The sequence below is a fragment of the Streptomyces sp. NPDC029296 genome, assembly GCF_055569255.1.
Map to the genome: position 1 here is coordinate 186,814 of NZ_JBVHXT010000004.1, position 93,049 is coordinate 279,862.

At 72.9% G+C, this 93,049-nt stretch carries 80 protein-coding genes and 1 pseudogene; 48 read left to right on the forward strand and 33 right to left on the reverse strand.

From position 1 onward, the window contains the following. Positions 1–112: 112 nt before the first annotated feature. Positions 113–1,222, forward strand: coding sequence for an MFS transporter (locus ACZ4W9_RS05245; protein WP_467933313.1), 1,110 nt, complete (start codon positions 113–115; stop codon positions 1,220–1,222). A 565-nt stretch (positions 1,223–1,787) separates the two neighbouring features. Here the strand turns inward: ACZ4W9_RS05245 and ACZ4W9_RS05250 are convergent. Both ACZ4W9_RS05250 and sbnA read right to left on the reverse strand, forming a co-directional pair. Further along, positions 1,788–11,207: a non-ribosomal peptide synthetase gene (locus ACZ4W9_RS05250; protein WP_467933314.1), complete on the reverse strand. Its 9,420-nt coding sequence runs from the start codon at positions 11,205–11,207 to the stop codon at positions 1,788–1,790. A 176-nt stretch (positions 11,208–11,383) separates the two neighbouring features. After that, positions 11,384–12,391, reverse strand: coding sequence for a 2,3-diaminopropionate biosynthesis protein SbnA (sbnA, locus tag ACZ4W9_RS05255; protein WP_467933316.1), 1,008 nt, complete (start codon positions 12,389–12,391; stop codon positions 11,384–11,386). A gap of 89 nt (positions 12,392–12,480) precedes the next feature. On the opposite strand from sbnA, the gene ACZ4W9_RS05260 reads away from it, so the two are divergent. After that, positions 12,481–12,618 carry a hypothetical protein gene (locus ACZ4W9_RS05260; RefSeq protein ID WP_467933317.1) on the forward strand — a complete coding sequence of 46 codons (138 nt, stop codon included), beginning with the start codon at positions 12,481–12,483 and terminating at the stop codon, positions 12,616–12,618. 64 nt (positions 12,619–12,682) lie between these two features. Here ACZ4W9_RS05260 and ACZ4W9_RS05265 read toward each other — a convergent pair whose 3' ends face one another. Together ACZ4W9_RS05265 and ACZ4W9_RS05270 are read right to left on the reverse strand one after the other, a co-directional pair. Further along, a complete protein-coding gene (locus ACZ4W9_RS05265; protein ID WP_467933318.1) occupies positions 12,683–13,600 on the reverse strand; it encodes a TauD/TfdA family dioxygenase in 918 nt (305 codons plus the stop codon). A gap of 97 nt (positions 13,601–13,697) precedes the next feature. Next, entirely contained in the window at positions 13,698–14,876 is a 1,179-nt protein-coding gene (locus tag ACZ4W9_RS05270; RefSeq protein WP_467933430.1) for a serpin family protein, read from the reverse strand. Positions 14,877–15,094: 218 nt separating this feature from the next. On the opposite strand from ACZ4W9_RS05270, the gene ACZ4W9_RS05275 reads away from it, so the two are divergent. The 6 genes from ACZ4W9_RS05275 (at position 15,095) to ACZ4W9_RS05300 (ending at position 21,715) form a co-directional block, all read left to right on the forward strand. Next, complete coding sequence (locus tag ACZ4W9_RS05275) at positions 15,095–16,285, forward strand: DUF4190 domain-containing protein (protein WP_467933319.1); 1,191 nt, start codon at positions 15,095–15,097, stop codon at positions 16,283–16,285. Between the two features lie 162 nt (positions 16,286–16,447). Beyond that, complete coding sequence (locus ACZ4W9_RS05280; RefSeq protein WP_467933321.1) at positions 16,448–17,200, forward strand: GntR family transcriptional regulator; 753 nt, start codon at positions 16,448–16,450, stop codon at positions 17,198–17,200. 385 nt (positions 17,201–17,585) lie between these two features. Further along, a complete protein-coding gene (locus ACZ4W9_RS05285; RefSeq protein ID WP_467933322.1) occupies positions 17,586–17,777 on the forward strand; it encodes an SPOR domain-containing protein in 192 nt (63 codons plus the stop codon). A gap of 29 nt (positions 17,778–17,806) precedes the next feature. Next, positions 17,807–18,241: a (deoxy)nucleoside triphosphate pyrophosphohydrolase gene (locus ACZ4W9_RS05290; RefSeq protein ID WP_467933323.1), complete on the forward strand. Its 435-nt coding sequence runs from the start codon at positions 17,807–17,809 to the stop codon at positions 18,239–18,241. 176 nt (positions 18,242–18,417) lie between these two features. Then, the gene (locus ACZ4W9_RS05295; protein ID WP_467933324.1) at positions 18,418–18,825 is read left to right on the forward strand and encodes an ATP-binding protein; all 408 of its coding nucleotides are present in this window, start codon (positions 18,418–18,420) and stop codon (positions 18,823–18,825) included. A 271-nt stretch (positions 18,826–19,096) separates the two neighbouring features. Beyond that, positions 19,097–21,715 (forward strand): SpoIIE family protein phosphatase, encoded by a 2,619-nt coding sequence (locus ACZ4W9_RS05300; RefSeq protein WP_467933326.1) that lies wholly within the window; start codon positions 19,097–19,099, stop codon positions 21,713–21,715. Positions 21,716–21,759: 44 nt separating this feature from the next. Here ACZ4W9_RS05300 and ACZ4W9_RS05305 read toward each other — a convergent pair whose 3' ends face one another. Continuing rightward, a complete protein-coding gene (locus ACZ4W9_RS05305; RefSeq protein WP_467933328.1) occupies positions 21,760–22,167 on the reverse strand; it encodes a hypothetical protein in 408 nt (135 codons plus the stop codon). Positions 22,168–22,307: 140 nt separating this feature from the next. Between ACZ4W9_RS05305 and ACZ4W9_RS05310 the strand changes: the two genes are divergently transcribed. Then, a complete protein-coding gene (locus ACZ4W9_RS05310) occupies positions 22,308–23,432 on the forward strand; it encodes a glycoside hydrolase family 18 protein (protein WP_467933329.1) in 1,125 nt (374 codons plus the stop codon). Here ACZ4W9_RS05310 and ACZ4W9_RS05315 read toward each other — a convergent pair. Genes ACZ4W9_RS05315 through ACZ4W9_RS05330 form a run of 4 tightly spaced genes read right to left on the reverse strand, consistent with a single transcriptional unit; the run spans position 23,410 to position 27,248 of the window. Next, complete coding sequence (locus ACZ4W9_RS05315; RefSeq protein ID WP_467933331.1) at positions 23,410–24,183, reverse strand: succinate dehydrogenase/fumarate reductase iron-sulfur subunit; 774 nt, start codon at positions 24,181–24,183, stop codon at positions 23,410–23,412. The genes ACZ4W9_RS05310 and ACZ4W9_RS05315 overlap by 23 nt on opposite strands. Continuing rightward, positions 24,180–26,111, reverse strand: a complete 1,932-nt coding sequence (locus ACZ4W9_RS05320) for a fumarate reductase/succinate dehydrogenase flavoprotein subunit (protein ID WP_467933332.1) — start codon at positions 26,109–26,111, stop codon at positions 24,180–24,182. Before ACZ4W9_RS05320 ends, ACZ4W9_RS05315 begins: the two co-directional genes overlap by 4 nt. Then, a complete protein-coding gene (locus ACZ4W9_RS05325; protein WP_467933333.1) occupies positions 26,111–26,932 on the reverse strand; it encodes a hypothetical protein in 822 nt (273 codons plus the stop codon). The genes ACZ4W9_RS05320 and ACZ4W9_RS05325 overlap by 1 nt, the downstream gene beginning before the upstream one ends. 25 nt (positions 26,933–26,957) lie before the next feature. Beyond that, a complete protein-coding gene (locus ACZ4W9_RS05330; RefSeq protein ID WP_467933335.1) occupies positions 26,958–27,248 on the reverse strand; it encodes a hypothetical protein in 291 nt (96 codons plus the stop codon). A 287-nt stretch (positions 27,249–27,535) separates the two neighbouring features. On the opposite strand from ACZ4W9_RS05330, the gene ACZ4W9_RS05335 reads away from it, so the two are divergent. The 7 genes from ACZ4W9_RS05335 (at position 27,536) to ACZ4W9_RS05365 (ending at position 38,549) form a co-directional block, all read left to right on the forward strand. After that, positions 27,536–29,791, forward strand: coding sequence for an ABC transporter family substrate-binding protein (locus ACZ4W9_RS05335; protein WP_467933337.1), 2,256 nt, complete (start codon positions 27,536–27,538; stop codon positions 29,789–29,791). Between the two features lie 135 nt (positions 29,792–29,926). Next, on the forward strand, positions 29,927–31,834 hold the full coding sequence (gene typA, locus ACZ4W9_RS05340) for a translational GTPase TypA (protein WP_467933338.1): 1,908 nt from the start codon (positions 29,927–29,929) through the stop codon (positions 31,832–31,834). Positions 31,835–32,313: 479 nt separating this feature from the next. Next, the gene (locus ACZ4W9_RS05345; protein ID WP_467933339.1) at positions 32,314–33,354 is read left to right on the forward strand and encodes an ABC transporter permease; all 1,041 of its coding nucleotides are present in this window, start codon (positions 32,314–32,316) and stop codon (positions 33,352–33,354) included. Between the two features lie 104 nt (positions 33,355–33,458). Further along, on the forward strand, positions 33,459–35,252 hold the full coding sequence (locus tag ACZ4W9_RS05350; RefSeq protein WP_467933341.1) for an ABC transporter substrate-binding protein: 1,794 nt from the start codon (positions 33,459–33,461) through the stop codon (positions 35,250–35,252). A gap of 108 nt (positions 35,253–35,360) precedes the next feature. After that, on the forward strand, positions 35,361–36,338 hold the full coding sequence (locus ACZ4W9_RS05355; protein ID WP_467933342.1) for an ABC transporter permease: 978 nt from the start codon (positions 35,361–35,363) through the stop codon (positions 36,336–36,338). Positions 36,339–36,352: 14 nt separating this feature from the next. Beyond that, positions 36,353–37,414 (forward strand): ABC transporter ATP-binding protein, encoded by a 1,062-nt coding sequence (locus ACZ4W9_RS05360; RefSeq protein WP_467933344.1) that lies wholly within the window; start codon positions 36,353–36,355, stop codon positions 37,412–37,414. A 13-nt stretch (positions 37,415–37,427) separates the two neighbouring features. Further along, positions 37,428–38,549 (forward strand): ABC transporter ATP-binding protein, encoded by a 1,122-nt coding sequence (locus ACZ4W9_RS05365; RefSeq protein ID WP_467933345.1) that lies wholly within the window; start codon positions 37,428–37,430, stop codon positions 38,547–38,549. Between the two features lie 61 nt (positions 38,550–38,610). Here the strand turns inward: ACZ4W9_RS05365 and ACZ4W9_RS05370 are convergent, their stop codons facing one another. Continuing rightward, positions 38,611–39,486 carry a helix-turn-helix domain-containing protein gene (locus tag ACZ4W9_RS05370; RefSeq protein WP_467933346.1) on the reverse strand — a complete coding sequence of 292 codons (876 nt, stop codon included), beginning with the start codon at positions 39,484–39,486 and terminating at the stop codon, positions 38,611–38,613. A 146-nt stretch (positions 39,487–39,632) separates the two neighbouring features. Between ACZ4W9_RS05370 and ACZ4W9_RS05375 the strand changes: the two genes are divergently transcribed. Further along, complete coding sequence (locus tag ACZ4W9_RS05375) at positions 39,633–39,767, forward strand: hypothetical protein (RefSeq protein ID WP_467933348.1); 135 nt, start codon at positions 39,633–39,635, stop codon at positions 39,765–39,767. Positions 39,768–39,798: 31 nt separating this feature from the next. On the opposite strand, the gene ACZ4W9_RS05380 is transcribed toward ACZ4W9_RS05375, so the two are convergent. From ACZ4W9_RS05380 to ACZ4W9_RS05405, 6 genes are all read right to left on the reverse strand, one after another. Beyond that, a complete protein-coding gene (locus ACZ4W9_RS05380; protein WP_467933349.1) occupies positions 39,799–40,539 on the reverse strand; it encodes a class I SAM-dependent methyltransferase in 741 nt (246 codons plus the stop codon). A gap of 235 nt (positions 40,540–40,774) precedes the next feature. After that, on the reverse strand, positions 40,775–41,818 hold the full coding sequence (locus ACZ4W9_RS05385) for an ABC transporter ATP-binding protein (protein WP_467933350.1): 1,044 nt from the start codon (positions 41,816–41,818) through the stop codon (positions 40,775–40,777). Positions 41,819–41,843: 25 nt separating this feature from the next. Then, complete coding sequence (locus ACZ4W9_RS05390) at positions 41,844–42,878, reverse strand: ABC transporter ATP-binding protein (protein ID WP_467933352.1); 1,035 nt, start codon at positions 42,876–42,878, stop codon at positions 41,844–41,846. 71 nt (positions 42,879–42,949) lie between these two features. Beyond that, positions 42,950–43,930 carry an ABC transporter permease gene (locus ACZ4W9_RS05395; protein ID WP_467933353.1) on the reverse strand — a complete coding sequence of 327 codons (981 nt, stop codon included), beginning with the start codon at positions 43,928–43,930 and terminating at the stop codon, positions 42,950–42,952. Positions 43,931–44,035: 105 nt separating this feature from the next. After that, positions 44,036–45,796, reverse strand: coding sequence for an ABC transporter substrate-binding protein (locus ACZ4W9_RS05400; protein WP_467933354.1), 1,761 nt, complete (start codon positions 45,794–45,796; stop codon positions 44,036–44,038). Positions 45,797–45,878: 82 nt separating this feature from the next. Further along, a complete protein-coding gene (locus tag ACZ4W9_RS05405; protein WP_467933355.1) occupies positions 45,879–46,868 on the reverse strand; it encodes an ABC transporter permease in 990 nt (329 codons plus the stop codon). 510 nt (positions 46,869–47,378) lie between these two features. Here ACZ4W9_RS05405 and ACZ4W9_RS05410 point away from each other — a divergent pair. The 5 genes from ACZ4W9_RS05410 to ACZ4W9_RS05430 are packed head-to-tail and all read left to right on the forward strand — an operon-like array spanning position 47,379 to position 52,956. Beyond that, entirely contained in the window at positions 47,379–49,007 is a 1,629-nt protein-coding gene (locus ACZ4W9_RS05410) for a peptide ABC transporter substrate-binding protein (protein ID WP_467933357.1), read from the forward strand. A gap of 4 nt (positions 49,008–49,011) precedes the next feature. Beyond that, complete coding sequence (locus ACZ4W9_RS05415) at positions 49,012–49,932, forward strand: ABC transporter permease (RefSeq protein WP_467933358.1); 921 nt, start codon at positions 49,012–49,014, stop codon at positions 49,930–49,932. Next, entirely contained in the window at positions 49,925–50,899 is a 975-nt protein-coding gene (locus tag ACZ4W9_RS05420) for an ABC transporter permease (RefSeq protein ID WP_467933359.1), read from the forward strand. Before ACZ4W9_RS05415 ends, ACZ4W9_RS05420 begins: the two co-directional genes overlap by 8 nt. Before the next feature lie 7 nt (positions 50,900–50,906). After that, a complete protein-coding gene (locus ACZ4W9_RS05425; protein ID WP_467933361.1) occupies positions 50,907–51,881 on the forward strand; it encodes an ABC transporter ATP-binding protein in 975 nt (324 codons plus the stop codon). After that, complete coding sequence (locus ACZ4W9_RS05430) at positions 51,874–52,956, forward strand: ABC transporter ATP-binding protein (RefSeq protein ID WP_467933362.1); 1,083 nt, start codon at positions 51,874–51,876, stop codon at positions 52,954–52,956. Before ACZ4W9_RS05425 ends, ACZ4W9_RS05430 begins: the two co-directional genes overlap by 8 nt. A 110-nt stretch (positions 52,957–53,066) precedes the next feature. Here ACZ4W9_RS05430 and ACZ4W9_RS05435 read toward each other — a convergent pair whose 3' ends face one another. After that, entirely contained in the window at positions 53,067–55,196 is a 2,130-nt protein-coding gene (locus ACZ4W9_RS05435; protein WP_467933363.1) for a S9 family peptidase, read from the reverse strand. A 172-nt stretch (positions 55,197–55,368) separates the two neighbouring features. On the opposite strand from ACZ4W9_RS05435, the gene ACZ4W9_RS05440 reads away from it, so the two are divergent. The 8 genes from ACZ4W9_RS05440 (at position 55,369) to ACZ4W9_RS05475 (ending at position 63,106) form a co-directional block, all read left to right on the forward strand. Next, positions 55,369–55,563, forward strand: coding sequence for a hypothetical protein (locus ACZ4W9_RS05440; RefSeq protein ID WP_030614868.1), 195 nt, complete (start codon positions 55,369–55,371; stop codon positions 55,561–55,563). A gap of 47 nt (positions 55,564–55,610) precedes the next feature. Next, complete coding sequence (mshB, locus tag ACZ4W9_RS05445; RefSeq protein ID WP_467933365.1) at positions 55,611–56,480, forward strand: N-acetyl-1-D-myo-inositol-2-amino-2-deoxy-alpha-D-glucopyranoside deacetylase; 870 nt, start codon at positions 55,611–55,613, stop codon at positions 56,478–56,480. After that, positions 56,477–56,893: a DUF6113 family protein gene (locus ACZ4W9_RS05450; protein WP_467933366.1), complete on the forward strand. Its 417-nt coding sequence runs from the start codon at positions 56,477–56,479 to the stop codon at positions 56,891–56,893. The genes mshB and ACZ4W9_RS05450 overlap by 4 nt, the downstream gene beginning before the upstream one ends. Positions 56,894–57,051: 158 nt before the next feature. Beyond that, a complete protein-coding gene (locus ACZ4W9_RS05455; RefSeq protein ID WP_467933367.1) occupies positions 57,052–59,469 on the forward strand; it encodes a hypothetical protein in 2,418 nt (805 codons plus the stop codon). A 166-nt stretch (positions 59,470–59,635) separates the two neighbouring features. Beyond that, positions 59,636–60,565 (forward strand): ABC transporter ATP-binding protein, encoded by a 930-nt coding sequence (locus ACZ4W9_RS05460; RefSeq protein WP_467933369.1) that lies wholly within the window; start codon positions 59,636–59,638, stop codon positions 60,563–60,565. Further along, positions 60,562–61,302, forward strand: coding sequence for an ABC transporter permease (locus ACZ4W9_RS05465; protein WP_467933370.1), 741 nt, complete (start codon positions 60,562–60,564; stop codon positions 61,300–61,302). Before ACZ4W9_RS05460 ends, ACZ4W9_RS05465 begins: the two co-directional genes overlap by 4 nt. Then, complete coding sequence (locus ACZ4W9_RS05470) at positions 61,299–62,495, forward strand: sensor histidine kinase (RefSeq protein WP_467933371.1); 1,197 nt, start codon at positions 61,299–61,301, stop codon at positions 62,493–62,495. The genes ACZ4W9_RS05465 and ACZ4W9_RS05470 overlap by 4 nt, the downstream gene beginning before the upstream one ends. After that, positions 62,492–63,106, forward strand: coding sequence for a response regulator (locus ACZ4W9_RS05475; protein ID WP_467933373.1), 615 nt, complete (start codon positions 62,492–62,494; stop codon positions 63,104–63,106). Before ACZ4W9_RS05470 ends, ACZ4W9_RS05475 begins: the two co-directional genes overlap by 4 nt. 30 nt (positions 63,107–63,136) lie before the next feature. Here the strand turns inward: ACZ4W9_RS05475 and ACZ4W9_RS05480 are convergent, their stop codons facing one another. Next, a complete protein-coding gene (locus ACZ4W9_RS05480; RefSeq protein ID WP_467933374.1) occupies positions 63,137–64,003 on the reverse strand; it encodes a transglutaminase family protein in 867 nt (288 codons plus the stop codon). 27 nt (positions 64,004–64,030) lie between these two features. Then, a complete protein-coding gene (locus tag ACZ4W9_RS05485; protein WP_467933375.1) occupies positions 64,031–65,053 on the reverse strand; it encodes a GNAT family N-acetyltransferase in 1,023 nt (340 codons plus the stop codon). A 139-nt stretch (positions 65,054–65,192) separates the two neighbouring features. Between ACZ4W9_RS05485 and fdxA the strand changes: the two genes are divergently transcribed. Together fdxA and ACZ4W9_RS05495 are read left to right on the forward strand one after the other, a co-directional pair. After that, a complete protein-coding gene (fdxA, locus tag ACZ4W9_RS05490) occupies positions 65,193–65,513 on the forward strand; it encodes a ferredoxin (RefSeq protein ID WP_014674796.1) in 321 nt (106 codons plus the stop codon). A 119-nt stretch (positions 65,514–65,632) separates the two neighbouring features. Then, positions 65,633–66,730 carry a bifunctional succinyldiaminopimelate transaminase/glutamate-prephenate aminotransferase gene (locus ACZ4W9_RS05495; RefSeq protein WP_467933377.1) on the forward strand — a complete coding sequence of 366 codons (1,098 nt, stop codon included), beginning with the start codon at positions 65,633–65,635 and terminating at the stop codon, positions 66,728–66,730. 80 nt (positions 66,731–66,810) lie between these two features. Here ACZ4W9_RS05495 and ACZ4W9_RS05500 read toward each other — a convergent pair whose 3' ends face one another. Both ACZ4W9_RS05500 and ACZ4W9_RS05505 read right to left on the reverse strand, forming a co-directional pair. After that, positions 66,811–67,233 (reverse strand): ATP-binding protein, encoded by a 423-nt coding sequence (locus tag ACZ4W9_RS05500; RefSeq protein ID WP_467933378.1) that lies wholly within the window; start codon positions 67,231–67,233, stop codon positions 66,811–66,813. A 288-nt stretch (positions 67,234–67,521) separates the two neighbouring features. Further along, positions 67,522–68,514, reverse strand: a complete 993-nt coding sequence (locus ACZ4W9_RS05505) for a VldE C-terminal domain-containing protein (protein ID WP_467933379.1) — start codon at positions 68,512–68,514, stop codon at positions 67,522–67,524. 94 nt (positions 68,515–68,608) lie between these two features. Here ACZ4W9_RS05505 and dapE point away from each other — a divergent pair, with 94 nt between their 5' ends. Next, positions 68,609–69,688, forward strand: a complete 1,080-nt coding sequence (gene dapE / locus ACZ4W9_RS05510) for a succinyl-diaminopimelate desuccinylase (RefSeq protein ID WP_467933381.1) — start codon at positions 68,609–68,611, stop codon at positions 69,686–69,688. 119 nt (positions 69,689–69,807) lie between these two features. Then, positions 69,808–70,566 (forward strand): LOG family protein, encoded by a 759-nt coding sequence (locus ACZ4W9_RS05515; RefSeq protein WP_467933382.1) that lies wholly within the window; start codon positions 69,808–69,810, stop codon positions 70,564–70,566. Between the two features lie 28 nt (positions 70,567–70,594). Here ACZ4W9_RS05515 and folP read toward each other — a convergent pair whose 3' ends face one another. Next, the gene (folP, locus tag ACZ4W9_RS05520) at positions 70,595–71,455 is read right to left on the reverse strand and encodes a dihydropteroate synthase (protein ID WP_467933383.1); all 861 of its coding nucleotides are present in this window, start codon (positions 71,453–71,455) and stop codon (positions 70,595–70,597) included. 137 nt (positions 71,456–71,592) lie between these two features. On the opposite strand from folP, the gene ACZ4W9_RS05525 reads away from it, so the two are divergent. Beyond that, on the forward strand, positions 71,593–71,967 hold the full coding sequence (locus ACZ4W9_RS05525) for a DivIVA domain-containing protein (protein WP_467933384.1): 375 nt from the start codon (positions 71,593–71,595) through the stop codon (positions 71,965–71,967). Further along, positions 71,964–72,551 carry a DNA-3-methyladenine glycosylase I gene (locus tag ACZ4W9_RS05530; protein WP_467933386.1) on the forward strand — a complete coding sequence of 196 codons (588 nt, stop codon included), beginning with the start codon at positions 71,964–71,966 and terminating at the stop codon, positions 72,549–72,551. The genes ACZ4W9_RS05525 and ACZ4W9_RS05530 overlap by 4 nt, the downstream gene beginning before the upstream one ends. Before the next feature lie 21 nt (positions 72,552–72,572). On the opposite strand, the gene chcB is transcribed toward ACZ4W9_RS05530, so the two are convergent. Then, a complete protein-coding gene (gene chcB, locus ACZ4W9_RS05535; protein WP_467933387.1) occupies positions 72,573–73,376 on the reverse strand; it encodes a 2-cyclohexenylcarbonyl CoA isomerase in 804 nt (267 codons plus the stop codon). A 375-nt stretch (positions 73,377–73,751) separates the two neighbouring features. Between chcB and ACZ4W9_RS05540 the strand changes: the two genes are divergently transcribed. Next, entirely contained in the window at positions 73,752–73,919 is a 168-nt protein-coding gene (locus ACZ4W9_RS05540) for a DUF3117 domain-containing protein (RefSeq protein WP_018544333.1), read from the forward strand. A 99-nt stretch (positions 73,920–74,018) separates the two neighbouring features. Here ACZ4W9_RS05540 and ACZ4W9_RS05545 read toward each other — a convergent pair whose 3' ends face one another. Continuing rightward, entirely contained in the window at positions 74,019–74,717 is a 699-nt protein-coding gene (locus tag ACZ4W9_RS05545) for an O-methyltransferase (protein WP_467933432.1), read from the reverse strand. Positions 74,718–74,951: 234 nt separating this feature from the next. Between ACZ4W9_RS05545 and sigE the strand changes: the two genes are divergently transcribed. The 5 genes from sigE to ACZ4W9_RS05570 all read left to right on the forward strand — a co-directional run bounded on the left by sigE (position 74,952) and on the right by ACZ4W9_RS05570 (position 78,779). Continuing rightward, positions 74,952–75,665, forward strand: a complete 714-nt coding sequence (gene sigE / locus ACZ4W9_RS05550; protein WP_467933388.1) for an RNA polymerase sigma factor SigE — start codon at positions 74,952–74,954, stop codon at positions 75,663–75,665. Continuing rightward, on the forward strand, positions 75,662–76,636 hold the full coding sequence (locus ACZ4W9_RS05555; protein WP_467933389.1) for a zf-HC2 domain-containing protein: 975 nt from the start codon (positions 75,662–75,664) through the stop codon (positions 76,634–76,636). The genes sigE and ACZ4W9_RS05555 overlap by 4 nt, the downstream gene beginning before the upstream one ends. Positions 76,637–77,217: 581 nt before the next feature. Further along, positions 77,218–77,349 (forward strand): hypothetical protein, encoded by a 132-nt coding sequence (locus ACZ4W9_RS05560; protein WP_467933390.1) that lies wholly within the window; start codon positions 77,218–77,220, stop codon positions 77,347–77,349. Between the two features lie 84 nt (positions 77,350–77,433). Beyond that, positions 77,434–77,877, forward strand: coding sequence for a sec-independent translocase (locus tag ACZ4W9_RS05565; protein ID WP_467933391.1), 444 nt, complete (start codon positions 77,434–77,436; stop codon positions 77,875–77,877). Between the two features lie 239 nt (positions 77,878–78,116). Further along, positions 78,117–78,779 carry a hypothetical protein gene (locus ACZ4W9_RS05570; RefSeq protein WP_467933392.1) on the forward strand — a complete coding sequence of 221 codons (663 nt, stop codon included), beginning with the start codon at positions 78,117–78,119 and terminating at the stop codon, positions 78,777–78,779. An 85-nt stretch (positions 78,780–78,864) separates the two neighbouring features. On the opposite strand, the gene ACZ4W9_RS05575 is transcribed toward ACZ4W9_RS05570, so the two are convergent. From ACZ4W9_RS05575 to ACZ4W9_RS05585, 3 genes are read right to left on the reverse strand one after another with little or no spacing between them, the layout of a single operon-like run. Next, a complete protein-coding gene (locus ACZ4W9_RS05575; RefSeq protein ID WP_318201544.1) occupies positions 78,865–79,998 on the reverse strand; it encodes an Mrp/NBP35 family ATP-binding protein in 1,134 nt (377 codons plus the stop codon). Between the two features lie 43 nt (positions 79,999–80,041). Beyond that, complete coding sequence (locus ACZ4W9_RS05580) at positions 80,042–80,653, reverse strand: DUF1003 domain-containing protein (protein WP_467933394.1); 612 nt, start codon at positions 80,651–80,653, stop codon at positions 80,042–80,044. Further along, positions 80,643–81,932 (reverse strand): magnesium transporter MgtE N-terminal domain-containing protein, encoded by a 1,290-nt coding sequence (locus tag ACZ4W9_RS05585; RefSeq protein ID WP_467933395.1) that lies wholly within the window; start codon positions 81,930–81,932, stop codon positions 80,643–80,645. The genes ACZ4W9_RS05580 and ACZ4W9_RS05585 overlap by 11 nt, the downstream gene beginning before the upstream one ends. A 190-nt stretch (positions 81,933–82,122) precedes the next feature. Between ACZ4W9_RS05585 and ACZ4W9_RS05590 the strand changes: the two genes are divergently transcribed. Continuing rightward, positions 82,123–82,869, forward strand: coding sequence for a hypothetical protein (locus ACZ4W9_RS05590; protein WP_467933396.1), 747 nt, complete (start codon positions 82,123–82,125; stop codon positions 82,867–82,869). A 560-nt stretch (positions 82,870–83,429) separates the two neighbouring features. Here ACZ4W9_RS05590 and ACZ4W9_RS05595 read toward each other — a convergent pair. Together ACZ4W9_RS05595 and ACZ4W9_RS05600 are read right to left on the reverse strand one after the other, a co-directional pair. Further along, on the reverse strand, positions 83,430–83,945 hold the full coding sequence (locus ACZ4W9_RS05595; RefSeq protein ID WP_467933398.1) for a hypothetical protein: 516 nt from the start codon (positions 83,943–83,945) through the stop codon (positions 83,430–83,432). A 42-nt stretch (positions 83,946–83,987) separates the two neighbouring features. Further along, entirely contained in the window at positions 83,988–85,112 is a 1,125-nt protein-coding gene (locus ACZ4W9_RS05600) for a magnesium and cobalt transport protein CorA (protein ID WP_467933399.1), read from the reverse strand. A gap of 458 nt (positions 85,113–85,570) precedes the next feature. Here ACZ4W9_RS05600 and ACZ4W9_RS05605 point away from each other — a divergent pair, with 458 nt between their 5' ends. Further along, a complete protein-coding gene (locus tag ACZ4W9_RS05605) occupies positions 85,571–86,155 on the forward strand; it encodes a suppressor of fused domain protein (RefSeq protein WP_467933400.1) in 585 nt (194 codons plus the stop codon). Between the two features lie 52 nt (positions 86,156–86,207). Here the strand turns inward: ACZ4W9_RS05605 and ACZ4W9_RS05610 are convergent, their stop codons facing one another. Continuing rightward, positions 86,208–87,431, reverse strand: a complete 1,224-nt coding sequence (locus ACZ4W9_RS05610; RefSeq protein ID WP_467933402.1) for an MFS transporter — start codon at positions 87,429–87,431, stop codon at positions 86,208–86,210. A gap of 169 nt (positions 87,432–87,600) precedes the next feature. Between ACZ4W9_RS05610 and ACZ4W9_RS05615 the strand changes: the two genes are divergently transcribed. The 3 genes from ACZ4W9_RS05615 (at position 87,601) to ACZ4W9_RS05625 (ending at position 89,915) form a co-directional block, all read left to right on the forward strand. Further along, complete coding sequence (locus ACZ4W9_RS05615; protein ID WP_467933403.1) at positions 87,601–88,242, forward strand: DUF6758 family protein; 642 nt, start codon at positions 87,601–87,603, stop codon at positions 88,240–88,242. A gap of 136 nt (positions 88,243–88,378) precedes the next feature. Then, complete coding sequence (locus ACZ4W9_RS05620) at positions 88,379–89,236, forward strand: PHP domain-containing protein (protein WP_467933405.1); 858 nt, start codon at positions 88,379–88,381, stop codon at positions 89,234–89,236. Between the two features lie 73 nt (positions 89,237–89,309). Next, positions 89,310–89,915: a MarC family protein gene (locus tag ACZ4W9_RS05625; RefSeq protein WP_467933406.1), complete on the forward strand. Its 606-nt coding sequence runs from the start codon at positions 89,310–89,312 to the stop codon at positions 89,913–89,915. Positions 89,916–89,970: 55 nt separating this feature from the next. Here ACZ4W9_RS05625 and ACZ4W9_RS05630 read toward each other — a convergent pair whose 3' ends face one another. Further along, positions 89,971–90,123, reverse strand: a complete 153-nt coding sequence (locus ACZ4W9_RS05630) for a hypothetical protein (RefSeq protein ID WP_467933407.1) — start codon at positions 90,121–90,123, stop codon at positions 89,971–89,973. A gap of 207 nt (positions 90,124–90,330) precedes the next feature. Here ACZ4W9_RS05630 and ACZ4W9_RS05635 point away from each other — a divergent pair, with 207 nt between their 5' ends. Continuing rightward, complete coding sequence (locus ACZ4W9_RS05635; protein WP_467933408.1) at positions 90,331–91,239, forward strand: NYN domain-containing protein; 909 nt, start codon at positions 90,331–90,333, stop codon at positions 91,237–91,239. Here the strand turns inward: ACZ4W9_RS05635 and ACZ4W9_RS05640 are convergent. Further along, positions 91,236–92,129, reverse strand: coding sequence for an alpha/beta fold hydrolase (locus ACZ4W9_RS05640; protein ID WP_467933410.1), 894 nt, complete (start codon positions 92,127–92,129; stop codon positions 91,236–91,238). The two genes, ACZ4W9_RS05635 and ACZ4W9_RS05640, sit on opposite strands and share 4 nt — an antisense overlap. Positions 92,130–92,332: 203 nt before the next feature. Continuing rightward, positions 92,333–93,049: pseudogene (locus tag ACZ4W9_RS05645) on the reverse strand (DEAD/DEAH box helicase); the annotation flags it as partial.

Consider the following 93,049-nt stretch of genomic DNA (forward strand, 5'->3'; position numbering starts at 1 on the left):
GCCACCCCCCCCCCCCCCCCCCCCCCCCCCCCCCCTCCTTTGTGCACCAACCTGGCCCTCCTTCCCTCCCCCCCCCCCCCCCGCCCCCTCCCCCCCCCCCCCCCCCACCGGGGTGATCGCCTACCCGCTGCTCATCCTGTGGGGCAACGGCACCGCCGCCGACGCCGGACTGGTCGCGTTCGCCGGGCTGCTGCCCATGCTGGTGCTCCAGCTGCCCGCCGGGGTGCTGGTGGACCGCTGGGACCGGCGCCGCCTCATGCTGATCTGCAACGTGGTCGGGCTGGCGGCGATGGCCAGCGTGGTGGCCGTGGTGCTGGCCGGCCGGGTCTGGCTGCCGCACGTCCTCGCGGTCGCCTTCGTGGACGGCGCGGCGACGATCTTCTACCAGCTGGCCGAGCGCACCGCGGTCCGCAACGTGGTGCACCCCGACCGGCTGTCCTCCGCGCTGGCCCAGAACGAGGCGCGGGGACGGGCGGCGGGCCTGCTCGGCCAGCCGGTCGGCGGCGCCGCGTTCTCGGTCGCGAGCTGGCTGCCGTTCGGGGTGGTCGCCGCCGGGCACCTGCTGTCCCTGGTCAACCTCAGCCTGGTCAAGGCGCCCTTCCAGGAGGAACGCGGACCGGGCGGGCGGGACTGGAAGGCGGAGGTGCGCCAGGGCCTGTCCTGGCTGTGGGGACAGCGGTTCCTGCGCGCGGCGATCGGCGTCGTGGCGGTCACCAACCTGCTGTTCCAGATCGTCAACATGGCCCCGCTCGTGGTCATCCGGGAACACGGCGGCTCGGCGGCCCAGGTCGGGCTGATCGGGCTGGTCTCCGGTCTCGGCGGGGTGGCCGGCGCGCTGTCGGCCGCCAAGCTGCTGACCGGGATCAGGCTGCCGAACATCCTGCTGGGCACCCTGGCGAGCTGGACGGTCCTGGTCCCCGCGGTCGCCCTGACCACGCAGTACTGGGCCCTGCTCGCGCTGTACGCGGCGATGTCCTTCACGGGCGCGGCGCTCAACGTCGGCGCCGGGGCCTACATGGCGCACCTGGTCCCCGACGAGATCCACGGCAAGGCGATGAGCGCGGTCATGCTGGCCTCCTGGGGGGCCAACTCCGTGGGCGCGCTGGCCGCGGGCTTCCTGCTGGGCGCCTTCAGCACCGTCACCGTGCTGCTCGGGGTCGCCGCGGCCATGCTCCTGTGCACCGTCGCGGCCGCCGCCAGCCCGGCCATCCGCAACCCCTGACCCAGCCGGACCGCCCAGCGGTCGAGACTCCCCACCCGGCCCCCGGGCCGGGGAGCCCCGGCCGCTGGGCACACCCATGCCCAGGCCCCACCCCGCGACGCCCGCCCGGTGAACCTCGCCGGCCGGGGCCCCGCACGGGAGGGGGCCGGCCAGGGCCTGTACGCGAGGGACCCGCCGGCCGGGCGGGGTCTGTACACAAGGGCCCGTGGGCCGGGGCCGGTGCGCGAGACGGCCCGTCGACCGGGCCCGCCCACCAGACCGGCGGGATGGGCCGCCCGCGAGGAGGGCTGCCGGCCGGGTTCCGCACGTGAGGAGCCCGGCATCCGGCACGCGGAGAAGCCCGTCGGCCGGCCCCGTCGACGAGGCTCGCCGGCCGGGCCCCGTCCCCGTCCGCGAGGAGGCACGTCAGCCGGTCCCGGCCCACGAGAAGACCCCCCACCGCGGTCCCGGCACCAGAGGCCCCTCGCCCGGCCCCCGTACACGCGAAGGCTCTCCTCCCGACCGGGGAGGAGAGCCTTCGCCATGGACCCGTAGGACCCCGTGGGTCCCGCGGGACCGCGGAGCGCTACGTGAGGGCGGTGCAGAGTCTGGCCGCCGTGCGGTACTCGAACACCTCCCGGACCGAGACGCGCACGCCCTCGCGGCGCAGGGCCTCGGTCGCCCGGAAGGCGCGGACGGAGTCGCCGCCGAGGTCGAAGAAGTCGTCCTCGACACCGAACTCGTCCACCGGGAGGACGGACCGCCAGACGGCCACGACCCGCTCCTCCAGCGGGGTCCGGGGCGCGACCGGCTCCGCCCGGACGTACGCCTCGGGCCCCGGCGCCGGCAGCCCGCGCAGCTCCGTCTTGCCGGCGACCGTCCGGGGCAGCGCGTCCAGCAGCACGAACGCGACCGGGATCATCGGCTCGGGAAGCACCCGCGCCAGCGCCCCGCGCAGCCCGGCCGGGCCGGTGCCGTCACCCACCGCGTAGGCCACCAGCTCGCCGCCCACCGCCACCACGGCCGCCTCGGTGACCAGACCGGTGGCCAGGAGGGCGGCGCGGACCTCGCCGGGCTCCACCCGGTGGCCGCGGATCTTCAGCTGGTCGTCGAGCCGGCCGAGGAACTCCAGCGAGCCGTCGGCCAGCCGGCGGACCCGGTCGCCGGTGCGGAACCGGCGGGAACCCGGCCCGCCCGCCGGGTCGGGCACGAACCGCTCGGCCGTGGACCTGGGGTCGCCGAGGTAGCCGACGGCCACCCCCGCGCCGCCGAGGTACAGCTCGCCCGGCACCCCGTCCGGGACCGGGTGTCCCGCCGCGTCCAGCGGCTCGGCGTGCACGCCCGGCAGCGGCCGGCCGATCACGCTCCGGCCGGCCCCGGCGATGTCCTCGGCGGTGATCCGGTGCGCCGTCGCGTAGATGGCGGTCTCCGTCGGGCCGTACATGTTGACGAGGACCGTACGCTCCAGCCGCCCGGCCCACGGGGCCAGTTCCCCGAAGCGCACCTTCTCCCCGGCCAGCACCACCGCCCGCAGCCCGGGATCGGCGCCCTGGGCGACCAGTTCCGTCAGTCCCCGGAAGGCCGTCGGCGTCTGGCACAGCACGGTCACGCCGTGCTCGTCGACCACGCCGAGCAGCTCGCGCGGCGAGCGGGCGGTCTCCCGGTCGGGGACGACCAGCGTCCCGCCCGAGAGCAGCGCGCCGAAGATCTCGAACACCGATACGTCGAACGCCGGGGAGTGGGTCAGCGCCCACACCTCGCCCTCGGCCATGCCGAGCCGCTCCAGCGCGGCCAGGACCACCGAGGCCGCCTGGGCGTGGGTGACCGCGACCCCCTTGGGCCGTCCCGTCGAACCGGAGGTGTGGATCACGTACGCCAGGTCCCCGGCCGGTTCCGGGGCGGCCACCGGACGCCCGCTGCCCGCCGGGGACACGGCCTCGAGTCCCGGCAGGGCGAGCCCCGGCCCGGTCACCGCGATCCGGGCGCCCGCGTCGGCCGCGTACCCGGTGAGCCGGCCGGCCGGCAGGGCCGGGTCGAGCGGCAGATAGGCGGCGCCGGACTTGAGCACGCCCAGCAGCGCCACGACGAGGTCGGCGGAGCGCTCGACGTGCACGCCGACCCGGTCGCCCGGGCGGACCCCGTGGTCGGCCAGCCGCTCGGCCAGCTCGTTCGCGCGCCGGTCGAGGGCCGCGTACGACAGGGTGACCGTCCCGGACACCACGGCGGGCCGGTGCGGGACGCGGGCCGCCTGCTGCCGGACCAGCTCGTGCAGCCGGGCCCGGACCGGCGCGGCCGGCTCGGGCACGGCGGCCGGGGCGAGCAGCACGGGGCCGCGCGCGTCGCCCTCCGGGTCGTGGGCCATGGCCTCCAGCACCGCGCGCAGCATCCGCCCGACCAGCTCGGCCTCGGAGCGGGAGACGGCCCGCGGGTCGTGGCTGAGCCCCAGCCGGTCCGGGCGGGCGATCACATTGAGCCCGAACTCGGTCCGCAGGCTGCCGCCCCGGCCGGCCGCGACATCGACCAGCTCGGTGTCCACCTGGTGGAAGTCCACGAAGTTGAAGATGGTGTCGATCAGCCGGCCCGGGCTCCAGCCGCGCTGGAGCGCCGACATCGGGTAGCGGCGGTGCGGCCAGAGCCCGACCTCGCCGCGGAACACCGAGCGCACCAGCTCCCGCCAGGTCGCCGCCGTCCGGTCCACCGGGAACGGCACCGTGTTCAGGTACATCCCGTGCACGCGGTCGGCGCCGATCCGCTCCGGCCGGGTGTCGCAGACCAGCCCCACGTGGACATCGCGTTCCTCGGTGAGCGCCCCCATGACCTTGACGAACGCGGCCAGCAGCACACTCTTCACGGAGGCCTCGGCCCGCGCGGCGAGGTCCCGCAGCGCGGGCTGGAGATCGGCGAGGCCGACGACGACGTCGGTGGTGTCCGCCGGCCGCGCGCCGCCACCTCCCCAGCTGTCGGGGAAGGCGAAGGGGACCCTGCCCGCAAGGACGCCCTCCCAGTAGACGCGGTCCTCCGCGGAGGCCAGCGAGGCCAGTTCCTCGGCGACGAAGTCGGCGAACCGGACGGCCGGGGGCCGGTGCGGTTCCGGCTCCAGCCCGTCCCTGAGCCGGCGGTAGCAGGTGACCAGCTCCATCAGCAGCTGGTGGTACGTCCAGCCCTCGGTGATCAGGTGCGCCTGGGTGAAGACGACCGTCCAGTGGCCGTCCGGCTCCAGCAGCACGGTCATCCGCATCAGGGGCGCCCGCGCCAGGTCGAACAGATCGCCCTGCCCGGCCATCGCGCGCACGGCCGCTTCCACGTCGGCCGGGGTGCCGTCGCCGAGGTCGCGGACCTCGACCGGGATGCGTGCGCTCGCGTGCACGAGCTGCATCGGCACGGAGTACCCGGACAGGTGCATCGAGGTCCGCAGCATCTCGTGCCGTGCCGTCAGCTCGTCCACGGCCCGGCGGAACGCCCCGGCGTCGAACGGCCGCTCGTCCCTGATCCGGAACGAGGTGACGTCGTGATAGCTGTCGCGGCCGTCGCCGGACAGCATCTCCACGGCCATGCCGATCTGGTTCCGCGCCAGCGGATAGGCGTCGGCGAGCCCGTCGGGCAGCAGCGGCCGGTCCTCCTCGGGCACCAGCGCGAACGGCGCCACGACCTGCTGGGCCGCGGCGTCGAGCAGCGGCCGTTCCCCGACCGCCGCGCACAGCGCGGCGACGGTCCGCAGCTGGAAGATGTCGCGCACGGTCACGTCCAGGCCCTCGGCGCGCAGCACGCCCGCCACGGTGACCGCCCGGATCGAGTCGCCGCCGAGGTCGAAGAAGGCGTTCTCCACCCCCACCCGGTCCACCGGCAGCGCGTCGAGCCAGGCCGCCGCGACCCGGCGCTCCAGGGCGGTGCGGGGTTCGACGTGGGCGGCCCGCGCGAACGCCGAGGAGCCGGGATCCGGCAGCGCCTTGCGGTCCACCTTCCCGTTCGGGGTGAGCGGGATCCGCTCCAGCGTGACGAACGCGGCCGGGATCATGTACTCGGGCAGGGTGGGCGCCAGCGCGGCCCGGAGCGCGGCCGGGTCGGCCTCCTCGGCCACCACGTACCCCACCGGCTGTCCGCCCCGGACCGCGACCACGGCCTGCCGCACCAGCCCGGTCGCGGTGAGCGCGGCCTCGATCTCGCCCAGCTCCACCCGGTGACCGCGGATCTTGACCTGGTCGTCGATCCGGCCGAGGTACTCCAGGTGGCCGTCGGCCCGCCAGCGGGCCAGGTCGCCGGTGCGGTAGAGCCGGTCGCCGGGCCGTGTGCCGAACGGATCGGGGACGAAACGCTCGGCGGTCAGCGCGGGCCGGCCGCCGTAGCCCCGGGCGACCCCGGTGCCGCCCGCGTACAGCTCGCCCGCGACCCCCGCCGGGACCAGGCGCAGTTCCTCGTCGAGGACGTACAGCCCGGTGTTGCGGACCACCGTGCCGATGGGCACCCGCTGCGCCGGCGCGCTCTCGGGGGTCAGGATGGCGTGGGTGATGTCGTCGGAGCACTCGGTGGGGCCGTAGGCGTTCACCAGCGGGATGCCGGGGAAGCGCCGGAACCAGCGTGCGCACAGCTCCGGCGGCAGCTCCTCGCCGGTGACCACCAGCCAGCGCAGCGTCGCGAGCCTTGGCGCCCCGGTGCCGAGGTCCCACAGGTCCAGGGCGGCGCGCAGCAGGGACGGGACGACCTCCAGCACGGTCACCGACTCGGCGTCGACCAGGCCGAACAGCGCCTTCGGGTCGAGCGCCACCGAACGGTCGGCCACCCGGGTACGGCCCCCCGTGACCAGGCCCGCGAGCATCTGCCACACGGAGATGTCGAAGCCCTGCGAGGCGTTCTGCACGATCGTGTCGGCGGCCGTCAGCCCGAGGTCCTCCACCTTGGCGAGCAGGTGGTTGCCCATGCCCCGCCGGTGCACCAGCACGCCCTTGGGCAGCCCGGTGGAACCGGAGGTGTAGATCACGTAGGCCAGGTTCTCCGGGTCCGCCGGAACACCGGCCGGGGTGCCGGCCGGGTCCGGGCCGTCCAGGGGCAGCACGGTGGCGGCGCTCGGGCCGTCCGGGGCGCCGGGGCCGGTCACCAGCCAGCGGGCACCGGCGTCGGAGAGCATGTAGGCGAGGCGGTCCGCCGGCAGCTCCGGGTCGAGCGGCAGATAGGCCGCGCCCGCCCTGAGCACCGCCAGCACGGCGACGACCAGCTCCGCGGAGCGGTCCATGCACAGCCCGACGACGGTGTCCGGGCCGACGCCCGCGGCGGTCAGCCGGCGGGCCAGCCGGCCCGACCGCTCCTGGAGCCGCCGGTAGTCGAGGGTGCCCGTCGCATCGGTCAGCGCGGGCGCGTCCGGGGTCCGCCGCGCGAACCCGGCGACCGCCGCGGGCACGTCCAGGGTGAGCGGGGTGCGGGCGTTCGCGGTCCACGCGGCGAGCTGTTCGCGCTCGCCCTCGGGCAGCCGGATGGCCCGCGCGTCGCCGTCCGGTCCGGCGGCCATCGACTCCAGCACCGCGCGGAACATCCCGGCGACCCGGTCGGCGTTGCGTCCGTCCACGAAGCGCGGGTCGGCGGTCACCCAGATGTGACCCGCCCGGGAGGAGACGGTCAGCGGGAACTCGGTCGGGCTGTCGTCGGTCCCGGCCATGTCGATCAGATCGGTGTCGACCTGCCGGAAGTCCTGGTAGTTGAAGTACACGTTGACCAGGCGCTGCCGGCCGGGCACGTCCCGCTGGATCTCCGCGAGCGGGAACCGGCGGTGCGGCCACAGCTCCACCTCCCGCTCGAAGGTACGGCGGACCAGGTCGCGCCAGGTCGCCGCGGACCGGTCGACGGGGAACGGCAGGGTGTTGAGGTACATGCCGTAGACCCGGTCGGCGCCGGCCTCCTCCGGGCGGGCGTCGCAGATCAGCCCGGTGTGGAAGGCCGCCTCGTCGGTGAGCTGGCTCATCACCTTGGTGTAGGCGGCGACCATCACGCTCTTGAGCGAGGCGTCGGCCGCCGAGGCGAGCGCGCGCAGCCCGTCCTCCAGGTGCGACCAGGGGGTACGGCGCACCAGGTACCGGGAGCCGGCCGGCAGCGACGGGTCGCCCCAGCCCGCGGGCACCCGCATCGGGGCGTGGCCGCTGGTGACCTGCTTCCAGTAGGCGCGGTCCTCGGCCGAGTCCACCGAGGCCAGTTCGGCCGCGACGAAGTCCGCGAACCGGACGGCCGGCCGGTCGAACGGCTCCGGTTCGAGGCCGTCCCGGAGCCGGTCGTACAGCCCCAGCAGCTCCATGATCAGGGTGTGGTGGCCCCAGCCCTCCAGGATCGGGTGGCACTCGGTGACGGACAGCCAGTAGCCGCCGTCGTCGGTCACGTGGACGAAGACGCGCATCAGGGTGGGCGTGCCCAGGTCGAACAGGTTGGCGCGGTCCTCGGCCGCGTAGCCGGCGAGCACGCGCTGCACCTCCTCGTCCGGGAGCGGGCCCAGCACCTCCATGCCGACCGGCATCACCGCCTCGGCGTGCACGACCTGCATCGGCACCGAGTAGCCGGACAGGTGCAGCGAGGTGCGCAGGATCTCGTGCCGCGCCACCGCGATCCGGGCCGCCTCCCGCCAGGCCGCGAGCGAGAACGGCTTGGGGTCCTTGATCCGGAACGAGGTGACGTTGTGGTAGCTGTTCTGCTCGTCGGCGAGCATCTCGACGAGCATGCCGATCTGGTTCTGCGACAGCGGGTACGCGTCGGCGGCGCCCTCGGGCAGCCGGGCCCGGTCCTCCGCACCGATCAGCGCGAACGGGGCGACGCCCCTCTCCCGCCCCGCCAGCGCCGGGCGGGCGGCCAGCAGCTCGCACAGCGCGGCGACGCTGTGGTGGGCGAACACGTCCCGGACCGACACGTCCAGGTTCGCCTCCCGCAACGCGCCGACCAGCGCGACCGCCCGGATGGAGTCGCCGCCGAGGTCGAAGAAGCTGTCGTGCACGCCGACCTCGCCGACCGGCAGGACCTGCGCCCAGACACCGGCGACCCGCTCCTCCAGCGGGGTGCGCGGGGCCGTCCTCGCCGCGTCCCGCGCCGGGCCCGGGGCGGGTAGTGCCGCCACGTCCAGCTTGCCGACCGGGGTGAGCGGGATCCGCTCCAGCGCCGTGAACGTGCCGGGGATCATGTGCTCGGGCAGGCTCAGCGCCAGCCACTCGCGCAGCGCGCCCGGCTCCGCCTCGGCGCCCGCGGGCACGTAGTACGCGGCGAGCCTGCCGTCCACGGCGAGCACCCGCGCCTCGGTGACCGACGGATGCGCGGCCAGCGCGGCCTCCACCTCGGCGGGTTCGACCCGGTACCCGCGGATCTTCAGCTGGCGGTCGGCGCGGCCGGCGAACTCGACGGTGCCGTCCGGAAGGACCCGGCCGAGGTCACCGGTGCGGTACAGCCGGGAGCCGGGCTCCCCGAAGGGGTCGGGCAGGAACGTCCCGGCGGTCGCCTCCGGCCGTCCCGCGTAGCCCCGGGCGACCCCGGCGCCGCCGACGCAGACCTCGCCGACCACTCCGGGCGGGACGGGGCGCAGGGTCTCGTCGAGCACGTACATGGTGGTGCCGGGGATGGGCAGCCCGATCGGGACGACCTCCCGCTGGGCGCCAGCCACCGCGTGCGTGGAGTTGCCGACGGTGATCTCGGTGGGGCCGTACTCGTTGATCAGGCGGCCGGTGCCCAGCAGGGTGTCCCAGCGTTCCGCGGTCGGGCCGAGCAGGGCGTCACCGCCGGTGACGACCACGTGGGCGAGGCCGCCGACGTCGGCGTCGGCGAGCTGGTGGCCCAGCAGCTCCAGGTGGCCGGGGGTGAGCTTGACGAACGCGTACGGCGCGTCGCGGGTCAGCAGGGCGCCCAGGTCGGCGAGGTCGAGGTCCTGCGGGAGCATGTGCACCGGCAGCCCCGCGAGCAGCGGGCCGAACAGCACCGGGACGACGACGTCGGAGGCGACCGTGGAGAACAGCGGGGCGCCGGCTCCCCGGGCGTCGCCGATGTACTCGGCCAGCACCCAGTCGAGATGGACGGCCAGCGACGCGTGCGAGATCTGCACGCCCTTGGGCCGGCCGGTCGAGCCGGAGGTGTGGACGATGTACGCCAGCGCGTCCGGGTCGGGCAGCACGCGGGGGCCGGGGGCGTCCTCGGGGTCGGCCTCGTCCACGACGACGATCTCGCCGGGGAAGACCTCGGCGAGCCGGCCGGCCCGGGCCCGGTCGGTGACGGCGGCCCCGGCGCCCGCGTCGGCGAGCAGGGCGGCCCAGCGCTCCGGCGGGAACTCCGGGTCCAGCGGGACGTAGCCGCCGCCCGCGCGCCAGGTGCCGAGCAGGGCGGCGAGCAGGTCGGGGCCGCGGTCGAGCAGCACGCCGACGACCGACTCCGCCGCCACCCCGCGGCGGGCCAGCCGGCCGGCGAGGATCCCGGCGCGGTCGTCCAGGTCCCGGAAGGACACGGTGCCGCCCGCGCCGGTGACGGCGGGGGCGTCCGGGGTGGCCGCGACCCGCTCGGTGAACCGTGCCGGCGCGGAGCGGTAGGGGGCGGCGGGCGCACCCCGGCCGGCCGCGAGGAACCGGTCGCGTTCGCCGTCGTCCAGGATCTCCACGGCGGACAGCGGGCGTCCGGGGGCGGAGGTGAGTTCGTCCAGCAGCCGGACCAGGTGGCGGCCCATCCGGGCGACGGTGCCGCGGTCGAACAGGTCGGTGGCGTAGATCAGCCGGCCGGTGAAGCCGCCCGCGCGCGTGTCGCGCACCTGGAGTTCGAGGTCGCAGCGGGCCACGCCGCCGTCGGCGAGGAAGGGCCCGGCCGCGACGCCGGGCAGCCCGAACCGGTCGCCCCCGCCCTCGTGCAGGGTGAACACCGCCTGGTACAGCGGGGTACGGGAGAGGTCGCGCTCGGGCTCGACCTCGGCGACGACCCGGGCGAAGGGGACGGCCTGGTGGTCGTACGCGTCCAGGCTGGTGCGCCTGACCCGGTCGACCAGGCCGGCGAAGGAGTCGTCGGCGGCCCATTCCGTCCGCAGCACCAGGGTGTTGACGCCGTAGCCGAGCATGCCCTGCAACTCGGGGCGGGTGCGCCCGGAGACGACGGTGCCGACCGCCACGTCCCGGCGGCCGGTGTAGCGGCCGAGCAGCACCTGGTAGGCGGCGAGCAGCACGGTGAACACCGTGGTGCCGCGCTCGTCGGCGACGGCCCGGACCCGCTCGGCCAGCCCCTCGGGAAAGTCCAGGCCGACCTCGTCCCCCCGGTGGCCGCGCACCGCCGGACGCGGCCGGTCGAAGGGCAGCTCCAGCGGCTCGCCGCCGGTCAGCCGCGACTTCCAGTAGGCGAGCTGCCCGGCGAACCGCTCACCGGCCGCCTGCCCCCGCTGCCAGGCGGCGAAGTCGGCGTACTGGAGCGCGGGAGCGGGCAGGGGCAGCTCGCGGCGCTCGGTGAACGCCGCGTAGGCGGTCGCCAGTTCGGAGATCAGGATGCCGGTCGACCAGGCGTCGCAGGCTATGTGGTGGGAGACCAGCAGCAGCACGTGGTCGTCGTCCGCGATCCGGATCAGCAGGGCCCGCGTCGGCCAGTCGCGGGCCAGGTCGAAGGCGTGCGCACACGCGTCCTCCACCACCTCGCGGGCCCGCTCCTCGTCCGCCTCGGCGACGGCGAGCGTGCCCGGCCGCGGCGGGTCGACGACCTGCTCGGGCTCCGCGCCCTCCAGCACGTGCCGGGTGCGCAGGATCTCGTGCCGCTCGACCATCGCGTCCCAGGCCCGCCCGAGCGCGGTCGCGTCGAGCGGGCCGCGCAGCCGGAACGAGACCGGGACCAGGTACTCGGTGCTGTCCGGGTCGAGCCGGCTGAGGAACCACATCTGTTCCTGGCCGAACGAGAGCGGCAGCGCGCCCGAGCGATCGGCCGGCTCGATGACCGCCCGTGCGCGCCGCCCCCCTCCGGCCAGCCGCTGCCGCAGCAGCTCGGCGCGCACCTCGTCGGCGGGCGGCGCCATCACGGAATCTCTCGGGGTCATCTCGGCCTCTTCCAGTCATGGATGCCTGTCAGCCTTCCGATGCTGGCGAGGGCCGCCATGCCCCCTCCATATTCGGGCGACGGCACCCGGGGCCCCGTGGCCGCGGGCGCCGGCGCGGTGCCGGTCCAGGCGTGACAGATCGGGTGAACTAAGTCGGGTCCGGGCGGCGGGCCCGGTCAGGCGGAGGGGACGGGGAGTTCGGGCTTCCAGAGCTGTGCGACCTCGCCGAACCGCTCGCTCACCCAGAAGTCGTCGTAGATGGTGTCGAGGTAGCGGTCGCCCCGGTCGGGGAAGACCAGCACGCAGGTGGCGCCGGGCGGGATCTCGTCGCTGATCTGCTGGAGCGCCGCGACCACCGCCCCGGACGAGCCGCCGGCGAGCACCGCCTCCCTGCCGACCAGCCGCCGGCAGCCCACGACGCAGTCGAGGTCGGTCACGTGCACCACCCGGTCCGCGGCCGACGGGTCGAACAGGGCCGGCCGGACCGACGCGCCGTGCCCGGGGATCAGACGCCGTACCGGGCCCGCCTCGCCGAACAGCACGCTGCCGACGGCGTCCACCGCGACCATGGTCGTCGTCAGGCCGTGGGCGCGGGCGTAGCGGGCGCAGCCCTGGAGCGTGCCGGTGGTGCTGGTCGCGCAGAACACGTAGTCGACCCGGCCGTCCAGGGCCTCCGCGATCTCCCGCATGGTGTGCTCGTGCGCGGCGGGGTTGCGCGGGTTGGCGTACTGGTTGGGCCAGAAGGCGTGGGGGATGGCCGCCACCAGCTCGCGGACCCGCTCCAGCCGGCGCTCCAGGAACTCGCCGGTGCGCGGGTCCGGCTCGGTCACCTCCTCGATCTCGGCGCCGTAGGCCCGCAGGATCGCGAGGTTCTGCCGCGAGGTCTTCGCGTCGACCACGCAGATGAACCGGATGCCGTGGTACCGGCAGAGCTGGGCGATTCCCACCGCGAGATTGCCCGAACTCGATTCGACCACCACCGAGCGGTCCGGGTCGATTTCCCCGCTGTGGATGCGGTCGAGGACCATGCTCACCGCGGTCCTGTCTTTTATGCTGCCCCCCGGATTAAATCCTTCGATCTTGGCGAATACCCTTCCGCCGAAGCCGGGCAGAAGCCGGTGCAGCTCCACCAAGGGCGTGCCCCCGACCGTTCCGAGGATGCTGCCCGCAGCCGTTCTGTCCATAGCCACTCCTCTTCGAAGTACCTCCCGCAACCGTTGGCCCACGCGCTATAAGAGCCCTATACCAGGCGCGGTATGGGTGAAGTGTAGAAATGCGTTCCAAGCTCTTCTCGACCGACCGAGAGGAGGCGGAGATGAACAACAACGCGAACAACAACGCGAACAACAACCTGAACAACGACAACGCGAACGAGAACAACGCGAACGAGAACCTGAACGACAACAACTGAGCGGTTCACGGAAAGCCCGGCTCCATGAGCGTGGAGCCGGGCTTTCCATGTGCGCGGCACGGGTTCAGCCGGACATCGCCACCAGGACGCGGCGCGGCCCCGCGTAGGGCCGGCGGCCGTGCGCCACCAGGACGTTGTCGACGACCAGCAGGTCCCCGGCCCGCCAGTCGACGTCCACCGCGGCGGCCAGGCCCCGGTCGCGGATCTGGAGGACGTAGGCGGGGTCGATCGGCGATCCGTCCGCGAAGGTGACGTGCTGCGGCAGGTCCTCCTCCGGCATGATCCTGGCCAGCGCGGCGGCGGTCTCGTCGCCGAGCGCCGCGTGGTGCCACTGGTCGGCCTGGTTGAACCAGACCTCCGTGCCGGTGACCGGATGGGTGACGGTGGCGGGGCGCACCTGCGCGATCCGCAGCCCGCCGTCGCGCTTCCACTCCCAGGTGGTGCCGGGCATCGCCGCCAGATGCCGTTCCACCTCGGCCCGGTCGGCGGTCTCGAAGGTCTCCTGCCAGCTCTTGCCGAAGCCGTGGCCGTCATGGAGGTTCTGGGTGTAGCGCACGCCGTCGGCGAAGGCGGCGCGCAGCCTCGGCGAGAGCGCGGCCAGCCAGGCGGCGCCCGGGGCGACCGGGGTGGCCCCGCCCGAACCCGGCGTGGTCTCGCAGTAGAAGGCCAGCCGGGCGGGCCAGCGCGCCGAGTACGACAACTCGTTGTGCATCGAGATCGTCTGCTCGGCGGGATACTCCGTGGAGGTGTAGACACGGTCCCCCACATGGCTGCGGGGGGAATTGCCGTGCACATACGCGAGCCGGTCGCGCAGCACGCGGTCGAGTACGCCGCCCAGGGCGTCCGGCGTGATCCCGAAACCGCGGAACACCACGGCGCCGTCGCTCAGCAGCAGTTCGTCGAGACGCTCGGTCAGGTGGTCGGGCAGCGGGCCGTCCGAGGGAGTGATCTCCGCGGGGGCCCAGGTCATGGTCTCCGTCATGACCACGAGCGTCCCGCCGCGAGCTATACCGCCCCGATATCACTCCCCGGACGCCGGACACCCGCCGGCCCCGCGCCCACCGGCCCCGGCCGGTTCCTCACAGCACCGCCGGCACGCCCGGTCCCAGCCCCGTGACCGGGTACGGCGCCGGGTCCGTGACCCAGCCCGCGGCCAGCACCAGGCGCGAGTCGCGGTCGGTGGCGAGGAAGCCGAAGGGGCGGTCGAAGGCGACCCGGACGACCGTGGTCTCGTGGCGGAACTCCGGTACCCCGGCCGCCGCCACCGGCATCACCGCCGTCACCGCCGCCGCCCGGAAGCCGAGCGCGCCGAACCGGGCCACCGCCGACTGCCGGGCCTCCCCGACCGCCAGCGGCCGGTCGCTCACCCCCGGGAAGTGGCCGACCCGGGTGTCCGTGGCCGTCGTGAGCCCGAACAGGCCGGACAGCGCCAGCAGATCGTGGTCGGCCCGGACCTCGTACGCCACCGTCCGCACGTCCAGCGTCCTCGGCTCCGGCGTGGCGGCCGGCTGCCGCTCCACGTGCAGGCCGGGGCCGGCATGCCCGTGCGGCAGGGAGCCGCCCCCGGTCAGCGGCAGGACGCGCTCCACGACGCCCACCCCGGCCGCCAGCACCCGGCCCGGCGCCATCCGCTCCTCGCCGAGCAGGAGGTGGACGTCCACGCCGTTGTCACCGGGGACCGTCAGCGCGGTGACGAAGCCGTCCGGGGTGCCCGTGACCCCGACCCGGTCCGGCCGCACGCTGCGCCGGTGCAGCCCGCGCAGGGTACGGCCCTGCCAGGGGCCCGAGTCCGGCCGCAGCGGCAGCTCGGTGAAGGGCCGGCGCCACCGCGTCCGCAGCGCCAGCGCGCCGGCCAGCACCAGCCGTGCCTCGCGGGTCAGCGTCACCGGCATCCGCTCGACCAGCCCGCCGGTCCGTTCGGCCGCCCACGCGTCCAGCCGCTCCTGCGCGGTGACCAGGTCGTCCCCGAACCGGCCGTGGGTGCCGGCGGGCAGCCCGGTCCGCCACTCCTCGCGCAGGGCCAGCCCGTGGTGCGTCCACAGGCCGAGCGCCGCGTCCAGGCCGGACACCGACGCCAGCCGCGCCAGCAACTCGCGCGCCGCGCCGGCCGCCTGACCGGCCGGCAGCCCGAGGGCGCCGGCCAGCTCCGCGCGCGCCGGGCCCGCCGCGCCGTCGGCCAGGAAGGCCAGCAGGGGCCAGACGCCCGGCGCCGAGAACACCGTCCCCCCGGTCAGGGCCTGCGCCCAGCGGGCCGTCATCCCGTTGACCCGCCGGACCGTCTCCTCGGTCACCCCGCCCACTCGTGCCCCTCCCGGCCCGCCCCGCCCATGCCGCGTCCCCCGTTCGCCCCGTGCCCGTCCGGGGCCGTGTTCCGTCCCCTTCCGGCGCCGCTTACCATGCGGCCAGTCGTACGTCAGTCCAGCCGCCGGCATGCCGGTCCTGTGCTGCCGCCGCCCGACCCAGGAGCACGGTACCGGTGTCCATACCCCCGCCTTCCGGCCCCCAGCAGCCAGAAGGGCCCGTTCCGGCTCCCCCGGGGCCGTACGGCCCGCCGCCGTATCCGCGGGCCGGGGGCGGTGCTCCGGGGCTGCCGGGGTACCAGCCGTGGACGCAGGGCTACCGCCCCTACAACGCCCCGGCGCCGGTCAACGGCCTCGCCATCGCCTCCCTGGTGCTCGGGGCGCTGTGCTGCCTGCCCGGGGTGGGGCTGGTGCTCGGCCTGGCGGGGCTGCGGCAGATCCGCCGGCGCGGCGAGCGCGGCACCGGGCTGGCCGTGGGCGGCGCGGTGCTGTCCGGGGTGGGACTGCTGCTCTGGACGGTGCTGTTCGCCACGGGCGGCGCCTCGGCCCTGTGGCACGGAATCAGAGAGGGCGCACACGACGGCGCCGGCGTCTCGCTGACGGAGGGCCAGTGCTTCAACGCGCCGGGCGGTGCGCTGTCCGGTGTGACGTACGACGTGGACACGGTGCCGTGCACCGGCACGCACGACGGCGAAACCTTCGCGTCCTTCCGGCTGCCGGGCGGGGGCCCTTACCCCGGGGACGACGCGGTCACCGACACCGCCGACGAGCGCTGCCAGGCCCTGCGGGACGGCTACGCGATGGACGGCTGGGCCGTGCCGGGGTACGTCGAGGTGTACTTCCTGACGCCGACCGGGGACAGCTGGGCCGCCGGGGACCGCGAGGTCACCTGCGTGTTCGGCCACACCGACGAGGGCGGTGACCTGACCGGGTCGCTGCGCAACGACGAGACGGACCTGGACGCCGACCAGGTCGCCTACCTGAGGGCCGCCCACGTGCTCAACGCGGCGCTGGAGAGTCCGCCCGACGCGGAGTACCCGGAGGACGACCTGGCGGGCCACAAGGCGTGGGCGGGCCGGGTGGCGGCCGCGCTCGGCGAGCAGGCCCGGCTGCTGCGCGCGCACGACTGGCCGGACGGCGCCGCCGGGCCGGTCACCGCGCTGGCCGCCGACCTGGACAAGGCGCGCGCCCAGTGGGCGCAGGCGGCCGGGGCCCGGGACGCGGACACCTTCTCCGCGCACTACGAGAACGGCCTGGACCTGATCGATCCGATCCGCGCGGTCCCCGTGCGGTCGGTGCTGGGTCTGGCTACCACCCCGCCCACGGCGCCGGACGGCGAGGGAAGCGGCACCGGCATGCAGGTGTGAGCCGGTGCGGGCCGAGGGCACCTATACGGGAGGGAAAGTGCCTGCGTAAAGCCCTTCCGGGCGCAAGATCATCACATCGAGTGATTCTCTGGCCTCTGCTTGCACCGGCCAACTCACGGTTGCCAGGCTGTTGCTGTCTGTACAACCTGAGGGGAGTGGCCAGTGGCTTTCGGTGAGCAGCCGGCGTATCTGCGCGTCGCGGGTGATCTCCGCCAGAAGATCGTCGACGGCTCGCTGCCGCCCCACACCCGGCTCCCCTCGCAGGCCCGCATCCGCGAGGAGTACGGCGTCTCGGACACGGTCGCGCTGGAGGCCCGCAAGGTGCTGATGGCCGAGGGCCTGGTCGAGGGCCGCTCCGGCTCGGGCACCTATGTGCGCGAGCGGCCCGTGCCCCGGCGGGTGGCCCGCTCCGGATACCGCCCGGCCGGCGGCGCCACCCCCTTCCGCCAGGAGCAGGCCGACACCTCGGTGCGCGGCACCTGGGAGTCCAGCAGCGAACAGGCCGAGGCCGGCGTGGCCGTCGCCGAGCGGCTCGGGATCCAGGCCGGCGACCGGGTCATGTGCACCCGGTACGTCTTCCGGGAGGCCGGCGAGCCGATGATGCTCTCCACCTCCTGGGAGCCCCTCGCGGTGACCGGCCGCACCCCCGTGATGCTGCCCGAGGAGGGCCCGCTCGGCGGGATGGGCGTGGTCGAGCGGATGCGGGCCATCGACGTCATCGTGGACAACGTCACCGAGGAGGTTGGCGCCCGCCCCGGCCTCGCCGAGGAACTCCACCTGCTCGGCGGGGTCCCCGGCCACGTGGTGCTGGTCGTCCAGCGCACTTACTTCGCCTCCGGCCGCCCGGTCGAGACCGCCGACGTCGTCATCCCGGCCGACCGCTACCGGGTCGCCTACCACCTGCCCGTCAGATGACCCCCGTGGGCCGTGACCCGGGGGCGCGCGGAGCGGAATTTCCCCGTCCGCATCACGTGAGCTAACGCACACCCGCGTACGCCGCCGGCCCCGCCGACGGCCCCCCGGCCCGGACCGCCCGTGCCCCGGCCCGTGCCGATCCGGCCGTCCTCCCAGGTGGGCGCCGGCGGGCCCGGCACGCCCACGACCCGGGGCGGTGGCGGTTCCGACGGCGCGTCCGGCCCCGTGCGCCCCCCACCGTTCTGGCTCGTTGCGTACCTCTTTGTGAAAATCCGTATGCGCAGCGTGAAGGTAGGGCGTACGCTCGGGCATATGCGGATTGCGGTTTCCTTGTCCGCGGGAAGCGGGTGGGACGGTGCGAGAAGGGGCACGGGCGGTGGGGGCGATGAGTGAGGGCACGGTCTCCCTGCCCTGGATCGTGATACGGCAGGACGACAACGGCAATCGCTACCGCGTCGGCCGGTACGCGACCCGCGCGGAGGCGCAGAAGACCGCCGACAGCCTCGGCGGCCAGGGGCGGGAACAGCTCTACTGGGTCGAGCGCATCGGCCGGAACGGGGACGGCGCGCGGAACTGACCGGCCGCGCGCTCTCGTAGGCTTCCCCCATGACGTGCACGACCGACCGGGTGGAACCGATCGTGGTGGTGGGAGCCGCCCTGCTCGACGGCGGCCGGCTGCTCGCCGCGCGCCGCAGCGCCCCCGCCGACCTGGCCGGCCGCTGGGAGCTGCCCGGCGGCAAGGTCGAGCCCGGCGAGCGGCCCGAGGAGGCCCTCGTGCGCGAACTGCGCGAGGAGCTGGGCGTCGACGCCGAGCCGGTGGAGCGCGTGCCGGGGCAGTGGCCGCTGCGCACGCCGTACGTCCTGAGGGTGTGGACCGTCCGCCTGCGTCCCGGCTCGCCCGCCCCCCGTCCCCTCCAGGACCACGACGCACTGCGCTGGCTCACCCCGGACCGCCTCTGGGAGGTCGACTGGCTCGACCAGGACGTCCCGGCGGTGCGGGAGGTGTCCGCCCGCTGGGACGCGGGGCGCGGGCGGCCCTGACCGGACCCGCGTCCGCACACCCACCCGGCCTCCGGGCGGTCGCGACGCCCGGGGAGCATCCCGTACGCCGTTCGTGCCACAGTGCGCCGCCCTGTGCGGTACTGCCCGCCAGATATCGGGTATGAGCCCATTAACCCCACGAAACCGGACATGGGTGGGCTCCGCTGGCCTGGGAAGTGATCGGCGTGATCGACACCGATGGCGGCTGCGCCGAGTGGACCTTTTCCGCGGAGCCGGGCGCCGTGCGCTCCGCCCGCGCGGTGGTCCGGGGCCAGTTGCACGGCTGGGACCTGGACTGCGTCGCCGACCTCGCCGCGCTGCTGGTCAGCGAGCTGGTCACCAACTCGCTGCGGCACGCCACCGGCCCCATCGGGGTACGGTTGGTGCGCCCCGCCGGAAACGGCGACACGCTGCGGGTGGAGGTCTCCGACCCGCTCCCCGACCCCCCGCGCGAACGCGTCGCCCACCCCGAGGACGAGAGCGGGCGCGGCCTCCAGCTGGTGGCCGGCTCCTCGCGCCGCTGGGGCACCCGGCCCGGGGAGAACGGGAAGACCGTCTGGTTCGAGCTGGCCGTACCCGGGTGAGACGGGGGCACCCGCGGGGCACGGGGGTGTACGGCCGGCGACGTGCCGTACGGCCCGCGCGCCGGGGGCGCACATGGTTCGGCGGCATGTGGTTCGGCGGTGTGTTCCCTGGTTAGAAGAGTGGGAGTGTTGTCACGGACCGGTCCGAAAAACATCTGGACCGACCTGTGATCGTGAACACCGTGTCCTGTGGCGCCGTAGTGCTGGATACTGCGGGCAGCCGCCCCCGGTGACCGGTGCCGGACGCGGTGAGCTGGAGGGGACGGTTCGCGTGAGCGAGATACCAGCGAAGGCCACGGAGTCCGAGGACCCGTCGGACGGCGCGAGGAGTCAGGCCGCACAGGCGGAGGCGGCACCCGGCGACGCCCTGTGGCAGAGCAGTCCGCCCGGCTCGATCTACGACTACATCCGGGTCGCGTCCTTCGCCATCAGCCCCGGCGGCCTCGTCGACCAGTGGAGCCTGCGGGCCGAGCAGCTGTTCGGCATCCCGGCCGACCGCGCCGTCGGCACGGACCCCATAGAGGCGTTCGTCGATCCGGACCTGCGCGAGCGCGGCCAGCGGAAGATGGCCGAAATCCTCGACGGGCGCGAGTGGACCGGAGTGGTGCCGTTCCGGATGCCGGACCGGCCGGACGGCACCCGCGGCGAGGAGGGCCTGGCCGAGGTGTACGTCATGCCGACGCGCACCGCCGAGGGCGAGAAGGCCGCCGTCTGCATCGTCGTGGACGTGCGCACCCTGCGCAGCATCGAGACCGACCTCGCCGCCTCCCAGGCCATTTTCGGCCAGTCGCCCTTCGGCTTCCTGCTGATCGACACCGATCTGCGGGTCCGCCGCGCCAACGAGCGCTTCGCCTCCATCTTCGGCGGCGGCCCCGACGACCACCGGGGCAAGGGCGTGCACGACTATCTGCCGCGCCCCGAGGCCGAGCGGGTCTCGGCCACCCTGCGGCGGGTGCTGGAGACCGGCGAGTCCATCACCGACATGCACGTCACCGGGTACGTCCCCGGCTCCGAGGAACGCCGGCACTGGTCCATCAACCTCTACCGCGTGCACAGCGGCAGCGGCCGGCCCATCGGCGTCGCCTGGCTCGGCACCGACATCACCGCCCGCCGGGCCGCCGCCCGCGAGGCAGCCGCCGCCCGGCGCAACCTCGCCCTGCTCAACGAGGCCGGCGCCCGCATAGGCAACTCCCTCGACCTGGAGACCACCGCCCGCGAACTCCTCGACGTGGTCGTGCCCGGCTTCTGCGACCTGGCCACCGTGGACCTGTACCAGGGCCTGCTGGCCGGCGACGAGAACCCGCCCGGCCACGCCGACGGCAGCGCCGAACTGCGCCGGGTCGCCTTCGCCAGCGCCGTCTCCGGTGCCCCCTTCAGCAGCTCCGGGCAGCCCGTCGACGTCGGCGCCGTCCATCACTTCCCGTTCCACTCGCCCTGCGCGGAGGCCCTGCGCACCGCCCGCCCGCAGCGCGTGCCCGCCGAGGAGGGCGGCCTCGTGCAGTCCACGCTGGCCGTGCCGATGGTCGCCCACGACACGGTCGTGGGACTCGCCCAGTTCGCCCGGACCAAGGGCAGCGAGCCGTTCGGCGACCGGGACCGGGACCTCGCCGTCGAGCTGGCCGCCCGCGCCGCCGTCTGCATCGACAACGCGCGCCTGTACCGGCGCGAACACGAACGCGCCCTGATACTGCAACGGTCCCTGCTCCCGCCCGGCGACCCCGAGGCGTCCGGACTGGACATCGCCTGCCGCTACCTGCCCGGCAACGCGGCGACCGAGGTGGGCGGCGACTGGTTCGACGTCATCGAACTGCCCGGCCACCGCACGGCACTGGTCGTCGGCGACGTGATGGGCCGGGGCCTGCGCGCGGCCGTGGCGATGGGCGAACTCCGCACGGCCGTACGGACCCTCGCGCTGCTCGACCTGGAACCGGCGGAGGTGCTGTCCGCGCTGGACGAGATCGCGCGCGGCCTCGGCACCCCCGGGGGCCCCGCCCAGGCCTTCGGCTCCGGGGGAGGCGTCCAGCAGGCGACCCGTACGGCCCGTCAGCCCCGGGACGCCGACCTGTCCGAGGTGTACCTCGCGACCTGCGTCTACGCCGTCTACGACTCCGTCACCCGGCGCTGTACGTTCGCCAACGCGGGCCATCTGCCGCCGGTGCTGGTCGAGCCCGGCGAGCCGGCGCTGATGCTGGACGTGCCCCCGGGCATGCCGCTCGGCGTGGGCGGCGAGCCGTTCGAGGAGGTCGAGGTCGAACTGCCGGAGGGCGCGCTGCTCGCCCTCTACACGGACGGCCTGGTCGAGTCCCGCGACCACCCGCTGGACGAGGGCCTCAAGGCGTTCGTCGGGGCGCTCACGGATCCCTGCCGGCCGCTGGAGGACGTCTGCGACCACGTCCTCAACACCCTCGACACCCACCACGGCGAGGACGACATCGCCCTGCTGATGGCCCGGGTGCAGGGGCTGCCCGCGGACTCCGTCGGGGACTGGACGCTGCCCCGCGAGCCGCGCAGCGTGGGCCGGGCGCGCGAGTACGCCCGCGGCCGGCTGCTGTCCTGGGGCCTGGAGCAATTGGTCGACACGACGGAGCTGCTGGTCAGCGAGCTGGTGACGAACGCCCTGCGGTACGGCGAGGGGGAGATCCGGCTCCGGCTGCTGCTGGACCGCACGCTGGTCTGCGAGGTCTGGGACGCCGGCCTGGTCCAGCCCCGCAGGCGGCGCGCCCGGGACACCGACGAGGGCGGACGCGGGCTGCAACTGGTCGGGCTGCTCAGCGCGGCCTGGGGGTCCCGGCGGACGCCGCGCGGCAAGACGGTGTGGTTCGAGCTCCCCCTGCCCGGCGGCGACGACGCCCTGACCGACCCGGCGGAGGCGTTGCTGAGCCTGTTCTGAGGACCCCGGCGGCGGTGGGTGCCCGGCGGCGCCGGGCGGGCGGCTCAACGCGGCCCGCCGGGCCGGCGGCGCGGGCGAGGCCGGGCGGGCCGCCCGGCGCGCCCCCGCCCGAACCGCTCCCGGGCGGGGGACGGCCCCGCCCGGGCCCGCCGTCCGGTGCCGGGCGCACCGGGGGCGGGCGGCCGCGGCGGGACGGTCCCCGGAGTCGTCCGGGTGCGCAGCCGCCGCACGCGCCGCAGCCGGCCGTACCCGGCCAGGACCACGGCCGTGAACCCGGCGACGAGCGGCAGCACGAGGTCGGCGGCCGGTGCGTCGTCCTCCTGCCGCGCCGCGGCGGAGCGCGCCGCAGGCCCGGCGCGCGCGGCGGGAACCGGATCGGGCGCCCCGGCCGTCATCGGCGGTAACACCAGCCACACGGTCCCGGTCACCACTCCCAGCAGGGCATGCGCCACCCGTATCCGTATGTGTGCCGTGGCACGCCGGAGGCGGCCCCCGACCGGGAAGGACGTCACCTTCCGGAGCGTAGGGGCGGCCGGCCGGCGCCGCGAGCGGGGCGCGGACGGGTGGGGGACCGGCCACACGAGGAGGCGGAATGGGCGAGAACCGGAGCGACGGCGACCACGCGGAGGAAAGCCCCAGGGGCGCACCGGACCTGGAACCGGGCCCCGGACCGGCCGCACCGGCTCCCTCCCGCTCCCGCGGTCGGCGCGTCCTCCGTCTCCTCGCCGCCCTCCTCGCCCTCCTCCTGCTCCCGCTGCTCACCGCCGAGACCGCGCTGCGGATCAACTACACCGGCGATCCGGCCGCCGGCACCCGTACCCGGCACCGGGACGCGCTCTGGCTGGGCCACGCCTGGGTGGACGGGCGGAAGTCCGACCGGGACGCCAGGGCCCTCGCCCGGCGGCTGCGCGGCACGGGCATCCGGGACCTGTACGTCCACTCGGGCCCCCTGGAGCACGACGGCACCCTGCCCGCCTCGGCGTACCCGGAGGCCCGCCGGTTCATCGCGGCCGTGCACCGGGAACTCCCCGGCGTCCGGGTCCAGGCCTGGCTCGGCGACGTGCTGGCCACCGAGACCCCCGACGGGCTGCGCCTGGAGCGCGCGGCCACCCGAACCGCGATCCTCGCCTCCACCCGGGCCGTCCTCGCCACCGGCTTCGACGGCGCGCACTTCGACCTGGAACCCCTGCACTCCGGGGACGAGCACTACCTCGGCCTCCTCGGCGACCTGCGCCGGCTCACCCATGCCCGGGGCGCGGTGCTGTCCGTCGCCGCCCACCAGATCGATCCGCTGCCCGCCTTCCACTCCCTCGCGGGTGCCACCACCGGCCACCCCAAGTGGTGGTCACAGGCCTACTTCGGGCAGGTGGCCCGCCGGGTGGACCAGATCGCCGTGATGTCGTACGACACCATGCAGCCGCTGCGGAGCCTGTACGGCGGCTACGTGGCCCAGCAGACCAGCCTCGCCCTGGAGGTCACCCCGAAGGGCACCGACCTGCTGATGGGCCTGCCCTTCTACCACGAGAACAACTTCGGCCACTGGGCGCACGCCGAGACCGTCCCGGCCGCCGTGCGCGGGGTCCGGCTCGGCCTGAGCCGCACCGACGCCGGCCGCGCCCGCTTCGGCGTCGCCCTCTACGTCGACTTCGCGGCCACCGAGGCGGACTGGCGGGCCTACCGGGACGACTGGGCGGCTACGCCCCCGGCCGCCTCCTGATCTTCGACCCCAGCCACACCAGCGGGTCGTACTTGCGGTCGACGGCCCGCTCCTTCAGCGGGATCAGGGCGTTGTCGGTGATCCTGATGCCCTCGGGGCAGACCTCCGTGCAGCACTTGGTGATGTTGCAGTAGCCCAGGCCGTGTTCGTCCTGCGCGGCGCGCGAGCGGTCCAGGCCGGCGCCGGCCGCCGCGTCCAGCGGGTGCATGTCCAGTTCGGCGACGCGCATCAGGAAGCGGGGTCCGGCGAACGCCCGCTTGTTCTCCTCGTGGTCGCGCACCACGTGGCAGGTGTCCTGGCAGAGGAAGCACTCGATGCACTTGCGGAACTCCTGGGAGCGGTCCACGTCCTCCTGGAACATGCGGTACTCGCCCGGCCCCAGCCCGGCCGGCGGCACGAAGGCCGGGACCTCCCGCGCCTTCTCGTAGTTGAAGCCGACGTCCGTCACCAGGTCGCGGATCACCGGGAAGGCGCGCAGCGGGGTGATCGTGATCGTCTCGGCGCGGTCGAAGACCGACATGCGGGTCATGCACAGCAGCCGCGGGCGGCCGTTGACCTCCGCCGAGCAGGAACCGCACTTGCCGGCCTTGCAGTTCCAGCGCACGGCCAGGTCGGGCGCCTGGGTGGCCTGGAGGCGGTGCACGATGTCGAGCACCACCTCGCCGTCGTTCACCTCGACGGTGAAGTCCCGCAGGCCGCCGCCCTCGGCGTCGCCCCGCCACACCCTGAAGCGGGCCTCGTAGCTGCTCACTCGTACAGCTCCTCTTCGGCGAGGTACTTGACCAGCTCCTCCTTCTCGAAGAGGGCGAGCAGGTCCGGGCGGATGGGGTCGGTTCTCTCCCGGGTGAGCCGGATCCGGTCCCGGGAGGGGTCCGCCGCCGCGAGGCCGCCGTCGGGGCCGGCGAGGGCGCACAGCAGGTTCACGTTGCGCCAGGCGCGGTCCATCGCCGGGTGGTCCTCGCGGGTGTGCCCGCCGCGCGACTCGGTGCGCTCCAGCGCGGCCCGGGCCACGCACTCGCTGACCAGCAGCATGTTCCTCAGGTCCAGGGCGAGGTGCCAGCCGGGGTTGAACTGGCGGTGGCCCTCCACCCCGGCCCGCCGGGCCCGTACCCGCAGCTCGGCCAGCTTGCGCAGGGCCTGCTCCATCTCGCCCTGGCGGCGGATGATGCCGACCAGGTCGTTCATGGTCTGCTGGAGTTCCTGGTGCAGGGTGTACGGGTTCTCCGGCGCGCCCGCCTCGCCCTCCCCCTCCGCGGAGAAGGGCCGCAGGGCCTCCGCGGCGGCCGCGTCGACCTGGACATCGTCCACGGGCGGGCGCCGGTGCGCCCGCCCGTGCGCGTACGCGGCCGCGTGAGCGCCCGCGCGACGGCCGAACACCAGCAGGTCGGACAGCGAGTTGCCGCCGAGCCGGTTGGAGCCGTGCATGCCGCCGGCCACCTCGCCGGCCGCGTACAGCCCCGGCACCCCGCGCGCCGCCGCCGTGTCGGAGTCGACCGCGACCCCGCCCATCACGTAGTGGCAGGTCGGCCCGACCTCCATCGGCTCCGCCGTGATGTCGACGTCCGCCAGCTCCTTGAACTGGTGGTACATCGACGGCAGCCGGCGCCGGACCACCTCGGCGGGCATCCGGGTGGACACGTCGAGGAAGACCCCGCCGTGCGGGGAGCCCCGGCCCGCCTTCACCTCGGCGTTGATCGCACGGGCCACCTCGTCGCGGGGGAGCAGTTCGGGCGGGCGCCGGTGGTGGTCCGGGTCCTCGTACCACCGGTCGGCCTCCTCCTCCGACTCGGCGTACTTCTCCTTGAAGACGTCCGGGACGTAGTCGAACATGAACCGCCTGCCGTCGGAGTTGCGCAGCACCCCGCCGTCCCCGCGCACCGACTCGGTGACGAGGATGCCCTTCACCGACGGCGGCCAGACCATGCCGGTCGGGTGGAACTGCACGAACTCCATGTTGACCAGGGGAGCGCCCGCCAGCAGCGCCAGCGCGTGGCCGTCGCCGGTGTACTCCCAGGAGTTCGAGGTGACCTTGAAGGACTTGCCGATGCCGCCGGTCGCGAGGACCACGGCCGGGGCCTCCAGCACGAGGAAGCGGCCGGTCTCGCGCTCGTAGCCGAACACCCCGCACACGCGTGCGCCGTCCTTGAGCACCCGGGTCACCGTGCACTCCTGGAAGACCTTCAGCCGGGACTCGTAGTCCCCGGTCTCCCGGTGGTCCTCCTGCTGGAGCGCGACGATCTTCTGCTGAAGGGTGCGGATCAACTCCAGCCCGGTGCGGTCGCCGACGTGCGCGAGGCGCGGGTACTCGTGGCCGCCGAAGTTCCGCTGGGAGATCCGGCCGTCCCGGGTCCGGTCGAACAGCGCGCCCCAGGTCTCCAGCTCCCACACCCGGTCCGGGGCCTCCCGGGCGTGCAGCTCGGCCATCCGCCACTGGTTCAGGAACTTGCCGCCGCGCATGGTGTCGCGGAAGTGGACCTGCCAGCCGTCGTTCTCGTTGGCGCTGGCCATCGCCGCCGCGATGCCGCCCTCGGCCATCACCGTGTGCGCCTTGCCGAACAGCGACTTGCAGATCACGGCCGTACGGGCGCCGCGCTCGCGCGCCTCGATCGCGGCCCGCAGCCCGGCACCGCCGGCGCCGACGACCACGACGTTCCACTGCTGCCGTTCCACCGCTGCCATCAGAAGAACCTCGGATCGTCGAAGACGCCGGACGCGACCAGGTACACGTAGAAGTCGGCGAACGCCACGCTCAGCAGCGAGGCCCAGGCCAGCTGCATGTGACGGGCGTTGAGCCGGCCGACGAACTGCCAGGCCCGGTAGCGCGCCGGGTGTTTCGAGAAGTGTTTGAGCTTGCCGCCGACGATGTGCCGGCAGGAGTGGCAGGAGAGGGTGTACGCCCAGATCAGCACGATGTTGGCGAGGAACACCAGGGTGCCCAGGCCCATGTGCCCCCACCGGTAGTGCTCGTCCCGGAAGGCCAGCACGGTGTCGTAGCTGAGCACCCCCGCCACCAGCAGGGCGGCGTAGAAGAAGTACCGGTGGACGTTCTGCAGGATCAGCGGGAAGCGGCTCTCGCCGGTGTAGGCGCGGTGCGGCTCGGCCACCGCGCAGGCCGGCGGGGACGCCCAGAAGGCGCGGTAGTACGCCTTGCGGTAGTAGTAGCAGGTCAGGCGGAAGCCGAGCGGGAAGATCAGGATGATGATCGCGGGCGAGACGCCCCACCAGCCGCCGAACAGCTCGGCGTTGGGTCCGGCGCGCATGGTGCGGCAGTTCTCCGCCAGGCACGGCGAGTAGAACGGCGAGACGTACGGCGCCGCGTAGTAGTCGGCGTTCGCGAAGGCCCGCCAGGTCGAGTAGACGACGAAGGCGAGCAGACCGGCCGCGGTGCAGGCGGGCGCCAGCCACCAGCGGTCGGTCCGCAGATGCGGGGCGGCGATCGCGGCGCGCGTACCGGTGCGTACGCCACCGCGCTGCTGAGGGGATTCCGTACCAGTGGCCAAGTCGGGACTCCGGTCGGTAGCGGGTTCAGGGGGCGCGGCGGTCGCGGGAGCCCAGGCCCTCGTCGTCCGAGTCCGTCCACAGGCTGATGTCGTAGGGCGTGTCGGAGATGGTGACGAGGTCGGGCCGGCCGGGCGCGGCCGGGGCGGCGGCGGTTTCCCGCAGCAGGGCCAGGCTCTCGCGCAGGTGCTCGGCGTCCAGCCGGACCCGCCGTATCTCCAGTCCGCCGCGGCCGAGCTGGTGCTCCAGGCGGCTCAGTGAGCGGTTGAGGTCGTCCAGGCAGCGCTGGACGGCGGTGATGTCGTCGTACACGGACATGACATGCCCTCGCTTCCACGGGTCCGGGGGCCATGGGCGGCAACGTTCATGCGCCTTGGAGTGTTGCGCCTCAGCCCGCCTGTGTGAAGGGATGTGCGGCGATTGGCCGGGGCGTACGGGTGCATCGGCCGGGCGGGTTGCGCCGCACGGGTGGGCTTACCGGCCGTCACCGCCGTGTCGCCCGTCGTTGCCGGATCCTTTCCTCTTCAGTGGCGGCATAGATCTGATCAGCTCCATATACCGCCAAATGCGAGCATAAGCCCCGTGGCTCCCCGGAGGTAGCAGAGATGTCCTACGACGGCGACGCCCCCCACGCGGTCGCAGCGGGGCAGCGCCCCGAAGGCGCCCGACCAGCCACGACGCGCCCCGGGCCGCACCGCGGAGCGGCCCGGCCGGGCCGGCGCGGCCTCCTGACCCCGGTCGCCCTCCTGAGCGCCGGCGCCCTCGCCGTGCCGCTGCTCGCCGGCTGCGGTGAGGAGGAGAAGCCCCCCGCACCCCTCGCCGCCCAGGACATCGCCCCGGCCGCCCGGGACCTGGTCGCCGACGGCTCCACCCTGAAGTGGGCCGTGGACGCCCTGCCGGAGACGCTGAACACCTTCCAGGCCGACGCCGACGCCGGCACCGGCCGGGTCGCCCAGGCCGTGCTGCCCGCGATGTTCCGGCTCGACGCGACCGGCCGCCCGGTGGCCCACCCCGCCTACCTGGAATCGGCCGAGGTCATCGAGACCGAGCCGCGCCAGGTGGTGCTGTACAAGCTGAACCAGCAGGCCGTGTGGAGCGACGGCCGGGAGATCGGCGCCGCCGACTTCGTCGCCCAGTGGCGCGCCCTGTCCGGCCGCAACAGCGCCTACTGGACCGCCCGCAACGCCGGCTACGACCGCATCGCCAAGATCGAGCGCGGCGACAGCGACCTCCAGGTCCGGGTCACCTTCTCCCGCCCCTACGCCGACTGGAAGTCGCTGTTCTCCCCGCTGTACCCGAAGGACGTCATGGGCACCCCGGACGCCTTCAACGACGGCGCCCGCCGCAAGCTGAACGTCACCGCCGGCCCCTTCAAGGTCGAGAAGGTCGACACGGCGGACAAGGACGTGGTGCTCACCCGCAACCCCCGCTGGTGGGGCAGGCCGGCCAAGCTGAACCGGATCGTGCTGCACGCCGTGCCCCGCGACAAACGGGCCGCCGCGCTCGCCGACGGCAGCGTGGACCTGGCCGAGATCGACTCCGCCGACGCCCAGCGGATCGGGCTCGCCCACCGCGACCGGGGCACCGGCACCCCGCTCCAGGGCGGCGGCCGGACCTCCGTGAAGAAGCTGCGCGACTGGGCGCTCGCCCACGGCCTCGACACCGGCGAGGACACCGGCCGGGGGCAGCTCGGCAAGGCCATCGGCCGGTACCTGGAGCAGCAGCGGGCCCTGCGGGACGTGGAGGTCCGCAAGTCGCTGGAGCCGGTCTACACCCAGCTCGCCCTCAACGGTGCCGCCGGCCCCCTCGCCGACGAGCGGGTCCGCCGCGCCGTCGCCCGCGCCCTGGACCGCGTGGAGCTGGCCCGGCTGGTGCTCACCCCGCTGGGGCTGCCCGCCGTACCCGTCGGCAGTCACCTCGCCCTGTCCGGGCAGGCCGCCTACGCCGACAACAGCGGCGCGCTCGGCGCCCAGGACGCCAAGGAGGCCCAGGCGCTGCTGGCCGACGCCGGCTGGGTGCGCGGCGGCCCGCTCAAGGAGCAGCGCAAGACCGAGAAGGCGGCGGGCTCCCAGCGCCACGGCGCGGACGTGTCGGAGGGCGGCGAGGACGGCGAGTACGTCGTCGGGGAGGACGACAAGGGGCACGGCGACGGCAAGGCCGGGCACGACGACAGCGCCGGCGACCAGCACGAGCGCACCGACCCGCAGCTCGCCCGGGAGAGCCGGCACGGCGGCGCGCCCGGCGCCTACGCCCCCAAGGGCACGGCCGCCCCGGCCGCGGCACCGGCCGGGCCGCTCGCCAAGGACGGCAAGCCGCTCGCGCTGCGCTTCGTCCTGCCCTCCGGGCCCGGCTCGGACACCCTGAACGCGGTCGCCGAGCGGATCTCCGCGATGCTGGAGCAGGTCGGCATCCGCCCGGCCATCGTCAAGGTCTCGGACGAGAGCTACTTCAAGGACCACATCGCCGCCGGCGACTACGACCTCGCCCTGTACTCCTGGCCGACCTCCGCCTTCCCGGCGACCGACGCCCGGCCCATCTACGCCAAGCCGCTGCCGGCGGCGGACGGCTCGGTGAACGTCGAGCAGAACTACACCCGGGTCGGCACCGACCAGGTCGACCAGCTCTTCGAGCAGGCCGCGACCACGCTGGACGAGGACGAGGCGCGGGACCTGATCAAGAAGGCCGACTCCCGGATCTGGGCGGCGGCGGGCTCCATCCCGCTCTACCAGCGCCCGCAGCTGGTGGCGGCGCGCGTGAACGTGGTCAACGCGGGAGCCTTCGGATTCCAGACGCCGGTGTACGAGGACATGGGCTTCCTGAAGAAGGGAGCGAAGGTCTCGCCCGGCCCGGGCAAGGGGTAGGACGGCCCCGGGCGAGCCGTCGTGGCGGCGGCCGCGTACCATGGGGTGAGGCCGTGGCGTGTCCAGCCCGGCAGGGCCCGCGCGGCACGGACGTACGCGCAGGGCAGTCCGCACACTCCGGGAGTACGCCACAATATGGCCACGCGCCACGACATCCGCAACGTCGCCATCGTCGCCCACGTCGACCACGGCAAGACCACCATCGTCGACGGCATGCTGAAGCAGGCCGGTGCCTTCGCCGCCCATCAGCTCGACCAGGTCGACGACCGGGTGATGGACTCGAACGACCTGGAGCGTGAGAAGGGCATCACGATCCTCGCCAAGAACACGGCGGTCAAGTACCACCCGAAGGACGGCGGGGACCCGATCACCATCAACATCATCGACACCCCCGGCCACGCCGACTTCGGCGGCGAGGTCGAGCGTGGTCTGTCGATGGTCGACGGTGTCGTCCTGCTCGTCGACGCCTCCGAGGGCCCGCTGCCGCAGACCCGCTTCGTGCTGCGCAAGGCGCTCCAGGCCCGGCTGCCCGTCATCCTGTGCATCAACAAGACGGACCGTCCGGACGCCCGGATCGACGAGGTCGTCAACGAGACCTACGACCTCTTCCTCGACCTGGACGCGGACGAGGAGCAGATCGAGTTCCCGATCGTCTACGCCTGCGGCCGTGACGGGATCGCCTCGCTGACCAAGCCGGACAACGGCACGGTCCCGGCCGACTCCACCAGCCTGGAGCCGTTCTTCTCCACGATCCTGGAGCACATCCCGGCCCCGACCTACGACGAGGCCGCCCCGCTCCAGGCCCACGTCACCAACCTCGACGCCGACAACTTCCTCGGCCGTATCGCGCTGCTCCGGGTCGAGCAGGGCGAGCTGCGCAAGGGCCAGACGGTGGCCTGGATCAAGCGCGACGGCTCCGTGCAGAACGTGCGGATCTCCGAGCTGATGATGACCGAGGCGCTCACCCGCAAGCCCGCCGAGAAGGCCGGCCCGGGTGACATCTGCGCGGTCGCCGGCATTCCCGACATCATGATCGGCGAGACCCTGGCCGACCCGGAGAACCCGGTCGCGCTGCCGCTGATCACGGTGGACGAGCCGGCCATCTCCATGGTGATCGGCACGAACACCTCGCCGCTGGTCGGCCGCGGCGCCACCGGCAAGGGCGCGGACAACAAGGCGGCCGTCAAGGACCGCAAGGTCACCGCCCGCCAGGTCAAGGACCGCCTGGACCGCGAGCTGATCGGCAACGTCAGCCTCCGCGTGCTCGACACCGAGCGCCCGGACGCCTGGGAAGTGCAGGGCCGCGGTGAGCTGGCGCTCGCCATCCTGGTCGAGACCATGCGCCGGGAGGGCTACGAACTGACCGTCGGCAAGCCGCAGGTCGTCACCAAGGAGGTCGACGGCAAGGTCTACGAGCCCGTCGAGCGCATGACGATCGACGTGCCCGAGGAGCACATGGGCGCGGTCACGCAGCTCATGGGCGTCCGCAAGGGCCGCATGGACAACATGTCCAACCACGGCTCCGGCTGGGTCCGCATGGAGTTCGTCGTGCCGTCCCGCGGTCTGATCGGTTTCCGCACCGAGTTCCTGACCCAGACCCGCGGCACCGGCATCGCCCACTCGATCCACGAGGGCCACGAGCCCTGGTTCGGCACGCTGCAGACCCGCAACAACGGCTCCCTGGTCGCCGACCGCTCCGGTGCCGTCACCGCGTTCGCGATGACGAACCTCCAGGAGCGCGGCGTGCTCTTCGTGGAGCCGGGCACCGAGGTGTACGAGGGCATGATCGTCGGCGAGAACTCCCGCTCCGACGACATGGACGTCAACATCACCAAGGAGAAGAAGCTCACCAACATGCGGTCCTCGACGGCCGATGTGACCGAGTCGATCGTGCCGCCGCGCAAGCTGTCGCTGGAGCAGTCGCTGGAGTTCTGCCGCGACGACGAGTGCGTCGAGGTGACCCCGGAGGCCGTACGCATCCGCAAGGTGGCGCTCGACCAGCGTGAGCGGGCCCGCGCCGCGAGCCGCGCCAAGCACGGCTGATCCTCACGCAGTCGAGCCCGGGCACCCCCCTCCTGGGGGGTGCCCGGGCTTTTTGCAACCCGTTTTCTGGAGACCGATGTCCGGCATGTGGTGATCGGTGCCCGATAGCCATGTAACAAGTCCGTTTCGTGCCTTCTTCCGGCGAACAGTTTGTCCAGATTTTGGAAGGTCTACGCGCGAGCTGTGACTGAATTGAGATCTACGGGCAGTGGTCGGTAGTCGACCCATGGCAGATAGTTAGCGGCGTAGCGCTCGGGTCAATGGGTCTCGCGCCGTGGGGACGGCGCCCGACTCACGAGCACCAGGGGGTGTCTCCTTCCGTCAGGGGTGTCGGAGGGGAGACGGAAACCCTCTTCCGTTGGTGAAACGTGCAGTCATGAGGAGGGAACCCCAGTCACCACGCGCGTCCGGCCGCGGTCACGCGCGTCCTAGGAGTACCCGGGTATCTCTCACACTTATACCTGTGAAACGGACGAACCGTGACAAGTCCTATCAATACAGAGGGCGTCGGGGCGTCGGCCGCCGTCTCCGGCGCGTCAGGCCCGGAGCCACGGACCGGCGCCGCCGAACTCGCGGGCCGGTCCCCCGGCCGGCTGATGTGGCTGCGCTTCCGGCGCGACCGCACGGGCGTCGTCTGCGCCGTCGTGGTGATCGGCTACTTCGCCGTCGCGCTGCTCGCGCCGCTGCTGGTGAAGCTGCCGGGCACCGATCCGTACACCCTGTACGGCCAGGACCCCACCTACGCCGACGATCCCGTGCTGGACGAATTCGGGCTTCCGCTCGGCTACCTGGGGGGCGTCTCGGGCGCGCACTGGTTCGGCGTCGAGCCGCAGTACGGCCGTGACCTGTTCGCCATGCTGCTGTACGGCATGCGCACCTCCCTGTACATGGCGCTCGGCATCACCGTCCTCCTCATGCTCACCGGGATCGTGATCGGCCTGGTCGGCGGGTACTTCGGCGGACGTACGGACTACTGGATCGGCCGCGGCACCGACTTCTTCCTCTCCTTTCCGCAGCAGCTGTTCTTCATCGCGTTCATGCCCGTCGTGACGTCGTTCTTCGTGGACCCGCGGGAGGAGACGCCGACCTACTTCCGTGCCGTGGCCATGCTGATCGTGCTGTGGCTGCTGGGCTGGATGGGCATGGCCCGGCTGGTGCGCTCCACCGTGCTGTCCCTGCGGGAGCGGGAATTCGTGGAGGCGGCCCGGGTCTCGGGGGCCTCGCCCTGGCGGATCGTGCGCAAGGAGATCCTGCCCAACGTCGTCACCCCGATCCTGGTGCAGTTCACGTACCAGCTGCCCAGCACCATCCTCAGCATCGCCTTCCTGTCCTTCGCGGGGGTCGGCTTCGTCGAGCCGACGCCCGACTGGGGACGCCTCTTCGCCGCCGGTGCCCGGTATGCCGAACAGGACCCGGCGTTCATGTTCTTCCCCGGGCTGGCACTGGTGATCTTCGTCCTGTGCTTCAACCTCCTCGGGGACTCCGTACGGGACGCGTTCGACCCCAAGTCCGGGCGCTAGCACGTCCGTTGGGTGGGGGGTGGCTGCCGCCCCCGCCGGTCCGCGCGGCCGGCGCCCGGCAGATCTCACGGATAACAGACCCGACAGGTAGGTGGACAGCCCACATGATGTCTCAGCGTGCCCGCGCAGCGCGTGCCGTCGTGATCGCCCTCGCGGCAGGCTCGCTCGCTCTCACGGCCTGCTCGAAGAACGAGGGCGGCAAGTCCGGCAAGGACTCCGAGAAGGACCAGAAGGAGGCGGCGGTCCAGTCCAAGGCGGTGACGTACGTCGACGCCGCGGGATCGACCGGACCCGCGAAGGACCTGCCCGGCGCCAGGCCCGGCGGCACGATCACCGTGTACCAGGAATCGGGCCTGTCCCATCTGGACCCCGGCCAGATCTACGTCTCCGACTCCGGCCAGGTCGCCAACCTGCTCTTCCGCCGCCTGACCCAGTTCCAGGAGGACGACAAGGGCGACGTCTCGGTCGTCGGCGACCTCGCCACCGACTCCGGCAAGCCCTCCGACGGCGGCAAGACCTGGACCTTCACGCTGAAGGACGGCATCAAGGACGAGAACGGCAACGCCCTCACCTCGTCCGACGTCCGGCACAGCGTCGAGCGCACGTACGCGAAGTTCATCTTCGACGGCCCGACCTATCTGCAGACCTGGCTGAACGGCGCCGACTACCGCAAGGCCCTGCCCGGCGGCGGCTTCGACGGCAAGCACCTGCCGGCCTCGGTGCTGGACACCCCCGACGACAAGACGGTGGTCTTCCACTTCGACCAGCCGCGCCCGGACCTGCCGCAGACGCTCGCCATGCCCGGCTACGCCGTCGTCCCCGCGAAGGGCGACACCAAGGAGCGGTACGAGAAGAAGCCGGTCGCCACCGGACCGTACAAGATCGCCGAGAACAAGGTCGGCAAGACCCTGAAGCTGGTGAAGAACACCCACTGGGACGCGAAGACCGACTCCGTGCGCCACCAGTACGTGGACGGCTTCACCTTACAGTTCGGCGTCACCGAGTCCACCCAGACCAAGCGGCTGATCGCCGACGAGGGCGACAACAAGAACGCCATCCAGCTCACCGGCGGCGTCGACGCCACCCAGATCCAGGACGTCATCAAGGACCCGGACGCCAGCAAGCGCACGGTCAAGGGCTACCAGCCGTACGTCATGTCGCTGACCTTCAACCTCGACCGGGTCAAGGACAAGAAGATCCGCGAGGCCGCCGCCTACGCGGTCAACTCCAAGTCCCTCATCGCCGGCGAAGGCGGCGCCTACGGCGGGGACGTCGCGCCGAACCTCTTCGCGCCGACGCTGCCCGGCTACGAGGCGGCCTACGACCCCTACGGCCGGCTGAAGACCCCGCAGGGCAACCTCGCCAAGGCCAAGGAGATCCTCAAGGACGTCCCGGCCGCCGAGAAGAAGCTCGTCTTCGCCTACGCCAACAGCGAGCAGGGCCAGCGGCGCAAGGTCGCCATCGAGGACGCGCTGAGCAAGGTCGGCTTCGACATCGTCGCCAAGGAGATCGACGCGGCCAGCTACTACGAGCAGATCGGCAAGCTCGACAACCCCTACGACATGTACATCTCCGGCTGGGGCCAGGACTGGCCGTCCCCGGGCACCGTCGTCACCCCGATCTACGACGGCTCGCAGGTCTTCGACGGCTCCTCGAACTACTCGCACGTCAAGGACCCCAAGGTCGACGCCCTGATCAAGAAGGCACTGACCCAGGAACCGGCCGAGGCCGCCAAGACCTGGAAGGAAGCCCACCACTACCTGCTGGAGAACATCATCCCGGCGGCCCCGCTGTGGTACACGAAGCAGTTCCAGCTCTCCGGTTCGAACGTGGGCGGCGCCCGCTACGGCACGGTGTCCAGCCTCATCGACATCACCCGGCTGTACCTGAAGTCGTGACCGACGGCCGGGGGCGGGGGCGCGCGGTGGAGCGGGCGCCCCGCGTCCCCGGCCGCCCCGGCCCGTCCACCGTCTCCCACCGTCTCCGCAGAGAGCAGCCAGCCCGCCATGGTCCAGTTCATCCTCCGGCGCACGGTCGGCGCCTTCGTGACGCTCTTCCTCATCGGGGCGGCGACCTTCTTCCTGTTCGTGGCCGCACCCTCCGACTACGCCTCCCTGGCCTGCGGCAAGGACTGCTCGCCCCAGCGGCTGGCGGACATCAGGGAGGCCCTGGGGCTCGACCTGCCCCTGGCCCAGCAGTTCTGGGACTTCATGTCCGGCATCGTCACGGGGCGCGACTTCCCGGCCGGTCACTGCCCGGCGCCCTGCCTGGGCGTGTCGTTCTACTCCGGGGACATGGTCTGGAGCACCATCATGGACCGGTTCCCGCTGACCCTCACCCTGACCGCCGGCGGTGCCGTCGTCTTCCTCCTGGTCGGGATCGGCGCCGGCATGATCGCCGCCTACCGGCGCGGCACGCTGGTGGACAAGGTCGCCACCGGCGCGTCCATGGTGCTCAGCTCCTTCCAGATCTACTTCCTCGGCCCGGTCGTGCTGACCCTCCTCGTCTACAGCACCGGCTGGATGGAGGACCCCGCGTACGTGCCCCTCACCCGGGACCCGGTCGGCTGGTTCACCGGGATGTCGATCCCGGTGTGCGTGCTGGCCACGATCTTCACCGCGCAGTACACCCGTATGGCGCGCTCGTCGATGATCGAGCAGCTCGCCGAGGACCATGTGCGCACCGCCCGTGCCAAGGGCATGTCCCGCAGGTACGTCTTCCTGCGCTACGCCTGGCGCGGCTCGCTCATCCCCATCGTCACCATCCTCGGCATCGACGTCAGCTCCATGCTGGGCGGAGCCGTCGTCACCGAACTGACCTTCTCCCTCCAGGGCATCGGCCGGCTCGCCGTGGACGGCGCGGTCAACAAGGACCTGCCGCTGACGATGGGCGTGATGCTGTTCGGCGCCTTCTTCATCCTGCTCATCAACATCCTCACCGACATCACCTACGCGTGGATCGACCCGCGCATCCGGCTCTCCTAGGAAGACCAGCCATCGTGACCACAGTGACCAAGGCCGAGGGCGCGCCGGCCCCGACCGGGCCGGGCGGATTCCTCTCGGTGCGCGATCTCCAGGTGACGTTCTCCACCGAGGACGGCCCGGTCAAGGCCGTCGACGGGCTCTCCTTCGACGTCGACCGCGGCCGGACCCTCGGCATCGTGGGCGAGTCGGGCTCGGGCAAGTCGGTCACCAACCTGACCGTCCTCGGGCTGCACGACCCCCTGTTCACGACGGTCGACGGGGAGATCGTCCTCGACGGCAAGGAACTGATCACCGCCACCGAGAAGGAACTGGAGAAGCTCCGCGGCAACCGGGTGGCGATGATCTTCCAGGACCCGCTCACCGCGCTGTCGCCCTTCTACACCATCGGCCGGCAGATCGCCGAGCCGTACCGGCAGCACACCGGAGCCTCGAAGAGGGCCGCCTGGGAACGCGCCGTGGAGATGCTCGGCAAGGTCGGCATCCCGAACCCCGAGGAGCGCGCCCGGGACTATCCGCACCAGTTCTCCGGCGGTATGCGCCAGCGCGCGATGATCGCCATGGCGCTGGTGTGCGACCCGGACCTCCTGATCGCCGACGAGCCGACCACCGCGCTGGACGTGACCGTGCAGGCCCAGATCCTGGACCTGCTCAAGGACCTCCAGCGGGAGTTCGGCACCGCGATCGTCTTCATCACCCACGACCTCGGGGTCATCGCCGACATGGCCGACGACATCATGGTCATGTACGCGGGCCGGGCGGTGGAGCGCGGCACGGTCGACGAGGTGCTCCGCTCGCCCCGGCACCCGTACACCTGGGGCCTGCTGAACTCCATGCCCCGGCTGGACTCCGACCTCGCCACCCCGCTGGAGCCGATCCCCGGGACGCCGCCGAGCCTGCTCACCCCGCCGTCCGGCTGCCGCTTCCATCCCCGGTGCACGTTCCGGGACCGGGTCGGGGGCGACCGCTGCGTCACCGAACGCCCCGCGCTGGCACCGGGCCGCTCCTCGGCCTGCCATCTCGGTGCCGAGCAGAAACGCACCATCTTCGCCGAAGAGATCAGGCCCCGACTGGGCTAGGAGGACAACCGTCATGAAAGAGGACACGGTCCTCGCCGCCGCCCGCGAGGCGGGTGCCGACGCGGCGCCAAAACCCCTGCTGGAGGTCTCGGGGCTGGTCAAGCACTTCCCGGTCAAGGGCGGCTTCCCCGTCAAGCGGACCGTCGGCGCCGTGCAGGCCGTCGACGGGCTGGACCTGACCGTGCACGCGGGGGAGAGCTTCGGCCTGGTCGGCGAGTCCGGCTGCGGCAAGTCGACCACCGGCCGGCTGATCACCCGCCTGCTGGAACCCACCCGCGGCACGATCACCTACCGGGGCCGGGACATCAGCCACGCCACGCGCAGACAGCTGGCCCCCGTCCGCTCCGAGATCCAGATGATCTTCCAGGACCCGTACTCGTCGCTGAACCCGCGGCAGACGGTCGGCAAGATCATCTCCGGGCCGATGGAGATCAACGGCATCCACCCCGAGGGCGGCCGGGAGAAGCGGGTCCGCGAACTCCTGGAGATCGTCGGCCTGAACCCGGAGCACTACAACCGGTTCCCGCACGAGTTCTCCGGCGGCCAGCGCCAGCGCATCGGCGTCGCCCGCGCCCTCGCCCTGGAACCCAAGCTGATCGTCGCCGACGAACCGGTCTCCGCCCTCGACGTCTCCATCCAGGCCCAGGTCGTCAACCTGCTCCAGAAGGTGCAGCGGGAACTCGGCATCGCGTTCGTGTTCATCGCCCACGACCTCGCCATCGTCCGGCACTTCTCCCAGCGCGTCGCCGTCATGTACCTCGGCAAGATCATCGAGGTGGGGGACCGGGACTCCCTCTACACCCGTCCCCGCCACCCGTACACCCACGCCCTGCTCTCCGCCGTCCCCGAGGTGACGCCGACGCGGGAGGAGGCGCCCCGGCGCGAGCGGATCCGGCTCGCCGGTGACGTGCCGTCCCCCGTCTCCCCGCCGTCCGGCTGCCGCTTCCGCACCCGCTGCTGGAAGGCCCAGGACCGGTGCGCGGCCGAGGAACCCCCGCTGGTCCGGCTCCCCGGCAACCGGGACGGCCACCTGACCGCCTGCCACTTCCCGGAGGACCCGACCATCGAGGCCCGCGACGCGGACATCGTGCTGGACCCGGCCCTGACGGCGCTGGAGGAGGAGCGGACCGACTAGGGACCCCGCCGCCGCCCCGGCCGGGACCCGGCCGGGGCGGCGGCGGGGTGCCGCCTCCTTCTCAGTAGGTGATGGCCGGCCGGGGCCGGTCCCAGACCACGGTCGCGGCGCAGTGCGCGCCGTCGGTCCGCCGGGCGGTGAACGTCATCGTCCGGGCGTCACGGTGGAGCGGTGCGTAGAGCGCCACCGGGGTGTCACGGTCGAGCGTGCCGGCGGCCGGCTCGGTCGGGCCGGCGCCCGCGACGCGCACGGTGACGGACCACCGGACGGTGGCCCCGCAGCCCGTCTTCAGGCGCAGGACACCGCCGAGTTCCCCGGTGTCGTGGCCGGTGCGCAGGCCGAACGTGGCTTCGACGCCCTTGTCCGGCGACGGCAAGGACCACCGCCACTGGGTCTTCGCGCAGGCGGCCCCGGGCTCCCCGGTGGGAAGCGCGACGCACTCCGTGGTCACCCGGGGCGCGTCGCCGCGTACGCTGGTCGCGCCCTTCGCCAGGTCGACCGTGGCCGTGCAGGCGAAGCCCACCGCGGCCGCGAAGACCGTGGCCGTGCCCAGCGCGGTCAGCCGCCTGTTGTCGGCGCGGCTCGTACGCAGCCGGGAGTGCAGGCCGGTCAGTTCCTCCCGCAGCAGGACGATTCCCTTGCTGTGGCAGTCCCGGGCGACGAGGGCCCGCTCGTGCAGCAGTCGCAACGCCCGTAGCTCACGCGCGGGCATCGGCTGCTCCCGCCGTTCCCCGACCGCCTCGACCAGCTTCAGCGTGAACTCGTCCCAGGACGGGTGCTTCTTGCCGTTCATGATGCGCGAGACGCTCGCCTTGTTGCTGTGGAAGAGGTCGACCATCCGCCCCTGGGACAGTCCCGCCTCCCTGCGCAGGGCCGCCAACCGCTCGGTCAGCGCCCGCACTTCGGGCAGGTCCTCAGGAGCCGTGTCCTTCCCCACCCCGTCCCCCCTTCCGGGTTTCCCCAGGTCATGGGTGTTTCACGAGAAAGCAACCGTTCATGTTTGACGTAACTCCCCAGTGGACGGCGACGGTGAGGTGTGACCGGCCGAGCGGCGTGGCGCCGCCCGAACGAAGGAGCCCTCCCATGACCGTCCCGTCCCCCTCTCCCGGCCCGCGCAGGCCCCGCGCGTGGTGGGCCGTCGTCAGCGGCGTCTGCGCGGGTGTCGCCCGGGCCGTCAGCACATGGGTCCTCGGGCTGTTCGGCTTCGGTGACGACTGAAGCCGTCCCGCTCCCCAAGGACGTAGCACATTCAGGCCCGGCGGGCCACCGTGATGATTTCCGGGGCCGTGGGGGTGAGCGGCGCCCGGTCCCAGTCGCCGTACCGGGCGGCCACCGTCAGGCCCGCCTCCGCGAGGAAACCGTCCAGTGTCGGGGCGTCCAGGAAGCGCAGCACGCTGTGCACGGACCGCGGGGCGGGCCAGTGGGGGACGGCGTAGGTCTCGGTGAAGCGCACCCGGCCCCGCTCCGGGCCCGCGCCGCGCACCGCGTGCCACACCCGCACCGGGGTGCCGTCGGGGGCGGTGATCTCGTGCACCCGGTCCGGGGTCCACCGCTCCCAGGCGCGGGCGCCGGGGTTGCGGGTCTCGAACGCGAACCGCCCGCCGTCCCGCAGGGCCGCGGCGACGGCGCGCAGACAGACCCGGATCTCCTCGTCCGTCACCAGTTCCTGGAAGGCGTGCCCGGTCATCACGACGAGATCGAACTCCGGCCGCCAGTGCCGCACCCGCACGTCGCCGAGCACCCACTCGACATCGGGGCGGGCCCGGCGCGCCTGGACGAGCATGGCCGCGGCCGGATCGAGACCCGTCAGCCGCCCCGGGTGCCCCTCGGCCCGGGCCCGGCGCAGCAACTGCCCGGTGCCGCACCCGATGTCCAGCGCGGAGCCGGCCTCCCGCAGCAGCCCGAGGTAGAAGTCGTCGCCCGGGCCCCAGGGGTTGAGGCTGTCGTACAACGCGGCGAGCGAGAGATCGGCAAAGGCGTGATCCACCACCGCGGCAGTGTGCCACACGGGACAGGACGGTGGGCCGGGAACCGTGGGGTTGTGGGCAACCCTTGATGAAGCAGGGAGCCGAGGGAGGCCGCGGCCCGCGGGCGCGGGTCATGAGAAAGGGCCCGCGCCTGGGGAGGCACGGGCCCTCGTCCCCTGGACCGGACGTTCATGGGCTCGGGTCAATGGGCCGGTGAAAGTCCGCTCCGCAAGGGGGCGGCTGACGGAAAGGGGTGTGTCAGGCCGCCGCCTCGGGGTCCTTGGCGAGACGCGGGGCGGGCACGGTGTCCGTGGTCTCCGGGTAGTGGCAGGCGGTCAGGTGGCCCGGCTTGTTGCCCTCCACCTGCACCAGCGGCGGCGCCTCCGTCGCGCACTTCTCGGTCGCCTTCCAGCAGCGGGTGCGGAAGCGGCAGCCGGACGGCGGGTTGATCGGCGACGGCACGTCACCGGTCAGCCGGATGCGCTCGCGCGGCTCCTCGTCCACCGTCGCCTCGGGCACCGCGGAGAGCAGGGCCCGGGTGTAGGGGTGGCGCGGGTTGCCGTACAGGTCCTCGCGGTCGGCGATCTCGACGATCTTGCCGAGGTACATGACGGCGACGCGCTGGGAGAAGTGCCGGACGATGGCGAGGTCGTGGGCGATGAACACGAACGCGATGCCGAGTTCCCGCTGCACCTTCTGGAGCAGGTTGACGACCTGGGCCTGGATGGAGACGTCCAGGGCGGAGACCGGTTCGTCGGCGACGATCAGCTTGGGTTCCAGGGCGAGGGCGCGGGCGACGCCGATGCGCTGGCGCTGGCCGCCGGAGAACTCGTGCGGGAACCGGTTGTAGTGCTCCGGGTTCAGGCCGACGATCTCCAGGAGTTCGCGGACCCGCTTCTCCCGGCCGCCCTCGGGGTGGATGCCGTTGATCTCCATCGGCCCGGAGATGATCTTGCCGACCGTCTGCCGCGGGTTCAGCGAGGCGTACGGGTCCTGGAAGATCATCTGGATCTCGGAGCGGATCGGCGCCAGGTCCTTGCGGCCGGCGTGCGTGATGTCCTGGCCGCGGTAGGTGATCGTGCCGCCGGTCGGCTCCAGCAGGCGGGTGATCAGCCGGCCGGTGGTCGACTTGCCGCAGCCGGACTCGCCGACCAGACCGAGGCTCTCGCCCTCGGCGACCTGGAAGTCCAGCCCGTCGACGGCCTGCACGGCGCCGACGGTCCGCTTGATGGGGAAGCCGCCCTTGATCGGGAAGTGCTTGGTCAGACCGCTGACGTCCAGGAGCGGTTGCGCGTTGCCCATGATGGTGAATCCCGTCTCGTGTACGTCAGTGCCGGGAGGCGGTGTAGTCGGCGAAGAGGTCCGCCCGCCGCTCGGCGGGGAGGTGGCAGGCCGAGCCCCTGCCGTCCACCACGTCCAGCAGCGGCCGCTCCGTGGAGCACAGCCCGCCCGCGACCTTGTCGGCGAAGGTGCACCGCGGGTGGAAGCGGCAGCCGGACGGCGGGTTGAGCAGGGAGGGCGGCGAGCCGGGGATCGGCGACAGCGGTACGTCGACCGATCCCTCCAGGCTCGGCATGGAGCCGAGCAGGCCGAGGGTGTAGGGGTGCTGGGGGCTGCTCAGCACCTCCTTCTTGGTGCCCCGCTCCACGCACCGGCCGCCGTACATCACGAGCACGTCGTCCGCGATGTCGGCGATGACACCGAGGTCGTGGGTGATGAAGATGATGGCCGTGCCGAACTCCTGCTGGAGCTCCTTGAGCAGGTCCAGGATCTGGGCCTGGACCGTCACGTCGAGGGCCGTGGTCGGCTCGTCGGCGATCAGGAGCTCGGGGTCGCACACCAGCGCCATGGCGATCATCGCGCGCTGGCGCATACCGCCGGAGAACTGGTGCGGGTAGTCGTCCACCCGCACGTCGGGCTGGGGGATGCCGACCCGCTTCAGCATCTCGATCGCCCGCGCCCGGGCCTCCTTCTTGGAGGCGCCGGTGTGCTTGCGGTACGTCTCACCGATCTGCGTGCCGATCGTGTGGAACGGCGACAGCGAGGCCAGCGCGTCCTGGAAGATCATGGCCATCTTGTTGCCGCGAAGCTGCTCCAGCTCCTTCTCGGTGGCGGTGAGCAGCTCCTTGCCGTCCAGCAGGATCTGGCCGTCGATCGCGGTGCGGTGGCGGTCGTGGAGGCCCAGGATCGTCAGGTTGGTGACGGACTTGCCGGAGCCCGACTCGCCCACGATGCCGAGCGTCTGCCCCTTGGCGATGTCGAAGCTGAGCCCGTCGACGGCCTTGACGATGCCGTCCTCGGTGGAGAAGTGGACCTGTAGGTCCTTGACGGAGAGGAACGGCTGCTGATCGGTGCTCGTCACGGGGACGCTCCTGAGGGGGTGATGCGAGAGAGATCGCCGGGTGGGGCGGGGTCGGAACGGGGTGGGGCGGGTCAGGCGAGCCGGATCCGCGGGTCGATCATGGCGTAGACGGCATCCACGATGATGTTGAAGAACACGATCGCGCCCGCCGCCAGCAGAGTCACCCCGAGCAGCATCGGCAGGTCGCTCTGGTCCACGGACTTCACCGCGAGCCGGCCGATGCCCTGGAGGCTGAAGGTCGACTCGGTGATGATGGCACCGCCGATCAGTGTGCCCAGGTCGATGCCGAACACCGTGACGATCGGGCCCATCGCACCGCGCCAGGCGAACCGGAAGAACACGTTCGCCCGGGACAGGCCCTTGGCCCGCGCCGTGCGGACGTAGTCCTCGCTCAGCTGCTCGACCAGCTGGGAGCGGGTCATGCGGGTGTAGTTGGCGGTGAAGATGATCGCGAGGACCAGCCAGGGCAGCAGGAGTCCCGAGAACCAGGCGGCCGGGTTCTCGGTCAGGGGGGTGTACTGCGGCTGGTCGAGCCACCCGAGCTGCGCGACGAAGAAGAACATCGCGATGTAACCGACGAAGTAGACCTGGAGGGAGGAGCCGAGCAGCGAGGCGGAGCTGGCGAACTTGTCCAGGAACTTGCCCTGCTTCAGGGCCGCGAGCATGCCCGCGCCGATACCGAGGATCAGGAAGACGATGGCCGCGCCGAAGGCGAGCGAAAGGGTGGTGGGCAGCCGGTCCATGATCGTGTCGAAGACGGGCTCGCGGTTGGCGAAGGAGTACCCGAGGCAGGGCGCGTCGCAGTAGTCGAAGCCGGGGTAGTCGCGGCCGGCGAAGATGCCCACGAGCCAGTGCCAGTACTGCACCGGGATCGGCTTGTCGATGCCCAGGTTCTTCCTGATCTGCTCGAGGTTCTCAGGCGTGCAGTTCTTGCCGCAGGACATCATGGCGGGGTCACGCGGCACGGCGTAGAAGAGCCAGAAGGTGATGGCGCTGATGATCAGCAGAATGACCAGCGCGCCGATGACTCGGCGGACAAGGAAGCGGAGCATGAGGCGTGACTTTCCGGACGGGGCGCCGTCGCCGGGAGGGAAGTAGAGGGGGTGGGCCGCAGGGGCGGCCATACGGGATGGCCGCCCCCAGCAGGTCGCGCGGGCTTACTTCTTGGCGTAGAGCTTGCAGAGCGCGACGCAGGTGTTGGCGCCGTCCCAGATGACGTTGCCGACCTTCGAGCCGTACAGGTAGTTCCGGATCTTGTGGTAGTCCGGGACGGCCGCGGCCAGCTCCATGATCATCTTGTCGACGTTGCCCCAGGCCTTGTTGGCCTCTTCGACGTCCGGGATCTTGGAAGCCGCCTCGATCGCCTTGTTGACGCTCGGGTCGTTCAGCTGCGAGTAGTTGTTGCGGCCGTCGCCGATGTTCTTGCCGCTCCAGCACGGGTAGAAGACCGAGTAGCCGTTCGGCCAGTCGGGGCTCCAGCCGGCGCCGAACAGGTCGAAGTCGTTGTCGATCTTGCCGATCTGGGTGTAGAAGGTCGACTTGTCGACCTGCTTGTTGACGACCGTGAAGCCGGCCGCCTCCAGGGCGTTCTTGACGGCGACGGCGACCTTCACCTGGGTGTCGGACTGCTGGTAGGCGATGACCAGCTTCTGGCCGAGCTTGCCGGCCTCCTTCAGGAGGGCCTTGGCCTTCTCGGGGTTGCCGCCCGGCGTCTTCTGCCCGTCGTACAGGTCGAACTTGCTGTAGCCGGGGGTCACCGGGGCGAGGATGGTGCTGGCGATCTCGGTGGTCGCCTTGCCGCCGTTGATGGTCTGGATCTGCTGGTGCGGCCAGGCCCAGTTGATGGCCTGACGGACCTTGACGTCCTTGATGCGGGTGGTGTTGATCGGCCAGTAGTAGGTGACCGTGTCGACCGCGGTGAGGACGCGCTTCTTCAGCTCCGGCTTGGTGAGGACCTGGGCGATGCGCTCGGGGGCGACCTCGTTGAAGATCGGCACCGCGTACTGGTCGTTGCCCTGGTCCGCGATCCAGCGGTCGGTCGACGCGACCAGCTCGTAGCCCATCTGGAAGACGTACTGGTCCGGGTAGGCGTTGCGGATCGAGTCGGTCTTCGGGTCCCAGTGCTCGTTGCGCACGAAGGTCATCGACTTGCCGATCTTGCGGTCGCCGATCCGGTACGGGCCGCAGGAGAACGGACGCTTGTCGTACTTCTCCTTGTTGTCGTGCTTCTGCGGCACCAGGGAGTAACCGCGCATCGCGAGCGTGTAGTTGAAGTCGGCGCGGGCCTCGGTCAGACGGAAGGTGATGGTCTTGCCGTCGACCTCGATGGAGGAGAGGTGCTTGCCCTCGTACGGGCCCTTGTACTTGTCGCCGCCCTCGAGCCACGTCTGCACGTAGCGGGGGCCCTCGGTGATGAACGGGGCGAAGAGGCGCTCGAAGGTGTGGCGGACGTCCTCCATGGAGACGTCGGAGCCGTCCTCCCACTTCAGACCGTCCTTGAGGGTGAAGGACCAGGTCTTGCCGCCGTCCTTCATGGTGCCGGCGTCGGTCGCGGCGTCACCGACCAGGACGGCGCCGCCCTTGTCGTCCAGCTTGTAGCCGGTCAACGCGCGCATGATCGGCACGGTGATGGCGGCCTCGGTCGAGTTGTAGATCTGACCGGGGTCCATGTGGTCCATGTCGAACTGCTGGAGCGAGTAGATCGTCCCGCCCGTGACCGCGCCCTTGACCTCGGCGGCCGGGCCGGTCGAGTCGGCCTTGGAGCCGACCGGGATGGACGTCGTCTTGGAGCCGCTGACCTTGGGCGCGTCGTCCTGCCCGGAGCCGCCCTCGTTGCCGCTGCTGCAGGCGCTCAGCACCGAGGTCGTCGCCGCGGCGACGCCGGTGGCGATGAGGAAGTTTCTACGGGAGAAGGACATGACTTCCTGCCTTGGAAAGTGGGAGAGATGAGAGAGATTCCGGCACCCTGCGCGCCGCCGCCGTGCTCCTGAACAGCCGGAGTCAGCGCTTGGACTTCGGGTCGAGTGCGTCACGCACCGAGTCGCCGAGGAGGTTGAACGCGAGCACGAAGATCACCATGGACAGGCCCGGGAAGAGCATGAAGGTGATGTCCTCGGTGTAGAACATGGCGCCGCGCTGGATCATGACGCCCCAGTCCGGGGTCGGGTCGATCATGCCGACACCGAGGAAGGCGAGACCCGCCTCGGCGGTGACGAACGCCGGGAGCATCAGCGTGCCCTGGATGATGATCGGCGTCCACAGGTTGGGCAGCAGTTCCTTGAAGACGATCCGCCGCGGGGAGGCGCCCGTGACCTTGGCGGCCTCGACGAACTCGCGCTCGCGCAGGCCGAGTACCTGGCCGCGCAGCAGTCGGGCGATGGAGGCCCAGCCGAAGGTGGCGAGGACGATGATCAGGCCGGTGGCCCGCAGCCAGGTCGGGATGTCCTCGTCCGGGGCGATGAAGAGCCCGTAGACGACCGGCATGAACGCGATGAAGAAGAGGGTGGACGGGAACGACAGGAGGATGTCGATGACCCGGCCCACGAGGTAGTCCGTCCGGCCGCCGAGGTAGCCGGCGGTGACACCGATGACCACGCCCAGGAACACGGTGAGCAGGGTGGCGGCGAGGGCGATGCCCAGGGAGGTGCGGATCGCGTAGAGCAGGAAGGTGAAGACGTCCCGTCCGAGCTGGGGCTCGACGCCGAACCAGAAGTCCGGGCTCATGCCGCCGTTGGGGCCGGAGGGGTACGAGAAGGCGTTGAGCAGGCTCGGGTCCTGGCTCGCGTAGGTGGTGTACGGGTCCTTGCCGTACAGCTTCGCGATCAGTGGGGCCGCGATCGCGATCACGAAGAAGAAGATCACGACGTAGGCGGAGATGACGCCCGTCTTGTCGCGCTTGAAGCGCTTCCAGGCGAGTCGGCCCGGGGAGCGGCCTTCGCTGCCCTTCGGACCGTCCGCAGCGGTCGACTTCGCCACGGTCTCGTCGGTCACCTCAAGCGGGGCAGCCGCGGATGGAGATGGAGGGGTCATGGTGCTCCTGGCCCAAGGGAGGGTCTGATGACTCCGCAGGGCGCTCCCCTACGGGCTACGCCGGACTTTTTCAACGCAATTCATTCAAGGTCAATAAATTCTCGGACGCCTTGGTTTTCTCTTTACCTTCTTTACTCTGCCTTGATCGATCCGTAGCTACGCGGGTAGCGCGCCGTAATCAATCCGTGCTTCACATCGGTCTAATTGCGCTAAACGGGCAAGGCGTTCGATATGCGGACGGTGAAGTGTCGACATGCGTACATCACCCCGTCCCAATCCAACGTTTCGGCATCGTTACGCGTAGATCTATTGCGCTCGATGGTCAAGATCATCAGTGACCCTGGGAGGGGTGCCTGCATTCGGATGACGTGTCCCCCCAAAGGCCGCATTTCCGGGCGGTAGGCGGGAGCCGTGCGCGGTATGTGTCCCTATCGACCGGTACTCGTTTCCAGGCGCACGAGGAGGCACGCCATGCGGCGCAGCACGCACGCCCGATGGGCCGCCGGTGCGGCGGCGCTGGCACTGGTGGCCGCCGCCGCGGGCTGCGGGGGCGCCGGCGCGGGCGGCAACGGCGGCGCGGTGCTCAGCTCCTCCTGGGGCGACCCGCAGAACCCGCTGGAGCCGGCCAACACCAACGAGGTGCAGGGCGGCAAGGTCCTCGACATGATCTTCCGGGGCCTGAAGCGGTACGACCCGAGAACGGGCGAGGCCCGCGACTGGCTGGCCCGCTCCATCGAGACCAGGGACTCGCGGAACTTCACCGTCCGTCTCCGGCCCGGCTGGTCCTTCTCGAATGGCGAGAAAGTGACCGCCCGGTCCTTCGTGGACGCGTGGAACTACGGCGCGAGCCTGCGCAACAACCAGAAGAACGCGTACTTCTTCGGCTACATCGACGGCTACGACCAGGTCCACCCCGCCACCGGCCGCCAGCGCGCCGACACCCTCGGCGGGCTGAGGGTGGTGGACGACCACACCTTCACCGTCCGGCTCAACCAGAAGTTCTCCGGCTTCCCCGACACCCTCGGCTACGCGGCCTTCGCCCCGCTGCCCCGCGCCTTCTTCACCGACCACGCGGCCTGGGTGCGCAAGCCGGTCGGCAACGGCCCCTACGCCATCGCCTCCTACACGAGGGGCTCGCAGATGTACCTGCGGAGGTGGGACGGCTACCCCGGCCCGGACAAGGCCCGCAACGACGGCGTCACCCTCCTGGTGTACACCGACAGCAACACCGCCTACACCGACCTCCTGGCCGGCAACCTCGACCTCGCCGACGACATCCCCGCCGCCCAGCTGAAGAACGTCGGGAGCGACCTGGGCGACCGGTACCTCAACACCCCCGCGGGCATCCTCCAGACCCTCGCCTTCCCCTACTACGACGAGAACTGGAGCAGACCCGGCGCCGAGAAGGTCCGCACCGGGCTGTCCATGGCGATCAACCGACGGCAGATCACCGACACGATCTTCCGCGGGACCCGCACCCCGGCCACCGACTGGACCTCCCCCGTGCTGGGCGCGGCCGGCGGCTACAAGGCGGGACTGTGCGGCGGCGCCTGCGCCTACGACCCCGGCCGGGCGCGGAAGCTGATCGAGGAGGGCGGCGGCATCCCCGGCGGCCGGCTCACCCTCACCTACAACGCGGACTCCGGCTCGCACCGGCAGTGGGTCGACGCGGTGTGCAACTCCATCAACAACGTGCTCGGCGACGACCGGGCCTGCGTCGGCAACCCGGTCGGCACCTTCGCCGACTTCCGCGACCAGCTCGGCCGGCACCGGATGACCGGGCCGTTCCGGGCGGGCTGGCAGATGGACTACCCGCTCATCCAGAACTTCCTCCAGCCCCTCTACTACACCGGCGCCTCCTCCAACGACGGCGCCTGGTCGAACGAGGACTTCGACCGGCTGGTCGACCGCGCCAACGCCGAGACCGACCCCGCCCGGTCCGTCGCCCTGTTCCAGCGGGCCGAGGAGGTCGTCCGGGACCGGATGGCCGCCATCCCGCTGTGGTACCAGAACGGCAACGCCGGCTACTCCGAGCGGCTGTCCCACGTGGCGCTGAACCCCTTCAGCGTCCCGGTCTACAACGAGATCAGGGTCGGCTGAGCCCATGGGACGCCATGTCCTGCGCCGGCTGCTCCAGATGATCCCGGTGTTCGCCGGCGCCACGCTGCTGATCTTCCTGATGGTCAACGTGATGGGCGATCCCGTCGCCGGGCTGTGCGGGGAGCGGGCCTGCGACCCGGCGACCGCCGCCCGGCTCCGCCGGGAGTTCGGCCTCGACCAGCCGGTGTGGCGGCAGTACCTCACCTACATGGGGAAGGTCTTCACCGGCGACTTCGGCACGGCGTTCAACGGGCAGCCGGTCACCGAGCTGATGGCGACGGCGTTCCCGGTCACCGTCCGGCTGACCGTCGTGGCCGTCCTCTTCGAGGTCGTCGTCGGCGTCACGCTGGGTGTGGTCACCGGGCTCCGGCGCGGCCGGCCCGTGGACACCGGGGTGCTGCTGGCCACCCTGGTGGTGATCTCCGTGCCGACCTTCGTCACCGGCCTGCTGCTGCAACTGCTGTTCGGCATCAAGTGGCAGTGGATCCGGCCGTCGGTGCGCGCCGGCGGCTTCGACGAGCTGATCGTGCCCGGCCTGGTCCTCGCCTCCGTCTCGCTCGCCTACGTCACCCGGCTGACCCGGACCTCCCTCGCGGAGAACCGGCGCTCCGACTACGTCCGCACGGCCGTCGCCAAGGGACTGCCCCGCCGCCGGGTCGTCATCCGGCACCTGCTGCGCAACTCGCTCATCCCCGTGGTCACCTTCATCGGCACCGACATCGGCGCGCTGATGGGCGGCGCCATCGTCACCGAGCGGATCTTCAACATCCACGGCGTCGGCTACCAGCTCTACCAGGGCATCCTGCGCCAGAACAGCCAGACGGTCGTCGGCTTCGTGACCGTGCTGGTCCTCGTCTTCCTGGCGGCCAACCTGCTCGTCGACCTGCTGTACGCCGTACTCGACCCGAGGATCCGCCATGCCTGAACAGCCCTACGAACCCGAGGGCGCGATCGCCGGCACCGGGATGGGCGGCGCGATGGACCTCGGCGCGAGCGAGGCCGTCACGCTCGAGGGGGCACCGGGCGGGCCGGGGGGAGGGGCCGGCCGGCCCCGCTCGCTGTGGTCCGACGCCTGGCGGGACCTGCGCCGCAACCCCGTCTTCCTGCTGTCGGCCCTGGTCATCTGCTTCCTGGTGCTGATCTCCCTGTGGCCCTCGCTGATCGCCTCCGGCTCACCCCTGAGCTGCGACCTGGCCAGGTCCCAGGACGGCCCGGCCCCGGGCGCCCCGTTCGGCTACGACGGCCAGGGCTGCAACGTCTACACGCGCACCGTCCACGGCGCCCGTACGTCCGTCACGGTCGGCCTGTGCGCCACGCTCGGGGTGGCCCTGCTCGGGTCGGTGCTCGGCGGGCTGGCGGGCTACTTCGGCGGGATCTGGGACGCGCTGCTGTCCCGGCTCACCGACGTCTTCTTCGCCATCCCGGTCGTCCTCGGCGGCCTGGTCCTGCTGTCCGTGGTCGCCTCCACGACGGTCTGGCCGGTCGTCGGGTTCATGGTGCTGCTGGGCTGGCCGCAGATCTCCCGGATCGCGCGCGGCTCGGTCATCACCGTCAAGCAGAACGACTACGTCCAGGCCGCCCGCGCCCTCGGCGCCTCCGACACCCGGATCCTCCTGCGGCACATCGCCCCGAACGCGGTGGCACCCGTCATCGTCGTCGCGACCATCGCGCTCGGCACCTACATCGCCCTGGAGGCGACGCTCTCCTACCTCGGCGTCGGCCTGAGGCCCCCCAGCGTCTCCTGGGGCATCGACATCTCCGCCGCCTCTCCCTTCATCCGCAACGCCCCGCACGCCCTGTTGTGGCCCTCGGGCGCCCTGGCCGTCACGGTGCTGGCCTTCATCATGCTCGGCGACGCGGTCCGCGACGCCCTCGACCCGAAGCTGAGGTGACGGTGCCGTGCTGCTCGAAGTGCGCGACCTGCACGTGGAGTTCCGGACCCGGGACGGGGTCGCCCGGGCCGTCAACGGGGCCGGGTACACGGTGGACGCCGGCGAGACGCTGGCCGTGCTCGGCGAGTCCGGGTCGGGCAAGTCCGTCACCGCGCAGGCCGTGATGGGCATCCTCGACACCCCGCCCGGCCGGATCACCGGCGGGAGCGTCCTGTTCCAGGGGCGGGACCTGCTGACGATGAAGGAGCGGGAGCGGCGCGGGATCCGGGGCGCCGCCATGGCGATGATCTTCCAGGACGCGCTGTCGGCCCTCAACCCGGTGCTCACCGTGGGGGACCAGCTCGGGGAGATGTTCGTGGTGCACCGGGGGATGTCCCGCAGGGCCGCCCGGGCCCGGGCGGTGGAGCTGATGGAGCGGGTGCGCATCCCGGCGGCGGCCCAGCGGGTGCGGGACTACCCCCACCAGTTCTCCGGCGGCATGCGCCAGCGCATCATGATCGCCATGGCGCTGGCCCTGCGGCCGGCGCTCGTCATCGCCGACGAGCCCACCACCGCCCTGGACGTCACGGTCCAGGCCCAGGTCATGGACCTGCTCGCGGAGCTGCGCCGCGAGTACCGCATGGGGCTGATCCTGATCACGCACGACCTGGGCGTGGTCGCGGACGTCGCCGACCGGATCGCGGTGATGTACGCCGGGAGGATCGTCGAGTCCGCCCCCGTGCACGACCTCTACCGGGCCCCGGCCCACCCCTACACCCGCGGCCTGCTGGAGTCCGTGCCCCGCCTGGACCGCAGGGGCCGGGAGCTGTACGCCATCAAGGGCCTGCCGCCGAACCTCACGCGCGTCCCGCCCGGCTGCTCCTTCCACCCACGCTGCCCGATGGCCCGGGACGTGTGCCGCACCGAGGAACCCCCGCTGTACGAGGTGCCCGGCGGCCGGGGCAGCGCCTGCCACTTCTGGAGGGAGTGCCTCGGTGGCTGAGCCGATCCTGGAGGCGACCGGGCTGGTCAAGCACTACCCCCTCACCCGGGGCGTGCCGACGCGCGGGCGGAGCGGCGTGGTGAAGGCGGTCGACGGCGTCGACTTCACGCTCGGCCGGGGCGAGACGCTGGGCCTGGTCGGCGAGTCGGGGTGCGGCAAGTCGACGGTGGCCCGGCTGCTGTGCCGGCTGGAGCGTCCGACGGCCGGCACCCTCCGGTTCAAGGGCGAGGACATCACCGGACTGTCCGGCCGGGCGCTGAAGGCCGTGCGCCGCGGCATCCAGATGGTCTTCCAGGACCCCTACACCTCGCTCAACCCCCGGATGACGGTCGGGGACATCGTCGGGGAGCCGTTCGAGATCCACCCCGAGGCGGCCCCGAAGGGCGACCGGCGGCGCCGGGTGCGGGAGCTGCTGGACGTGGTCGGCCTGGACCCGGAGTACGCGGGCCGCTACCCCCACCAGTTCTCCGGCGGCCAGCGCCAGCGCATCGGCATCGCCCGGGCGCTGGCGCTGCGCCCCGAGGTCGTGGTCGCCGACGAGCCGGTGTCCGCCCTGGACGTCTCGGTCCAGGCCCAGGTGGTCAACCTGCTGGCCCGCCTGCAGGCGGAGTTCGGCCTCTCGTACGTCTTCATCGCGCACGACCTGTCGGTGGTGCGGCACCTCTCGGACCGGGTCGGGGTGATGTACCTGGGCCGGATCGTGGAGAGCGGCCCCGGCGACGGGATCTACGACCACCCGACCCACCCCTACACCCAGGCCCTGCTCTCCGCGGTGCCCGTGCCCGACCCGGCCGCCCGCGACCGGCGCGAGCGGATCATCCTCACCGGGGACGTGCCCTCGCCGACGGCCGTCCCCTCCGGGTGCCGCTTCCGCACCCGCTGCTGGAAGGCGCGCGAGCGGTGCGCACGCGAGGACCCGGCGCTGGCGGTGCCGGCCGCGTTCCTCGGCGCCCCCGGACCCGTGGCCCACCCGTCGGCCTGTCACTTCGCCGAAGAGGCCCGGCCGGCCGGGAGCCTGCCGCCGGGGGCCGTCCCGCCCGAGCGGCCCCGGGCAGCCGGCGACGGGCCGGGGTGACATGGTGCACCCCGGCCCGCTTACGGCACCCGCACGGCCGTACGCAGTTCAGGCTGCCGTGTCCGTATATCGGTACCGATTCCGCGAAGTTGCCTGTGTGTTACGGGTGTTCACGGGCGCCTCGCCGGGGCCAGGGAGCGCCGGAGGAAGTCCAGCTGGAGGCGGAGCAGGTTCTCGGCGACGGTCTCCTGCGGGGTCATGTGGGTGACCCCGGACAGCGGCAGCACCTCGTGCGGGCGGCCGGCGGCCAGCAGGGCGGAGGACAGCCGCAGCGAGTGGGCGACCACCACGTTGTCGTCCGCCAGCCCGTGGATCACCATCATCGGGCGGTGCGGCTCGGCCGGGTCGACCAGGCCCGCGTCGTCGATCACCGAGTTGCGGCGGTAGACCTCGGGCCGCTCGCCCGGGTCGCCGAGGTAGCGCTCCTGGTAGTGGGTGTCGTAGAGCCTCAGGTCGGTGACGGGCGCGCCGACCACCGCGGCGTGGAAGACGTCCGGGCGGCGCAGCACCGCCAGCGCCGCCAGGTAGCCGCCGAAGGACCAGCCCCGGATCGCCACCCGGTCCAGGTCCAGCGGGTACCGCTCGGCGAGCGCGTGCAGCGCGTCGACCTGGTCCTGGAGCACCACGGCCGCCACGTCGTCCCGGATCGCCTTCTCCCAGCCCGGGGAGCGGCCCGGGGTGCCCCGGCCGTCGGCGACGATCACCGCGAAACCCTGGTCGGCGAACCACTGCGAGGTGAGGTGGGCGTTGTGCGCGGCCACCACCCGCTGGCCGTGCGGACCGCCGTAGGGGTCCAGGAGGACCGGCAGGGGAGTGTCACCGGGGTAGTCCCGAGGCATAAGCACGGCGCATGGGATGCGGCGTGCGCCCCCCTCGGTGAGCGTCACCCGCACCGGCAGGCCCGGATCCTCGGCGAACGACCGGATCGTGGCCGCCGGCTTCCCGTCGCACAGCACCCGGACCCGGCTGCCCGGCCGGTCCAGGGCCGCGGACACCAGGACGGTGACGCCCCCGGCGCGCACCGCCGAGTGCACACCGGGCTCCTCCGACACGCGTTCCACACCCAACTCGTTCACCCTGTACACGTGAACTTCGCCAATTTCCGGCTCGGCGGCCTCCGGGCCGGAAGAGGCGGAAACCAGTACGTCGTGGGAACCCACGTCCAGAACCGCACGAATGTGCAACTGCGCGCTGGTCAGCGGCCGTTCGCCGACCGCCAGCACCCGTGCGCCGCCCTCGTCCGCGATGCGGACAAGCTGCCCCGAGGGGCTCCAGCAGGGCACACCGGCGAACAGTTCAAGCCAATCTGGGTCCTCGTCGGCGTGCACCATCCGCGTGGCCCCGGAATCGGGGTCCACGGCCAGGAACAGCTGGCCGCGCTGATCGCGCGCCTGCACCAGCAGCAGCGGCGCACCCGCCTCTGACCAGTGCACTCGTGCCAGATACGGGTAGCGCGCCCGGTCCCAGAGGACCTCGGTGCGGCTCCCGTCCAGGTGGTAGACGAACAGTTGTACGTCGGCGTTGGGGGTGCCCGCCGCCGGGTACCGGATGTTGAGTGGCTCACGTTCCGGTCGGGCCGGATCGGCGATCCACCACCGCCGCACCGGCGTGTCGTCCACCCGCGCCACGAGCAGCCGGTCTGACGTCGGGGCCCACCAGAAGCCCCGCGAACGGGCCATCTCCTCGGCCGCGACGAACTCCGCGAGCCCGTACGAGACCTCCGCCGACTCCGGTTCGGCGAGCGCCCGGTCGCCGTCCCCCTCGGCGCCCACCACCCGCAGCGCGCCCCCGGAGACGTAGGCGACATGCCGCCCGTCGGGAGCCGGACGCGGGTCGATCACGGGCCCCGGAACGGGGAGTTCGCGCGCCGTCCCGGCCCGCAGCTCCGCCGTGAAAAGCCGCCCTGACAAGGCGAAGGCCGCCAGTTCCGCGGAATTGTCGGTGGCATAACCGACGATGCCGGCACCGCCCTCCCGGCTCCGTTCGCGGCGGGCCCGCTCCTCGTCCGACAGCTCTTCCGAGGCGCCCTGGAGCAGCACCCCGGGATCGGCCGCGAGGCGCTCGGTGCCGCCCGGAAGATCCAGTACCCACAGGGAGCCGGCCCGGTCGGTACCCGAGCCGGAACGCAGGAACGCGACACGCGTGCCGTCGGGCGCCACCGTGAACGCGCGCGGCGCGCCGAGCGTGAACCGCTGCGTCCGCGCGTGCCGGCGGGGGAAGGAGACAGGCTCGTTCGTCATACCCCGACCATATTGGCCATGCGCCCCCTTGTGCGGCTGTGCGCCGAGCGATGCGCGCACACGGATAGTTATGATCACTACCGCTGTGTGGGTATGAACCTGCTGGCTCCTGCATGGATTTGCTCAACTGATCTAGAACCCGCGTCCCTGGGATCTTTGGAGGTGAGCCGCCGTGGCACTCTCGATTTCGGCGGTGGTGCTGCTGGCGATCATCGTCTTCCTGCTGATCAAGAAGTCAGGGCTGAAGGGCGGCCATGCCGTCGTCTGCATCCTGCTCGGCTTCTATCTCGCCTCCTCGACCATCGCGCCCACGATCAGAGAGCTGACGACCAACGTCGCCGGCATGATCGGCAGCATCAAGTTCTGAGGGCCGGTGTCACCGGGGGCGGTGCGGTGACCTCGTAGGGTGGTGCCATGACGGAACTGCCCGCGCGACGTCTGCTGCTGGTGCACGCGCACCCGGACGACGAGTCGATCAACAACGGCGCGACCATGGCCAGGTACGCGGCCGAGGGTGCGCACGTGACCCTGGTCACCTGCACCCTGGGCGAGCGCGGCGAGGTCATCCCGCCGGAGCTGCGGCACCTGACGGGTCCCGCGCTGGGCACCCACCGGCGCGGTGAGCTGGGCGCGGCCCTCGCCGCGCTCGGCGTCACCGACGGCCGGCTGCTCGGCGGCGCCGGGCGCTACGGAGACTCCGGGATGACCGGCACGGCCGACAACGACGACCCCGGCTGCTTCTGGCAGGCCGACGTCGACGAGGCCGCCGGCCACCTCGCCGACGTGATCCTCCAGGTCCGCCCCCAGGTCCTCGTCACCTACGACGACAACGGCGGCTACGGCCACCCGGACCACGTCCAGGCCCACCGCGTCGCCATGCGCGCCGTCGACCTCGCGGCCGAGCGCGGCCACCGCGTCGCCAAGGTCTACTGGAACCGCGTCCCGCGCTCCGTCGCCGAGGCCGCCTTCGCCCGCCTCCAGGACGAGCTGGACACCCTGCCGTTCGACAAGAGCGCGGCCGTGGACGACGTACCCGGCGTGGTCGGCGACGAGCGGATCACCACCGCGATCGACGGCACCGCGTACGCCGCCGCCAAGGCCGCCGCGATGCGTGCCCACGCCACCCAGGTCGAGGTCGCCGGGCCGTACTTCGCGCTCTCCAACGCCCTCGCCCAGCCGCTGTTCACCACCGAGTACTACGAGTTGGTGCGCGGCACGGGCGAGCCCGGGGAGACCGACCTCTTCGCGGGCGTCGGGACCGCCGGCGGCGAGGAGGCGTCGTGAGCGGCGGCGGACCGGGCTCGTCGCTCGCCCAGCCGCTGCGTCCGCCCACGCCCGGCCGGGCCGCCGCCCTCGTCGGCCTGTTCCTGCTCGGCGCGGTCGTGGCCCTGGCCGGCGCCCTGCTGCAGGGCGCCTGGTTCCCCGGCGGGCTGCTGCTCGCTCTCGCCGGCGCCGCCGGGCTCTTCCTCGGCGGCGCGTACGCCACCCGCGGCCGCGGCGGGGCGGTCGCGCCGGCCGCGGGCTGGATCGTCGCCGTCGTGCTGCTCACCACCGCGCGCCCGGAAGGCGACTTCCTGTTCGGCGCGGGCGGCGGCTCCTATCTCTTCCTGCTCGGCGGCATGGCGGTGGCTGTGATCTGTGCCACCGTTGGCGCCGGACGGCAACCCGGCGGCGGCTCCGCCCGACTTGGGAAGTGACGTACCACTTCGCCGTGCGGCGCACGTGCGAGTCCGGTGTGGGTTTCCTCAGCGGTCATGGGATACGTGCCGGAAGCGGCCAGTATGGTGGTGCGCGCCGCCGAGCCGCCCGAGCAGTCAGGTCGTAAGGGCGGCGGAGCCAACCGGGAGAACCTGCCTTGAGTCGTGAAACTGACACTCCGTCCTCCGGGCCCGACGGGCGCGGCGGAGCCGCGTACCCCTCCGGCACACCGCCGTACGGGACCCCCCTGGCTTCCGACGACGGTACGGGCGCGGGCCGTTCGGGCACGCGGCCGGACGAGAAGAAGACCGAGACCACGCTGACGACCCGGATCCGGATCAACATCCCCGGATCCCGGCCCATCCCGCCGGTCGTCGTGCGCAAGACCGTCGGGGACGGCGAGGGTGCCGGGGACGAGACGTCCGCCGCCGAGCAGCGGCCCGCGGCCGGCCGCACGCCCGCCGCCGACGGCACCGCCGAGGCCCCGGCCGAGCCCGCCGGCCAGGCGGACGAGAAGACCAGCGACTGGTTCGCGCCCCGCAAGGCCGGCGCCCCCAAGGGCGGCCCGGGCGGCACCAACGGCGCCGGGATCCCCGGCGGTTCCGCCGCCCCGGCCCCTTCCCCGGCGGGCCCCCGTACGGGTGGTCCGGGCGCGTCCGCCGCGACCGGTGCCACCGGCGCACGCCCCGGCGGCCGTCCCGGCGGCGTGGTCGGCTCCATGAGCGTGCCGGGCGCCCGCTCCGGCGGCACCAACGGCAAGGGCCTGCCCGGTGCCACCGGCGGCCCCGTCGCCCCGGGCCACGGCGGCGGCACCGGCTCCTTCGACGTGACCGAGGCGCTGACCGCGGGCCCGCTGGGCGGCGGCTCCCGCCCCGGCACCCCCGAGTCCGGCGCCCCCGGCGCCGGCGAGCCGCGCCGCGACGATCTGCCGTACTTCGCGGAGGACCGCCCGGCCCACGGCGGCCAGGACGGCTTCGGCGCCGGCCCGGCGGGCGGGAACGGACACGACGGCTACGGCGGCGTGGCGGGCGGCGCCCCCGCGCACGGCGGCGCCGGCGACTTCACCGGGCAGGGCGGCCCGGGCGGTGCCGGCGGCCTGGGCGGCCCCGGCGGCGCCAGCGGCTTCAACGGCCCCGGCGGGCAGGGCGGCCCCGGCGGACCGCAGGGCCCGGCCGGCCCCACCGGCGGCCCGGTCACCGGCGACGGCACCCTCGTGCCGCGGCCCGGCGCGGGCGGCCCCGGCGGACGGCCCGGCGAGCCCTTCGACGCGCCCGGGGGCGCCGGCCGCACCGGCCAGGGCACCCCGCGCGGCGCGCTCACGGACCTCGACGGCCCCGGCGCCGTTCCGGGCGCCCACCCGGGCGGCCGTGGTCCCGGCGGCGGGCTCAGCGACGACACCGCGATCCTCACCCCGCAGAAGCCGGCCCCCGGGCCGGGCACGCCCGGCTACCGCTCCCCGGCCGCGGGCAACGTCTCCGGACAGACCGTCACCAGCGGCATGCCGGTGGTCCCCGGTGCGGGCGGCTCGCCGTTCGGCGCCTCCGGCGGCGGCCCGGCGGCGCCCGCCGCGCCCAAGCCGAAGCCCGAGCCGGCCCCGGCGCCCAAGGCGGCGGCCAAGCCGAGGAAGAAGGGCCGCAGCAAGCTCATGCTGCTCGTCGCCGCCGTGGTCGTCGCCGCGGGCGGTGCCTACGGCGCCGGGCTGCTGATGAACCACACCGACGTGCCCAAGGGCACCACCGTGCTCGGCGTGGACATCGGCGGCGGCACCCGCGACGACGCCGTCAAGAAGCTGGACGACGCCTTCGGCAAGCGGGTCGACAAGCCGCTCAAGCTCGCCGTCGGCGGCAGGACCGTCTCCCTCACTCCGGAGAACGCGGGCCTCCAGTTCGACTACCAGGCCACCGTCAGCGAGGCCGCGCACAGCGACTACAACCCGGTCCACGTCGTCGGCTCCCTCTTCGGGCAGAAGCGCGTGGTCGCCCCGGTCATGCCGGTGGACGAGGAGAAGCTGCACGCCGCGCTCCAGCAGGCGGGCGGCGGCTCGGGCGCCGGCTCGGCCACCGACGGCACCATCGAGTTCAAGTCCGGCAAGGCGGTGCCCGTCTACGGCAAGGCGGGCCAGGCCGTCGACGCCGACCGGTCCGCCGAGGCCGTCGAACAGGCCTACCGCGCGCTGGTGGAGACGGACAGCGCCACCCCGGTCACCGTGCCGACCACCACCCGGCAGCCGACGGTCTCCGACGCCGAGGTCGACCGGATGATGAAGGAGTTCGCCGAACCCGCGATGTCGGGCCGGGTGTCCGTCCAGACCGACCCCGCCCACTCCGTGCCGTTCAGCCCGCAGAACTCGCTGTGGAAGTTCCTCCGGGTCACCGCGGTCGACGGCAAGCTGGTCGACAAGCCCGACCTGGCCGCCCTCAAGGAGCTGTACGGCCAGGCCTTCGACGGGGTGCTCATCACCCGGGGCAACGGCAAGAAGACGCCCGTCACGCCCGAGGACGTCTACGCCGCGCTGCGCCCGGCGCTGATGAGCAGGACCAACCGGATCGGGGTCATCGACACCGACCCCAGCTAGTCGTCACCGGGGGCGCTCCCACCGACGGGGGCGCCCCTTCGCCGTACCCGTCAACCGGTCCGCCGGACGGCCGTACCCGTCACCCGGCCCGTATGACATCCGTCATCCGGGACTCGGGACCCACGGCACTGCCCCGCCCCCGGCCCGGGCCGCCAGCATGGGTGCCATGACGACGACAGCGGCACCGGCCGCCACCACCCCGGTGGTCGGGTTCGACCAGGTGACCAAGACGTACGGGAGCGTGCGGGCCGTGGACGGCCTCTCGCTGCGGCTGTACCCGGGCGAGACCGTCGCCCTCCTCGGCCCGAACGGGGCCGGCAAGTCCACCACCCTGGACCTGCTCCTCGGGCTGAAGGGCGCCGACAGCGGCTCGGTCAGCCTGTTCGGCACCAGCCCCCGCGAGGCCATCGTGACCGGCCGGGTCGGGGCCATGCTGCAGAGCGGCGGGCTGATGGACGGGGTCACCGTCGCCGAACTGGTCGGGCTGGCCTGCTCGCTGCATCCGCGGCCGTACCCGGTCGCCGACGTGCTGGCACGCGCGGGCATCGCCAGGATCGCCGGCCGCAAGGTCGACAAGCTGTCCGGCGGCCAGGCCCAGCGGGTCCGGTTCGCCCTCGCCACCGCCGGCGACAGCGACCTGATCGTCCTGGACGAGCCGACCACCGGCATGGACGTCTCCGCCCGCCAGGCCTTCTGGGCCACCATGCGCGAGCAGGCCGGCCAGGGCCGCACGGTGCTGTTCGCCACCCACTACCTGGAAGAGGCCGACGCCATCGCCGACCGGGTCCTGGTGCTGCACCGGGGCCGGCTGCTCGCCGACGGCACCGCCGCCGGGATCAAGGCCCGGGCGGGCGCCCGCCGCATCTCCTTCGACCTGGCCGACGCGGTCGACGACAACACCCTGCGCGCCCTGCCGGCCGTCACCCGGATCGACGTCGCGGGCCGGACCGTCCGCATCCGGTCCGCCGACGCCGACGCCACCGTGCACGCCCTGTACGGCCTCGGCCTCTACCCCCGCAACCTCGAAGTCGCCGGCCTCGGCCTCGAGCAGGCGTTCGTCGCCCTCACCGCCGCCGAGGAGGCGAAGCAGCGGTGAACAGCCTGATCAAGCTGGAACTCACCCGCGTCCTGCGCAACCGCAAGTTCCTGTTCTTCTCCGTGATCTACCCCGCGGCCCTGTTCCTGCTGATCGCGGGCAACGCCGACAGCCACACCGAACTCGACGGCACGGGGCTGACCCTGCCGACGTACATGATGGTCTCCATGGCCTCCTTCGGCGCCCTGACCGCCGTCCTGATGGGCAACAGCGAGCGCATCGCCAAGGAGCGCGAGAGCGGGTGGGTACGGCAGCTGCGGCTGACCACGCTGCCCGGCCGCGGCTACGTCCTCGCCAAGACCGCCGCCGCGGCCGTCGTCAGCCTGCCGTCCATCGTGGTCGTGTTCGTGGTCGCCGCCGCGGTGAAGGACGTACGCCTCGCCGCCTGGCAGTGGCTCGCGCTCAGCGGCGCCATCTGGGCCGGCAGCCTGGTCTTCGCCGCGCTCGGCGTCGCCCTCGGCTATCTCGCCGGCGGCGACGCGGTCCGCCCGATCACCATGATCACCTACTTCGGGCTGTCCATGCTGGGCGGCCTGTGGATGCCCACCACCACCTTCCCGCGGTGGCTCCAGGACATCGCCGAGTGGCTGCCCACCCACGCGTACGCTGCACTGGGACGGGCCATCGAGCAGAGCCAGGCCCCGCGCGCCCAGGACATCGCCGTGCTCGCCGTCTCCTTCGTCCTGTTCGCGGGCGGCGCGGCCTGGCTGTACCGGAAGGACACGCTGAAGGCGTGAGCAGCACGACGACGGACGGCCGGGACGGCGCGACGCCGCGGCACACCCTCCTCGGCCGGCCGCCCGCCAGCCGGCGCGACCTGCTGGTCAAGACGCTGTGGATCGGGGTCTGGCTGGTCTTCCTCAGCTCGCCGGTCGAGGACCTGGCCGGCGGCGGCCACTCCACCGCCGCCACCGTGGCGGGCTCGTGCGGCCTCGCCGTCTTCGCCGGGGTCTACCTGGCGATGGTCTTCCGCCACATCGGCCGGCCGTTCTCGCCCCGTGCCGCGCTCGCCCTGGGCGGGATCCTCGGCGTGCTCGCCCCCGTCCTGGCCTACACCCTGGGCAGCGCCTGGCTGGGCCTGTTCGTCTACCTGGCGGTCGCCTTCGGCGTCACCCTGCCGCTGCGCGCCGCCTCCTGGGCCATCCCGGCCTCCGCCCTGGTGATGTACCTGATCGGCCTGCACTCCGACGAGAAGGAGGCGCGCGGCCTGGTCGTCCTCGTCCTGCTCATCGGGTTCGCGATGACCGGCGTCGGCCAGCTCGTGCGCACCACCATCGAGCTGCGCAAGGCCCGCGCCACCGTCGCCCACCTCGCCGCCAACGAGGAACGCCTGCGCCTCGCCCGCGACCTGCACGACCTGCTCGGCCACTCGCTGTCCCTGATCACGCTGAAGAGCGAGCTGGCCGGCCGGATGCTGCCCGACCACCCGGAGCAGGCGGCCCGGCAGGTCGCCGACATCGAACAGGTCAGCCGGCAGGCCCTGGTCGACGTCCGGGAGGCCGTCACCGGCTACCGGCGCCCCCGGCTGGCCGCCGAACTGGCCGGTGCCCAGGTCGCCCTGGCCGCCGCCGAGGTGGCCGCCGAGGTGCCCGCCGACCCCGACCTCGCCGGCGTCCCCGAGGAGGCCGAGTCCGCCCTCGCCTGGGCGCTGCGCGAGGCGGTCACCAACGTGGTCCGGCACAGCGGCGCCGACCGGTGCGCGGTGCGCCTGCTGCGCCGCGAGACCCTGGACGGGCCGGTGCTGGAACTCACCGTCGAGGACAACGGGACCGGCGGCCCCGGCAAGGGCCCCGGCAACGGTCTGACCGGCCTGACCGAGCGGCTCGAGAAGGCCGGCGGCACCCTGCGCGCGGGCCGGGAGGGACAGGGGTTCCGGCTGGTCGCCCGCGTGCCGGCCGCGCCCCTGGCGGACGTAGGATCCGGGGCATGACGAGCACGATCAGGGTCCTGCTGGCCGAGGACCAGTCGATGGTCCGCGAGGCGCTGGCCGCGCTGCTCGGCCTGGAGGACGACATCGAGGTCGTCGCCCAGGCCGCGCGCGGTGACGAGGTGCTCGCCGCCGTCGGCGCGCACGGCGTGGACGTGGCGCTGCTCGACATCGAGATGCCCGGCTGCACCGGCATCGAGGCCGCGGCCCGGGTGCGCCGCGCGTACCCCGGCGTGAAGCTGGTGGTGCTCACCACCTTCGGCCGGCCCGGCTATCTGCGCAGCGCCATGGAGGCCGGCGCCGACGCCTTCCTCGTCAAGGACGCCCCGGCCGCCCAGCTCGCCGAGGCGATCCGCAAGGTGCTGGCCGGCGAACGGGTCATCGACCCCGCCCTGGCCGCCGCCGCGCTCGCCGACGGCGCCAACCCGCTCACCGAGCGCGAACGCGAGGTGCTGCGCGCGGCGGCCGACGGCTCCACCAACGCCGAACTGGCCCAGGCCCTGCACCTGTCCCAGGGCACCGTCCGCAACTACCTGTCGACGGCCATCCAGAAACTGGCGGCCCGCAACCGGGCCGAGGCGGTGCTGATCGCCCGGGAGAAGGGCTGGCTGTGAACCCCGCGCACGGCGAGCGCCCCGGCCGCCTCAGTTGAGCTTGGCCCGCGCGATGCCCGCCTCCCGCCGGATCGTGCGCGCCGCCGACTCGTCCACCACCTCGATCAGATCGGCGTAGGTCTCCAGCTCCTCCGCGCCCGCCGTGAACTGCCCGCGCTGCACCAGCAGCTGCCCGCGCTCATAGCGCAGCCGCGCCGGGTGCGCGGGGACGAGCAGCGCCAGCTCCACGGCCCGCAGCGCCACGTCCGACCGCTCCGGCCGCGCCGCCGCCCACGCCCGCATGTTGTTCAGCACCCGCTGCACGACCTCCAGCGGCCGGGCCGGCTCCAGCGCCGAGGGGTCCGGCGGCGCGCCCGTGGCGCCCACCACCAGCAGCTCGGCGTCCGCCCCGGTCAGCACCCGGCCGCCCTCGAAAGGATCGGCCAGCACCCGCTCCGCCGCCGGGCCGAACCCGACCACGAAGTGCCCCGGCAGCGCGACCCCGTACACCGGCGCCCCGGCCCGGCGCGCGACCTCCAGCCACACCACCGACAGCAGGATCGGCAGCCCGCGCCGCCGCTTCAGCACCTCGTGCAGCAGGGAGGACTCCAGCCGGTGGTAGTCGCCGGGCGTGCCGTGGAAGCCGTGGCGGTCGCCGAGCAGCCGGCGGGCCGCCTCGGCCCACGCGCGCGGCGAGCCCGGCCGGTACGGCAGCTCGCCCGCCAGCCGGTCCAGCTCCGCCTGCGCGGCGTCGAGGCCGGCGTCGTCCAGCGAGCCGTCCGTCTCGGCGCCGATCAGCAGGCACAGCGCCGACAGGTCCGGCCGCTCGGACCGGGCCTCCTCGGCGAACCGCCGCCGCAGCTCGGCGGAGCGCTCCGGCGGGGGCGGGTACGGGGGCGGCAGATACGGGTGACGCATGACGGCTCGGGCCCTCCCATCGCGGTGCTACGGGTGTTCGGGGGCGGGCGCCTGGGCGGGCGCCCGGTAGTGGTGGTAGGCGTGGTGCGGCAGGAAGCCGAGCGCGCGGTAGAGCGCCCGGGCGCCCTCGTTGTCCGCCTCCACCTGGAGCCAGGCCGCCGAGGCGCCCTCGTCCAGGGCACGCCGGGCCAGCGCGGCCATCACCTCGGTGGCCAGCCCCCGCCGGCGCCGGGCGGGGTCCACCTCGACGGCGGCGAACCCGGCCCACCGCCCGTCCACGGCGCACCGCCCGATCGCCGCCGGCGGCTCGTCCGTCCGGGCGCCGGGCACGGCCGCGAACCACACCGACGGGCCGCCGTGCAGCACCCGCGGGGCCGCCTCGCCCACTCCCGCGCGCCGGTACCGGGCGAGCCACGCCTCGTCCGCCGTCCGGGACAGGACCACGCCCTCGCCGCCGGCCCGGTCCGCGACCGGCGCCAGCGCCCCGGTCCACAGCTCGGCGGTCACCTCCCGCACCCAGCCACGCCGCTCCAGCTCCGCGCACAGCAGCTCCTGCGTGCCCTCGGCGCCGGTCGCGGTCTGCACGTAGGCGGGCAGGCCGCGCTCGCCGTACCAGCGCCGCACGGCGGCCAGGGCCGCGTCGAGCCCCATGCCGGGGTCGCCCAGCGGCAGCACGCTGTTGGCGCGCCGGGTGAACCCGGCGGCGGCCCGCAGTTCCCAGTCGCCGAGCCGTTCGCTCTCCACCGGCGGCCAGGAGCGCGCGGCGACGCGCGCCAGCTCCGGGTAGGTGGCGACGGGGCCCCTGCGCCGCGCCGGCGCGGCGGGCACCACTTTGCCCGCGACCAGCGCGGATTCGGGAATTCCGACACTTTCGCCGTCCCGGCGTGTGATCATGAGCACGCCACCGTCCCAGGATGTGAGAACACCCACCGTGTCAGTGAACTTCTCCGGTCCGGTACCGGGTTCGCCCAACCGCCGTACAGAGACCCGTTTCCCCACGTCAGCAGGGGTGATTCGGACCTCCAGGCGTCCTGCCGCCGAGATTTCCACTGGTCAGTTCACCCCTCCTGTTCGGATCATGCTCCGGAACGGAGATACTAGGGGCGGGCATCGACGACGCCGCGCTCCCGCGCGCCAGGCGGCGGGCCTGAGGAGGCTCGCCAGCGCCCTATCGAGGAGGAACGACAGCGTGACCTACGTCATCGCGCAGCCTTGTGTCGACGTGAAGGACAAGGCGTGCATCGAGGAGTGCCCGGTCGACTGCATCTACGAGGGCCAGCGGTCCTTGTACATCCACCCGGACGAATGCGTCGACTGTGGTGCCTGTGAGCCGGTCTGCCCGGTCGAGGCGATCTTCTACGAGGACGACGTCCCGGAGGAGTGGAAGGACTACTACAAGGCGAACGTCGAGTTCTTCGACGAGCTGGGCTCGCCCGGCGGCGCCAGCAAGCTGGGGCTGATCGAGCGGGACCACCCCTTCGTCGCCGCGCTGCCGCCGCAGGGCGAGTGACCGTCTGAGCGCCAAGCGGCCGCGACCGCGCCGCCTCGGTCCCGTACGGCCCGATCACCCGATCCGCGCCGCACGGGACCGAGGCGTTTGCCGCACCGTACGAAAGTGAGCCACTGATCGTGTCCGCAGTCTCCGACCGGCTCCCGGTCTTCCCCTGGGACAAGCTGGAGCCGTACAAGAAGACGGCCGCCGCGCACCCGGACGGCATCGTCGACCTCTCCGTCGGCACCCCGGTCGACCCGGTGCCCGAGCTGATCCGGAAGGCCCTCGTCGACGCGGCCGACTCGCCGGGCTATCCGACCGTCTGGGGCACCCCCGCCCTGCGCGACGCGATCACGGGCTGGCTGGAGCGCCGGCTGGGCGCCCGCGGGATCACCCACCGGCACGTGCTGCCGGTCGTCGGCTCCAAGGAACTCGTGGCCTGGCTGCCGACCCAGCTCGGCCTCGGCCCCGGCGACAAGGTCGCCTACCCGCGCCTGGCCTACCCCACCTACGAGGTCGGCGCCCGCCTCGCCCGCGCCCGGTACGAGGTCTACGACGACCCGCGCGACCTGGACCCGGACGGCCTGCGGCTGCTCTGGCTGAACTCCCCGTCCAACCCGACCGGCCGGGTCCTCACCCGGCGGGAGCTGACGGACATCGTCGCCTGGGCCCGCGCCCACGACGTCCTGGTCTTCTCCGACGAGTGCTACCTGGAACTGGGCTGGGAGGCCGACCCGGTCTCGGTGCTGCACCCGGACGTCAACGGCGGCTCCTACGAGGGCGTCGTCGCCGTGCACTCCCTGTCCAAGCGGTCCAACCTGGCGGGTTACCGCGCGGCCTTCATCGCCGGCGACCCGGACGTCCTCGGCCCGCTGCTGCAGATCCGCAAGCACGGCGGCATGATGACCTCCGCGCCGACCCAGGCCGCGGTCGTGGCCGCGCTCGGCGACGACGTCCACGTGGGGGAGCAGCGCGCGCGCTACGCGGCCCGCCGCGAGGCCCTCCGCTCGGCCCTGCTCGCCCACGGCTTCCGCATCGAGCACAGCGAGGCCAGCCTCTACCTGTGGGCCACCCGCGACGAGTCCTGCTGGAGCACGGTCGCCCACCTGGCCGACCGGGGCATCCTGGTCGCCCCGGGCGACTTCTACGGCGAGGCCGGCGCGCGGCACGTCCGCGTGGCGTTCACGGCCACGGACGAGCGGGTGCGGGCAGCGGTCTCCCGCCTGACGGCGTAGGCCCGGGCGCGCAGCCGGCGCACCACGGCGAACGGGGTCCGGGGCAACTCCCCGGACCCCGTCGGCGGCCGACGCGGAGGTCAGCCGAGCGGCGACAGGCCCTTGCCCGGCAGGGCCGTCGTCGGCAGGCCGCCCTTCGTGGCGCCGGCCGCGGCGTCCCCGAGGACACCCCCCGCGGCCCCGGCCACGTCACCCGCGGCCTTCTGCGCCACCGGCGCCGTCTTCTTCACGGCACCGCCGCCGGTCTTGCCCGCGGCCGGCACCGCCTGCTCGACGGCCTTGCCGCCCGCGTGGCCCGCGACGGAGGTGACCTGCCGCGCGGCACTGTCGACGGCGTCGCCGGCGTGCGCCCCGTCCAGCGCGGTCAGCCCGCTCAGGTTGGGGCCGACGTCGGGCAGGTTCGTGGCCGCACCGGCGGAGCCGGCCGCACCGACCCCGGCGGCCGCTCCCGCTGCGACGAGCAGCGCGGCACGGGCGATCCGGCGGGTCAGAGGGAGGGACATGATGCTCCATTCGACGGGAGAGAACGGTGACAGTCGCCCGAGCCCGTCTCCGGCTCGGACGCCGTGACTACCGCTCGAAGCCCGCGAAGGTTGCGGACGCCCCGGGTAAAGAATGGATAACGCATCGCATTATCGGGTGTGGATAAAAACGGGCAAAGAAGGGTCGCGTCCGCACCGCGCGGAAACCTTTCGGCCCTTGATTCCCAAGGATTTCGACCCCCAGAGGGACGTCTGCCCCGAACGCCCGTCACTCCACCGGAGCACAACCCGGGGGAGTGAGCGGGCGCACTACTGTGCGGCCACGATCCGGACCGCCCCGGCGGACCGCTCCGCCCCGGCGGCTCCCTGGGCGGCGACGGGCCGCCACTCGTCGGAGTCGCTGCCCACGGTCCACTGCCGCCCCGCGTACGTCACCCGCTCGATGCGCAGCGCCGAGGAGTGGGCCACCGCCCAGTGCGCCAGCTGCCAGCCCCGCGTCCGCTCGTCGCGCCCGGTGGCGTCCGTCCTCGTGCCCTCGGGCACCGGAACCGTCACCGTCCGCCCGCGCGCGGTGGCGCGTACGCTCGGCGACGGGGACGGCGACGGCACGGGCGTCCCGCCCACCACCGCGCCGGTCTCCTGCAGCGCGTCCCGCCCGAAGTCCCGTACCAGCGCGGCCCGTACCGCGTCCGGGCCGGTCCGCGGGGCCGTGTGCTGCGGGCGCCCGTCACAGGTCAGCGTGGCCGGCGCACGCCCGGTCAGGGCGGCCGCCAGCAGCGTGGCGTCCGGCTCGTGCTTGGCGTACGCCTCCGGGTAGCCGCTGCGCTGCACCCGCTGCGCGGCCACCGTCAGCGGCAGGTCCGTGTAGTGCGGCACCTCGGCCAGGTGCGCGTAGAAGATGCCCGCCGCGTACGCCGGGTCCATGATCTGCCGCTCGCTGCCCCACCCCTGGGAGGGCCGCTGCTGGAACAGGCCCAGCGAATCCCGGTCGCCGTGCCCGATGTTGCGCAGCCCCGACTCCTGGAGGGCGGTCGCCAGCGCGATGGTCACGGCCCGCTCCGGCATCCCGCGCCCGGTGCCCACGGCCGCGATCGTGGCCGCGTTCTCCGCCTGCTCGGGCGTGAACTCGTAGGACGCCCCGGCGCCGTCGGCGGAGACCACCGCGCAGCCGCGCGCACCCCCGCCTCCGGTGATGTACTGCACCACGAGGTACGCGGCGACACCGCACAGGACCAACAGGGCCGCGGTGCGACGGAACAGGCGACCGCGGCGCTTCGAAGAAGTGGGGGACGGCTCTGGCACGCGTACAAGGTAGCGGAGCCTGGCCGGTGCCCCGCGTGCGGTCGCGCGCTCGGTCCGGCGGTGTTCCGGCAGGTGGCGCGCTAGGGTCGGGGCCATGCCCGACACCTCCCTTGACCTCACGCTGGACGCCGCCACGCTCACCGCGCGGCTCGTGGACTTCCCGTCCGTCAGCGGCACCGAGAAGCCGCTCGCCGACGCGATCGAGACCGCCCTGCGGGCCCTGCCGCACCTGACCGTGGACCGGTACGGCAACAACGTGATCGCCCGGACGGACCTGGGCCGCGCCGAACGCGTCGTGCTGGCCGGCCACATCGACACCGTCCCCCTCGCGGACAACGTCCCCTCGCGGCTCGACGACGACGGCGTCCTGTGGGGCTGCGGCACCTGCGACATGAAGTCGGGCGTGGCGGTGCAGTTGCGCATCGCGGCCACCGTCCCCGCCCCCAACCGCGACCTGACCTTCGTGTTCTACGACAACGAGGAGGTCGAGGCCGAGCGCAACGGCCTCAGGCACGTCGCCCAGGCCCGTCCCAAGTGGCTGGAGGGCGACTTCGCGGTCCTGCTGGAGCCCACCGACGGCGAGGTGGAGGGCGGCTGCCAGGGCACGCTGCGGGTGCTGCTGAAGACCGCGGGCGAGCGGGCGCACTCGGCGCGCGGCTGGATGGGCTCCAACGCCATCCACGCGGCGGCCCCGATCCTGGCCCGGCTGGCGTCCTACGAACCGCGCCGGCCGGTCATCGACGGACTGGAGTACCGCGAGGGCCTGAACGCGGTGCGCGTCGGCGGGGGAGTGGCCGGGAACGTGATCCCGGACGAGTGCGTGGTGACCGTCAACTTCCGCTACGCCCCCGACCGCACCGAGGAGGAGGCGATCGCGCACGTCCACGAGGTGTTCGCGGACTGCGGGGTGACGGAGTTCGTCGTCGACGACCACAGCGGGGGCGCGCTGCCGGGACTGTCCCACCCGGCCGCCGCGGCCTTCATCGAGGCGGTGGGCGGCACCCCGCGGCCCAAGTTCGGCTGGACGGACGTGTCCCGGTTCTCCGCGCTCGGCGTCCCCGCGGTCAACTACGGCCCGGGCAACCCGCTTCTGGCGCACAAGCGGGACGAGCGGGTGGAGACCGCGAAGATCCTCGCGGGCGAGGAGCGGCTGCGGAACTGGCTCACCGCGTAGGGCCCCCGCCGGGGCCGGGGCCCGTTGTCCGGTGCCCGCCGGACACGCCGAGGTCCCCCCTCCGTTACCCGTATGGATCTAGGCTGAGGACGAAACACCCGCAAGCGGAGGGAGCGCACATGGCTACCGGCAACCCCGAGGGGAAGAAGCAGCCGCCGGACGAGCAGCGGCTCGGACCGGTCCTCCGACGGCGGGGCCAGGTCACCGCCAGCACGACCGACCAGCGGCTGCTGGACGAGCGCGCCCCCACCGACTGGGTGCACACCGACCCCTGGCGGGTGCTGCGCATCCAGTCGGAGTTCATCGAGGGCTTCGGCACGCTGGCCGAACTCCCGCCCGCCATCAGCGTCTTCGGCTCGGCGCGGACGCCGGCGGACTCGCCGGAGTACGACGCGGGAGTGCGGCTCGGCCGGGGGCTGGTGCAGGCCGGCTTCGCGGTCATCACCGGCGGCGGCCCGGGCGCGATGGAGGCGGCCAACAAGGGCGCGTGCGAGGCGGGCGGCATCTCGGTGGGCCTCGGCATCGAGCTGCCCTTCGAGCAGGGACTCAACCCCTACGTCGACATCGGGCTGAACTTCCGCTACTTCTTCGTCCGCAAGATGATGTTCGTCAAGTACGCGCAGGGCTTCGTGGTCCTTCCCGGCGGCCTCGGCACCCTCGACGAACTCTTCGAGGCCCTCACCCTGGTCCAGACACAGAAGGTCACCCGCTTCCCGATCGTCCTCTTCGGCAGCGAGTACTGGGGCGGCCTGGTCTCCTGGCTGAGGAACACCCTGGTGGCCCAGGGCAAGGCCGCGGAGAAGGACCTCCTGCTGTTCCACGTCACGGACGACGTCGAGGAAGCGGTGGCCCTGGTGTCGAAGGAGGCGGGCCGCTAGCGCGAGGGGGGCGGAGCGCCCCCGGGGGTCAGGCCAGGCCCCGCCGGGCCACCGCGGGGACGCGGTGGCCGGCGATGGCCGCCACCATGTCCAGCACCTGGCGGGTCTCCGCCACCTCGTGCACCCGGTACACCTGCGCCCCGAGCCACGCGGAGACGGCCGTCGTCGCCAGCGTGCCGATCAGCCGCTCCTTCACCGGCCGGTCCAGGCTCTCGCCCACGAAGTCCTTGTTGGACAGCGACACCAGCACCGGCCACCCCGTGGCCACCATCTCGTCCAGCCGCCGCGTCGCCTCCAGGCTGTGCCGGGTGTTCTTCCCGAAGTCGTGCCCGGGGTCGATCAGCACCGACTCCCGCGGCACCCCCAGCTCCACCGCCCGCTCGGCCAGCCCGAGGGTCACGTCGAGGATGTCGGCCACGATGTCGTCGTACGTCACCCGGTGCGGCCGGGTCCGCGGCTCGGCCCCGCCCGCGTGCGTGCACACCAGCCCCGCCCCGTACCGCGCCGCGACCTCCGCGAGCCCGGGATCCACCCCGCCCCACGCGTCGTTCAGCAGGTCCGCGCCCGCCTCGCACACCGCCTCGCCGACCTCGGCCCGCCAAGTGTCCACGCTGATGATCACATCGGGGAACCGGCGCCGTACCTCCGCGACGAAGCCCACCGTCCGGCGCGCCTCCTCCTCGGCCGAGACCTCCTCGCCGGGACCGGCCTTGACCCCTCCGATGTCGACGATCGCGGCGCCCTCGGCCACCGCCTGCTCCACCCGTGCCAGGGCCGGTTCGTCGCGGAACGTGGCTCCTTGGTCGTAGAAGGAATCCGGCGTCCGGTTCACGATCGCCATGATCACCGGCTCGTGCGGCCCGAATTCCCGCCTGCCCAGCCTGAGCATCCGCCCTGCCCTTTCCTAGTACGTCCCGCTGTACGGCCGCCTGTGACCCTAACTGTCAGACTCGCATGGCACGATCGGACCCTGACAGATACTGCTGCCGGCACAGCGGCCGGTACGAGCGTGGGGACCCCGAGGCAATGGTGATGTTCTTGTTCCTGGTCGTCGCGCTGGCCGTCGTGGTCGCCGCGGTGACCCTGGCCGTGATCGGCGGCGGGGAGAGCGCCCCGCTGCCCGAGGCGGCGCCCGAGCGGCTCCAGGACCCGCTGCCCCCGGACCGTCCGGTGGACCGCGCGGACGTGGAGAGCCTGCGCTTCCCGGTCGCGCCGCGCGGCTACCGCATGGCCGACGTCGACGACGCCCTCGGCCGGCTCGCCGCCGAACTCGCCGAGCGGGACGCCCGTATCGCCGGCCTGGAATCCGCGCTGGCCGGCGCCAGAGCCGCCGCCGCACCCGAACGACAGCCCGAGCAGCCGCAGACGGACCCGAACGAGGGCCGGGAGGAGCAGCGATGACCAGCCGAGCCGCCATCGCCGGACCGGACGGCGCCCCGCGCTGCCCCTGGGCCCTGTCCACCGACGACTACGTGACGTACCACGACGAGGAGTGGGGCCGCCCGGTCCACGGCGACGACGCCCTCTTCGAACGGCTCAGCCTGGAGGCCTTCCAGTCGGGCCTGTCCTGGATCACGATCCTGCGCCGCCGCCCGGGCTTCCGCGCCGCCTTCGCGGACTTCCGCATCGAGAAGGTCGCCGCGTTCACCGACACCGACCGCGAGCGCCTGCTCGCCGACCCGGGCATCATCCGCAACCGCGCCAAGATCGACGCCACCCTCGCCAACGCGCGCCTGCTCGCCGACTGGGCCGACGGCGACCTGGACGAGCTGATCTGGTCCCACGCCCCGGACCCGGCGACCCGCCCGGCCCCGAAGACCCTGGACGACGTCCCGGCGGTGACCCCCGAGTCCACGGCCCTGTCCAAGGCCCTGAAGAAGCGGGGCCTCAGGTTCGTCGGCCCGACGACGGCCTATGCCCTGATGCAGGCGTGCGGCCTGGTCGACGACCACCTGGAGGCCTGCGTGGCCCGCGGCGCCGCGTAGGACGGCCCCGCGGCCCCGGCCCTAGCGTCCCAGGTACTTCGGCTGCTCCTTGTTCACGAACGCCTGGACGGCGATGGCGTGGTCCTCGGACCGCCCGGCCCGGGTCTGCAGCTCGTCCTCCTTCTCCAGGGTCTCGGCGAGCGAGTGCGTCAGCCCGTAGGCCACCGCCTCCTTGATCGCCGCGTACGCCACCGTGGGACCCCCGGCCAGCGCCCGCGCCACCTTCTCGGCCTCGGCGCGCAGCTCGCCCGCCGGTACGACCCGGTTGGCGATGCCCAGCTCCAGCGCGTCCCGGGCGCTGATGCTGCGCGGGAAGAGCAGCAGGTCGGCGGCGCGGCCGGGGCCGATGACCCGGGGCAGGGTCCAGGAGATGCCGGAGTCGGCGGTCAGGGCGACGCCCGCGAAGGAGGTGTTGAACGCGGCGGTGTCGGCCACCAGCCGGTAGTCCGCGGCGAGCGCGAAACCGAACCCGGCCCCGGCCGCCACGCCGTTCACCGCCGCGACCACCGGCTTCGGCGCCCCGGCCAGGGCCCGCACGATCGGGTTGTAGTGCTCCTTGACCGTGCTCATCGTCTGCCCGGCACCGGTCTCCCGGTCACGGGCCAGCAGTCCGATGTGCTCCTTGAGGTCCTGGCCCACGCAGAAGGCCCGGTCCCCGGCGGCGGTCAGCAGGATCGCCCGTACGGCCGTGTCCCCGGCCGCCGATTCCGCCGCCTCGCGCAGGGCGGCCTTGGTCGCGATGTCCAGCGCGTTCATCGCCTCCGGGCGGTTCAGCGTGATCGTCGCGAGTCCGTCGCTCACCTCGTAGAGCACGGTGTCGGCCATGGCGTGTCCCCTCCGGAAGAGCCGCTGGTGACGTACCGCTCAGTACGTCCCTGTCTGAGGACAGCATGGCGGAGATCCCCGGCCGGCGGCCGGAGCGGACGTGTGACCTGCGTCAAAGAAATACCGCACGGAGCCAGCCGGAGGATCCTTGCGGGGCGGCGAAGTATCGCAGGCACATCGCCGAATTGGGTGGTTTTGCTCGCGCGCGTTGCCCAAGCGATGCCGACCGACGTTGGTCATCGGGTCCTGCGATGCGGGATAATGGCCAGGAAGCAATGTGTTCGATGCCGGTGTCGCGTGTCCGTTTCGGATGGCGGGTGCCCTCTTCCGGGGGTACCGGCAGACGATGAGCTGGTTTCAGGAAGGGGAACGAGCATGGCGGCCATGAAGCCGCGGACGGGTGACGGCCCGCTCGAGGTGACCAAGGAGGGGCGGGGCATCGTCATGCGCGTTCCGCTCGAAGGCGGCGGTCGACTCGTCGTCGAGCTGACCCCTGACGAGGCCGAGGCGCTTGGCGACGCCCTCAAGAAGGTCGTCGTCTGACGTCCCGATCCTGTCCTTACGCCTGCCCCGGCATCGTACGCGGTGCCGGGGCAGCCGCGTTCCCGGGGGCCGCCGCCCCCGTCACCTCCGCCGGCGCCCTCACCGCTTGACGGCGCACAGCAGCCCGTCGCCCACCGGCAGCAGCGACGACACCAGTTCCTGGCTCTCCCGCACGGTGCGCAGCAGTTCGCGCAGGCGCAGCACCTCGGTGGGCTGGGGTCCCGAGTCGACCGTACGGCCGCCCGCGAAAACCCCCTCGAAGACCACCAGGCCGCCCGGCCGCAGCAGGCGCAACGATTCGGCGAGGTAATCCGGGTACTCCAGCCGGTCGCCGTCGCAGAACACCAGGTCGTAGCCCGCGTCGGCGAGGCGCGGCAGGACCTCCAGGGCGCGGCCGGGGATGAACCGGGCCCGGTTGCTGGCGAAGCCGCAGCCGCGGAAGGCCTGCCGGGCGAACTGCTGGTGCTCCGGCTCGGAGTCCACCGTGGTGAGCACCCCGTCCGGCCGCATCCCGTGCAGCAGATGGATGCCGGACACCCCGCAGCCGGTGCCGATCTCCGCGACCGCCTTCGCGTCCACGGAGGCGGCGAGCAGTCGCAGCGCGGCGCCCGTGCCGGGCGACACCGAGCGCAGCCCTGCCTCCCGGGCCCGGTCGCGGGCCCAGTGCAGCGCTTCGTCCTCGGCGACAAAGGCGTCGGCGAACGCCCAGCTCGTCTGCCGGTTGGCGGTAATGACCCTCTCCTGTCCCCGTGGTTGCCTGGGCGTGACTGTATCCGTTGGCGGCGGGAACCCGCAGATGAGCCCGTGCGTTTACAGGGAAGAGCCGGTGGCCGTGGACGCGACGGGGGGCGAGAGGTGGAGCAGCGCACCGAGCAACTGCTGACGCAGCCGGATGAGCCGGATCAGCGTGTATCAAATTCTCGTAAAACCGCTTATCCGGAGCTAACGGGCGAGGTGGCTATGGTAGGGGCTCCACTGGACACCACCAGAGCCGACAGGGGAGGTGCGGCTGCGCCCGGGGATCGGGGAGGAGTGCTGCGGCGCTTCCTCGGGTCGGCGGGCAGGCCGAAATCCGTGACCGACACCGCTGCTGACAGCCACGCCGCCGGGTCCGCCGCAGGCGAGACCCCGACCGCGACCTTCACCACCGACGCGGACGGGCAGGCGTGGACTCCGCCCACGTGGGACGAGATCGTCAGCACGCACAGCGCCCGGGTCTACCGACTGGCCTACCGCCTGACGGGCAACCAGCACGACGCCGAGGACCTCACCCAGGAGGTCTTCGTCCGCGTCTTCCGCTCCTTGTCGACGTACTCGCCGGGCACCTTCGAGGGCTGGCTGCACCGCATCACCACCAACCTCTTCCTCGACATGGTGCGGCGCAAGCAGCGCATCCGCTTCGACGCACTCGGCGAGGACGCGGCCGAACGCCTGGCCAGCCGCGAGCCCACCCCGCAACAGCTCTTCAACGACGCGCACTTCGACGCCGACGTCCAGCAGGCGCTGGACACCCTGGCGCCCGAGTTCCGCGCCGCCGTCGTCCTGTGCGACATCGAGGGACTGTCCTACGAGGAGATCGCCGCCACCCTCGGCGTGAAGCTCGGCACGGTCCGCTCCCGTATCCACCGCGGCCGGTCCCAGCTCCGCAAGGCCCTGGCGCACCGCTCCCCGGAGGCCCGCGCGGCCGAGCGGCGCTCCTTCCTGGCCCGGGTCCCCGCTCTGGGGGGAGGGGGCGCGACCGCGTGAGTGGATCTCGGCCGAAACCTGTCGAGGAGACACGCCTCGCAGAGCAGCACCTGGGAGACCGGCTCTCCGCCCTGGTGGACGGAGAACTCGGTCATGAGTCGCGTGAGCGGGTCCTCGCGCACCTGGCCACCTGCGCCCGGTGCAAGGCCGAGGCGGACGCCCAGCGCGCGCTGAAGAACGTCTTCGCGGAGGCCGCCCCGCCCCCGCCCTCGGCGAGCCTCCTGGCCCGCCTCCAGGGCCTTCCCGGGGGCGGCGGCCCGGACGGCGGTGGCACGCCGTCCCCCGGGAACGGCCCCGGCACCTCCGGCGGCCTCGGGGCCTTCGGAGCGAGGCGCGGCGAACGCCTCCCGTTCGGGTACGTCCCGGCCCGCCCGCACGGCCTGCTCCCGGCCGGCCCGGACGGCGCCGGCCGGCCCCGGGACGACGGCTTCCGCATCCATCCCGTCGGCCGCCCGGACGACGGCCGCTCCGCCTCGCGCGGCCGGCGGTTCGCCTACGCCGCCGCCGGCGCGGTGTCGCTGGCCGCGCTGGCCCTCGGCGGGGTGACCACCGCCTTCCCCGGCGACCCCGGCACGGACGCCCGCGGCGGCTCCGGCATCGTCCCGGTGCGCTCGGCCGGCTCCGGCACGGGCGGCGGCGCGGCCACGCCCGACAGCCAGCGCCGGCGCCCGATGGGGCCGCTGCTCGCCCAGGGCGGCGCGCTGCTCGGGTCGGCCCCGGTGGCGCCGACCACGCTGTCCGCGCCGCTGCTGCCCGGCGTCCCCGCCCCGTTCTCCGGGCAGGCCCGGAGCGAGGGGGTGCGCGGGCTGACCGCGCCGGTCTTCGCCGGGGCGGCCGCCGTCTCCGCGCTGATACGCCCGCTCGGCGACTGGTCCGCCTCCTCCGGAGCCACCGGCTCCGCCCCCCTGTCCGCCCCCGTCCCCGACACCGCCTCCTCCGCCTCCCCGGCCCCGCCCCGCTCCTCGCCCTGACCGTCGCCGCGGCACGGCCGGTGCACCTGGTTGAATCCTCACAGGCCGTGCCCGGGGCGACCCGGGACGGCGGACGACGTCCCGTGGCCGCCGCAGCGCGCGGTCGCGGCCCAGCCGTGGGGAGAGCATGAACGAGGGGAACGGTGTGCCGTCGCCGGAAGGACCACGGGGACCGGCGGGGCCGACCCCGGCCGTGCCGGCCCCGCCCCAACCCCCCGCCCCCGACGGCGACTTCGAACTGGCCAAGCCGGCCCCGGCCGCGCCGCACCGCACCGGCGCGGATGCCACAGCGGAGGCGGAGGGCACCGTCGCGGGGGCCGGGACAGAGGCGCGGGGGACCGCCGCAGAAGGTGAGGCGGCGGCCGGCGAGACCGCCGCGGGCGCCGTACTGCACACGGCCACGGCCGGCGAGGCCGCCGTACCCGACCCCGACGAGCCGGTCAGGCCCCTGCACGACCCCGACCCCTACAGCACCCCGCCCTACGGCGAACCCGGCCCCTGGGCCCCCGCCCCGCCCGTGCAGCACCCGGCGGCCACGTCTGAAGCCGGGCGACGTCATTACCGAGGCCGGCGGCCGGCGCGTGCGCACCGGACGGGAACTGATCGTCAGGATCCGCGCCCACCGGCCCGGCGACCGGCTGCGGCTGACGGTCGAACGCGGCGGTACGCGGCGGGAGGTGTCACTCGTGCTGGGCGCGTCCGAGCGGAACTGACAGAAGTCTCACCTCGGGACGGTACCGGTCGGACGGGATGGCCGGGTACCGTTGAGCGACCGAGGACATCGCAAGGAGCGTCAGGTGTTCAATGACATAGGGCCACTGGAGCTGGTGACCATCATCGTGCTCGCCGTGCTCGTCTTCGGTCCGGACAAGCTCCCCAAGGTCATCCAGGACGTGATGCGCACGATCCGGAAGATCCGCGAGTTCTCCGAGAGCGCCAAGCAGGACATCCGTGACGAACTGGGTCCGCAGTTCAAGGACTTCGAGTTCGAGGATCTCAACCCCAAGACCTTCCTCCGCAAGCAGCTGGACAACGAGGACCTGGGCCTGAAGGAGATCCGCAACGGCTTCGACCTGAAGAAGGAGATGGCCGAGGTCACGGACGCCGTCCACGGCCGCGACGGCGAGGCGCCGTCCTTGCCCTCCTCCTCGTCCCCGTCCTCCGGCGGACGCGTCGACATGACGAAGAAGCCCGAGGGCCCCGGCGACGACCGCCCGCCCTTCGACGCGGACGCCACATAAGCCCCGTTTCCTCCTCCCGACACGCAGGTGGGCGTACGCCGCACACGTGACGTGTTTCATAGCGTGCGCCCGTCGCACACGGCCTGAACAGGCCGTTCGCGCGACCCACGCATCCAGCGCCTTGCCCTGCCGCTCTCAGCGGTGTGGATATGCTGCCGAGTTGTTGTGCGGACCGGACGCGTACGCCCGAAGGGGGGCGGGCCACCCGGTCCGACGAGAGCGAGGAGGCGTCCGGGCAGATGGAGACGACGAGTCGGGTGGGCGCGCAGGCGCCGGCCGCGGAGGGCGGACAACAGCTCCCCTCCGGCCGGCGTGCGGTCGACGGTTACCTGCGGGCGCCCTTCCCGTGGTACGGGCTCGACGAGGCGTTCACCGGGCCGCGCTGGCTGATGCAGGTCGGCGCGACGGCCGACGGCGCCGTGGAACACGGTTCGATCGGGCACGGGGACGAGCCCTCGGTGCGGGGCGAGTCCGGCACCGGGGAGTCCCGGGAGAAGTTCACGGTGGTCGTGACCGTCGCCGCGCAGCCGTCCCGGCGCAGTGCCGACGGCACGGGGCTGCTGGAGGCGACGTCGGTGTCCTCCGCGGCGTGGCTGGCCGGGGTGGGGCTGCTGTCGTTCACCTGGCCGGGGCAGATGGACCACAGCCTGCGGGACGACTGGCTGGAGCAGCAGACCGAGACGGCGTGGGCCCTGGCCGACGACCTCGAGGGACCGGAGTGGAGCCGGCTCTCCCTGCCGGTGGACGGGACCGCGGCGTCGTTCTACTACCGGGAGTCCGCGTACGGATGGGTGCTGGCCGGTACGACCGGGGCGGGGGTCCACCTGGGCGCGTACGGGCGGGGCATGAGCGCGTACGGGCTCGGGTTCGCCGTGGTCGAGGACGTGGCCGCGTACGCCTGACGAACGCGTACGCATGGTGAAGGCGTACGCGATGACGAAGGGGCGCCGGTGTTCCGGCGCCCCTCGTGAACGTGCTGTAGACCTGTCAGAACTTGTTCTTCGGGGTGATGCCCAGGGACAGGCCCGACAGACCGCGCTGCCTGCCGCCCAGCTTGCCCGCGATCGCGCGCAGGGCCGAGCCCGCCGGGGAGCCGGGGTCGGTCAGGACCACCGGCCTGCCCTCGTCGCCGCCCTCGCGGAGGCGGACGTCGATGGGGATGCTGCCGAGGACCGGGACCGTCGTGCCCGTGGTGCGGGTCAGGCCGTCGGCGACCAGCTGCCCGCCGCCCGTGCCGAACACGTCGACCATCTCGCCGCAGTGCGGGCAGGGCAGGCCGGACATGTTCTCGACCACGCCGACGATCTTCTGGTGGGTCTGCACGGCGATGGAACCGGCGCGCTCGGCGACCTCGGCCGCCGCCTGCTGCGGGGTCGTCACGACCAGGATCTCGGCGTTCGGGACCAGCTGGGCCACGGAGATCGCGATGTCACCGGTGCCGGGCGGCAGGTCCAGCAGCAGGACGTCCAGGTCGCCCCAGTAGACGTCGGCGAGGAACTGCTGGAGGGCGCGGTGCAGCATCGGGCCGCGCCACACGACCGGGGCGTTGCCCGGCGTGAACATGCCGATGGAGATGACCTTCACGCCGTTCGCGGACGGCGGCATGATCATGTTCTCGACCTGGGTGGGCCGGCCGTCGGCGCCCAGCATGCGCGGCACGCTGTGGCCGTAGATGTCGGCGTCCACGACACCGACCTTCAGGCCGTCGGCCGCCATGGCCGCCGCCAGGTTCACCGTGACCGAGGACTTGCCGACGCCGCCCTTGCCGGAGGCGACCGCGTAGACCCGGGTGAGGTTGCCCGGCTTGGCGAAGGGGACCTCGCGCTCGGCCTGGCCGCCGCGCAGCGCCGCCGCCAGCTCCTTGCGCTGCTCGTCGCTCATCACGTCCAAAGTGACGTCGACCCGGGTGACGCCCTCGACCCGGGAGACCGCCTCGGTGACGCGTTGCGTGATGGTGTCCCGCATCGGGCAGCCGGACACCGTCAGATACACGGTGACCGCGACCGCTCCGTCCGCGCCGATCTCCACGGACTTGACCATCCCGAGTTCGGTGATCGGGCGGTTGATCTCGGGGTCGTTCACCGTCGCCAGTGCCTCGCGCACCGCGTCTTCCGTAGCCATAAGGACGATGGTACGGCCCGCCGAGGGGCCTGAGGGATGCCCTTCAGCGGTCGTCTGTGTCACGTCCCGGCGGGCGTTCCGTCCCTTCCGCCGGGAATACGACCTGACCCGCGTGCCCGTCGTGCCGGCGGTGCTCCTCCAGCTCCTTCACCAGGTCCTGGAGCTCGGAGCGGATCCAGTCGCGGGTGGCCACCTCGCCCAGCCCCATGCGCAGCGCGGCCACCTCCCGGGTCAGGTACTCGGTGTCGGCGATGGACCGCTCGTTCTGCTTGCGGTCCTGCTCCAGATTGACCCGGTCGCGATCGTCCTGCCTGTTCTGCGCGAGCAGGATCAGCGGGGCCGCGTAGGACGCCTGGAGGGACAGCATCAGGGTGAGGAAGATGAACGGGTACTCGTCGAACCGCAGATGGCGGGGCGCGGCGACGTTCCACAGCACCCACACGATGATGACGACCGTCATCCAGACGATGAAGCGCCCCGTGCCGAGGAACCGGGCGATCTTCTCCGACAGCCGTCCGAAGGCCTCCGGGTCCCACTCGGGCAGGAACCGGCGCCGGGGCGGGCGCGGCTGGTCCAGCCGGGCCCGGGGCCGGCCGGCGGCCGTGGCGCCCGCCGGATTGCGGTCGCGGGCCGCGGACTCGCGCTCAGGAGCCATGCGGGGGCGCCTCCTCTCCCTCGTCCAGATGGAACTCCGTCTCCCGCCAGTCGTCGGGCAGCATGTGGTCCAGTACGTCGTCCACGGTCACCGCGCCGAGCAGCGACCCCGACTCGTCCACGACGGGCGCCGCCACCATGTCGTAGGCGGCGAAGAACCCGGCGACGACCGGCAGCGCGGCGTCCGGGTCCAAGGGCTGCAGATCGTGGTCCACCAGCGAGCTGACCAGGGTGTACGGCGGGTCGCGCAGCAGCCGCTGGAAGTGCACGGTGCCGAGGTACTTGCCGGTCGGGGTCTCGTCGGGCGGGCGGCAGACGTAGACCTGCGCGGCGAGGGCGGGGGAGAGGTCCTGGTTGCGGACCCGGGCGAGCGCGTCGGCGACGGTGGCGTCCGGGCGCAGCACGATCGGCTCGGTGGTCATCAGACCGCCCGCGGTGTGCTCCTCGTACGCCATCAGGCGGCGCATGTCGGCCGCGTCGGCGGGCTGCATCAGGCTGAGCAGCCGCTCCTTGTCCTCCTCGGGCAGTTCGCCCAGCAGGTCGGCCGCGTCGTCCGGGTCCATCGCCTCCAGCACGTCCGCCGCGCGCTCCTCCTTCAGCTTGCCGAGGATCTCGATCTGGTCGTCCTCCGGCAGCTCCTCCAGGACGTCGGCGAGCCGGTCGTCGTCCAGGGCGGCGGCCACCTCCGCGCGCCGCTTCGGGGACAGGTGGTGCAGGACGTTGGCGAGGTCGGCGGGGCGCAGCTGCTCGAAGGTGGCGAGCAGGCTCTCGGCGCCCTGCCCGTGCTCCTCCAGGGAGAACCCGGTGACGGCCGACCACTCGGCGGTCAGCGTCTCCCCCTTCGCCCGCCGGAAGGCGCCGCCCTTGCGTCCCTTGCGCAGGAACACCCGGTCGACCTCCCAGTCCCGGCGGGCGGGCAGCTGCTGCACGGACACGTCGAGGACGGTCACCTCCTCGCCGGTCTCCACCAGCGTCACCCGCCGGTCCAGCAGCTCGCCGAAGACCAGCCGCTCGGTGGGCCGCTGCTCGAAGCGCCGGACGTTGACCACGCCGGTGGTGATGACCTGGCCCGACTCGATGCCGGTCACCCGGGTCATGGGCAGGAAGATCCGGCGCCGGGTGGACAGCTCCACGACCAGTCCCAGGACGCGCGGGGGCCGTCTGCCGACGCGCAGCATGACGACCAGGTCGCGGACGCGGCCCACCTGGTCGCCGGCCGGATCGAAGACGGGGACCCCGGCCAGGTGCGAGACGAAGATCCGGGGGGCGCCGGCTGCCATGTCGGTGCTTCCTTTGCGTGGGGGTCTGTGCGCATTGCTCGGTTATGCCCGCACGGGTGCGCTTCAGGCTAGCCCGTCCTGATCGGATACGCCCTGGTGGGCGGTCCGGACGGACTGGCTCCGCCGGGCGGGTGGAGCCCCGGTACCCTGCGTACGCCGCTCAGGAACCGTCAGAAAGGCAGCTTCCTCCGTGACTGCGATCCCCCGGGGCCGTACCGGCCGCACCGCTTGGGCGACCACGGCCTGCGCACTGGCCGTGACGGGAGCGCTGGCGCTGTCTGGGTGCGGGGGCGGCGACGATCCCGACGCCGGGACGAACGGGGTCGGCAAGCTGCCCGCCGACCGGATCCAGGCGAGGACCCGGGCCGCGGCGGACGCGGCGAGCGCGGTACGGCTGTCCGGGACCGTGGTCAGCAGCGGCCGTACGTACCGGCTGGACATGCGGCTCAAGGCCGACGGCGGCACCGGGTCGGTGACCGCGCAGGGCACGACGTTCAAGCTGCTGCGGATCGGCGAGGAGCTGTATCTCAAGGCCGGCGCGGACTTCTGGAGCCACGCGGACGGCGGCGACGACGCCTCGGGCAAGCTGGACGGCAAGTACGTGAAGGTGCCGCAGGGGGACCCCGCGTACAAGAAGTTCAGCGGCTTCACGGACAAGGACGTCCTCCTCGACGGGCTGCTGACGCTGCACGGCGCGCTGGCGACGGACGGCCGGCACGCCGACGGGTCGGGTGCCCGCACGATCCGCATCACCGGCGACCAGGGTTCCGGCGGCACGCTGGACGTGTCCCTCCAGGGCACCCCCTACCCGCTGCGGCTGGTCAGGGCCGGTGACGCGGGGACGCTCCGCTTCTCGGACTGGGGCCGGAACTTCACCGTCGAGGAACCGGCGAAGTCGGAAACGGTGGACTACGGCCGGCAGCTCCCGACGTCGTAGCCGTAGCCGTAGCCGTAGCCGCAGCCGCAGCGGGCCGGCCGGCTCAGGGCGACTCGGCGGCGAGCGGAGAGCCGGCGACAGCGGAAGGCGGCGACCGAGGGCACCCCTGGGAGCCCCGGCATCTTGCACCTGCCGCGTCACCCACCAGCCCCCGCAGCACTCCGGCGCCGCCGAAAGCAGGCGGCCGTCTCCGTCACCCTGCCCGGCGGTGTGGAAAGACCGCTGTTCGTCTCTGCCGAGCCGCTCCGGCGGTGTGGGGAGCATGCGGCCCGTCTCCGCCGTGCCACATGGCGGTGTGGAAGGCCGCTGTTCGTCGCTGCTGCGGCGCCCTGGCACCGCCGAAAAGACGCGGCCCGTCTCCGTCACCCTGCCCGGCGGTGCGGAAGGACGCCGTCCGTCTCCGCCGCGCCGCCCGGCGACGCCGAAGGGACGCCGCCCGTCTCCGCCGCGCAGCCCGGCGGTCCCGAACGAACGCCGTCCGCCCCCCGCCCGCGCGCCCCGAACGAAGGCCGGGCCGACCCGGCACCCGGTCCGGCGGTGCCGTGGCCGGGGTCAGTGCGTCATTTCCTCTTGCCGCGCCGCATCAGCAGCTTCGGCAGGCCCGCCGGTACCGGCTCGCGCGTGGTGACCGGAGTCGGGACCGGGCGCTCCGCAAGGCTGCCGTCGGGCAGTGGGGTCACCGCACCCGTCGGCACCAGGCGCAGCACCCGGCACTCGCGGGCCCAGCGGGCCGGCATCTCCTCGCCGTCGGGGGCGTTCAGCCGCTTGCCCTTCAGCTCGGCGACCGTCGCCTCCCACACCTCGGTCCCGGGCGCCGCCTCGGACACGGTGACCGGGAACGTCACCAGCCGGCCGCCCTTGTCCTTGCTGCGCACGCTCACCTCGGCAAGGCCCCCGTCGGCGAGCCCCGCCAGCGGCTGCTCACCCGGCCCGTCGCCGACGACGCACACCGCGCCCTCGTGCCATACGTGCCACAGCGCCCGCGCGGCCGGGGCACCGGCGCCCCTCACCCAGACGAGGCCGGACTTCTTCGCGGCCTCCTCGATGAGGGCCCGGTCGAGCAGCTCGCTTGTCATGTGCCCCAGCCTATCCAGGCGCCGCCGGCCCGCACCGGCCGCTCACAGCCAGCCGTTGCGCTTCAGCGTGCGGTGGATGCCCAGGCAGATCGCGGCGGTGATGCCCATGATCACCGGGTAGCCGTACCGCCAGTGCAGCTCGGGCATGTGCTCGAAGTTCATGCCGTACACCCCGCACACCATCGTCGGTACGGCGATGATGGCCGCCCACGCGGTGATCTTGCGCATGTCCTCGTTCTGCGCGACGGACGCCTGGGCGAGATTGGCCTGGAGGATGGAGTTGAGCAGCTCGTCGAAGCCCATGACCTGCTCCTGCACCCGGGCCAGGTGGTCGGCGACGTCCCGGAAGTACTTCTGGATGTCCGGGTCGATCAGCCGCATCGGCCGCTCGCTCAGCAGTTGCATGGGCCGCAGCAGCGGCGCCACCGCACGCTTGAACTCCAGTACCTCGCGCTTGAGTTGGTAGATGCGCGCGGAGTCGACACCGCGCGAGACCCCGCCCTTGCGGCCGGGCGAGAAGACCTCGGTCTCCACCTCGTCGATGTCGTCCTGCACCGCGTGCGCGACCGCGATGTAGCCGTCCACCACATGGTCGGCGATGGCGTGCAGCACGGCCGAGGGGCCCTTGGCCAGCAGCTCCGGGTCGTCCTGGAGGCGGTGGCGCAGCGTGCGCAGCGAGCCCTGGCCGCCGTGCCGGACGGTGATGAAGAAGTCCCGCCCGGTGAAGCACATGACCTCCCCGGTCTCGACGACCTCGCTGGTGGCGGTGAGCCGGTCGTGCTCGACGTAGTGGATGGTCTTGAACACCGTGAACAGCGAGTCGTCGTAGCGCTCCAGCTTGGGCCGCTGGTGTGCCTGGACGGCGTCCTCCACGGCCAGCGGGTGCAGCCCGAACTCGCTGGCGATACCCGCAAATTCCTCCTCGGTCGGCTCGTGCAGCCCGATCCAGACGAACCCGCCGTCGCGGCGCACCCGCCGCATCGCCTCCTGCGGGCTCAGCGGCCCCGCGCTCTGCACCCGGGCGCCGTCGCGGTAGACGGCGCAGTCGACGACGGCCGAGGGCGTCGCGGGGTCGCGCGTGGTGTCGTACGACGTCCCGGGGTCCTTGCGCAGCGAGACGCGGGACGAGGGGCGGACCACGGCACGCAGGTCGCGGATCATCGACATGGGCAGGCTCCTTCGCGGGCGGGCGGCGAAAGCGCGCGGCAACGGGTGGAACTACCCGGAATGGGGACGTCCTGGCTGTGCGTGCGGGGCACGTCCACAAAGCGGGGAGCACCGCACCGTCGCGGTGGCGGATTCACTGCCGATGCAGAACTGATGCAGATCAGACAGATCAGGCAAAGCGAAACGAGGTGCTCTTCCGAACGACGATGCGCAAAGGAAGACGGCGGCCAGCCGGTAACTGTGTCAGCGGCCGGAAGAGCGAGTGGTACTGCACGGTCGACTTCGATCCATGGCAGCCCCACCTCCTCCGGCCGGTCCCTCGTAAGGGAGTCTCAACGGTGTCGGGACTTGACAGCGACGCTTCCGCGTGTCGCCCCGAACCACCGGCTCAGAGTACCAGCCGCCCGTACTGTCAAGGTGCCGCTTTGCCCGCTGCTGACGAGTTCTATGCTCGCCGCATGGCTGATGTTCTTCCTCTGGTCGAGGCCCGGTTGACCACCGCGCTGGGCGAGCCGGACGCGCGCGCCGCCGTCACCTTCCTCGGCACGGACCGCATCGAGGTGCTCCGCTTCCACGAGGGGGACGTCGTCCGGTACGCCACCCTCGGGATGTCCCGGCAGCCCATGACCGACCCCACGGCGATGCTCGCCGACCCGGTCGAGGGGCCGCGCGCCGAACTGGTGCTGTCCGTCCGCGCGGGCCTCGCCGACACCGACAAACTGCTCCGCCCGCTCGCCGTCCTGGCCGCGAGCCCGCAGGTGGAGGGCCTGGTGGTGGCCCCCGGCGCCTCCCTGGACGTGGGCGGGCCGCTGTGGCCCGGCGCCCCCTTCACCTCGGTCCTGGTGGGCGAGCCCGGCGGGCTGGTGGAGGACCTGGAGCTGGACGCCCCGATGGACCCCGTACGGTTCCTGCCGCTGCTGCCGATGACCCCGAACGAGGCCGCCTGGAAGCGGGTGCACGGCGCCCAGGCCCTCCAGGAACGCTGGCTGGCGAACGGGACGGACCTGAGGGACCCCGCCCGCACATCCGTCCCGCTGGACTGACCCGGCACCGGCCGCAGGGTGACCGATCTCACCAACGCAAGGCCGGATCCGGTCAGTTGGCGAAGACCCCGACGCCGTCCTCGGTCGCGTGCCCCGGCTGGAGCCGCTCCGCCTCGTGGACGAGGGCCCGGCGCCGGACGACGACCACGAGCGCGCCCAGCACCGCCGTGACGGCCGCGACCACGAACGGGATGTGGATGTCGGTCCACTCCTCGATCTTCGGGGCGAAGTAGGGCGCCGCCGCGGCGGCGAACCAGCGCACGAAGTTGTAGCCCGCGCTGGCCACCGGCCGCGGGGCGTCCGACACGCCGAGGGCCAGCTCGGTGTAGACGGTGTTGTTCACGCCGATGAAGGCGCCGGACAGGATCGTGCAGACGATGGCCGCGGTGTGGCCGCCGTAGCCGAGCACGAGCACGTCCGCCGCGAGCAGCACCAGCGAGCCGCCGAGCACCTTCAGCGAACCGAACCGCTTCTGCATGCGCGGGGCCACGATCACCGAGAAGACGGCGAGCAGCAGACCCCAGGCGAAGAACACCGCGCCCGACCGGTACGGCGTCATGTCCAGCACGAACGGCGTGAAGGCCAGCACGGTGAAGAAGGTGTAGTTGTAGAAGAACGCCGAGACCGCCGCCGAGGCCAGGCCGCCGTGGCCGAGCGCCTTGAGCGGGTCCAGGACCGAGGTCTTGCGGGCCGGCCGGGGCTGTTCCCCCAGGAACGCCGTGACGCACAGGAAGCCGACCGCCATCAGCGTCGCCGTGCCGAAGAAGGGGTAGCGCCAGCTGGCGTTGCCGAGGACCGCGCCGAGCAGCGGGCCGCAGGCCATGCCGAGGCCGAGCGCGGACTCGTACAGCAGGATCGCCGCCGCGCTGCCCCCGGCCGCCGCGCCCACGATCACCGCGAGGGCGGTGGAGACGAACAGCGCGTTGCCGAGGCCCCAGCCGGCCCGGAACCCGACGAGCTGGCCGACCGAGCCGGAGGTGCCGGCCAGGCCCGCGAACACGACCACGAACGCGAGGCCGAGCAGCAGGGTCTTCTTGCCGCCGATCCGGCTGGAGACGAAGCCGGTCAGCAGCATGGCGACGGCCGTGATCAGGAAGTACGAGGTGAAGAGCAGGGACACCTGGCTGGCGGTGGCATCGAGGCCCTGGGCGATCGACGGCAGGATCGGGTCGACGAGGCCGATGCCCATGAAGGCGACGACGGAGGCGCCGGCCGTGGCCCAGACCGCCTTGGGCTGTCGCAGGATGCCGCCGGCTCCCGCGTCTAGGGGGTCCATGTGCTTCTCCCGTCCTCACTGGATAGTTGGGTTATACACATAGTAAGTTAGCACATCTAATTAATGCAAGATACATCTATATCGGCCGGTCAGGCGTATGGTCGGCTCTTCCGTCCGGACGGGTGATCATCCTTGACGTGGGCGGTCGGGGGTAGGACCGTGGAGGTCTATGAGGGGCGAACCCAGTTGCCCGAGATGTGGTGGCCGGGTCAGGGCTCCCGGACTCTTCGCCGATGCGTGGCAGTGCGATGTGCACGGCACGGTGTATCCGCTGCAGCCCGTGATCCCGCCCAGCGTCGAGGCGCTCAACGTCGTCGTGCACCGCACCCAGGTGCCGGTGTGGATGCCGTGGCCGCTGCCGGTCGGATGGCTGTTCACGGGTGTGGCGTACGCCGGGGACGACCGCAGCGGCGGCCGCGCGACCGCGGTGGCCTGCTCGGGCCCCGGCCCCCTCGGCGGCCCCGGTGAGCTGATCCTGATCGCCGAGGAACTGGGTGTCGGCCTCGGGGCGCGCTACGCCGGCATCGACGGCCCGGACCCGGGGTCGTACATGAACGTGGAGAAGCCGCCGCAGGCCAAGGTGCTGGCCGCCGGCCGCCCGACCCCGCTCTGGCACGTCTACCGCACGCCCGACGACCGGGCCGTCTTCGCCGGCGAGGCGCTCGGCATGTGGCTGTGGGCGGTGATCTGGCCCGAGCGGTCCGGACTGCTCATGTACGACGAACTGGTGCTGACGGATCTGCGGGACGCGGGGGCGGAGATAGACCTGGTGCCGTGCGGAGCGCTGTCGCCGCGCCTGCTTCGGCCGTAGCCCCCGAAGGGGCGCGGGGCGGTATGGAATGGCTGGAGTAAAGGTCGCTTCGCGGGTTCGGGTGTGACAGTCGGGGCGGAAAACATCGCTATCCTTAGGTGTCCGTGTCCCTTCCGTCCGTCTGTCTGGAGTCGTCGTGCGCATCGATCTGCACTGCCACTCCATGGCCTCCGACGGTACGGACACCCCGGCCGAGCTGGTGCGCAACGCCGCCGCGGCCGGACTGGACGTCGTCGCGCTGACCGACCACGACACCACCCGCGGGTACGGCGAGGCCATCGCCGCGCTGCCCGAGGGGCTGACCCTGGTCACCGGGGCCGAGCTGTCCTGCCGGGTCGACGGCATCTCGATGCACATGCTGGCCTACCTCTTCGACCCCGAGGAGCCCGCCCTGCTCGCCGAGCGCGAGCTGGTCCGGGACGACCGGGTGCCGCGGGCCAAGGGCATGATCGCCAAGCTGAACGCGCTGGGCGTGCCGGTCACCTGGGAGCAGGTCGAGCGGATCGCCGCCGGCGGTTCCGTCGGGCGTCCGCACCTCGCCACCGCGCTGGTGGAGCTGGGGGTCGTCCCGACGGTGGGCGACGCGTTCACCGAGGACTGGCTGGCCGACGGCGGGCGGGCCTTCGTGGAGAAGCACGAGACCGACCCCTTCGAGGCGATACGGCTGGTCAAGGCCGCGGGCGGGGTCTGTGTCTTCGCCCACCCGGCCGCCGCCAAGCGGGGCCGCACCGTGCCGGACTCCCGGATCGCGGAGATGGCCGAGGCCGGACTGGACGGCATCGAGGTCGACCACATGGACCACGACGCCGACGCCCGGGCCCGGCTGCGCGGTCTGGCGAAGGAGCTGGGACTGCTGGTCACGGGCTCCTCCGACTACCACGGCAGCCGCAAGACCGTGACGCTGGGCGCGTACACGACCGACCCCGAGGTGTACGGGGAGATCACCCGGCGGGCGACGGGCGCGTTCCCGGTGCCGGGCGCCGGCGGAGCCTGAGGCCCTCCGGGGCCGGTCCGCCGCACCCCCTCACGCCCGTTCTTCCTCTTCTCGCAAGGCCTGCACTTCCCCCATGTTCGACATCGCCGTCTTCGGCTCCCTGTTCCTGACCCTTTTCGTCATCATGGATCCCCCCGGGATCACCCCGATCTTCCTCGCCCTGACCGCCGGACGGCCGGCCAAGGTGCAGAAGCGGATGGCTCTCCAGGCCGTCTGCGTGGCGGGCGGCGTCATCGCCGTCTTCGGCGTCCTGGGCCACCAGATCCTCAACTACCTGCACGTCTCCGTGCCCGCGCTGATGATCGCGGGCGGGCTGCTGCTCCTGCTGATCGCGCTGGACCTGCTCACCGGCAAGACCGACGAGCCGAAGCAGACCAAGGACGTCAACGTCGCCCTCGTGCCGCTCGGCATGCCGCTGCTCGCGGGGCCCGGTGCGATCGTGTCCGTCATCCTGGCCGTGCAGAAGGCCCACAGCGTGACCACGCAGATCTCGGTGTGGTCCGCGATCCTCGCCATCCATGTCGTGCTGTGGCTGGTGATGCGCTACTCGCTGCTGATCATCCGGGTCATCAAGGACGGCGGTGTCGTCCTGGTGACACGGCTCGCGGGCATGATGCTCTCCGCGATCGCCGTGCAGCAGATCATCAACGGCGTCACTCAGGTGATCCGGGGGAGCTGACCCTCGTCGGCTCGGCTCCCCCGGAAAGCTTGAGTGGCGAAAGCCCGCGTACGGGCTACGAGGCCTGGGCCTCGGCCGGGCGGATCCACAGGCGCTGTCCGATGGCGGCGGCCTGCTGAACGATCCGGTTGACGGAGGCGGCGTCCACGACGGTGCTGTCGACGGCGGTACCGTCGATCTCGTCGAGTCGCATGATTTCGAAGCGCATGGGCTTCTCCCTTCGTCTGGTCATCCTCCTGCGGAGAACTACTGGTGTGACAGCCGGTGTATCCGGTGTCGTACGTAGTCAACGCTTCCTTTGTTACGAACATTCCCTACGCTAAAGAAATTTTTCGAACAACTAATAACTGACCGGTAAGCGGAGAGGAAGGGGCCGAGTGGGACCGGTTGTGTTCGCACTGTGACCGCCGGGACAATGGAGACAATGAACGACGACCTGGCCGCCACCCTCGAAGCGCACATCGAACGCACGAACGCGCTGCTGGAGCGCATGCTCGCCGAGGTGGCGAAGACTCCCTCGACCCACGCGATCTTCGTCGACGCCGGTTACCTGTACGCCGCCGCCGGCCGGCTGGTCGCCGGGACCGAGGACCGCCGGGCCTTCGACCTGGACGCCGAGGGCCTGATCGACGCCCTGATCGACCGCGCCCGCACCATTTTCGCGGACAGCCGGCTGCTGCGTGTCTACTGGTACGACGGCGCCCGGCGCCGCATCCACACCGCCGAACAGCAGGTCATCGCCGAACTGCCCGACGTCAAGGTCCGCCTCGGCAACCTCAACGCCAACAACCAGCAAAAGGGCGTCGACTCGCTGATCCGCACCGACCTGGAGTCACTGGCGCGGCACCGCGCGATCAGCGACGCGGCCCTCCTCGGCGGCGACGAGGACCTGGTCTCGGCGGTCGAGGCGGCCCAGGGCTACGGCGCCCGCGTCCACCTCTGGGGCGTCGAGGCACCCGAGGGCCGCAACCAGGCCGAGCCGCTGCTCTGGGAGGTCGACAGCCAGCGCACCTTCGACCTGGACTTCTTCAAGCCGTACGTCTCCCGGCGCACGGCCGCCGCCTACGACGCCACCGGCACCGCCCGCCCCACCCGCGAGGCCGTCCGCTTCGTCGGCGCCCAGATCGCGGCCAAGTGGCTCGCCTCCCGGGGCCGGGAAGCCCTCGCCGAACTGTTCCCCGGCCACCCCTACCTGCCCGGCTCCGTCGACCAGGACCTGCTGGTCGAGGCCGAGGAGCTGCTCCAGTACTCCCTGCGCGGCCAGGCGGAGCTGCGCCGCGCGCTCAGGGACGGCTTCTGGGAGCAGCTGCGGACGCAGTTCTAGGCCCGGTCCCGGGCGGTGCCCGCGCTGTCGTCCCAGAAGTCGGCGAGCGCCCGGGCCGTCTCCAGGGGCCGGTCGGTGTTCGGGGAGTGCTCGGCGTCCTCGACGACCGTGCGCCGGGCCCCGAGCCGTACGGCCATGTCGTCGAGGAGCGGCAGCGGCCAGGTGTCGTCCCGCGCGCCCGACAGCACGTGGAACGGCAGTGGCAGGGCCGCCAGTTCGGCGACCCGGTCCGGCTCCGTGCACAACTGGCGCCCGGTGGCCAGCAGCTGGGCGGGCTGGGTGCCCAGCCAGCGGCGCCGCAAGTCGTCCCGGTCGTCCAGGCCGGCGTCGAGCGCGGGCGTCCCCGTCTCCTCCGGCGGCTCCATCGCCTGGATCGTCTCCCACACCTCCGCCATGCTCAGCACCGCGAGGGCGTCCCGGAGCAGCTTCACGCGCTGCCTCTGGGACGCCGAGATCCGCGCCGGGCCGGAGGCCATCAGGGTGAGCGACAGAAAGGGCGAGGGGTCGAGCAGCACGGCCGCGCGCGCGATCTGGCCGCCCAGGGAGTGCCCCAGCAGATGCACCGGGCCGCCGACCGCCTCCGCCTGCGCGAGCACGTCCCGCGCCAGTTCCTCCTGCGCGTAGGCCGCCTCGTCCGCCACCGGGCCGTCCGACTCGAACTGGCCCCGCCCGTCCACGGCGACGGTCCGGTACCCGCGCTCGGCGAGCGGCACGTGCAGCGGATTGAAGTCCTCCTTGCTCCCGGTGAACCCCGGCAGCAGCAGCGCGACCCCCCTCGGCTCGACACCGGCGGCCACCGGCGCGTCGACCACGGCGAACTCCCCGCGCCCCGTCCGCAGCGAGTACGCACGGGCACCGGGCGGCGGAACGAAGGTGGCGGGCCTGCTCATGGGGAGAGGCTATCGGGAGGGGCGGGGCGGGGAGGGCAGTGGATGCCGTCCGGCGAAGGGGGTCGGGTTTCCGTAGGCAGGGGAGCCCGCGGGAGAAGGGCGCCTGTGGGGCTCTCGGTCCGGCTCGGCCGAAGACGCCGATGGCCGGGTCCACTGTCGTGGACCCGGCCATCGGACCGGTACTGCCGTGCCTCGCTGTCGGATCAGGCTTCGGGAGCCTCTGCGGCAGCCGTGGCCTTGCGGGTACGGCGCGGCCCCGGCGCCGTCGCCCCGGCGCCGTCACCGGCCGCCTCGGCGGCGGGCTCCGCCGCCTTGCGGGTCCGGCGCCGCGGCTTGACCGCCGGCTCCTCGGTGGCCTGCGCCGGAATCTCCGGGGCGGCCTCCGCGGCAGCCGTGGCCTTACGGGTCCGGCGCGCCTTCGGAGCGGCGGCCGTTTCCCCGTCACCGGCGTCCGCGGCAGCGGGTGCGGCGGCCGTCTTGCGGGTGCGGCGGGGCTTGGCCTCGGCTTCGGCCTCGGGGGTCTCGGCGGCGGCCGCGGTCTTGCGGGTGCGGCGCGGCTTGGCCTCCGCTTCCGCCTCGGGCGCGACGGTGGCCGTCTTCCGGGTGCGGCGCGGCTTGGCCTCGGTCTCCGCCTCGGGGGCTTCGGCGGCGGCCGCGGTCTTGCGGGTGCGGCGGGGCTTGGCCTCGGCCTCGGTGTCGGCGGCTTCCGGCGTGGCGGCGGCCGTCTTGCGGGTGCGGCGCGGCGTGGGCTCCGCCTCCGCCTCGGCGGTCTCCGGTGCCGTTGCGGCCGTCTTGCGGGTGCGGCGGGGCTTGGCCTCGGCTTCGGCCTCGGGGGCTTCGGCGGCGGCCGCGGTCTTGCGGGTGCGGCGGGGCTTGGCCTCGGCCTCGGTGTCGGCGGCTTCCGGCGTGGCGGCGGCCGT

Excerpts from the sequence above, each read along its gene's own strand:
- ACZ4W9_RS05250 (WP_467933314.1), bottom strand. The coding sequence starts at position 11,207 with ATGACCCCGAGAGATTCCGTGATGGCGCCGCCCGCCGACGAGGTGCGC.
- sbnA (WP_467933316.1), bottom strand. The coding sequence starts at position 12,391 with ATGGACAGAACGGCTGCGGGCAGCATCCTCGGAACGGTCGGGGGCACG.
- ACZ4W9_RS05260 (WP_467933317.1), top strand. The coding sequence starts at position 12,481 with ATGCGTTCCAAGCTCTTCTCGACCGACCGAGAGGAGGCGGAGATGAAC.
- ACZ4W9_RS05265 (WP_467933318.1), bottom strand. The coding sequence starts at position 13,600 with ATGACGGAGACCATGACCTGGGCCCCCGCGGAGATCACTCCCTCGGAC.
- ACZ4W9_RS05270 (WP_467933430.1), bottom strand. The coding sequence starts at position 14,876 with ATGACGGCCCGCTGGGCGCAGGCCCTGACCGGGGGGACGGTGTTCTCG.
- ACZ4W9_RS05285 (WP_467933322.1), top strand. The coding sequence starts at position 17,586 with ATGAGTGAGGGCACGGTCTCCCTGCCCTGGATCGTGATACGGCAGGAC.
- ACZ4W9_RS05290 (WP_467933323.1), top strand. The coding sequence starts at position 17,807 with ATGACGTGCACGACCGACCGGGTGGAACCGATCGTGGTGGTGGGAGCC.
- ACZ4W9_RS05310 (WP_467933329.1), top strand. The coding sequence starts at position 22,308 with ATGGGCGAGAACCGGAGCGACGGCGACCACGCGGAGGAAAGCCCCAGG.
- ACZ4W9_RS05320 (WP_467933332.1), bottom strand. The coding sequence starts at position 26,111 with ATGGCAGCGGTGGAACGGCAGCAGTGGAACGTCGTGGTCGTCGGCGCC.
- ACZ4W9_RS05330 (WP_467933335.1), bottom strand. The coding sequence starts at position 27,248 with ATGTCCGTGTACGACGACATCACCGCCGTCCAGCGCTGCCTGGACGAC.
- ACZ4W9_RS05335 (WP_467933337.1), top strand. The coding sequence starts at position 27,536 with ATGTCCTACGACGGCGACGCCCCCCACGCGGTCGCAGCGGGGCAGCGC.
- typA (WP_467933338.1), top strand. The coding sequence starts at position 29,927 with ATGGCCACGCGCCACGACATCCGCAACGTCGCCATCGTCGCCCACGTC.
- ACZ4W9_RS05350 (WP_467933341.1), top strand. The coding sequence starts at position 33,459 with ATGATGTCTCAGCGTGCCCGCGCAGCGCGTGCCGTCGTGATCGCCCTC.
- ACZ4W9_RS05355 (WP_467933342.1), top strand. The coding sequence starts at position 35,361 with ATGGTCCAGTTCATCCTCCGGCGCACGGTCGGCGCCTTCGTGACGCTC.
- ACZ4W9_RS05365 (WP_467933345.1), top strand. The coding sequence starts at position 37,428 with ATGAAAGAGGACACGGTCCTCGCCGCCGCCCGCGAGGCGGGTGCCGAC.
- ACZ4W9_RS05375 (WP_467933348.1), top strand. The coding sequence starts at position 39,633 with ATGACCGTCCCGTCCCCCTCTCCCGGCCCGCGCAGGCCCCGCGCGTGG.
- ACZ4W9_RS05385 (WP_467933350.1), bottom strand. The coding sequence starts at position 41,818 with ATGGGCAACGCGCAACCGCTCCTGGACGTCAGCGGTCTGACCAAGCAC.
- ACZ4W9_RS05395 (WP_467933353.1), bottom strand. The coding sequence starts at position 43,930 with ATGCTCCGCTTCCTTGTCCGCCGAGTCATCGGCGCGCTGGTCATTCTG.
- ACZ4W9_RS05400 (WP_467933354.1), bottom strand. The coding sequence starts at position 45,796 with ATGTCCTTCTCCCGTAGAAACTTCCTCATCGCCACCGGCGTCGCCGCG.
- ACZ4W9_RS05410 (WP_467933357.1), top strand. The coding sequence starts at position 47,379 with ATGCGGCGCAGCACGCACGCCCGATGGGCCGCCGGTGCGGCGGCGCTG.
- ACZ4W9_RS05415 (WP_467933358.1), top strand. The coding sequence starts at position 49,012 with ATGGGACGCCATGTCCTGCGCCGGCTGCTCCAGATGATCCCGGTGTTC.
- ACZ4W9_RS05420 (WP_467933359.1), top strand. The coding sequence starts at position 49,925 with ATGCCTGAACAGCCCTACGAACCCGAGGGCGCGATCGCCGGCACCGGG.
- ACZ4W9_RS05435 (WP_467933363.1), bottom strand. The coding sequence starts at position 55,196 with ATGACGAACGAGCCTGTCTCCTTCCCCCGCCGGCACGCGCGGACGCAG.
- mshB (WP_467933365.1), top strand. The coding sequence starts at position 55,611 with ATGACGGAACTGCCCGCGCGACGTCTGCTGCTGGTGCACGCGCACCCG.
- ACZ4W9_RS05460 (WP_467933369.1), top strand. The coding sequence starts at position 59,636 with ATGACGACGACAGCGGCACCGGCCGCCACCACCCCGGTGGTCGGGTTC.
- ACZ4W9_RS05475 (WP_467933373.1), top strand. The coding sequence starts at position 62,492 with ATGACGAGCACGATCAGGGTCCTGCTGGCCGAGGACCAGTCGATGGTC.
- ACZ4W9_RS05480 (WP_467933374.1), bottom strand. The coding sequence starts at position 64,003 with ATGCGTCACCCGTATCTGCCGCCCCCGTACCCGCCCCCGCCGGAGCGC.
- ACZ4W9_RS05500 (WP_467933378.1), bottom strand. The coding sequence starts at position 67,233 with ATGTCCCTCCCTCTGACCCGCCGGATCGCCCGTGCCGCGCTGCTCGTC.
- dapE (WP_467933381.1), top strand. The coding sequence starts at position 68,609 with ATGCCCGACACCTCCCTTGACCTCACGCTGGACGCCGCCACGCTCACC.
- ACZ4W9_RS05515 (WP_467933382.1), top strand. The coding sequence starts at position 69,808 with ATGGCTACCGGCAACCCCGAGGGGAAGAAGCAGCCGCCGGACGAGCAG.
- folP (WP_467933383.1), bottom strand. The coding sequence starts at position 71,455 with ATGCTCAGGCTGGGCAGGCGGGAATTCGGGCCGCACGAGCCGGTGATC.
- ACZ4W9_RS05525 (WP_467933384.1), top strand. The coding sequence starts at position 71,593 with ATGGTGATGTTCTTGTTCCTGGTCGTCGCGCTGGCCGTCGTGGTCGCC.
- ACZ4W9_RS05530 (WP_467933386.1), top strand. The coding sequence starts at position 71,964 with ATGACCAGCCGAGCCGCCATCGCCGGACCGGACGGCGCCCCGCGCTGC.
- chcB (WP_467933387.1), bottom strand. The coding sequence starts at position 73,376 with ATGGCCGACACCGTGCTCTACGAGGTGAGCGACGGACTCGCGACGATC.
- ACZ4W9_RS05540 (WP_018544333.1), top strand. The coding sequence starts at position 73,752 with ATGGCGGCCATGAAGCCGCGGACGGGTGACGGCCCGCTCGAGGTGACC.
- ACZ4W9_RS05570 (WP_467933392.1), top strand. The coding sequence starts at position 78,117 with ATGGAGACGACGAGTCGGGTGGGCGCGCAGGCGCCGGCCGCGGAGGGC.
- ACZ4W9_RS05575 (WP_318201544.1), bottom strand. The coding sequence starts at position 79,998 with ATGGCTACGGAAGACGCGGTGCGCGAGGCACTGGCGACGGTGAACGAC.
- ACZ4W9_RS05580 (WP_467933394.1), bottom strand. The coding sequence starts at position 80,653 with ATGGCTCCTGAGCGCGAGTCCGCGGCCCGCGACCGCAATCCGGCGGGC.
- ACZ4W9_RS05585 (WP_467933395.1), bottom strand. The coding sequence starts at position 81,932 with ATGGCAGCCGGCGCCCCCCGGATCTTCGTCTCGCACCTGGCCGGGGTC.
- ACZ4W9_RS05595 (WP_467933398.1), bottom strand. The coding sequence starts at position 83,945 with ATGACAAGCGAGCTGCTCGACCGGGCCCTCATCGAGGAGGCCGCGAAG.
- ACZ4W9_RS05600 (WP_467933399.1), bottom strand. The coding sequence starts at position 85,112 with ATGTCGATGATCCGCGACCTGCGTGCCGTGGTCCGCCCCTCGTCCCGC.
- ACZ4W9_RS05605 (WP_467933400.1), top strand. The coding sequence starts at position 85,571 with ATGGCTGATGTTCTTCCTCTGGTCGAGGCCCGGTTGACCACCGCGCTG.
- ACZ4W9_RS05610 (WP_467933402.1), bottom strand. The coding sequence starts at position 87,431 with ATGGACCCCCTAGACGCGGGAGCCGGCGGCATCCTGCGACAGCCCAAG.
- ACZ4W9_RS05615 (WP_467933403.1), top strand. The coding sequence starts at position 87,601 with ATGAGGGGCGAACCCAGTTGCCCGAGATGTGGTGGCCGGGTCAGGGCT.
- ACZ4W9_RS05625 (WP_467933406.1), top strand. The coding sequence starts at position 89,310 with ATGTTCGACATCGCCGTCTTCGGCTCCCTGTTCCTGACCCTTTTCGTC.
- ACZ4W9_RS05630 (WP_467933407.1), bottom strand. The coding sequence starts at position 90,123 with ATGCGCTTCGAAATCATGCGACTCGACGAGATCGACGGTACCGCCGTC.
- ACZ4W9_RS05635 (WP_467933408.1), top strand. The coding sequence starts at position 90,331 with ATGGAGACAATGAACGACGACCTGGCCGCCACCCTCGAAGCGCACATC.
- ACZ4W9_RS05640 (WP_467933410.1), bottom strand. The coding sequence starts at position 92,129 with ATGAGCAGGCCCGCCACCTTCGTTCCGCCGCCCGGTGCCCGTGCGTAC.